This window comes from Massilia sp. CFBP9026, assembly GCF_034045165.1.
Taxonomy (GTDB): domain Bacteria; phylum Pseudomonadota; class Gammaproteobacteria; order Burkholderiales; family Burkholderiaceae_D; genus Telluria; species Telluria arenae.
In genome coordinates, this window is sequence record NZ_JAXCWH010000009.1 from 114,276 (window position 1) to 228,582 (window position 114,307).

Genomic DNA, 114,307 nt, shown 5'->3' on the forward strand with positions numbered 1-114,307 from the left:
AAGCCGGTCTTGCCCACTTTCTCATTCTTCGAACCGACGTGGTACCAGGTATTGATCGCCACCACCGGCGTCTTGCGGTCTTCGTGGACCAGAACCGTCAGCCCGTTCTTGAGCGTGAATTTGGTGTACTTGATATCCGGGATCGGGATGTCCGGCGTGGCAGCCGGTTTTGCCGGCGCGGCCTGGAGGGAAGACGTGCCAAACGCTAGCGCGAGCGCTGCGGCCAGGCCGATGGTGCGACGAACGGAAACTGCCATGCTGCTCCTCCTGAATGGGTCGGGACGGGAATGAAACGCACAAGGCGCGCCTCAGGGACGCGCCTTGCAAACATTCATTCTAGGCAGGTTTCACGTTGTCAACAAACAAAAACATGTGTGCATACGCCAGTCTGGCGTCACTTCATGCGCCGCGCATTACTTGGGGACCTCAGCGCGGCACGATCCGCAGCAGGCTGCCCTTGGCTTCATCGGTCAGTACGTACAGCACGCCGTCCGGGCCCTGGCGCACGTCGCGCACGCGCTTGCCAACTGGCAGCAGTTCCTGGGCCGTCACCTTGCCCTGGGCGTCGAGCTGGACCCGGCGCACGTCCTGGCCGGCCAGGCTGCCGCTGAACAGGCTGCCCTGCCATTGCGGGAAGGCTTTACCCGTATAGAAGGCCAGGCCCGACGGCGCCGGCGACGGCGTCCATACGACGATCGGCTGCACCGTGCCCGGCACCACCTTCATGCCGATCGGCTCGCGCGTGCCGTAGTCCAGCGTATAGCTTTGCAGCGGCCAGCCGTAGTTGTTGCCGGCCTCGATCACATTGATCTCGTCGCCGCCGCGCGAGCCGTGTTCGTTGGCGTAGACACGGCCGCTCTTCGGATCGCGCGCCAGGCCCTGCACGTTGCGGTGGCCGTAGCTGTAGATTTCGGGGCGGGCGTTGTCCTTGCCAGCGAATGCCCCCTTGCCGACCGGCTGGCCGGCGTCCGTCAGGTGCAGGATCTTGCCCGTGTGCGAAGCCAGGCTCTGGGCCTGGTCGCGCGCCAGCATATTGCCGATGCGCTGGGGCGTATTGCCGCCATCGCCGATGCTCATCAGGATGGTGTTATCGGGCAGGAACAACAGGCGTGAGCCGAAGTGCTGGCCGCCGTTCTTGGCGAGGTTAACCGCGAAGATCTGCTTGATGCCGGTCACGCGCTTGCCATCGAACACGCCCTGCACCAGCACGGTCCGGTTCTCGTCGTCAGTGCCGCTGGACATCGTCAGGTAGATGCGCGGATTGGTTTTATCGGCGGGATGGACCGCGATGTCGAGCAGGCCGCCCTGGCCGCTGGCGTACAGGTTCGGCAAACCGTCGAGAGGAATTTGCTCGAAGCTCTTGCCGTTCAAGACATGCAGCGTGCCCTGCTTGCCGGTAACGAGCATGCGGCCATCCGGCAGCCACGCCATGCCCCAGGGTTGCGGCGCGCCGGTGGCGACCGTTTCGAGCTTCCAGCCCTTGGCCAGTGGCGGCTTGTCGACCGGCGTTACCTCTTGCGCCACGGCGGCTACGCCGACCGTTGCCAGTGTGGCGGCCAGAACTAGTTTTTTGCTCAAGAACTTCCTGACAATACTCGGCATGACTTCCTCTTTTAAAAAACGTTAAACAGTTGACATCGTAGCTGATTCGCCTCAATTTGCGACATTTTGTCTGCACAATTACGGCAATCGGCGTATCATTGATGGTTCACTGAACCAGCGTAAGGACTCCCTTCAATGATCCAGCGACGCTCCTTCCTCAAGAGCTCCCTCCTCCTCGCTTCATCCTCCCTCGCCCTTCCAACCCTTGCCAAGAATACATCACCTGACAGCAGTATCCTGTCCGGCGAGTGCTGCCTGCGTTTCTATAACACGCACACCGGCGAGAAGCTGACGAGCACGTTCTGGGCCGAAGGCGAGTTCGATCAGGGCGCCCTGAAGGACATCAACAAAGTGCTGCGCGACCACCGCAGCAACAAGATTGCAGAGATCGATCCGCAACTGCTGCTGCTGCTCGGCCAGCTCAATGGCAAGCTCGACAACAGCAAGGAACTGCACATCATCTCGGGCTACCGCGCGCCGGAATCGAACGCCTTCCTGCGCAGCCACGGCAGCGGCGGTGTCGCCAAGCGCAGCCTGCACATGGATGGCAAGGCGATCGACATCCGCCTGCCGGGCACCGACCTGCGCAACCTGCAGAAAGCGGCGATGTCGCTCAAGGGCGGCGGCGTCGGCTATTACGCCAGCTCGCAGTTCGTCCACATGGATACCGGCCGCGTCCGGTATTGGTAAGACCTTGACGCGGCAGATCGTCCGCGTTGTTGCTTCGCTTGCCATGGGCTCCGCGCTCATGGCCGCTTCCTTCTGCCTGCCGGCCCATGCCGCCGGCCAGAACACCGTCACCGTCAAGTCCACCCGCGACCCGGTCGACAAGTCCTACCGCAAAATGATCCGCGGCATGGAACGCTTCGAGCGCGAACGCGCCTTCGCCCCTAACGCCACCCTGCGCTTCCAGTTGCTGCCACGCCTGCCATCGACGGACATGCGCGGCATCACATTGCGCATCGCCGGCGACACCGTGTCGGTGCCGGTGCCTGTCGACGAGGACAATTTCTTCGTCCTGCCGCGTCATGCGCAAGCCCTGCAGGAAGACGCCGCCGTGCTCGCCAGCCGCAAGACCGCCAGCATGACCTGGCGCGCGCGCATCGAAACTCCCGGTTTGCCAGACGGCACGCGGCGCCTGGGCGACCTGCGCCTGGAATGCCGGGTCGGCAAGGAAGCCGGCCTGGTCTCGAACAGCTCGCCGCTGTTCGGCTGGATCTCGGATGCGCTGAACACGCCCGAGGGCGTGTGCACCAGCCCGGACGGCAACTACCTGTTCTTCGCCGAGCGGCCGATCTTCGCGGTCACGCTGCGCGCGGGCGAGCGGGTTGAAACATTGCCCTTCAATATGCTGTATGCCGGCGGCGAGCAGACGCCCGACATGCTGCCCTTCTGCGACTGCCAGGTGCTGCTCGACCGCACTTATTATGTGCCGCTGTGGGATGCGAGCTGGCCCGACGATACGCTGGTCGAGTTCGAATACATGGTCGATGCGCCGGCCGGGGTGGCGCCATGAAGCTGCGCCTGTTGCTGTGCGCGGCGCTGCTGGCGGGTTGCGCGACACAACCGGCGCCACCGGGTTCCGTCGTCGCGGCCGAGCGGCTGTCGGCGGCTGTGGTGGCCGGACGCACCACGAGGGCGGAACTGCTGGCCGCCTTCGGTCCGACGAAAAGCGTGCGCTTCGACAGCGGCTATGAAGCCTGGGTCTACCAGTCGCCGGCCGGTGGTGGGCAATTCTCCGAATTCGTCGTGCTGGTCGATCCTTCAGGCGTCGTCAGCAAGACGCGCACACGCGCGCCATCAACACAGTGAACTGCCGGTGCGCCGGATTCATCGACAGTGTGTAGCACCTAACAAACGTGATTCCCGAACTCTGCGATGGTATTGGCAGGGCGAACTCCGCCACCTGTCCACACATTCACGGAGGAATCATGGCTACTACTGCAAACGACAATTTCAACGATTGGCTGCGCGATGCCCACGCAATGGAAAAGCAGGCCGAGCAGATGCTGACCGCGCAGGCCGAGCGCCTCGAACATTATCCTGAGCTGCGCGCGCGCATCGTCCAGCACATCGACGAGACCCGCTGGCAGCACAGCGTGCTCGATGAAATCCTGGCCCGCCGCGGCACCGACAACTCGGTCCTGAAGGACATCGGCGCCCGCCTGGTGGCCTTCGGCCAGGCCGTGGGCGGCATGGCGGCCAGCGACGAAGTCGTCAAGGGCGCGATGGCCGGTTATGTGTTCGAGAACGTCGAGATCGCGAGCTATACCGCGCTGATCGCGGCGGCGAAATCGGTGGGCGATGCCGCGACTCAGGCCCAGCTGGAGCAGATCCTGGAACAGGAAAAGGCGATGGCGGCCTGGCTGCTGGATCACCTGCCGCAGATCACCCAGGCCTTCCTGGCGCGCTCGGCCACCCCGGGCGTCGAAGCGAAGAAGTAATCGCACATAGTTGACGCTGCCCATCTATTGGGCAGAGATAATGGTTTGGAATGGTGCGGTGTGTGCTGTTCCAAACCATTTTTTTGCACCGGTGTCGAATTCTGGAGTGTTGCTTCGTCGTAGTATTCAGAGGGATGTCCTCTATTACTGCCACATAAGGAGACCAGCCATGGCCACCAGTACCGTTGAGCTGCACCGCGTATTCAAGTCGACCCCAGAACGCCTGTTCCGCGCCTTCACCACTCCAGGCGCCTATGCGAAATGGCTGCCGCCCTATGGCTTCTTCGGCACTGTCCATGAGATGGATGGCCGGGTCGGCGGCCGCTACAAGATGTCCTTCACCAACCTCACGAACGGCCGCAGCGAGTCCTTCGGCGGAGAATACCTGGAGCTGGAGCCCGGCAAACGCGTGCGCTACACGGCCGAGTTCGACGACCCGCAACTGCCCGGCCAGATGCAGACCACGGTCGTGATGCGCGAAGTGCTGTGCGGGGTCGAGGTGCATATCACGCAAGAAGGCATTCCGTCCCAGATTCCGGTCGAGCTATGCTACCTGGGCTGGCAAGAGTCGCTCGAACAACTGGCGAAACTGGTCGAGCCCGAGATCCGGGACTGAGCGCGCGGAGGCGGCCATGCGCATCGAGCATCTGCGGACCATGCTGTTGCTGTTCGGCGCCATGCTGATCGGCATGGTCCTGCTTGCCTGCGGCGGCGGTGGCGGCAGCCCGGGCGTCACCGGCGCGGTCCCGCCACCGGCCAGCACCGGTTCGCTGGCCGTCAGCGCCAGCGGCTTGCCGGCCGGCGTCAATGCCGCCTTGCGTGTTACCGGCCCCAACAACTACCTGCAAGAGCTGACCCAGTCCCAAACCCTCGGCAACCTGGCGCCCGGCAGCTATAACGTGTCGGCCTCGCCGGTCACGAGCGGCGGCGTCACCTATCAGCCGGCGCCGGCCTCGCAAGCGGCGACCATCAGCGCGGGCGCCACCACGGCCGCCACGGTGAGCTATGGCAGCGGCCCGCTGACACTCGTCACGACCCAGGTCGTCGCCGGGCTCGACTACCCGACCTGGCTGACCGCCCCGCCTGGCGAGCGCCGCCTGTTCGTCACCGAGCGGCCGGGCCGGGTGCGCATCGTCGACAACGGCAGCACGCGCGACCAGCCCTACCTCGACATCGGCGCGCGCGTGTCCACCGAAGGCGAAGGCGGCCTGCTGTCGCTCGCCTTCGATCCGCAGTTCGACCGCAACGGGTATTTCTACGTCTACTACACCGACTTGCAGCGCAATATCGTGGTCGAGCGCTTCAGCGCCGGCGCCACGGCGACGGCCGCCAATCCGACCTCCGGCCTGGTCATCCTGCGCATTCCGCATCCGACTTACCAGAACCATTTCGGCGGCCAGCTCGCCTTCGGCCCGGATGGCTATCTGTACCTGGGTACCGGCGATGGCGGCGGTGGCGGCGACCCGCTAGGCAATGCGCGCAACCTGGCCAGCCTGCTCGGCAAGCTGCTGCGCATCGACGTTGCGGGCGCTACCGCGGCCCAGCCCTATGCGATCCCGGCCGGCAATCCCTACCGCGACGAGGCCGGGCGCCGCCCCGAGATCTGGGCTTTTGGCCTACGCAATCCGTGGCGCTTCAGCTTCGACGCCAGCCAGCTCTACCTGACGGACGTCGGCCAGGACCTGCGCGAAGAAGTCAATATCGTGGCCGCAGGCCAGGCCGGCCTGGACTATGGCTGGAACGTCTTGGAGGGGACGCTGTGCTACGCCGCCACAACCTGCGAGCGTGCCGGGCTGACCTTACCCGTGTTCGAATACGATCATGGCGCGAACGACGTCAACGGCTGCTCGATCACCGGCGGTTTCGTGTACCGCGGCCGCGCCCTGCCCGAGCTGGCGGGCCGTTATTTTTATTCCGATTACTGTGGCGGCTACCTGAAAAGTTTCCTTGTCACGGGCACCAGCATCGTCGAACAGCGCGATTGGGAGATCGACGACATCGGCCCCGTCGTGTCCTTCGGCCGGGATGCCGAAGGCGAGCTGTACTTACTCACGAGTGGCGGGGCCATCCATAAAATTGGACGCGGCGCCACACAATGAGTTTAGAATAAAGAGATGGCACGCTTACAACTCAATCTTCCCGAAGACCAGTTTTACTATTCGACGCAGCTGACGGTAAGGGTCACGGACATCAACGCCGCCAACCACCTGGGCAATGAATCGATGATCGCGATGATCTCCGAAGCCAGGGCGCGCTTCCTGTTCGAATTCGGTGTCGCCGAGACCGAGCGCGACGGCAATGGCATCATCGTCACCGACCTGGCCGCGACCTACCGCGCCGAAGCGTATGGACGCGACCAGTTGCTGTTCGAAGTCGGCGTCATGGATTTCAATAAATACGGCGGCGACCTGATCTTCCGCATCACCCGCCCGCGCGACAAGACCCTCATCGCCATGGCCAAGTCCGGCTTCGTCTTCTACAACTACAAGTCCAGCCAGGTTTGCTATATGCCGGAGGACTTCCGCAACAAATTCGAACGCGTGAACTGGATCGACTGAGTCGGCCACCACTCATAGGCACGCCCCGTCCCGGTTTCCGGCACGGGGCGTTTTGTTTTTTAAAAATAATTGGAACTTTTTGAGGCCCCCGGCGGAATACAAGAAAAGAAGACTGCCATGACCTTGACGACAGACCAAACTGACACCGAACTGCTGCGCCAGGTCCACGCCGGACAGGCCGATGCATTCACGGCGCTGTACCGGAGACACCAGGGGCCCTTGTACCGCTATGCGCTGCTGCGCTGCGGCTCGGGCGAAGCGGCGGCCGACATCGTGCAGGAAGCCTTCATGGGCCTGCTGACGGGACGGCTCGGCTACGACCCGCTGCGCGGCCAGTTGCAGCACTTCCTGTTCGGCGTGGCGCGCAACCTCGCGCTCAAGCTGGACGAGACGCGCCAGCGCCATCCGCAGTTGCCCGAACCCTCGGACGATGACGGTGAGCTGGAGCTGGACACCGCCAGCGACGCCGCCGGACCCCTGGCGCGGCTGCTCGGAAACGAAATGGCGGAAGAAGTACGGCGAGGCCTATCGCTACTGCCGCCGCACTACCGCGATCCGGTGATCCTGTACGAGCTGCATGACCTGTCGTACCAGGAAATCGCCACTGTCTGCCAGGTGGACATCGGCACCGTGCGCTCGCGGCTGGCGCGTGGACGACAGGCGCTGGCCAAGCGGCTGCACGGGCTGCAAGGCACACCGTCGAACGATGCGCATCTCGCATGAAGCCAAAGATGCTGGAAGGAAGAATGATGAACGACCACAACGACAATCCCGACCCACGACTCGCCGCCGGCTTCGCCGCGCTGCGCGCCGAGCTGGCCGGACACGACGCGCCACGCTGCGTGGAAAAGGAGTTGATGCAGGCCTTCGCCCGCCAGTTCCCCAAAAAGCAGCCCTGGTACCGCAAGCTGTCGCTGCCCCAATGGGGCACGGCCGGCGCCCTGGCATCGATGTGTGGGGTGGCGCTGCTGCTGGCGCTGTCGCCGCACCAGGCGGTCACGATCGGCGCGCCGGTGATCGGCTTTGACGACGGCGCCGCCTTCATCGCCCTCGAATCGCTGGAACGGATCGAGAGCGAGCCTTATACCCGGGTGGTCGAGGCCGAGCTGCCGCAGAGCGCGCTGGCGCCGCTGGGCATGCCGCTCAATCCGCAGACCGCGGGCGAGACGGTGCGCGCCGAAATGCTGGTGGCGCAGGACGGCCATCCCCTGGCGGTGCGCCTGAGCGCCGTCAACTGACACGATTGACTGTGAGGACTGTATGAAGACCAAAAACATCCTGATCGCCACCCTGCTGGCAACCGCCTTTGCTCCGGCCCTGGCCGAGGACTACACGATCGACCAGGGTAGCGACGGCGAACGCCGCATCGTGATCCGCCAGGGCACGGTGACCCTGCCGCCCGGCCAGCAGGCCGCGCAGCGCGCCGGCGACACCACCACCCTGACCGCATCGATGCTCAGGATCTCGAGCTCCGGCATCGTCAAGAACGCACCCTACAGCGCCGAAGCGGTCTCGGAGAGCATGCAGCGGCTGGCGGACGGCAACCAGATCGTCAACACCTCACGCTCGATGCAATATCGCGACGCCGCCGGCCGCACCCGCACCGAGGTGCACGGCGAGGACGGCGAGGTGCGCACCGTCACCATCAGCGACCCGGTCGAAGGCGCGCGCTGGATCCTGAACCCGCAGCGCAAGAGCGCCACGCGCCTCGACATGAAGTCCGAGCTCGCCCGAGCCGAAGCGGATGCCGCGCGCGCCGCGGCGACGCAGGCCCGGATCGCCGCGGCCCAGGCCCGCGCCCAGGCGGAAGGCGCGCGCGCCATCGCCGACCAGCAACGGCGCGCGGCCGACCAGACGCGCGAGCGCATCGATCAGCTACGCAAGGAAGGCAAGCTGCCCGAAGGCACGCACGTCATCGTCAAGGACGTCCAGCGCGGCCTGGACGCGACCGAGGTGCGCGTGCGCGTTGCCCAGCCGGCCGCTGCGGCCATGCCGGCGGCGCGGGCGATGTCGGCCCAGATCGCGCCGATGATCATCGGCGCCGTCAACGATGGGAAATGGTCGGCCAAGGCGGTCACACGCGAACTGGACGGACGCGATTTCTCGGGCGTGCGCGCCGAGGGCAACCAGCGCAGCTACACGATCCCGGCCGGCGAGATCGGCAACCGCGCGCCGATCGAGGTCAGCAGCGAAACCTGGTATTCGCCCGAGCTGCAGGTGACGGTGTACCACAAGCGCAGCGATCCGCGCAGCGGCGACGTGGTGTACCGGCTCGACAAGCTCAAGCGCGGCGAACCACCTGCAGCGTTGTTCAGCGTTCCATCGGACTACACGGTTCGCGATCCGCTCAAGGTGAGCAGTACCAAGACGGGCGGCAAGGACGATTAACGGCTGGCCTACCCGCAATCTGGACTTTTTTCGTCAGCCCCAAAACGTCGTCCCCGCGGAGGCGGGGACCCAAGTGCTGCAAACGTCGTCGCAACGCTTGCAAGATTGGGTCCCCGCCTGTGCGGGGAGTCGTTACTGCCAGTGGCAGCAACGACGTGCTGAGGACAACGGCAGGTTTGCCGTTATCGGTTTATCGGAGAACTGACCACTCAACTCCCCCGCTTCTTGGCCAGGATGGTCTTGTCGAACCACTCATCGATCATGCGCTTCTCGGCGCGCAAGCTGTCGCTGTCCGACATGCGGTTGATGCGCTGCATATAGTTCATGTCGGCCAGCCGTGCGTCGCCGCCCTTGAGCACCTGCCCGTTCTGGGTCAGCGAATAACGCAGGTTGATGATCGGCCAATCCGCCGTGCCCTTCAGGATGCGCAGCTCACGGCCGCCGCGGAAGTTCGGGTACTCGCGGCCGGCGAGGTCGATGTCGGTGACGTCGATCGTCAGGTCCTGGCCTTCCGGCAGCTGGGCGCCCAGCTTGGTGAAATAGTCGCTCAAATCCTTGAGCACCTGCTCGCGCTCCCACGGCGCGAAAGGCAGGTCGGCAAACTTGTCGGATTCGATGTAATTCACGGTGACGCCGGCCGACGCGGCGCCGGCTGTCAGTGCGAACAGGCCCGCGAAGGCCGTTTTCATCAGTAATGATTTCATCGCTAGCTCCTTGGATTGCTTTTATCGTTCGTATTCCATTGAAATATACGCCGCTTCATGCAGCCGTGCCCGTCTCGAATCGTCGTAGTTTGTATCCAAATGTTAGGCCCCGCACATGAGCAATAGATGGTGCAAGCTGAGAATGGCACAAGGGAGAATTCCATGCCAGAAGGTCCATCGCTCGTCATCCTGAAGGAACAATCGGCCCGTTTCGTGGGCCAGGACATCGTGCGCGCCGGCGGCAACGTCCGCGCCGTCGACCCGGGGCGGCTGGTGGGCCAGCGCATCGTCGGCCTGCATACCTGGGGCAAGCATTTCCTGATCGAGACGCCCGAGCTCATCCTGCGCATCCATTTTTTGCTGTTCGGTACCTACCGCATCGACGAGCGGCGCGACAAGGAGCCGAGACTGTCGATCGAGACGAAAGACGGCGGCGAAATGAATTTCTACGCCTGCGCGGTTCGCGAGATCGACCGCGCGACCTTCGAGGCCTACGATTTCAGCGCCGACGTCATGTCGGACAGCTGGGATCCGAAACAGGCGCGCAAGAAGCTGCGCGCGCAGCCCGAGTTGCTGGCCTGCGACGCCCTGCTCGACCAGGACATTTTTTCAGGCGTCGGCAACATCATCAAGAACGAGGTGCTGTTTCGCATCCGCGTTCATCCGCTGTCGACCATGGGGGCGCTGCCGGCGCCCAAGCTGCGCGCCCTCGTCGATGAGGCGCGCCAGTACAGCTTCGATTTCCTCGGCTGGAAAAAAGCGTTCGTGCTCAAGCAGCACTGGCTGGCCCATGCCAAGAAGATCTGCCCTCGCTGCGATATTCCTTTCAAAAAAGCCAATCTCGGCAATACACGACGGCGCGCCTTTTATTGCGAACGTTGTCAAAAACTCTATGCCTGAGGCATGCTGTCTACTGCCTGCAACAGACCTATCACTTTCGCCAGAGTAGCTGTTACATTGTCGCTGCACAATTTCAATATTGCCTGTTGTTAAGGGTCATGTGTCGTACTACAATCGACTTGACTCTGGGCTACGTTTGCGTTCAGAAATTGCATGTCCAGACAACTTTTCCCACGATATCGGATTCGTCTATGTCCTTCCTGTCTTCCGCTGCGCCCAAGCTCGCACCCTGGAAAGTATTGCTGGTCGATGACGAACCGGACATCCACGACATTACCAAGCTGACCCTGGCGCGCTTTCGACTGGACGGCCGTGCGCTCTCCTTCGTGCATGCCTACAGCGGCGCCGAGGCGAAGGAGGTGCTCGCGCGCGAGAAGGACATCGCGCTGGTCTTCCTGGACGTGGTGATGGAGCGCGAGGACAGCGGCCTGGAAGTAGCGCGCTGGATGCGCCATGAGCTCGACAATCAATTTACCCGCATCGTGCTGCGTACCGGCCAGCCGGGCCAGGCGCCCGAGGAACGCGTGATCGTCGACTACGACATCAACGACTACAAGGAAAAGACCGAGCTCGACCGCACCAAGCTGTTTACGACCACCTTCGCCGCCCTGCGCGCCTACCGCGACATCATGAAGGTCGAGGAAGCGCGCCGCGTGCAGCAGACCTACCGCGAAGGCCTGGAACGGGTGATCGCGGCCTCCGCCCACATTTTCCAGCAACGCAACCTGAAGGACTTCGCCAACGGCCTGCTGCAGCAGGTGGTGGCCCTGCTGCGCCTGGAACAGAGCATGCTGCTGCGCCTGAAGGCCGCCAGCGTGATCACCGGCACCAGCCAGTACGAGGTGCTGGCCCAGATCGGCGAGATGGGCGAGGAAGAGATCGGCCCGGAGTTGCTCAGCCAGCTGGACGACGCGCGCCACAACCGCATCTCGCGCCTGCACGGCGACACCTACGTCGGCTACTTCCCGAACAATAGCGGCAAGGCCTCGCTACTGGTGCTCAAGGGCGTGGACGAGATCTCGGACATCGATGCCCAGTTGCTGGAGGTGTTCTGCTCGGGCGTGGCAATCGCCTTCGACAACATCCTCTTGAACCAGGAAATCACCGATACCCAGGCCGAACTGATCCTGCGCCTGGGCGACGTGGTCGAATCGCGTTCGCACGAGGCCGGCAACCACGTGCGCCGCATGTCCCAGGTCTGCCACATGCTGGCCCAGGCCTCGGGCATGCCGGAAGACGAAACGGCGGTCTTGATGCACGCCGCGCCGATGCACGACGTGGGCAAGATCGCCACGCCCGACGCGGTGCTGCTCAAGCCGGGCAAGCTCACCGAAGAAGAGTGGGAAATCATGAAGCAGCACCCGACCATCGGGCTGCAGATCCTGGACGGCTCCCAGCGCCCGATCCTGAAAGCGGCGGCGGTGATCGCCCACCAGCACCACGAGAAATTCGACGGCAGCGGCTATCCGCAAGGCCTGCGCGGCGAAGCGATCCACCCGTATGCGCGCATCGTGGCGGTGGCCGACGTGTTCGACGCGCTGAGCCACAAGCGCTGCTACAAGGATGCGTGGCCGCCGGCGAAGGTGACCGAACACCTGCGCGAAGTGGCGGGGCATCATCTGGATCCGCAATATGTCGATCTGCTGATCAAGAATATGGATAAGGCGCTGGCGATTAACGAGAAGTGGCCGGATTAAACTGACCCACGCACACCCGTCGTTCCCGCGCAGGCGGGAACCTAAGTCGCTCGAATAGCCACAACGGCGATATCTATCCGCAACTGACTTAGGTTCCCGCCTCCGCGGGAACGACGTGCGGGAGTCGCAGGCAAAAGATCACGCCGCGGCTTTTTCGGCGCGCAGCGACTGCGGAAACCGCAAGTGATACCGCAGCCCCTCCCCCGGCGCACTCTCCACCCTTACCGTCCCGCCAAGCGCCCCCGTCACCAGGTTGTACAGGATATGCGCCCCCAACCCGCTCCCCCCCGTCCCCCGCTTCGTGGTAAAGAACGGATCGAACAGCTTGTCCAGCGTGCCCTTGTCCATCCCCGCCCCATCGTCGGCATAGTCGAGCACCACCCAGCCATCTTCTTCGACCGCCGCCCGCACCGTGATATTGCCCGGCTGATCACGCTCAAACCCGTGCACCAGCGAGTTCATCACCATATTGGTCACGATCTGCGATACCGCCCCCGGATAACTGTCCAGCACCAGATCCTTCGGACAATCGACTTCCACCTTGACCGGTCGCCCTTTCAGCTTCGGCTGCAATGACAACAGCACTTCCTTCAAGTACGCGTCCAGATTGAAGCTGCGAATATCGCCCGAAGACTGATCCACCGCCACCTGCTTGAAGCTGCGCACGAGCGCCGCCGCGCGCTGGGTATTGGTGGTCATGATGCGCAGCGACTGGTCGACCACGTCGAAGAAGGTGGCCAGGCTTTCTTCCGTCATCTCCCCCGCCGCCAGTTCTTCGCGCGTGAGCTTGAGTTCCTGCACCAGGTGGCTGGTCGCGGTCACGCAAATGCCCAGCGGGGTATTGATCTCATGCGCCACGCCCGCCACCAGCCGGCCCAGGGAAGCCAGCTTCTCCTGGCGCACCAGTTCCGACTGCGCCTCCTGCAGCGCGTGCAGGGCGTCGTTCAGCGCCGCATTCTGCTGCTCGAGTTCCTGCTTGGCCTTGCGGATCTTGCGATCGGCCTGCATACGCGCGATCGCCACCGCCACGTGGCTGGCCATGAAGGCCAGCAAATCCAGGTCGGCCTTGCTGTACACGATCGCCGGGTCGTAGCTCTGCACCACCAGCACGCCATACGGCTTTTCGTGGACCAGCATCGGCGCCCCCATCCAGCTCGCGATCTCGGTATTGCCGAGAGGCTCAGTGACAATGCCGTTGGCCACCAGTTGGCGGAAGCTTCCCAGGTCGTGCAGCTGCGCCTGCTTGCTCGACAAGACGTAGGAGCACATGGCCTTGCCGAACGGGAAGCGCTGCAGCGAGGGCGCGCTGTCCTTCTGGTCGACGAAATACGGGATGCTGATCTCTTGCGTATCCGGGTGGTAGAGCGCGATCAGGAAGTTGTCGGCCACCATCAGCTCGCCGATGATCCCGTGCAGGCTGGCGCTCAGTGCGTCGGTGTCGAGCGCCTGGGCCGACAGGTCGGCGATCTGGTACAGCGCGTGCTGTACCTTTTCGGCGCGGCCGCGTTCGGCCACCTCGTGTGCGAGGGCCGCGGTACGTTCCTGCACCGCGCGCTCCAGCCGGTCCATGCTCTGCAGGCCCTGCAGCGCATTGGACACGTGGTTGGCGATCAATCCGAACAGCGCCTGGTCTTCCTCGCTATAAGTCTCGTCGGGGGAGTAGCTCTGGATGACGATCGCCCCCAGCGCCTGGTGATTCTGGTCCAGCAGCGGGCAGGCGACGAAGTGTTCCGGCACGCTGCCATCGCCCCAGCGCCCGCTATTCTTCAGGCGTTCGTGGAAATCGGCCGCCGTCAGCACCAGCGTCTGGCGGTTGAGCAGCACCCAGGCCGTCGGCGACTGCTCGGGCGAGGCCAGGGTGATCCGTTCGTTGGGATCGCGGGTACCGTCGGCCTCGTCGACGAAATAAGGGAAGCGCACCGTACCGTCTTCGCGGTCGGCCAGTGCGACGTAGAAATTGGCCGCATACATGATGCGGCCCAGCGCCCGGTGCACGGCCTCGATGAAGGCGGTGATGTCGCTGCAGCTGGTCGATAATTGCCCGATCTCGAGCAGCATCGACTGGACCGCTTCCAGCCGGTCAAGACGTTCCATGCTTCCCCCACGTAATCATAAAATGCGTAGAGGAAATAGTAGCAGCTTGCCGCCCGCCGCAGCGGTCTACGGCGAGTAAATGTGGCTTTTCAGCGCGGTGCGCGGAAATCGTTCTCGATCCAGGCCAGGGCCGAGGCCTGGGTCAGCTTGAAGGTCGGGGCCACCCGCACCTTCGCGACCTGCTCGCCCATCTCGTCCGTCGCGGCCAGCATGGCATAGGGGTCGTCGTCGTCCGGCACGATGTCGAGCGTCACCTTCAGCTCGCCCTCGCCGGTCGACACGAACAGGTTCTTGTGCAGGATCGCGTGCATGTGCTGCTCGTGGCGGCGGATCACCTCGGACGCGGTCTTGATCAGCGTATTGAAGGCATTCACGTCGAGCGGCTTCGGGTTCTTCTTGTCGCGGCCCATGGTCCACGGGCCGACCAGCGCCGGTTCCGGCTCGCCGTCCTTGTACATGGCCACCGCCCAGCCTTCGTCATCGTCGTTCTTGATCACGCGCGCGGTCCAGCCATTGCCCTGCCACAGGCGGGGTTCCTGCACCGGACCGGTGTCCTGCTCTTCTTCGTCGTGATCGTGGGTCTGGTCGTTCATCTGCTTCCTTCGGCGGGCTCGCGCCCAAAACCACGATCATAGAGGAAACCGGACCCATGAAAAAGCCCGCACGTGCAGCCAGTGCGGGCCTTTTGACGGTGACTCGACAATATCAGGCCGGACAGTCGTCGACGATGCGCGGACAGCGCCAGTCGGGGCCTGGCGGCGGCACGATCGGCGGACCCACGGGGATAGGCCGCGGGTCGCCGTTTGGCGCCGGCGTATGCCGGTTGAACGGATTGATGATAATCGGCGGTATCGCGGGCGGCGCGGATGGCGGATTCTTGGCGCCGCCGCCGGCGTGGGCAAGGCCGCCCCGGATTCCATGAAATACAGCGTACATAGGCTCCCCCTGTAACAGAGAGAACCAGTATAGGAAACCCGGCAGGCATTTCAAGCAAAAATTGCCGACAGTTCTGTCCGGCCCCGGCTATGCACGTTTCGTCCCGCAAAACGTGCGGCCTGTCGCACACCGGTGGCCGCGCTTCTTGTGGAGGCATACAGTTCGAGCATGCAAGAGCAAAACGCTGAACCGACTACTACCCCAACTGCGAGGACCGCCATGAAAAAATATGCCCCCTACATCATCCTGTTCCTGTTCGCCGCGCTGCTGTTCAACAGCTGGGGCAATGACATGACGGTGCACTTCGACGGCGACGAGATCGACGGCCCGCTGGGCTGGATGCTGGCCACCCTGTTCGCGGGCGGCGGCGCCTTGCTGGCACTGTTCATCACCATCATGGTGGGCGTGCTGCTGGCGGTGGTGTTCGCCGGTGTCGGCGTGATGCTGCTGGGCTCGCTGGGCATCGGCGCCATTGTCCTGGCCCTGGCCATCTCGCCGCTGCTGCTGCCGCTGGTGATTCCGGTGGCCCTGGTGTGGTATCTGGTCAGCCGCCCACGCAAGGTGAGCCTGGAAAAGCCTGCCAGCGCCTGAACGACACCACGATTCCTCTGTTGGCCGGGCTCGTCCCGGCCTTTTTTTATGCCTGCTTGCGCGCCACGTACTGCTCGTAGCCGCGCGCGCGCAGGGCGCAGGCCGGGCAGGTGCCGCAGCCATGGCCCCAGGGATGCGCGTCGCCCCGCTCGCCCAGGTAGCAGGTGTGGGTGTCGAAGCGGATCAGGTCCACCAGGGTGTCGCCGCCCTCCTGCTGCGCCAGTTCCCAGGTCTGCGCCTTGTCGATCCACATCAGCGGGGTCTCGACCTTCAGGCGCGTCGCCATGCCCAGGTTGAGCGCAACCTGGAGCGCCTTCATGGTGTCGTCGCGGCAGTCCGGATAGCCCGAGAAGTCGGTTTCGCACATGCCGCCCACCAGCACGTTCAGGCCGCGCCGGTAGGCCACCGTGGCCGCCACTGTCATGAACATCAGGTTGCGGCCCGGCACGAAGGTGTTCGGCAAGCCGTTCTCCTGCATGGCGATCTCAACATTGCTGGTCAAAGCCGTGTCAGAGATTTTCGAGATCAGGGACAGGTCGATCATGTGATCGTCGCCCAGGCGCGCATCCCAGCCGGGATTGAGCGCGCGCAGCTTCGACAACAAGGTTGGGCGTACCTCCAGTTCGATCGCATGGCGCTGGCCATAATCGAAACCGATCGTCTCGACCCGCGCATAGCGCTGCAGCGCCCAGGCGAGGCAGGTGGTGGAGTCTTGGCCGCCGCTGAACAGGACGAGCGCGGTGTCGGGAGATTGAATAGTCATGGTGTGAAAGAAGGTTCGCCGCTACAAACGGCGAATTTTGTCATAAATCCCAAGCACCGTGTGCGGATGCTGTCCAGAGGCGCACGCGCAACATTTCGCGTCCGACATCGACTTTGCCAATCAGTTAAGATGCAAAGGAGTATCTTTAGTGGAGTGCCAAGTTGTTACCTCGATCGATTCCCCGCCTGCGTCTCCTTCCCCAACTCATGCGCCAAGCGCTACTGGGTATCGGGGCAATGATGTTCGCCACCATCGTATATGCACAAGACGCGCAGGGAGTCGATTACACGGTCCGCATCGACGCCCCGCGCGCCCTCGAAGAACTGCTCGAGGATAACCTCGACCTGATGCGCTGGCGCGGCAATGCGCGGGTCGACCTCGAACAATTGCAACGCCTCGTAAAAGAAGCGCCCGAGCAGGCGCGCACCCTGATCGCCACCGAAGGCTATTACTCGCCCAAGGTCTCGGCCGGCCTGGATACCAGCGGCGCGCGGCCAGTGGCGCGCGTGATCGTCGACCCCGGCCAGCCGGTGCTGGTGGGCGACGTCGACCTGGTACTGCAGGGCTTCGCCCCGTTCGAGCAGGGCGGCGCGCCGTTCGACGCCAATGCCCTGCGCAACCGCTGGACGCTGCCGGTCGGCAGCCAGTTCCGCCAGGGCGACTGGGAAGGCGCCAAGCGCGGCCTGCTGCGCGACGTGGCGCAGACGCGCTTTCCGCGCGCGCGCCTGGTCGAAACCAGCGCCACGGTCGACCCGGACTCGCGCCGCGCCCTGCTGCGGGTGGTGATCGACTCCGGCCCCGAGATGCGCTTCGGCGAGCTGCGCATCCGCGGCCTCAAGCGCTATCCGCGCGAGGTCATCACCAATCTCAACAAGATCAATCCGGGCGACGAATACAGCGAAGCCGCCCTGCAGGCCCTGCAGTCGCGGGTGCAGGACACCGGCTACTTCAGCAGCGTCGAGGTCAGCACCGATATGCGCGCCGTGCTCAATGCCGAGATCGCCGACATCAAGGACGATGACGACGACGACGCCAACCCGGCCACGCCGCAGCCGCCGACCGGCCCGACCGTGCTGCCGGTGGTCGTGCGCGTGAGCGAGAACAAGCAGAAGAACGTCGAAGCCGGCGTCGGCTTCTCGACCGACACCGGCGCCCGCGCCTCGCTCGGCTACGACGACCTGAGCGTGTTCGGCAAGCGCTTCAAGAGCGACCTGATCTACGAACAGAAACGCCAGACCGCAAAGGGCGAATTCTTCTGGCCGACCTCGTCCAAGGGCCATAACGACAGCGTCAGCGCCGGCGTCGAGCGCGAGGACGTGCGCGGCGAGATCACCACCCTGGCCAGCGTGGCCGCGCGCCGCACCTGGGGCTCGCCGCTGCTCGAGCGCAGCCTGACCCTCGAGGTGCTGACCGAGAAACGCGAAGTCGAAGGCCTGGAAGCCACCCGCGCCAAGAGCCTGCCGCTCACCTACAGCATCACCCGGCGCAAGCTCGATAGCCTGATCCAGCCGACCAACGGCTATGTGTGGAACGCCCAGTTCGGCGGCGCCGTGCTGCCGATCCTGACCGACGAAAAATTCCTGCGCCTGTACCTGCGCGGCATCTATTACAAGCCGGTCGGCGCCGCCGGTTCCCTGATCCTGCGCGGCGAGACCGGTGCCGTGGCTTCGAAAGAGAAGCTGGGCGTGCCGAGCACCTTCCTGTTCCGCGCCGGCGGCGACCAGTCGGTGCGCGGCTACGGCTACCAGGAACTGGGCGTGCAAGAAAACGGCGCCACCGTCGGCGGGCGCTACCTGGCCACCGCCAGCGCCGAATACCAGTACTGGTTCAAGCCGCCCTGGGGCGTGGCCGTGTTCTACGACGTCGGCAATGCCGCCGACAAGTTCGGCGACCTCAATCCCAAGTCGGGCTACGGTGTGGGCGCGCGCTGGCGCAGCCCGGTCGGCCCGATCAATGTCGACCTGGCCTATGGCCACGCGGTGCGCAAGGCGCGCCTGCACTTCTCACTCGGATTCACGTTCTGATGGAAACCCCTGACAACAACGCGGCGCCAGCGCCGGACCAGCCTCAGGCTCATCAAACCCGCCGCTGGCCGCGCCGCGTGGCGATCGGCGTCGTCGCCACCGGCGTCATCGTCGGCGGCACGCTGTGGTATCTCGGCCGCGAGACCACCCTGCAAATGATCGTCCAGCGCGTCGCCGACGCCACCGGCGGCAAGCTCACCGTCACCGGGGTCACCGGTTCGATCTACGGCGCCATGCACATCGAGCGCCTCGTCTGGCGTACCGACGAACAGATCGTCACGGCGCTCAAGATCGACGTCGACTGGTCGCCGTCGCAGATCCTGTCGGGCGGCATCCTGGTCGACAAGCTGTGGGCCGCCAGCGTGCGCATGCAGACGCTGAAGGAAACCGACGAACCGTCGGTACTGCCGACGAGCCTCGCACCGCCGTTCCGCATCGAAGCCGACGACGCACGGCTGAATCGCCTGACGATGGTGAACATCGCCGGCGCCGAAACGACGATCGACAATATCCGCGTGCGCGCCAAGGGCGACAAGCGCAGCTGGGTGGTGCAGGATGCCAAGGCCAGCACGCCCTGGGGCCAGGTGGCGGCCAACGCCACGCTCGGCGCCCAGCGTCCGTTCAAGATCGACGCGTCGGGCAGCCTCACGCAATCGCAGGCCAGCGCCGGCGCGCGCGCCGCCCAGCTGCAGCTGAAGGTGGGCGGCGACATCGAGAACGCGACCCAGATCGACGCCACCGGCCAGGCCGGGCGCGCCATCGGCGACGCCCATTTCACCATCTCTCCCTACGCCGAGATTCCGCTGCGCGCGCTGCGCATCAATGGCCGCAACCTCGATCCGGGCTTCTTCAACCCCGCCCTGCCGACCGCCGACCTGACCCTGGCCGTGGCCGGCAAGCTGGATGCCAACCGCAATATCAGCGGCAGCGTCGACATCACCAATACCGGGCCGGAAGGCACGATCGACCAGCAACGCCTGCCGCTGCGCTCCGCGCGCGGCCAGCTGGGCGGCAGCCTGGATGCGGTGCGGATCTCCGACGTGCTGCTGGACTTCGGCGCCGCCGGCAAGTTCACCGGCACCGGCGGCGTCCAGCGCGAGAAGGACGAAGAAGGCATCGGCACCGCGCGCTTCGCCCTGCAGACCGAGCGCTTCAACCTGCGCGAAGTCCATTCGGCGATGAAGCCGACCGCGATCAAGGGTTCGATCGCCGTCACCAACGAGGCTACGCGCCAGACCCTGGAAGCCAATCTGGCGGACGCCGGCCTGCGCCTGTCGGCCCTGGCGACATTGGAGAACAACGTCGCGACGCTCAAGGAAGCGCGCCTGAACGCGGGCCGCGGCAGCGTCACCGCCAGCGGCAGCATGAACCTCGAGGGCGACAAGGCCTTCAAGGCCACGGCCAGCGCAAACCGTTTCGACCCGTCGGCCTTCGGCGACCTGCCAGTGGCCGATATCAACGCCACGATCAATGCCGCCGGTGCGCTCAGTCCCGAGTGGAAGGTCGACGCCGACTTCGCCGTGCGCCAGAGCCGCCTGATGAACCAGGCGCTGTCCGGCAGCGGCAAGCTGAGCGCCGATGCGAAACGCATCAGCGGCATCGACGCCAACCTGGCGCTGGGCCAGAACAAGGTCGATTTGAAGGGCGCCTTCGGCGGCGCCGGCGACCGCCTCAACTGGCGCCTGGATGGCCGCCAGCTGGCGGCGGTGCGCAGCGACCTGTATGGCGCGGTCATCGCCAATGGCGTCGTCAGCGGCACCATGGAAGCGCCGCGCACCACCTTCGAGGTCAACGCGCAAGACCTGGGCTGGGTCGCAGCCCAGCGCAAGAACGGCAGCGGCGTGCTGCGCGCCAGCGGCGAAGCCTGGCTCGGCGGCGCTGAGGGCGCGCGCGCGGTCGAAGTCAAGGCCAGCGGCAGCACCCAGCGCTTCAACCCGGCGGCCTTCGGCTCTCCGCTGGCCGGCAACATCAATTCGACCTTCAGCGGCAGCGGCCGCGCCGGCGCCGACTGGCGCGGCGCGCTCGACTTCAAACTGGCCGACGATTCGACGCTGGCCAACTCGCCGCTGCGCGGTCATGCGCGCCTGACGGCCGACCGCCGCCACGTGTCCAATGCCGACGTCGACCTGCGCATCGGCCCGAACGTCATCGCCGCCAACGGCGCCTTCGGCCTCGCGCGCGATGCGCTCAACTGGAAGATCGACGCGCCGCAACTGGCGGCGCTCGGCCCTGAGTTTGGCGGCGTGCTGCGCGGCTCGGGCGTGTTGTCCGGCACCATGGACACGCCTTCGCTGACCGCCACGATCGAAGGCCAGAACCTCAAGGCACTGGGCACGCACAATGTGCGCTCGCTGCGCGCCAGCGCCAACCTGGGTTCCGGCCGCGGCGCGGCCGATCCGCTGGTCAGCAACGTGGAGGTGCTCGACTACGCCAGCGGCGAGACGCGCGTGGCGTCGGTGCGCCTGCAAACCGAGGGCACGCGCGGCGAACACACCGTCAAACTGTCGGCCCTGGGCGACGCCTTCGATGCCAACACCGAGATCCGCGGCGGCTTCAATCGCGACACCTGGAGCGGCACCCTGGCCGCGTTGCAAAACCGCGGCCGCTACGCCATGCGCCTGCAAAATCCGGTGCCCGTCACGATCGCCGGCGCGCCGGGCTCCGGCCTGGGCGGCCTGGCCAGCCCGGAACGCATCGCCTTCAACGGCGCCGTGATCGCCCTGCCGAACGGCAGCATCACGGTCGACACGCTCACCAAGGATGGCCCGCGCTGGAGCAGCCGCGGCCACGCCGACAAGGTGCCGCTCACCTATCTTGCGCAGTTCTCGCCGGCCCTGGCCGACAATGCACGCGGCGACCTGACCCTGGGCGCGGCCTGGTCGGTCGACATGCGCGCGCCTGTCGCCAACGGCGCCGCGCCTTCGCTGGCCGGTAACGTGCGCGTGTTCCGCGAAGCTGGCGACGCCATCGTCGGCGGCGACACGCCGGTGCCGCTCGGCCTGCGCCGGCTGGAAGCGTCCGCCGAAGTGGTCGGCAGCAGCCTGCGCGTGAACCTGGACTTCGACGGCGCCCGCACCGGCGTGGCGAAAGTCGAGGCGAATGCCCAGATGCTGAACGGCCGCCTCGAGCGCGACAGCCCGCTGCGCATGACAGCCAATGCCGACATCCCGTCGATCGCCTGGCTGGCCTCGCTGGCCGGCCAGCCGGGACTGGAACTCGACGGCGCGCTGCGCCTGGCCATGACGGGCAGCGGCACCATCGGCAGCCCGAGCCTGAACGGCAACCTCGATGGCGACAAGCTCGCGGTGCGCTGGGCCGAACAGGGCGTGCGCCTGCAGAACGGCGAATTGCGCGCCCAGCTCGGCGGCGACCAGCTGCGTGTGGAACGCCTGACCTTCCAGGGTCGCCAGGGCAGCGCCGCCGCCAGCGGCTTCGTGCGCTTCGCCGACGGCGCGCCGACCATGGACCTGCGCCTGAACATGCAGAAGCTCGAAGCGCTCTCGCGCCCCGACCGCACCCTGATCATGAGCGGCCAGGCCTCGCTGGTGCGCGACGCCAGCCGCTTCGCGCTGGAAGGTAAATTCCGCGCCGACCGCGCGCTGATCGAATTCGCGCCGCAAGGCACGCCAACCATTTCGGACGACGTGATCGTGCTGGGCCGCGGAGCCGAGAAGAAAACGCCGACCACCAAGGAAAAGGAAGTGCCGCTCACGGTCGATCTCGCGGCCGACCTGGGCGACGACTTCCACGTGCGCGCGATGGGCATCGACGCCTACCTGGCCGGCAATGCGCGGGTGCGCATGACGGGCGCCGGCCAGCCGCGCATTAATGGAACAATTCGGGCTGTCAATGGCACCTACGCCGCCTATGGCCAGAACCTGTCGATCGAGCGCGCGGTGCTGACCTTCAGCGGCCCTTACGACAACCCGTCGCTCGACATCCTGGCGGTGCGCAAGCGCCCCGAAGGCGAACAGCTCTCGGAAACCAACGTCGAAGCGGGCGTGCAGGTGCGCGGCACCGCGCAGTCGCCTACCGCGCGCCTGGTGTCGACGCCGAACGTGTCCGACAGCGACAAGCTGTCCTGGCTGGTGCTGGGCCACAGCATGGAAGCGGCCAGCGGCGACCAGAAAGGCGTGCTGACGGCAGCCGCCAGCGCCCTGCTGGGCGGCAGCGGCGGCACCGGCGGCATCCAGTCCAAGATCGCCAACTCGCTGGGCGTCGACGAACTGGGGCTCAAGCAGGGCGCGGGCGGCGGCGATTCGTCGGGCCTGGAAAGCACAGTGGTCACGGTCGGCAAGCGCATCTCGTCGCGCGCCTACCTGAGCTTCGAGCAGGGCACCAGCACCGCCTCGAGCCTGGTGCGCCTGCGCTACAAGCTCACGCCGCGCATCGCGCTGCAGTTCCAGACCGGGACCAATAGCGCGCTCGACGTGCTGTATTCCTGGGCCTTCGACTAAGGACGCGCGGGATTGAGAGCGGTCGCCTGCCTCCTGCCTGCGCTGCTGGCGCTCACCGGCCCGGCCACGGCGCAAGACCATGGCGACCTGCTGCAGGCGCCCGAGCGGATCGAGTGGGAGGCCGGTGGCCTGTATGAAGGCCGCTTCCCGGACGGCAGGCCGTTCCAGGTCGCGCTGGCCTATCCGGCGCCTGGCGGCCTGCCGGGCGACGCCGCGAAGATCATGGACAACGCCTACTGGTTCCCGCGCGACTACATGGGCAAGGCCCGCAGCCTGGCAGTGCTGGAGGCGCCGGTCGGCGTGACGAACCTGGCGCCCCTGCTCGACTCCGGCGCCCAGGCGCCCGAACGGTTCTCGATCGCCCTCGACGCCGACCGGCACACCGGCAAGGGCAGCTGGACGCAGGAAGAGCCGGCCAAGACCTTGCCATTTTCGTTGAAGCGCATCGTGGCGTACCATGCGGTCGCGGTCACCCGGCCGTCGCCACAGGCGCAGGCCGAGGGCTCGGACCAGCCATTCGTGTTTTCCGCCGTGTTTCCGGTATTCGGGGACGAGGTGCTGGACGCCTGGGTGCGCGAGATGGCCGGCCGCTGCGATGCGGATACCGAATGCACCAACAAGATCCTGGTGCGCTGGCATTCGAAGGGCCAACTGTCGCTCGACGCCAGCGCCTGGACCTTCGGCTATGGCGCCGCCCACGGCAACTACGCTTCATTGATGCGTCACTATGCGCTTGGCGGCGGCAAGGCCGTGCATACCCGTTTCACGGGCTTCGTCGACGCCGGCACGGCCTGTCGTGACAAGGTCTCGGCCGCGCTCGTGGCCAGGTTGGCCGCGCAAGGATTGTCGTGGGCCGAACAAGGGACGCTGGACGTATTCAAGGAACCGAAGTTCATCCCGACGCCGACCGGCATCGAGTTTCACTGGGATCCGTATGAAGTGGGCAGCTTCGCCCAGGGCATCCCGAGCGTGTTCCTGACCCGCGCCGGGCTGGAAGGCTGCGTCAGGAATCTGCCGCACGGCGGCTGACGCAGGCGCGAGCGTCGAACCCGACGTCGCGCAGCAGGCGGCCCAGGAAGTAGCCGTTGAAGACGCCGAACATGGCGCACACCCCGGCCGCCACCATCGGCTGGCCCGCCAGGTCCGGACGCACGGCCAGCAGCACCGACGTCACGTACTTGAGCGTGAAGATCGACAGCATCAGCACCAGCGGGACGACGCTGCCGGCCACGCGCACCCGGCCCGGCGCACTGCCGGGCGCCACGCGCACGCGGCCGAAGCGCCAGGCCAGCAGCGCCGCCGCGGCAAACGCCGCCGTCCATGCGATGAACGCAGTCGCGTCGAATCCGAACTTGCGCGCGATATCGTGCAGGGACAGGATCAGCATCACCAGCGGCAGCACGAACATCCGGGGCATGGCGATCTCACGCTCGCGCAGTTCGGCGACGCCGCGCCACACGAGGAAGGCGAGGATGGCCCAGACATAAAGAGGCGTGTGGCTCAGGATCTGGATCAGCATGGCGGGCTCCGGCAAGTGGTTGGAAGTGGCGCCAGTATGTCGGCCCGCCGCCCGGGCCGCGCCACGATGCGACGAAGCGCCGCCGCCGCGGCGCGAAACGCATGTGCGCGGCGCGAAATTCGCCGCAGCCGGTTAGAATCCGCGCATGCCGCGCAAAAATCCCATCTTCCCTGGCCCACGCACCGCACGCGGCGCCGTGCTGGCCGTCCTGTTGTCGGGCGCCGACCAGACCGGCGCCGAACCGCTGCGCGGCCGCGTGACCCTGGCCGCCATCGTCCGCGCCCTCAAACGCAAATACCACTGGCCGATCGACACCACCAGCTTCCCGTCCAATGCCGCCGACGGCCGCGCCACCTGGGCCACGGTCTACAGCCTGCCGCAGGACGTCATCGACGCCGCGCTGGACGCGAAGGGCCGCGACTGGCTCAAAAGCACGAATCCATGAAAAATAATCATTGATGCACGGCCTGTTTGATGTTCCTGTATCATCAATCAATGGCCCGTGACAACATCAACGATATCCTCGTCTTTCTCGCCGTCGCCCGCGAGCGCAGCTTCACGCGCGCTGCGGCGAAGCTCGGCATGACCCAGTCGGCGCTCAGCCACATCGTGCGCTCGCTGGAAGCGCGCCTGGGCGTGCGCCTGCTCACGCGCACCACCCGCAGCGTGTCGCCCACCGAGGCCGGCGAGCGCCTGCTGCAGAACGTGGGCCCACGGCTGGAAGAGATCGAGGCCGAGATCACGGCCGTCAGCGACCTGGGCGACAAGCCGGCAGGCACCATCCGCATCACCGCGATCGACCACGTGATCGACACCATCCTGTGGCCGCGCATCGCGCCGCTGCTGCCGCAATACCCCGACCTGCACGTCGAGATCAGCTCCGACTACCGCCTGATCGACATCGCCGCCGAGCGCTACGATATCGGCGTGCGCCATGGCGACCAGCTCGAGAAGGACATGATCGGCGTACGCCTGACGGCGGAGGTGCCGATGCGGATCGTCGGCGCCCCCGCCTATTTCGAGCGGCGCCCGGTGCCGGCCTCGCTGCAGGACCTCATGAAGCACAACTGCATCACCTTGCGCCTGCCCAGCAGCGGCGGGTTGTATGCGTGGGAACTCGCTCACGAGGGCCAGCCGCTGGAAGCGCGCGTGCGTGGGCAGTCGGTGTTCACCAACGTCTACCACATGCTGGACGCCGCATTGCACGGCGTCGGCCTGGCCTTCCTGCCCGAGAGCCTGGTCGGCCCGCATTTGCAGGCCGGGCGGCTGGTGAGCGTGATGGACGACTGGTGCGTTCCCTTCGAACCCCTGCACGCCTTCTACCCCAGCCGCCGCCATTCCTCGCGCGCGCTGATGCTGGTGATCGACGCCATCCGTTTCAAGGAGTAGCCCCGATCGCCTGCCGTCAAGCCAGCGACGGCATCTTCTGCAGCATCTTGTCGAGCGTGACCGGATAGTCGCGCACGCGCACGCCGGTGGCGTTGTAGATCGCGTTTGCCACCGCCGCGCCGACACCGCACAGACCCAGTTCACCGATGCCCTTGGCCTTCATCGGCGACGTCGTCGGATCGGTCTCGTCGATGAAGATCACCTCCTGGTGCGGGATGTCGGCGTGCACCGGCACCTCGTAGCTTGCCAGGTCGTGGTTGACGAAGAAGCCCAGGCGCTTGTCGACGGCCAGGTGTTCCATCAGCGCGCCACCCACGCCCATCGTCATCGCGCCGATCACCTGGCTGCGTGCCGACTTCGGGTTGAGGATGCGGCCCGCCGCGCACACCGACAGCATGCGCCGCACGCGCACCTCGGCCGTGGCGACGTCCACCGCGACCTCGACGAAATGGGCGCCGAAGGTCGACTGCTGCATCTTCTTTTCCAGGTCGCCGTATTCCATCGTGTCCTCGGCCACGATGACCCCGCCCTTGGCCACCTCGGTCAACGGCACCGAACGAGCGCCCACGCGCACCGCGCCGTCATGGAATTCGGCCTTGGCCGCATCCAGTCCCGCCTTCTGCGCGATCTGCTCGCGCAGCTTGACGCAGGCCGCGTAGACGCCGGCGGTGGCGCTGTTGGCGCCCCACTGGCCGCCCGAACCGGCCGACACCGGATAATCCGAGTCCCCCAGGCGCACGTTGATGCGCTCGACCGGCAGGCCGAGCATCTCGGCCGCGGTCTGCGCGATGATGGTGTAGCTGCCGGTGCCGATATCGGTCATATCGGTTTCGACCGTCACCTTGCCATCGCTTTCCAGGCGCACGCGCGCGGCCGACTTCAGGTTCATATTGTTGCGGAAGGCCGAGGCCATGCCCATCCCGACCAGCCACTGGCCCTCGCGCACCTGGCCGGGCTTGGCCTGGCGTTTATCCCAGCCGAAGCGTTCGGCGCCCTGGCGCAGGCACTGCACATAGCGGCGCTGCGAGAACTTGCGGCCCGGTTTTTCGGGGTCGACCGTGGTGTCGTTGACGACGCGGAAGGTGACCGGGTCCATCTTGAGCTTCTCGGCCATCTCGTCCATCGCCACCTCGAGCGCCATCATGCCCGGCGCCTCGCCCGGCGCGCGCATCGCATTCCCCTCGGGCAGGTCGAGCGTGGCCAGTTGCAGGCGGGTCAGGCGATTAGCGCCCGCGTACAGAAAGCGGGTCTGCTGGACCGCGGTTTCCGGTCCGCCGCCCGGCAGGTCGCCCGACCAGCTTTCGTGGGCAATGGCGTTGATGCGGCCTTCGCGCGTGGCGCCGATGCGGATGCGCTGGATCGTGGCCGGCCGGTGGGTGGTGTTGTTGATCATCAGCGCGCGCTGCAGCGCGACCTTGACCGGCCGCTTGGCCGCGCGGGCGCCGAGCGCCGCCAGCACCGCCTCGGAGCGCAGGAACAGCTTGCCGCCGAAGCCGCCGCCGATATAAGGCGAGACTAGGCGCACGTTGCGGGGCGGGATGCCGAGCGTCTTGGCCAGGTCTTGCTTGCCCCAGTCGATCATCTGGTTCGAGGTCCAGACGGTCACCTTGTCGCCATCCCACGAAGCGATCGAGGCATGCGGCTCCATCATCGCGTGCGACTGGTCGGGCGTGGTGTAGGTGGCGTCCAGCTTGACCGGCGCGCCGGCGAAGGCGCCGTCGAAATCGCCGACCTTCGACTCGGCATCGCCGGTCTTGGGCGTGACCGCCGCGTTCATCGCCGCGGCCAGGTCGTATGAGCCGTTCGCCTTCGCGTACTCGACCTTCACCAGCGATGACGCGGCGCGCGCCTGCTCGAAGGTCTCGGCCACGACGACGCCGACCGCCTGGTGGTAGTGCTGCACTTCCGGGCCGGCCAGCAGGTGGGCGGTATTGAAGTTGCCCTTGCCCAGCTTGCCGGCGTTCTCGTAGGTGACGACGGCGATCACACCCGGCGCGCGGCGCGCCGCGGCGGTGTCGATCGACACGATGCGGCCCTTGGCGATCGCGGCGCCGATGACGTAGCCGTAGGCAGCATTCGGCGCTGCCGCATGCTGCTCGTAGGCGTAAGGGGCGGAGCCGGTGGTCTTCTGCGGGCCGTCGATGCGATCCAGCGGCTTGCCGACGACCTTCATCTGGTCGATCGGATTGGTGGTTTCTGGTTTGGTGAATTTCATGGTCTCAAGCCTTTCATTCAGCTCGCGCGGGCTTGCGCCAGGATGGCATCGAGCGTGCGCTCGACGAGCAGGATCTTGTACGCGTTGTCGTCGGTCGTGCGGGCGCCGGCCAGCAATTGCGCGGTGGTGGCCTTGCCGCCGCGCGGCAGCTGGCTTTCCGCCGCCGGCACGCGCCACGGCTTGTGCGCCACGCCGCCCACGGCCACGCGGCCGCTGCCATCCGGCTGCACCACGGCCGCCACCGAAATCAAGGCAAAAGCGTACGAGGCGCGGTCGCGCACCTTGCGGTAGTAATGCTTGCCGCCCAGCGGCTTGGGCAAGGTCACCGCCGTGATCAGCTCACCCGGCATCAGGGTGTGCTCGATGTGCGGCGTCGTGCCCGGCAGCCGATAGAAGTCGGCGATCGGGATCGTGCGCGCGCTGCCGTCGGACCGCACGGTCTCGACGCCGGCGTCCAGCAGTTGCATGGCCACCGCCATATCGCTCGGATGGGTGGCGATGCAGGCATCGCTCTGGCCCACGATCGCATGGCCGCGCGTGTGGCCGCCGATGGCCGAGCAGCCGCTGCCGGGAAAGCGCTTGTTGCACGGCATATTGGTGTCGTAGAAGTAGGGGCAGCGGGTGCGCTGCAGCAGATTGCCGGCGGTGGTCGCCTTGTTGCGCAACTGGGTCGAGGCGCCGGCCAGCAGCGCGCGCGACAGCACCGCGTAATCCTTGCGCACGCGCGCATCGGCCGCCAGGTCGGTGTTGCGCACCAGCGCGCCGATGCGCAGGCCGCCCTCCTTCGTCGCCTCGATCTTGTCGAGCGCCAGGCCGTTCACGTCGATCAGGTGGGCCGGGGTTTCGATCTCGAGCTTCATCAGGTCGAGCAGGTTGGTGCCGCCCGCGATGAAACGCGTGTTGGGGTTCTTGGCGGCGGCCGCCGCCGCTTCGGCCGGGGTCGCGGCCTTCTGATAGCTGAATGCCTTCATGCCTTGACTCCTCCGACTTCCTTGATCGCGTCGATGATGTTCGAATAGGCGCCGCAGCGGCAGATATTGCCGCTCATGCGCTCGCGGATCTCGTCGACGGACAGCAGCGGCTTGGCGTTCAGGTCGCCGGTCACATGGCTCGGGATGCCCTGGCGGATCTCGTCGATCACCGCCACGGCCGAACAGATCTGCCCCGGGGTACAGTAGCCGCACTGGAAGCCGTCATGCTTGACGAACGCCGCCTGCATTGGATGCAGCTTGTCGGGCGTGCCCATGCCTTCGATGGTGGTGATCTCGGCGCCGTCGTGCATGATCGCGAGGCTCAGGCAGGAATTGATGCGGCGGCCGTCGACCAGCACCGTGCAGGCGCCGCACTGGCCCTGGTCGCAGCCCTTCTTGGTGCCGGTCAGGTGGAGGTTTTCGCGCAGCGCGTCGAGCAGCGTGGTGCGGGTGTCGAGCGTCAGCTCGCGCGGCTGGCCGTTCACGCGCAGGGTGACCTTGCTGGTCACCGGCGCCGGCGTCTGGGCCGCGCCGGCTGCGCCTTGCGCCGCCTGGGCGCCTGCCAGCGGCAGGGCCGCCGCCGTCGCGCCGAGCGCGCCGCCGATCAGGACACCGCGCCGGGTCTGGTTGATGTTGGTGGAGTCGTCCATCAGGTATGCTTCCTTCTGTCAGCGGTTAAAAAATCCGGTTGATGTTACGGCAAGCCCTTCCTGCGATTCATGAAGGACACGGCATAGCCTTATGTTTCCTGCTCATGAATCGGCATGGCGCGCCGACCGTGCCGCCAGCAGGGCAACTACGGCGGCGGCAACCAGCAGGCCCGCGCTCAGGTAAAAGGTCGCGCGATAGCCGCTGGCGTCGAACAGCAGGCCGCCCAGGGTCGCGCCGAGCATGATCGCGAGCTGGACCACGGCCACCATCAGGCCGCCGCCGGCTTCGGCGTCGTCCGGCAGGGTCTGGGCCAGCCAGGTCCACCAGCCGACCGGCGCCGAGGTCCCGACCAGGCCCCAGAGCGCGAGCAGCACGGTCACCGCGGCCGCCGAATGGCCGAAGGCGACCAGCGCGCCGGCCACCAGCGCCATCGCGAGCGGCATTGCCACCAGCACCCGGTACAAGCGATCCTTGAGCACGGCGCCGATCAGGGTCGTGCCGACGAAGCCGGCCACGCCCAGCACCAGCAGCATCAGCGACAGGGTCGCGGCGCTCACGCCGGTGACGCCCTCCAGGAATGGGCGCAGATAAGTAAACAGTGCGAACTGCCCCATGAACAGCAGGCTTACCGCCGCCATGCCGAGGACGACCGCCGGCCGCCGCAACAGGCGCGGGATGCCGCCCGCCGCCGGGGCCTGGCTGGCGCGCAGCGCGGGAAGGCTGAACAGCAGCCAGGCGAGCGCGATCGCCGCCACCGGCACCAGGCAAAAGAAAGCGCCGCGCCAGCCGATGATGGCGCCGAGATAGCTGCCGGCCGGCGCCGCGATGACGGTCGCCAGCGCATTGCCGCCATTGAGCAGGGCCAGGGCGCGCGGCACGTCGCGCGCGGGCACCAGGCGCATGACGGTCGCCGCCGACATCGACCAGAAACCGCCGATGGCAACGCCGATCAGCGCGCGGCCGACCATGAACAGGAAGTAGTTGGGCGCGAACGCGGCCACGGTGCCGGAGACGATCATCAGGCAGGTCAGGCCCAGCAGCAGGATCTTGCGGTCGAGCCGTCCGACGATCGAGCCGAGGAACAGGCTGGTAAACAGCGCGAAAAGGCCGGAAATCGCGATCGACTGGCCGGCCTGGCCTTCGCTGATGCGCAGCTCGGCGGCCAGCGGCGTGAGCAGGCTGACCGGCATGAATTCGGAGGCGACCAGGGAGAAGGCGGCGAGCGACATCGCCATCACGGCGCCCCATGCCGCGGGCTGGGCCGGCTTGCTGTCGCAAGCGGCGGAAATGGTTGGATTCATTGTTGAGCAAACAGGGTTGATGCGGGACGAGCGGCGACGCCGCTCGTGAAGGCCCGCGTTGCGGGCTAGAGGATGAATCAAGCCGCCAGGCTGGCGTTATCGATCACGAAGCGGTACTTGACGTCGCCCTTGAGCATGCGCTCGTAGGCGCCGTTGATGTCGTCGGCGCGGATCATCTCGATGTCGGCCACGATTCCATGTTCGGCGCAGAAGTCGAGCATTTCCTGGGTTTCCGGGATGCCGCCGATCATCGAGCCGGCGATCGCGCGGCGCTTCGTGATCAGGTTGAACACCTGCGGCGACGGATGCGGCGACTCGGGCGCGCCGACCAGCACCATGGTGCCGTCGCGCTTGAGCAGGTTGAGGAAGGCGTCCAGGTCGTGCGGCGCGGCGACCGTGTTGACGATCAGGTCCAGGCGCTGGGCCTGGGCCGCCATCGCGGCCGCGTCCTTCGAGATCACGACTTCGTCTGCACCCAGGTCCAGGGCATCCTGGCGCTTCGATTCCGAGGTGGTGAAGGCGACCACGTGGGCGCCCAGGGCATGGGCCAGCTTGATGCCCATGTGGCCCAGGCCGCCGATGCCGACGATGCCCACGCGCTTGCCGGGACCGGCGTTCCAATGGCGCAGCGGCGACCAGGTGGTGATGCCCGCGCACAGCAGCGGGGCCACGGCGGCCAGCTGCTCCTGCGGATGGGTCACGCGCAGCACGAAGCGCTCGTTGACCACGATCTGCTGCGAATAGCCGCCCAGCGTGTGGCCCGGCGCATCCGCGGTCGGGCCGTTATAGGTGCCCACCATATTGTCGCAATAGTTCTCGAGACCTTCGCCGCAATCCGCGCACGCCTTGCAGCTGTCGACCATGCAGCCGACGCCGACCAGGTCGCCGACCTTGTGGCCGCTCACGTGGGCGCCGACCGCCGACACGCGGCCCACGATCTCATGGCCCGGCACGCAGGGGTACAGGGTGCCGGCCCATTCGGCGCGCACCGTGTGCAGGTCGGAGTGGCAGACGCCGCAGAAGTCGATGTCGATCTGGACGTCGTGGGCGCCGGGGGCGCGGCGGGTGATGTCCAGGGACTCCAGGGGTTTGTCGGCGGCATGCGCGCCGTAGGCTTTGATGGTCATGAGATTTTCCGTATCGTTCAATAATTTTTATGGCGAACGCACGGCCGCCGGCGGCGGACGTGGCGCGATTTGTCAGGGGAGCATCGTAGCGGCAAACCCATGCCCGAAACGGGTTCGAACTTAACTGGGCTTATGAGCCTGGTTCATGAATGTGCTGCGCTGGACAGCCGCGCCAACCGGCGGCACACTATCGGCCATGAACCAGGAATTACTCGACGCCGTTGCCAACTACGCCCGTGCCCACGCGAACCGCGACGGCCTGGCGCTCACGCCCATCCCGGGCCTGCGCATGATGTGTCTCGACCAGCCGGGCGACAAGCTCGAATCGACCTACCGGCCGCTGGTCTGCCTGGTGCTGCAGGGCGAAAAGCACTTGCTGGCCGGGCGCCAGGAAAAGCTGTGCGCCGAAGGCCAGGCGATCGTCGTCAGCGCCGACCTGCCGGTGACGGGCCAGGTGGTGACGGCATCGGCAGAGCGTCCCTATATCGCGCTGGCGATCGAACTCGACATGGCCATGCTGTCCGAACTGGCCGACCAGCTGCGCGAGAACAGGCCAGGCCCGCCCGACCCGGCGGCGACACTGCTGGTCCAGGATGTCGACGCGGCGATCCTCGATTGCGCGCGCCGCCTGATGCACCTGGTCGCGCACCCCGAGGCGGTGGCGATCCTGCATCCCGGCCTGATGCGCGAACTGCATTTCTGGCTGCTCAACGGCGCGCATGGCCGCCAGTTGCGTGCGTCCATGGCGCCCGAGGCGCATCCGGTGCGGCTGAACCGCGCGGTGGCCATGCTGCGCCTGTCTTACCACCAGAAGCTGCGGGTCGAGGAACTGGCCCAGGCTGCGTCGATGAGCCTGTCGGCCTTCCACAAGCACTTCAAGGACTACACCTCGCTCACGCCGGTGCAGTACCAGAAGCGCCTGCGCCTGATCGAGGCGCGGCGCCTGATGCTGTATGAGGGGGCCACCGCCAACAAGGCGGCGTTCGAGGTCGGCTACGAAAGCAGCTCGCAGTTTACGCGCGAGTATGCGCGCCTGTTCGGCGCGCCGCCGCGGCGCGATGCGCGGCGTCCGGCCACCGTTGCGGCGCCGGAACTCGCAATTTAAAGGACGTCTTCGATCCGGATCGGCAGCCGGCGGATGCGTTTGCCGGTTGCGTGATGCACCGCATTGGCGATCGCCGCCGCCACGCCCACCATCGCCACCTCGCCCAGTCCCTTGACGCCGCTCGCATTGAGCAGCGGGTCGGGCCGGTCGATGAAGCCCACGTCGATCTGCCCGATATCGGCATGCACCGGCAGCACGTATTCGGCCAGGTCGGCATTCAGGAAGCCACCGTAGCGCGGATCGACCTCGCTGATTTCGCGCAGGGCGGCGCCGATGCCCCACACCACGCCGCCGCGCACCTGGCTGTCGGCCGTCACGGGGCTCACCACGCGCCCGCAGTCGATCATGCTCACCACGCGCGGCACGCGGATGCGGCGCGTCACCGGCTCCACGTTCACCTCGACGAAGTGGACCGCGTAGCTCATCGACACGAATTCCGGATACACCGGCCCCGCCGGCGCCGGCATGCCGCCCTGCAGACGGCCGTAGACGGCGTCCGGCTGGCCCGGCGCCTTGCGCCGCACCTCGGCCTCGATGCGCTCGCGCTGCGCCAGCGCCAGCACCTCGGCCGGTCTCAAAGCCGAATCATGGCCAGGCGCCAGCTGCGCCAGTGCGTCCAGCAGCGCCTGCGCGGCTTCTTCCGCCGCCGGCACCACGCTGGCCGTGCCCCAGGAGCCGGCGGTCAGGTGCTGGGGCGCGCCGCGGGTGTCGCCGATCTGGATCACCAGCGCCTGCGGATCGACCCGCAAACGGCGCACCAGCACGTTGGCGATCGCAGTGCGCATCCCCTGCCCCATTTCGTGGCCGGCCACCGTGAACAGGATGCGGCCGTCGCGGGTGGCGGCGATGCGCGCGATCGCCGGGCTGGTCGCGGCCTTGTAGGCGCCGCAGGCCACGCCCCAGCCGATGGCGGCGCCGTCCGCCGCCTTCATCGAGGAGGGGCGCGCATCGCGCCGGCTCCAGCCGAAGCGGCGCGCGCCTTCGCGCAGGCATTCGGCCATGAAGCGCGAAGACAGCGGCTTGCCACTGAGCGCATCGGTTTGCGTATCGTTGCGCAGCCTGAGTTCCACCGGATCGATGCCCAGTTGCTGGGCCAGTTCATCGACCGCCGATTCGAAGGCGAAGGACGCCGGTTGCTCGAACGGCGCGCGCATATAGCCCGGCGTCTGCACGTCGGTGCGCACCAGCCGCTCGCGCCCGCGGAAATTCGGGATGCCGTACAGGCGCGCGCTCATGTCGGCGTACGAGGCCGGGAACAGGTCGTGGCGCGAAGTCTGCTGGTCGGCTTCATGGATGGCGGCCACCATCTTGCCGGAGGCGTCGGCGCCCAGCTGGATGTGGTGGCGGCTGGCCGGGCGGAAGCTGGCGTCGTGGAACAGCTGGCTGCGCGGCACCACCAGCTTGACCGGCTGGCCGAGCCTGCGCGCCGCCACCGCCGCGAACAGGGTCTGCATCTGCAGCGAGTTCTTGAGGCCGAAGCCACCGCCGCACTGCGGCGAGATCACTTCGATGCGCGCCGGGTCGAGGTTCAACTGGCGCGCCAGGCCGTGGCGGATCGCCCCGCTGTTCTGCGTGCCCTCGTGGATCACCAGGGTGCCCTTGCGCCACTCGGCCACGGTCGACACCAGCTCGATCGGGTTCTGGTGCTGGGGCGGATGCAGGTATTCGGCATCGATCTTGTGCGCCGCGCCGGCGTAGGCGGCGTCGGCATCACCCGCCACCTTGTCGGCGAACATCTGCTGCGGCAGCGGCGAACCCTGTTGCGGCACGATGTCCTTCGCCGGCGCGTCCAGGGTCACCTGGAAAGGCTGCTCGTCATACTTCGCCCGGATCAGCGAGGCCGCTTCGAGCGCCGCTTCCAGCGTGTCGGCCACCACCAGCGCGATCGGCTGGCCGCGATACGCGATCCCTGACTCCAGCATCGGCTGCATGCTCTGGAAGGCGAAGCCGCCGCCCAGCACGTGGCCGGCCGGCTTGTAGTCGCCCATGTCGGCGTGGGTCAGCACCAGCCGAACGCCCCCTACCTCCCGCGCGGCCCGGGTATCGATCGACCGCACCGCGCCGCGGTTGATGGTGGACACCGCCAGCGCCGCATGCAGCATGCCGGGCAACGCCTGGTCGGCCGCGTACAGCGCGGCGCCGCGGACCTTGTCGCGCGCGTCGACGCGCGGCTGTTTGGGGAATGCCGAATCGTTCATATTGAAGTCCTTTGTGCTGCGATCATCAGCGCGTCGGCCACAGTGCGGGCGCCGAGCTCGATACGGAAGGCGTTGTGGTGTCCGGCCCTGGCATCCGCGAAGGCTGCGAAGCCGGCCGCCAGCGCGGTCTCGATGGTCAGTTCGCGGCCGGCCAGGCCCTGCGCGGCCAGGCGCGCGCGCCACGGCTTGGTGGCGACGCCGCCCAGCGCGATGCGGGCCTGCGCGACCCGCTTGCCGTCCATCGTCAGGGCCACGGCGGCCGAGCTGAGGGCGAAGGCATACGATTCGCGGTCGCGGATCTTGTGATAGGTCGAGGCGCGCCCGAGGGGCGTGACCGGCACCCGGATGCGGGTGATGATCTCGCCCGGCGCCAGCGTGGTCTCGAGGTCGGGCCGGTCGCCCGGCAGCCGGTGCAGCGCCTCCACCGGGATGCTGCGCACGCCGTTCGGCCCCAGCACATCGAGCACGGCGTCGAAGGCGACCAGGGCGACCGCGAAGTCGCCGGGATAGGTGGCGATGCAGCTGGGGCTCGTTCCCAGCAGGGCGTGGCCGCGGTCGATGCCGTCCAGCGCCGCGCAGCCGCTGCCCGGCAGCCGCTTGTTGCAGGCGAACGGCTCGCCGCCGCGAAAATACGCGCAGCGCGTACGCTGCAGCACGTTGCCGCCCAGGCTGGCCATATTGCGCAACTGCTGGGAGGCCGCGCGCCACAGCGATTCCGACAGCGCCGGATAATCCTTGACCAGGCGCGGGTCGGCCGCTACGTCGCTCATGCGCGCCAGGCTGCCGAATACCAGCTCGCGCGCGCCGGACGTGTCGAAGGCGCGCAATTCCTCGATCGCGTTGATGTCGACGATGGCAGGTGGACGCTCGACGCCGAGCTTCATCAAGTCGTACAAGGTGGTGCCGCCCGCCATCAGGCGCGCTTCCGGATAAGTGGCCAAGGCTTGCACGGCCTGCTCGGGCGAACGGGCACGGATCAGGGTGAATTCACGCATGGCTCATACCTTTCCCATGTCGCCAGCGGCCTGGCCGATGGCGGCCACGATGCCGTTGTAGGCGCCGCAGCGGCATAGATTGCCGCTCATGTACTCCTTGATCCGTTCCGGCGAACCCGCATTGCCTTCGCGTACACAGGCGATCGCCGCCATGATCTGGCCCGGCGTGCAGTAGCCGCACTGCAGGGCGTCGTGGTCGATGAAGGCCTGCTGCATCGGGTGCAGGCTGCCGTCGGGCCGCTGCAAACCTTCGATGGTGTCGACACGGCGGCCCTCGAGCTGCAGCGCCGGCGTCAGGCACGATACGACGCGGCGGCCGTCGACGTGGATGGTGCAGGCGCCGCACTGGCCATGGTCGCAGCCTTTCTTGGCGCCGGTTAGCGCCAGCCGCTCGCGCAGCAGGTCGAGCGCCGACGTCCTGGGATCGACCGTCAGCGCGCGCTGCTCCCCGTTGACCACGACGCTGAGCGGCACGCCGCCGGTGTGGACTTCCAGCGCGGCGTCCACAGGCTGGGCCTGGGCTTCGCCGGCACCGACGGCGCCGCTCGCCGCGGCCACCGACAGCACCGACAGCACGAACTCGCGCCGGTTGACCTGTGTCGCCTGGGGAGGCAGGCTGGATGGATCGGGGCCGGTCGTCATGGCGAACTCCTTCTGGAATGGGGTAATGCCGAGAATGTAGACCAGGCTTCGCGCGCGCACGAGCCGCACCAAACGAAAAGGCAACAACTGTGCAGGATCAGGCAAGCGCAGGCGCGCCGGAGCAGTCCGGCGACAGGCTTTTCTTTCTGATGGCACAATTTTTGGACAGCATCGCAACCTTATTTTGGTGAGGCGCATTGAATCCATCCACCGACAACCTGGATACCCACGTCGATCGCCTGAGCGGCAAGCGGCGCCCGGTCGTGCGCCTGGTGGTAGCTGCCACCGCCCTGGGCTGTAGCCTGCTGGTCGCGTTCGCGGCCTGGTTCATCTGGTCGTCGCGGCATACGCAGATCCAGCAGACCGAAGTGGCAACCTCAAACGTGGCGCGCATGGTCGGGGTCCAGGTCGAGACCGCGATGAAGGCCACCACCATGGCCCTGGCGAACGTCGTCGAGCGGGTGGAACATGATGGCACCGATGCGGCCGCGATGAAGCGGCTCCAGGCCCACCTGGTCGTGCTGACCAGGACCACGCCCGAGCTGCACGGGATCTTCGTGTATGCCGCCGACGGCCGCTGGCTCGCGTCCTCGCTGATTGGAACACCCCAGGGCGACAACTCGGACCGCGCCTATTTCCAGCACCACCGCACCCATGCCAGCCGCGACATCTATGTGGGCCATCCGGTTCGAAGCCGCTCCACCGGCGTCTGGGTGCTGCCGATCTCGCGCCGCATCGACCACCCCGACGGCAGCTTCGCCGGCGTGGCGCTGGTGACCCTGAAGGTGAATTTCTTCGAACGCATCTACGACGAGCTGGACGTCGGCAAGACCGGCACGGTCCTGCTGGCCCTGGAAGACGGCACGGTGATCTACCGCCGTCCTTTCGACGACAAGCTGATCGGCACCAATCTCGCAGGCGGCGCGATATTCAAGGCCATCAGGGACAATGCGGTCGGCTCGGACTTCCTGGTCGCCCGGATCGACAATATCGAGCGGCTGTACAGTTACCGCCGGGTCGACGACTTCGCCTTCGTGATCGCCGTCGGCCAGACCAAGGACGAGCTGCTCGGCCCCTGGAAGCGCTCGAGCATGCTGATCGGCGCCGCAGTGGTGCTGATCGCCGCCGTGTTCGCGCTGTTCGCCCGCAAGCTGATCCGGCAATTCGCCATCCGCGACCGCCTCGACCAGAAGCTGCGCGCCTATTCGCACGATCTGCGGCGCGACAACCTCGGGCTGCAGGAGCTGGCCCATACCGACAAGCTGACGCAGCTGGCCAACCGGCGCCGCTTCGACGAGGTGCTCGCACATGAGCTGCGCCATGCGCGGATTGCCGGCACCCCGACCGCCCTGCTGCTGCTGGACGTGGACTACTTCAAGAAATTCAATGACCGCTACGGCCACCCGGCCGGCGACGCCTGCCTGCAGGAGGTCGGCCGCATCCTGGCGGCCCAGGTCAACCGCAACCGCGACCTGCCGGCACGCTACGGCGGCGAGGAATTCGCGGTGATCCTGCCGGATACCGAACTGGCCGGCGCGCTGGCGGTGGCGGAACGGCTGCGCCACGAGATCCAGGCCCTGCAACTGCCGCACCAGGAGTCGCCGTCCGGCGTCGTCACGGCCAGCATCGGCGTCGCCGTCCTCGTCCGGGCGTCCGGCAGCGATGTGGACCCGGGTGAACTCGTCGCGCACGCCGACCGGCATCTGTACAACGCGAAGCATGCGGGCCGCAATCGGGTGGACGCCGGTCCTGCGACTTGACGCTGCATCCGCACTAGCGCGAGGCCGCGTCCCACAAGCGCATCGCCTGCGTGATGGCCGCATCCAGGCTTGCATGCGTCGCGCCATCGCGCGCCAGCGTCGACAGGCCGGTCAGGAAGCTGTCGAACACCGTGGCCAGCGCCTGCGGGTCGGTCGCGGGCGCGAGCTGACCGTGCGCGATGCCGCGTTCGACGCAGGCCAGGATGCCGGCGCGCGTACGTGCGCGCGATGCACCCAGCGCGGCCGTCACGCCCTCGTTTCCAGCGCCGCTCGCGCTCATCACACCGAGCGACACCATGCATCCTTTCGGGTGGCCCTCCTCGCACTGCATCGCCGCCGACCTCCTGAGCGCCAGCTCGATGGCGGCGCGCGGTGCGAGGTCGGCATCCCACAGGCATTCCGTCACCCGCCCATGGGACGTGAGGTAGCACGTCACCGCTTCCTGGAACAGCGCCTCCTTCGACGCGAAGGCGGCGTAGAAGCTCGGCGCCGAAATGCCAAGCCCGGCCTTCAACTGGCTGAGCGAGGTCGATTCATACCCGTGCTCCCAGAACAGGTGCATCGCGGTCTTGACCGCCGCGTTGCGGTCGAATTGTCGGGGGCGGCCCATTGTCGCCATATCGTTCTCCTTTTCACACGATTTCAATACTAATCGGTACAAAAGTCGTTGACAAGCCATGCTTGCCCGAACTACATTTATACCGATCAGTATATAAGTAACCTGCCAGCCTGGCCGGTTCATCGTCTACAGGAGTCTCGATGGAAGCAACACATACCCCCCACCCGGCCGCCCGCGCCGGCAGCCTGCCGGTCGCAGCGCTGCTGGCCCTGGCCATGACCGGATTCATCTGCATCGCCACCGAAACCCTGCCGGCCGGCCTGTTGCCGCTGGTCGCCGAGGGTCTCGGCGTGACCAGTTCGATGGCCGGACAGACCGTCACCGCCTATGCCCTCGGTTCGGTGCTGGCGGCGATTCCGCTCACCATCGCCACCCGCGGCTGGCGCCGCCGCAGCGTCCTGTTGCTGACCATCGTCGGTTTCCTGGTCTTCAATACGCTGACCGCGCTGTCGTCCGATTTCACGCTCACCCTGGCGGCGCGCTTCTGCGCCGGGATGGCTGCGGGCCTGGCCTGGAGCCTGCTGGCCGGCTACGCGCGCCGGATGGTCGCCGTCCACCAGCAGGGGCAAGCCATGGCCATCGCCATGGTCGGCACCCCGATCGCGCTGTCGCTCGGCGTGCCGCTCGGCGCCTGGCTCGGCGGCGCGGTCGGCTGGCGCACGGCGTTCGGCCTCATGTCGGCGCTGTGCGTGGTGCTGGTGGTGTGGGTGGTGGCCAAGGTGCCCGACTATCCCGGCCAGTCCGACCGCCAGCGCCTGCCGCTGCGCAAGGTGCTTGCCACGCCGGGCGTGCGTCCGGTGCTGGCGACCGTGATCGCGTGGATGCTGGCGCATAACATCCTGTACACGTATATCGCGCCGTTCGTGGCGCAGGCCGGGCTGGCCGGGCGCGTGGACGTGGTCTTGCTGGTGTTCGGCATCGCCGCGCTGGGCGGAATCTGGATCGCCGGCCGGCTGGTGGACAGCCATCTGCGCGCCACCGTCCTGGCCAGCCTGGGCGGTTTCGCCATCCTGTCCCTGCTGTTCGCCTGGCAGTCGGCGGCGCCGCTGGTCGTGTACGCGGGCGTGGCCGCATGGGGCCTGAGCTTCGGCGGCGCAGCCACCTTGCTGCAAACGGCGCTGGCCGACGCCGCGGGCGATGGCGCCGACGTGGCGCTGTCGATGAACGTGGTGGCATGGAATGCCGCGATCGCGGGCGGTGGCCTGCTCGGTGGATTCCTGCTCGACCGCTGGGGCGCGGCGTCCTTCCCATGGTCGACCGCCCTGCTCGCTACGCTCGGCTTCGCGATCGCCTGGTCGAGCAGGACGCACGGCTTCCGGCCCGGCGCCCGTAGCGGCCCGGCCGTTGCCGTGCATTGAATTCAGGCGGCGAGGCCGCGCAGTGAAGCAACGATATCGTGCAGGCTGGCGACCTCGCAGCTCGGGATCGCCTGCGAGTCGTTGGCCAGGCGATCGGGATTGAACCAGCAGCTCTCGATGCCGAAGCGGTTGGCGCCGAGGATGTCGGCGTCCAGGCGGTCGCCGACGATCACGGTCTCGTGCTTGGTGAAGGTGCGCGCCATCTTGCTGGTGAACTCGAAGAAGCGGCTGTCGGGCTTGGCGAAGCCGCAGGCTTCGGAGGTGGCGACGAAGGACAGGTGGCCCTGCAGGCCCGAACTGGCGATGCGGCGGTGCTGGATGTGGTGGGCGCCATTGGTGATGATGCCCACTTCGCCGATGCCGGCCAGGGTTTCGCACAGCTGGGCGGCGCCGTCGACCAGCACCACGGTATCTGCCAGCGATTCGATGTACAGGTCGCTGGCGCGCTGCGGATCGATCTCGATGCCATTGTCCGCGAAGGTCTTGCGGAAGCGCTCGACCTTGAGGAAGTCCTTGGTGACGGTGCCTTGCTCAAAATGGCGCCACAGCGCGAGATTGGTCACCTGGTATTGCTGGAACAAAGCGCCGACCTGCTCGCGCACACCCAGTTGGTCCATGGTGCGCATGAATGAGCGCTGTTCGGAGGCGCGGAAATCGAGCAGGGTGTCGTCGAGGTCGAACAGGAAGAGTCGGTGTTTCATTACGTCGGGATGAGAGTACAACTATGGCTTCATGGTAGCACGCTCATCCCGGACGTGCTCCGATCGAGTCAACTCGGCTTGGGATCGGGCACCGGCTCCTCGTCGTGCGGCAGGTGCACCGGCTGGTGGTGCGGGTGCGGGGTGTCGAAGGGCTCGGGCACGGGTTCTTCGATCGGGGCCGGATCGGGCGCCCGATGAGCGTGGATCGGAATGCGCGGCGGCATCCGATTAATGCGATGGGCGGCATGAGGGGCGGCGTGCATGATGCGGTCTCCTTGCAGGAATGCGGTTCGGGCTACCTTATCATGCGGCCCGGCGGCGCGGCGCGCGCCGGCAGTGGGCTACAATGCGGTTTTTCCTGAACACAGCCTTTTCGCCGCACATGGAATTCTCGATCACGACCCTGGCCCTGCTCGTCCTGACCCCGTTGCTGGTGTGGCGCATCTACAGCCGCATCAAGAAGCAGATGCAACGCCAGCGCTCGATCGGCTCACGCCACTACACCGGCGTGCTGGTGTTCGGCGCGATGATCCTGGTGCCGCTGACGCAGCTGTTCGACACGCCCTACAACCTGGCGGCGCTGCTGGTCGGCGCCGGCGGCGGCATCGGCTACGCCGTCTGGGGCCTGAAATTGACCCGGTTCGAGGAAACCCCGCAGGGTTACTTCTTCACGCCGCCCGCGCGCCTGGGGCTGGTGATGTCCATGATCCTGGTGGCGCGCCTGCTGTACATCGGAATCGAGGTGTATGCCAACCAGGGCAAGGGCATTCCGACGCAACAGCTGACCGACAGCCCGCTGACCATGCTGTGCGTGGGGATCACGGCGGGTTATTTTGGCTACTATTCGGCGGCGCTGCTGCGCTGGCGGCGCAAGGTGCGCAAGGCGATCGATCAGGTTTGATTGTGGGGGTATGCGGGCGACTTAGGTTCCCGCCTTCGCGGGAACGACGTGTTTATGTACGTGTCCGAAATAGCCGCAGTGTCCGGCTCGCTAAGCAAAACAGCGTCGTTCCCGCGAAGGCGGGAACCCAAGTGCGTAGCCCACCGCAAACGCGACCAATAATGAAAAAGGGATCCATCAAGGATCCCTTTTTTCGTTACGCGGCCTTCGCCTCGTCCTTCCTTCGCTGCAGCACGAAGATCGGCTGCGCCCACTGCATGTCCTTCTTCTTCTTGCTCGTGATGAGCGTCAGTTCCGAAGGATCGTAGACGTCGGTGTTGTGCGTCAGCGGCGTCGTCATCAGGTACTGGGCGTCGGTGTTCTTCAGGAACTCGCCGACCAGCTGGATGTTGCGAATGTCCAGGTGGGCGAACGGTTCGTCGATGAACACGAAGCCGCCCGAACCTTCTTCCGATTTCAACAGGCCGATCAGCAGGACCAGTGACTTCATCACCTGCTGGCCGCCCGAGGCTTCGCCATCGTTCATCCCGATCTGGTCCTTGCCGTCGAACTTGAAGCGCACGTGCAGGCCGGCCTGGGACAGTTGCACGTCGTCGTTCTCCAGCCGCACCGGGTCGGCCTGGACGTCGATGCCGGCCAGCGCACCCAGTTCGCGGATGTTCTTGGTATAGGTCTTGATCGTGTAGCGCAGGCGCTCGATATAGGCGCCGCGCGCATTGCCGGTGGCCTCGATCGCGCGGTTGTTCTGGTAGCGGCGCTCCTCGGTCTCGCTCTGGCGCGCCTCGAGCTGCTCGTGCAGGCGTGCGTACTGGTCGATCACGGTCGGATCCAGTTCCCAGTCCTCGCGCGCCAGCGAGTGTTCCAGCGAACCGAGACGCAGGTTGACCTGGTGCGCGTTCTGGTGTTTGGCCACCAGGTCGCCGCGCCAGTTGGGATTCTTCCAGGCGCCCGGCACCGCGCGCCAGCCGCGGCGCATGTCCAGCAGCGCCTTGGCGTGCTCGCTGCGCTGCTCGATCTGGCGGCGATGGTTCAGGCGCATGCCGGCTTCGGCTTCCGACAGCGCCATGCGCGCGTTCTGCCATACGGTGTCGGCGCGGGTGCGGTTCACCGTCGCGTTCTTGCTCAGGGTCTGCAGCTCGCCCAGGCGCGCGCCGACTTCCAGGCGCTCGGCCTTGAGCGGCGTGATCGCGCGCACGGCTTCCTCGAATTCTTCCTGGCGCGCCGACAATTCCTTGGCGGCGTCGACGCCGGCGATGCGCGCCTTCAGGCCGCCCACTTCGGCGGCCAGCTTCGAGATCGCGAGAGTCAGCTCGTCTTCGCGCTTTTCCAGCGCCGGCATCAGTTTCTGGATCGCCTCCAGGCGCTGGGTCTTGCCCGCTGCGCCGAAGCGGTAACGCGAGGCTTCGACGAACAGCGAGCGGCCGCCGCGGCGTTCGCGGTGGTAGGCGTCCGGCGTGATCCATTCGTCCGAACGGCTCTTGAAGCCTTCGTCGACCGAGTCGACGCGTTCGATGCGTTCCAGCTGGTCGATCAGCCAACCCGGCGCTTTACCGGAGAAGCGCACCACCGACAGCAGGCTGTCGTCCTTCACCACCGGCGCATTGACGCAATCCGGCACGATGAAGTGGCGATAGCGTTCTTTCTCGGCCAGGCGGTAAGCCGCCGGCGCATCTTTCGCATTCTCCAGCAGCACCACCGAGGCATAGCCGCCCAGCACGCCCTCGACCGCGCCCTGCCACTTCGGATCGGTCACCTCGACGATGTCCGACAGCATGGCGTGAGCGATGCCCTCGTCGCGCAGTGCGCGGCGCATCAGGCGCTGCGCTTCCGGCTCCGGCATCGAGGTCTTGCCCTGCAGCGCCGAGATGGTCGCCATCTCGCCCGCGATCTTGCTCGACACCGCCTCGCGCGCGCTCTTCTGGCGCGCCAGCTCGGCTTCTTTTTCTTCCAGCTGCTTGGCGACTTCCGCGATGTCGGCGCCGGCGTCGGCCGACAATTTTTGCAGGCGGTCGCGCTGCTCGAGCAGGCTTTCGAGGGGCTTCAGGCGCGTGTTGACCTCGGACAGGCGCTTGGCCAGTTGGCCGCCCTCGGCTTCGAGTTCGGTTTCCTGCTTCTGCGCGTCGGTGAGCGCGCGCTGCTGCGCCGCCAGCTGGCTGCGTTTCTCGGCCAGTTGGCCGTCGGCCTGCACCAGCGGCTTCTTCGCCTCGCGCAGCATGCGGCTGTTGTTGGCGGCCTTTTCGCGCGCCTCGTGGTATTGCAGCGCCGGCAGCACTTCTTCGTGCAGCTCGCGCTTTTCCTTGTTCAGGTCAGACCACTGGTGGTGGTTGGCCACGCGCAGGCGCAAGCCCTCGAGGTTGGTGCGCGAGGTTTCGAGTTCGGTCTCGAAGCGCTTCAGCTCGACCTCGGTGTCGCGCTGGTGGCGCTTGGCTTCGTCGTAGGCGTCCAGCACTTCCTTGTCGCCGAAGACCTGGAACACCAGGTCCAGCAACTGGCGCGGCGCGTATTCGCACAGTTTATCGGTCTCGCCCTGCTCCAGCGCCAGCACCTTCGACATCGCCGGCGACAGGCCTGCCGAGGCCAGGCGTTTGCGATAGTTCTCGACGCCCAGCCAGTCGGTGGCTTCGGTCACTTCCTCGATCTCGACATTCCCCGGACGCATCAGGTACTGGCGCTTCCAGTCGCCGCCGTTCTTCTGCACCTGGCAGAACAGGGTCACCTCGTCGTCCGAGAAGAAGCCCGAATGGCGGAACGGCCGGTTCGACAGCTGGCGGCCGATCGGCTTGTTGTCGACCACGGCGCGCAGCCAGGCGCTTTGCTGGCCCGAGTGGCGCGCATAGTGCTTGTACGTGCGGCCCATCGAGCAATCGAGGCCGAACAGGGTGCGCATCGCGTCGAGCAGCGTGGTCTTGCCCGAGCCGTTCTGGCCGGCGATCGTGATGATCTTGGCGTCCAGCGGGATGTTCTTGATCCGCTGCCAGTAATCCCAGTGGACCAGTTCGAGTGATTTAATATGGAACATCGGCTATCTCAGTTCGGGGTATCGGTTGCATCGTCGGCCGCATCGGGAGACTCGACCGCGAGCGCGTCGTTGGCGGCTTCCGCGTCGACCGCCACCTTGCGCGGAGCGGCCGCCAGCGGCGCGCGCTTGAAGACTTCGGACAGCGCGCCGTTGATGATGCGCTCCTTGAGCACGTCGGTGTCCATCATCAGGTCCAGCAGCGGGCCTTCCAGGATCACGTCGCCGCGCCGTTCGATGAAGCCCAGCTTGGACAGCACGCCCAGGTTCATGTCCATGCGGGTCTTCTTGCCGAGCTTGTCGCCGAAGTCCGACAGCAGCGCGGTGTACGAGATGCCGATCGACGCGTCTTCGGCGCGCGGGATCGGCGTGTCCTTCTCGAACATATCGTTCTGGTCGTCGTCCACCGAGGTGTGGGTTTCCTGGCGCTCGCGCTTGGGCAGGATGATCTGGGCCCACAGCACCACCAGCAAGGCCACGCCGTCGCGGGTCAGGCCGAAGTTATTGTTCTGCCAGATGTCCTTGGCGCCGAAGATCTTCGGCTCGACGTTGCGGTGCAGGGCCACGGTCACGTGGTCGGCATAGACGTTGTCGAGCAGTTTGAGGCCGGATTCGAGCAGGCGCTTGTCGACTTCGGCGCGGAACTGGTCGTCCGACAGCGCGCGCTTGACCATCTTGTCGTCGCGGCGCAGGGTCTGGTGCGTCAGCAGGCGCGCGATCAGGATTTGTGCATCGTCATTCATGTGGGCGTGCCGTCCGAAGGGAGATCTAGATTGATGGAGAGGGTCGCGATCGACATGGCCGCCACTTCGGGGTCGTCGAGTTCGATCAACTGGTCCTGGGCCTCGAAGGAGAGCGGCAGGCGCGCCAGGTCGGCGGTCGCGCCCTGCAGGCTGGCCTCGGACGCGTCGCCCAGCAGCGGCAGCAGCGAGGCGCGGTAGGACGCCAGCGCGAAGCTGGCCGGCAGCAGCGATTCATGCAGCTGCACCCGGCGCGGGCCGACTTCCGAGAATTCAGGGAAGTTGCCCAGGTTGGCGAAGTCGGCCAGCTTGTTGATCCAGTCGTTCAGCTCGACCATCATGGCCGGGTTGTCGTTGATCGTCAGCGGCGCATCCTGGCCGCTCGGCAGGCCTTTCGGGCCGGTCGAGATCACGCGCTCGGCCAGCAGCTCGGTCTCGGCCACGTCGATCATCTCGGCCGGGGTACCGAACAGCGGCGTCACCGGGCGGTCGATCGCGCCCGAGGCCAGGCTGGCCAGGTCTTCATGGGCCAGCAGCCAGCGCTTGACGTCGGTGGTCGACAGGCCGGACTGGCCCAGGTGCACGCGCTGGCGCTCGATCTGGTTCAGCGCGCGCGAGAACATGCCCTGCATATTGAGCAGCGCGCTCTGGGCCCGGCCGATGGCCTGGGCCGCGCGGTGCGTTGCGCTGTCGGCGCGCTCGTCCGAGGTGATGGCGCGCAGGATGACGGAACCCTTCTCGACCCAGTCGCAGGCCATATGCCACTTGGCCTGCGAGGTGCGCAGGCGGAATTCGGAGCCGGAGGCGATCGCATCGCGGAATTCCTCGGTCAACTCGATCAGGCGGCCCAGCAGGTGCTTCAGCTGGTCGACGGTCACACCACCGACCGCCTGGGCGCCGGCCACCTGCGACAGCAGGAAGCCCATCTCGGCGTCGTCGTCTTCCGGCTTGCCCAGCGCCAGCAAGGTCTCGAGCGCGGACAGGACGTTGCGCGCCAGCGGCGTGATGCGGTACACCGCGGCCGGGGCATCCCAGGCCAGCAGGCCGTGGCCGCGCAGGCGGTTGAGCACCGTCTCCAGGCTCTCGGGAATCAGGTAGGCCAGCTTCTGGTTGATGTCGGCGCGCGAGAACGCCGAGCTGGCGGTGTCGCCAGCCAGTTCGCGCAAGACGAGCAGGCGCACCAGCACCCCATCCTGGGTGCCGTGGAACAGGGCCGTGAAGGCCGACAGCATCGGCTGGGCACGCTTGAGGTGGAAGACCTGCTCGATTTCGTCGGGAGCGACGCCTTCCTGGAAGTGTGCTTGCAGCGGATCAAGTTCCGGCGCTATGGCCGGGGAGTCGGCAGCGAGGGCCGCGCCGGCAAGGGGATCGATCATCGTTGTTACCAGTCTCTCGTGCGCGGTCGAGACGGGCCTGGCATCAGCAATATTGACAATATTGACAATATCTACATGAACGTATTGACAGGCCCGACCGGCTTCGCGGGGGCGTCAGTATAACAGGCTGGACTGGCCAATCAGCGATTGCCGGCCCCGACCGGGGGCCGGCAATCGCGGGAAAGACACAGATGTGACTTACGGTTTAGCAATACTCTTCAGCGTTTGTTCGATGGTTTCCTTGTCGCCCTCCGTGAAGCGGATCTTGACCGGATACCATTCGTGCTCCGGCGCCAGCCACACCTCGATGCTCTGGTCGCGGCTGCCCGGCAGGGCTTCGCGGCTGACCAGCACAGCGTCGACCTGGCCCAGCCCGGTCTTGACCTTCTCGCGCTTGACCACCTTGAAGGTCCAGGCTTCGGCGCTGCTGCGGCCGGCCACGAAGAACGGCCATTCTGAACCCGGCTTGAACTTGTCGCCGGCGGCGCGCGCCACGGCCGCCAGCTGCCAGGTGATCGATACGCGGTCCTGCTCGCCGCCCTTGAGCGGGTAGGTCTTCTCGCCTTCCGAGAAACTCATGACTTTTTCGCCACGGTCGAAGGTGATCGAGGTCGGATCCTTGCGCATCCGCTTTTCGGAGAATTCCGCCGGGGCCAGACCAAATTCGTCGATGGCGCCCTGGCTGCGGTTGTCGAGCAGGGTGCCGAGGATGGCCACGCGCGATTCGACCTGCAGCTCGTATTTACCGTCGCCGGCGCGCCAGGTGACGGTGGCGTCGCCCTTGAGCGACAGGCCGCGCTGGCGTGCGCTCAGGTCATAGTGCAGGTCGGCCGATGGCGGCAATTCGAAGGCGCGCTTGACGGCTGGGTGCGCCGCAGCCGTTGGATTGGCGGCCTGGACGGCGGTGCTGCCCAGGGCGAGTGCCAGCGTGCATGCGACGCCAGCGTTTCGAATGTTGTCTAGAAGCATATCAAAATCCTGAATGGTTCAAGACGATATTATTCACTGTTTGCGTGGTTACTGCTCCATTGGCTTCCGAATTGCGAATCCGCACTGGGTACCAGCCATGTTGCGGGGCCAGCCAGATGTCGAGCGTCGACTTGTAGGAACCGGGCAGCGGCGGGCGGGTCAGGTGCCAGGTTTGCAGCTTGCCGAGCCTGGTGTCGATCTCTTCCTGCCCTACCACCTTGAACCGGTAAACGCTGGCGTCGCGGTCTTCGCCGACAAAGATGTCGATATCGCCGCTTAATTGCTTGGCGTCGCCGCGTGCGATCGCCGCCAGCTGCAGCGGGACGCTGGCCTTGTCCTGGGCTCCGGCCACCAGCGGATAGGCCGCCTGCGATGCCGAGAAGGTCAATTTGTTCTCGCCCCAGTTGAAATGCGTTGCCGTGAGCGAACGGCCGCGCCGCTTTTCCGTCATCTTGATCGGCGCGAAGCCGGTGGCGGCCACCGCGCCCTCGCTGTGCAAGACCACCAGATTAACGCGCGTAAATACCACCCGGATGCCGGCCTCGACCTGGATCTTGTAGGTGTCATCGTTCAGTTGCCAGGCCAGCAAGGCCTCGCCCGACCATTCGGTGCCGTCCTTGTCGGTGCGGGCGACATCCAGCGTGATCGAGGCCGGGGGCGGCATGTCGACCTTGTAGCGGCGCATCTCGGGAGCGGCGGGGGCGGCCGGCTCGGCGGGCGCCGGCGCTTCTGGAGCTGGGGGCGCAGGTGGCGGCGCTGGCGCCGGCGCGGTGGAAGCCGGCGCGGGCTCCACGCCGCTTCCCCCCGGCATGCCATCGGCCGCCCCGGGCTCCATCCCGACGGTGAAGCCGCCCGCCTGGGCCGGCATGCCGAATTCGATCGGCGGAATCACGGGCAAGGGCAGCGGCGCCGCCTCCGGCACCGGCAGGGGCGCGGGCGGCGGCGGTGGCGGCGGCACGGTGGCCGGCAAGACTTGCGCCAGGATCGTCGCCGCCCCGCCTTCGCCATGATTCTGGCGCGGCAGCTCCAGCTTGACGTCGAGCAGCACGCTCAGCACGATCCAGTGCAGCAATACGACCAGCGCGACCGGCAGCAGCCGGCGGCGACGCGGAAGTAAAAGTGGTGCGGATTGCATATCCGCTAGTGTAACGCGGGCAAGGCCCGCGCTGCACGGCGCCTGGATCTTCCTTTCTCGACCTCAGGTGATCGCCCCGCCGTCGACGGTGAGCACGGCGCCGGTGATCTGGCGCGCCGCCGCGCTGGCCAGGAAGGCGACCGCTGCCGCCACGTCGCGCGGCTCACCGAAGCGTCCCAGCGGGATCAGGGACTTCTGGAATTCGGCGAAGTCGCCATTGGCCGGGTTCATCTCCGTGTCGGTCGAGCCCGGCTGCACCAGGTTGACGGTGATGTCGCGCGCACCCAGTTCGCGCGCCAGGCCGCTGGTGAAGGTCTTGAGCGCGGCCTTGGTCAGGAAATACACGGTGGCGCCCTCGCCCACGATGCGGTCGGCGCCGGCCGAACCGATATTGACGATGCGGCCGCCCTGGCCCAGGTGCGGGATGGCCGCCTGCGCCGCCAGGATCGGACCGCGCACGTTCACGTCCAGCAGGGCGTCGATATCCTCCACGGCGATGTCGGCGATTGGCGCATAGCGGGCGATGGCGGCGTTATTGACCAGGATGTCCAGGCCGCCCAGCATCCGCGCCGCCTTGTCGACCGCACGGCGGATCGCGGCCGGGTCGGCGCTGTCGGCCTGGATCGCGATCGCCTTGCGGCCTCGGCCCTCGATGGTGCGCACGACTTCCTGGGCCCGCTCGGCCGAACGTTCATAAGTGATCGCCACGTCGGCGCCCTGCTCCGCCAGTTCGATGGCGATCGCGGCGCCGATGCCGCGCGATGCGCCGGTGACGATGGCGCGTTTTCCTTGCAAGTTACTCATGACATTTCCTTTATGTGTTGATCGATACAGAAATAGTAGATCGGCCGGCGGGACGCTGTCAATTGATTTTTTAGTGATCGACACATATATTGTAAAACGGCGTGCGGCGTTGTCCCGACCCGCGGCCGGACATATACTGTGCGCGATGCAAACGCCCGACCAACCTCTCCACGACGAAGCGGCCGCCCCAGCGCCGGCGACCCGCGCCCGCGGCCGGCCGCGCGCCTTCGACCGCGAGGCCGCCTTGTCGAAGGCCATGCGCCTGTTCTGGCAAAAGGGTTACGAAGCCACGTCGCTCGCCGATCTCACCACCGCGATGGGCATCGCCTCGCCGAGCCTGTACGCGGCCTTCGGTTCCAAGGAGGCGTTGTTCGTCGAGGCACTGAACCATTACGGCGCCACCTATGCCTGGGGCTGGAAGAACTTCCTCGACGCCCCGACCGCGCGCGATGCGGTAAAGGCCTGGCTGATGGATTCGGCCGCCTTCCTGACCGGGGGCGTCGAAGACGTTCCGCTCGGCTGCATGGCGACCCTGTCGGTGATCGGCGCCGCCGGCCACCAGGAACTGTGCGAGCAGACGCGCACTGCGCGCGCCGCGCCGCGGGCGGTCGTCAGGAAACGCCTCGAACAGGGCGCCGCGAACGGCGAGATTCCGGCCTCGGTCGACCTGGACGCACTCGCCCGTTTCGTACAGATCGTCCAGAACGGGATGTCGCTCCATGCGCGCGACGGCGCCAGCCGCGCCGAACTGGAGGCGGCGGTACAGGTGGCCATGCGCAGCTGGGACGCCCTGGTCGAAGGCTAGCGCGGTCAACGCAGCCGATTCAGCGTAATGCTGTCAAATGGCTGCCGAGGCGATGGCCCAGCGCGCAGATGGTCAACGATGGATTGACGCTGCCGGCGGTCGGGAACACCGAGCCGTCGCTCACCCACACGTTCTCGAAACCGAATACCTTCAGGTCGGGGTCGACGACGCCATGTTGCGGCGTCGTCGCCATGCGCGCCGTGCCGAGGTGGTGGGCGGCGGAGGCGCAGGTATCGCGCCAGCCCGTCATCGGGTCGGCCCGGCAGCCGCTTACGTCGCCGTGCCCGCGAAAGCCGTCCATCAGCAGCTCGTGGTACTGCGTGAACATCTCGATGTCCTGCCTGGAAAGCTGCCAGTGCACGCGCGCGATCGGCATGCCATAGCGGTCGCGCTCATGCTCGGACAGGCTGACTTGGCTGTCCGGGTTGGGCAGCTGTTCCGTCATGAAGAACAGGTCGCCATGGTGCGAGCGCAGGTCCAGCGGCAGCTTCTGGTGCGCGATGCGCCACAGGATGTAGGGATGGCGCACCAGCAAGGCTACGTGCGACAGGCCGATGTCGCGCGGCCCGCGCACGCCGAGGAAGGACATCACCGCCTTGTTCGGCACCGGGCGCCGGTTGATGCCCTTGCGGATGAACACGGCGTGGTTGGGCAGGCGGTGCGTCTGCTGGAATTCGCGCCTGAGCATCAGCCCCGGAAAAACCTGGACGTCTTCCTTGCCCGCGCTGGCGTGCGCCTTCGGCCTGGCCGCAAGCGGCTGGCGGAACGTGACTTGCGACAGGTAGCCGGCGGGATGGTCGATCAGGTTGCGTCCGAGCCACCAGGACGGCGGCTGCGCCATGCCATGCCGGCCCAGCGAATTGAGCAACAGGCGCGGCGTCTCGAGCGCGCCCGCCGCGATCACGAAGCGGTTCGCGCGCACTTCGAAGCGCTGCGCGCCGCTGCCTACCAGCACGCTTCCTGCCAGTCCTTGCGTGCCTCCATGCCGTTGCCGTAGTTGCAGCGCGGTGCTGTTGTACACGCAGCGCGCCTTGCCGTCGCGGCACCATTCGCGCAAGATCGGCTTGCCCCTGAACGGCGGCGAGCGGTAGCGATACGCCTTGGAGGCCAGCATATTGCCCATGCCGTGAGCCATGCCGCCGTGGTGGCCCGCGGTGTCTTGCGGCATGTCCTGGCCGCCGCACAGGAAATCCAGCGCCAGCGCATACCAGGGATCGAGATCGGCGCGCGTGATGGCCCAGCCGCTATGGGCGATCCAGGCGCGCGCGCGAAAATCCTCGTCGTCGAGCGGCGCGCACACGCCATGCCAGAAAGCGGTGCCGCCACCCACCTCCAGCCCGCGGCTGGTGGCAATGCCGAAGGGACGGCCGACGCTTTCGATGCGCACCGAAGGCGGATCGCGGCGTGACGCCGTCATCGGTCCGGTCTCGATGAACAGCACGTCGCGTCCGGCGCGCACCAGGGGATGGGCCGCGGAAATCGCCCCCATGCCGGTGCCGACGATGCAGATGTCTGCCTGGAGTGTCGTGCCTGCTGCTAACTGCCTGCCATCGATGAGCATCGGATTCACCACAAAAGGGGTTTTTGCCAAAATGCAATTTTGTGTGGCACAACTTTTCCATCGTAAGGTAACGATGATATTTGCTCAATAGACAATATTCCTGATAGTTCAGGCTGTCTTGGGTCCAGCGCAAACCATGCGTCTTCCAGCCCATGCCCCGCATGGCCCATCCTGGCGTTATCTGCTAACCTTGCCGCACAACCACTGGAGACCAACCATGCTGAACCAGCCCATGCCAGGAATGACCGACACGCTCGAATTCGTCAAGAACCTGTGGGGCGGCATGAACATCCCCGGCGCCATGCCCGGGATGGGCAGCATGCACATGCCGGGCGCCGCCCTGTCGGTGGAAGACCTGGACAAGAAGATCGCCGACCTGAAGGCGGTCGAGTCCTGGCTCAACCTCAACCTGGGCATGCTGCGCGGCTCGATCCAGGCGCTGGAAATCCAGCGCGGCACCCTCGCCACGCTCAAGGCGATGGGCGACAGCATGGCCCAGGCCATGAGCCAGACCGGCGCCGCCAGCGACGCCGCCATGGCGCCGTTTGCGCAATTCTTCACCCAGGCGGCCCAGGCCGCCGCGCCCGCCGCCGCCAAGCCCGCGGACAGCGCCGCGCCACCGCCGCCGGCGCCATCCGCGGCGGCGCCCGACACCCCGGCCCCGCCACCAGGCGCCGAGGCATCGGGCGCGGCCATGCCGGCCGCGGTCGCCTGGTGGAATCTATTGCAGGACCAGTTCCGCCAGGCCGTGGCCAGCGCCATGCCGCCGGACAGCGCCCATTCCGACAAGGCCGGCGGCGCGCCGCCCGATGGCGACAGCAAGCCCGAAGCCGGCGCCGCTGCCGCCGCCAAGCCATCCGCCGCAGGCCAATCCGCCAACGCCCACAACGCCAACGGCACTCCGGCCCCGGCCCGGCGCAGTACGCGCGGCAAGACCGACAAGGCCTGAACGCTTGATCCAGACGGTGGCGCTCGCCTCCAAACCGTGCTGAACTGACCCGGCGGCCCGGCCTGCCCGGCCCGGCCGCTTCCCCGTCCAGCCGGAGCGAGCGCCATGTTGCCGAGCGACCTGACCCACCTGACGCCCTCGCAGGTCGACGACCTGCGGCGCAAGCTCGCCGCCGCCGGCTGCGATCCGCCACCCGGCGCGCACACCGTGGCCGAGCTGCAAGTCGCCTTCGCCCTGCTGCGCAAGCGCCACGGCCTGGCGCCGTCGGACAAGATCGACGCGGAGCTGCTGCGTTGCCTCGACGCCGCCGCCGGCCATCTGTTCGGCGAGGTGCTGCGCGACGAACTCGATATGCTGCGCCCCGCATCGACCGAAGAAGGCGGCGCCGCGCTCGACGCCGCCCTTCCGCCCGACCGCGAACGCCTGTTGCAGCGCGCCCACGGCGGCATGCTGGCCGGCCTGGCCCTGTCCGGCGGCGGCGTGCGCAGCGCCACCTTCAGCCTGGGCGCCCTGCAGGCGCTGGCGCGCTGCGGCCTGCTGCGCCATATCGACTATCTGTCCACCGTGTCCGGCGGCGGCTTCGTCGGCGGCTGGCTGTCCAAATGCCTGCATGCCAACGGCGGCGACATCGGCAAGGTGGAAGCCATGCTGGCGCCGCAGGCCGGCAGCGGCGAGGCGCCGGAACTGCGCTTCCTGCGCCAGTACAGCAACTACCTGTCGCCGCAGGGCGGCATGTTCAGCGCCGACACCTGGACCCTGGTCGGCACCTATGTGCGCAACACGGGGCTCAACCTGGCCATGCTGGTGGCCTGGATGTGCGCCCTGCTGCTGCTGCCGCGCTTCGCCGTCTGGGCCGTGCACCGCGTGGTCGCGCCGGGCGGGCCATGGACGCACCTGGCCGACATCGCCTGGATCGTCGGCGTGCTGCTGTTCCTGTTCGCCGTGTTCTGCATCGCGCTGTCGATTTCGAGCAAGCCGGAAAGCTCGCGCGGGATGCGCCGCTTTCCGCTGTCGCAGGGCGCGGTCCTGTGGTGCATCAACCTGCCCCTGCTGCTGGCGGGCTTCCTCGGCAGCCTGGGCCTGTGGCGCCACGGCGGCGCGGCGCCATCGAGCATCCTGCCTACCCAGCTCGAGGGCCGCTGGCACTGGCTGCTGGCCCCGGGCCTGGTGTATTTCATCGTCTGGGCCTGCGGCTGGTACCTGGCCCACGACCGCTCCAGTCCCTACCGCCGCACCGGCTACACCGTGTGCGCCGCAGGCAGCACCAGCGTGCTGCTGGTGCTGCTGGAAGCCGGCCGCGCCTTCGCCCCCGGCATCCTGGCGCTGCTGCGGGTCGACGCCGCCCGGCTGTCGCTGCTGCTGTGCGCGACGGTCGGCCTGCTGCTGGTGCTGGCCGGCTGGCTGGCCATCTACACGCGGCTGCACGCCGACCCGCCGCTGCGCGACCTCACCCGCGCCGAACTGGGCGAAGGCCTGTCGCACTTCCTGTGCGCGATGGGCGCGCTCACCCTCGGCACCCTGCTGCTGCTGGGCGGGATGGCGGTGCTGCCCGATCCCGCCGGCCAGCGCGTGCTGAACGACGCGATCGCGCTCGCCACCTTCGGCATGCCGCTCATGATGGCGCTGTTCGCCGCCACCATGACCCTCATGATCGGCCTGGTGGGCCGCCTGTACAGCGACGCCAGCCGCGAATGGTGGAGCCGGCAAGGCGCCTGGACCGCGATCTTCGCCCTCCTGTGGTTGACCGTGTACGCCACCTGCTTCTACATTCCTCCCTTGCTGCACTGGGCCTGGCTGACCTACGAGCCCTGGTCGAACCTGGGCACCCTGCTCGGCTGGCTGGCGATGACCGCCTTCGGGCTCAAGGCCGGCAGCAGCATGTCGACCGGCGCCCGCGGCGCCCCGGACCCGAAACTCGAACTGGTGGCGCGGCTGGCGCCCTATGTGTTCACGGTCGGGATCTTCGCCCTGTTGAGCAGCCTGGTGCAGGCCACGGTGGCGCTGCCGAAGGTCGCCTGCCCCAAATCCGAGCTGGCCTGCGTGCTGCGCGCCCATGCCGACGCCACCCTGGCCACGGACGGCGCGACCCTGCTGCTGGCCTTCGGCGCCTTCCTGGGCGCGGCCCTGCTGCTCGGCTGGCGGGTCGACATCAACAAGTTTTCCCTCTATATGCTGTACCGCAACCGGGTGGTGCGGGCATGGTTCGGCGCCGGCAACCGCGCGCGCCAGCCGCATCCCTTCACCGGCTTCGACCCCAACGACGACATGCTGCTGGCCGAGCTGCGTTACGGCCGGCCCTACCCGATCGTCAACACCGCGCTGAACCTGGTCAGCGGCGCCGAGCTGGCCTGGCAAACGCGGCGCACCGCCTCGTTCGCCTTCACGCCGCGCTGGTGCGGTTACGAGCAGGCCAGCGCGGTGCCTGGCAGCGCGGGCGCGCCAGCTGGCTGCTACCGGCCGACCGACGGGTATGCCTCGCGCTCCGGCGTCGGCCTGGACGACGACGCCGGCGTGCGGCTCGGGATGGCGGTGGCCTTGTCCGGCGCGGCGGCCAGCCCGAATATGGGCGCGCACTCGTCGCCGCCCCTGAACTTCCTGATGACGATGTTCAACGTGCGCCTGGGGCGCTGGTGCCCGAATCCCGCGCGCCGCGCCTGGACCAGCGCCTCGCCGCCGATCGGCCTGTTCAGCCTCTTGTCCGAGCTGTTCGGCCAGCTCGACTCCGACGCTGCCTACGTCCACCTGACCGACGGCGGCCACTTCGACAACCTCGGCATCTACGAGCTGGTGCGGCGCCGCTGCCGGCTGGTGATCGCGGTCGACGTCGGCAGCGACCGTTATCTCGCCTTCGAAGACCTGGGCAATGCGATCCGGCGCTGCGGCACCGACCTGCACGTGCGCATCGACCTCGACGTCTCGCGCCTGGCGGCCGACGGCGACAAGGGCCTGTGCGGCGCAAGCTGCGCGGCTGGCAGCATCCGCTACAGCCTGGCCGACCGCGGCGCGGCCGACGGCGTGCTCCTGTACGTGAAGCCGGCCATCGTCGGCAGCGAGAACGCCGACCTGCTCAACTACCGCAAGCTCCATCCCGACTACCCGCACGAGAGCATCGCCGACCAGTGGTTCGACGAAGCCCAGTTCGAGAGCTACCGCGCGCTGGGCGACCACATCGTCGATTGCGCGCTGCGCGAGGCGGCGCGCGCCACCGTGGGCGCGAACGGCGAACAGGATATCGGGGCGCTGTGCGCGCAGCTGCTGCAGCGGCATGGGCCGGCGGCGCGGAATCGCACGGGCGCGTGAGTCAGCCCGCCAGTAGTGGTGAGCGTGCCGGTACGCTGTGCGCCGCCAGCAACCGTCCAAGGCAGGCCAGCGCCAGCAGCGAAAACAGCACCGCGCTGCCCAGCGTCAGGCGATAGTCGTGCCCCGAGTGGTCGAGCAGGGGTCCGATGCAGCTGGCCACCAGGATGTTGGCGAAGGCGACCAGGATGTCCTTGCTCGCGTTGTAGCGCACGAACTCGTCGCGCGGGAACAGCGCGAGCGGCATTGCCGCCGCCGCAGTGAAATAGGCGCCGGAGCAGATCACGTGGGCGACGTAGAACGGGCGGAAGCTGTCGGCGCCGTCGACCAGCAACCAGCCGCCCAGCGCGATCGCGAAGTACAGCGCCATCATGGCGGCGGCCACGCGCACCGCGCCGCGCCGGTCGACCAGCCAGCCGATGACGAAGGCGCTGGCGATCGACACCGCATAGGCCAGCGCGGTCAACTCGCCCAGTTCCGCCTTCGACAAGCCCAGGTCGAGCGCATAGTGCAGCGAAAAGGTGTTGAAGGGGACGAAGGTAACGGCGGCCAGCATGAAGGCGCCGAAGATCCACAGGTAGCGGCGCTGGGCGCAGCACAGGCGCAACTGGGTGCGCGCCAGCGCCAGCCGTCCGCCCACCGCTGCGGCGGCAGCGTCGTCATGCGCGACAGGCGCCGGCGGCGGGTAGTCCCCCTCACGCACCATCAGGCACATCAGCGGTATCGTCAGGCCGAAGATCAGGGCGATCGCCACCAGGATTTCGGCCAGCCAGGCTTCGCTCAGGGCGAACAGCGTCATATTGAAACCGATCGCCACGCCCAGGCCGACGACCCGCACCGCGGCATAGAAGCGGCCCGCCAGCCCGAAGGGAATGACGTCGGCCACCAGCCCGGCGAACAGCGCCATCGTGGTCATGGCGGCGGCGTCGAACACGGTCCAGAACAGGCAGAACAAGCCCAGTTCGAGCGGGCGCAGGCCGGGCGAACTGGCGCCCAGCAGCGCGTGCGCGCCAGCCGCGAACGCCGGCGCCAGGGCCACGCACAACATGGCGGCGGCGGCCAAGGGCGCGCTGACCAGCAAGAAAGGGCGGCGCCGTCCCCAGCGGCTGCGGCTGCGGTCCGATCGCAGCCCGATCGCCGGCACCACCAGCAGGCTGATAAGCGCCGGCACGGTCGACAGCAGCATGGCGACGGCGGTGTCAGAGGCGTCGTGGTTGCGCAGCACGAGCAGACCGATCGGGCCGGCCCAGCGCTCGCGCACCGCGATCCCGAGGGCGCCCACCAGCAGCCAGCCGATTAGCACGCACAAGCCCCAGGCGCCATAGCGCAGCGTGCCGGCCTGCCAGCTTGCGTTCGCGAGGGCGGCGCGCCGCATTCTGGATCTACGCCGGCGCGGGGCCGGTCGAGTCGCGCACTACCAGCTCGGTGTCGAAGGCGATGCGGGCGGCGGCCGGCGGGCGGCCTTCGATCATCTCGACCACCTCGTGCACCGCGCGCTCGGCCAGCGCCTCGTAGGGTTGGTGCATCGTCGTCAGGCGTGGAAACACGTGGCTGGCGGTCGAGATGTCGTCGAAGCCGACCACCGAAACGTCGGCCGGCACCTTCAGGCCGCGGCTGGCGACGGCGTCGATGGCGCCGAACGCCATCTCGTCGTTGGCGGCGAAGATGGCGGTGGGCGGCGCCTCCAGGTCGAGCAGGCGGCGGGTGGCGGCGAAGCCGCCGGGCTGGTTGAAGGCGCCGTCGACCACCAGGGCCGGGTCGACGGCGATGCCGGCCGCCGCCAGCGCCTCGGTATAACCGCGTTCGCGTTCGGCGCTCTGGCCGGTGCGCTTGGTGCCGGCGATGAAGGCGATGCGGCGGTGGCCCAGGCCGATCAGGTGTTCTACCGCACGCCGCGCGCCGATGCGGTTTTCCAGCACGATGGTGGGCAGCGCCAGCTGGCGCGCATCGAAGAACACCAGCGCGCAATTGAGCTGCTGGCGTTCGACCGCGTCCAGAAAGCGGTCGTCGGCGGTCGGCATCAGCAGCAGCAGGCCGTCGCACAGCTTGCTGAGCGTGGCGCAGGTGGGCATCCGGTCCGGGCTGTCGAAGCGGTCGGCGTTGAACAGCAGCAGGTCGTAGTCGCGTTTTCTCGCCTGCTCGCCGATGGCGCGCACCAGCTCGTGCAGCACCACCGGGCCATAGTTGTTCATGAACACGCCGATCAGCTTGCTCTTGTCGCCGCGCATGCGGCGCGCCAGCATGTCCGGCGTGTAGTTCAGCTGGGCTGCGGCCGCCATGATGCGTTCGCGCGCCGCGTCCGACACATAGCCGGTGCCGCGGATCGCGCGCGAAGCGGTGATCGGCGCGACGCCGGCCAGGCGGGCCACCTCGCTCAGTTTGCTGGCTTTGGCCATTGGTCTCCTTCAATCGATCATGTTGTTGAGCGTTTGCAGTAACTCAACACCAACCTGTGGTTACGATACCACGTCGAGCTCGGCCGATTCCAGAGTTTTTTCAGCAAAATCAGGCGCTTATCCTTAAGGTACGGCAGCCAGCCCATCCTTGTTGAGTATTTACGAAGCACATGGTAACGTAACCATACGGTTGTCATATAAGCAGCGATGGTCGGCGACCGGTGCTTCATCTTCAGCCGCACGTGCCGAGCACGGCGGCCCGACATTACAAGCGAACCTCGAAGTTCGCGGTCAGGAGACACTATGCAGAAGAAGATTTTGGCCGCGGCGCTGCCGCTGGCTTTGGCCGCCGCATACATGACACCCGCGCTGGCCCAGCAGGCGCCCACCACGCCCGACGCCACCACCCCGGACACCCCCGCGACCACGGAACCACCAGCGGCCGACAGCACGGCCGCGCCCACCACCGTGGTGGTCACGGGCTTTCGTTCCAGCCTGCAGAAGGCGCTGAACCTCAAGCAGCAGGCGATCGGCGTGCGCGATTCGATCGTCGCCGAGGACATCGGCAAATTCCCCGAGGCGAATGTGGCCGAGTCGCTGCAGCGCGTGCCTGGCGTGATCCTGAACCGCGACGACAGTTCGGGCGAAGGCCAGCGCATCTCGATCCGCGGCCTGCCCACCGAGTATTCGGTGACGACCCTGAACGGCGCGCCGGTCAACACCACGTCCACCAGCACCATCGGCAGCGCCGCGCGCGGCTTCAACTACGACGTGTTCGCGTCCGAACTGTTCGGACGGGTCGACTTCTACAAGTCGCCGCTGGCCGAACTGACCGAGGGCGGCATGGGCGGCATCGTCGACCTGCAGACCCCTCGCCCATTCGACAGTCCCAAGCGCACCATCCGCTACGCGGTCTCCGGCGCCTACAACACCAGCGCCAAGGAGGCCGATCCGACCGGCTTCGCGCTGTATTCGAACACCTGGGGTCCGTGGGGCTTCCTTGCCGGCGTGGCCCATTCGAAGGCGGTCAACAACCGCTCCGGCTTCGAAGCCACCGGCGGCTACAACAGCTCGGCCAACGGCAGCCGCAATCCGGTGCTGGGCAACTTCGCCCTCGCCCTCGACTACGACGACCCGCGCGCCAACCTGTCGGGCTACTCGCGCGAGCAGATCGACAACGCCCTGCTGCCGCGCATCTACCGCTACTACGGCTCGCAGAACCGGCGCAGCCGCGACGGCCTGGTGAGCTCCCTGCAGTTCAAGCAGGGCGGCCTGAACCTGAGCCTGGACGGCCTGTACTCGCGCCTGGAGAACAGCCGCGACGAGCTGTATTACGGCCTCCTGATCCGCAACACCCGCACCACCAACCGCAACGCGCCGCCGGGAACCAACGGCCACAACGGCCTGGTGCCGATCGACGTAAAGATCGATCCTGGCTCGAACCTCCTGACCGGCACCTTCGGCAACACCTCGTACAGCAGCGGCGTGACCTATGGCGAAGACAAGACCGAGTTCGGCTACCTGGCGCTCAACGGCCGCTGGGAAGCACGCCCCGGGCTGGTGGTGACCGGCCAGGTGAGCGCCAACAACAGCAAGGCCACCAGCTATTCGGATACCCTGTCGGGCCAGATCTTCGGCGTCGACACGACCATCGACTACGGCACCGACCACGTCTACCCGTCGATGTCCTCGCCGATCGACTACACCGACCCCGCCAATTTCAGCGGCTTCGACGTCACCACCGGCTGGACCCGCGAACGGGACAAGGGCCGCCAGGCGCGCCTGGTGGTGGACTACGACTACGACCTGTTTGGCGGCTGGACCGGGCGCCTCAAGACCGGCCTGGTCTACGTCGACACCAGCAAGGACGTCGAGAAACGCAATGCCGGCGCCGCCATGAAGGCCAAGATGGTCGGCCTGGGCGACGCCAGCGTGCGCGCCAATATGGTCTCGGTCCTGCCGATCCCCGACCTCGACATGGGCCCCGGCTGGCCGAACCGCTTCGGCACCTTCACCCGCGACTATGCCTTCTCGACCTACGATCCGGTCGCCTTCAACACGAGCGAAGCGTTCACGCCGGCGCAGAGCTTCGGCGCGGTCGAAAAGGTCAGCACCGGCTTCGTGCAGTCCGATTTCAAGGGCGATGTGCTGGGACGCGAACTGCGCCTGAACGCCGGCGTGCGCTGGTCGCAGACGAAGCTCGACATCGACAACTTCAAGCGCAGCGGCAGCGGCAACACCTACCAGCCGAACAGCGAACAGGGCAAGTACACCAATGTGCTGCCGGCCGTCAGCGCGGCCTGGGACCTGAACGACGAGCTGATCTTCCGCACCTCGTGGGGCAAGACCATCAGCCGCGCTTCGCTGTCGATCATCGCGGCCCAGACCGTGATCCCGAACGCCTTCGACAACACCGCGACCGCCGGCAACCCGAACCTCAAGCCCCAGCAGTCGAAAAACTTCGACACCAGCCTGGAATGGTATTTCAAGCCGGGCAGCCTGCTGTCGGCGGCCTACTTCAAGAAGAAGCTGACCGACGCCACGGTGTCGACCACCACAAACACCACCTTCGGCGCGCTCGGCCTGCCCGATACCGCACTCGGGGCGATCTTCCAGGACCCGAGCGGCCGGGTCGACCCGAACCTGCCGATGGTGCTGCGCACCTACAGCAACGCCGGCGAACAGACGCTCAAGGGCTACGAACTGGCCTACCAGCAGGATTTCACCTTCCTGCCCGACCCATTCAAGGGCTTCGGCGCGCTGGCCAGCTATACCCACATCGATCCCTTCAACAGCATGCGCTGGATCACCAAGGCCGGCAAGGAGATCGAGGTCAACTCGGTGCCCAAGTACGCCTACAGCGTCACCACCTATTACGAGCGCGGCCCGCTGGCGATGCGCCTGTCCTACAACTACAAGGACCGCTCGCTGCATGGCGACAATCCTCGTAACAACGGCGACGACCTGATACGCTGGCGCGCCGCGCGCGGCTACCTGGACGGCACCATCAGCTACAAGCTGTCCGAGAACCTGGAGCTGCGCCTGGACGCGCTGAACCTGACCGACACCCTGAACTACGACTACTTCGAGGACGCCAACGGCCAGTACGGCAGCGGCAAGCACACGCGGATGGACTACGCGAAGTACGACGGGCGCACGTTCAAGATCGGCATCCGCGGCAAGCTGTGATGCGGATGACCGGTTTCATTCATCGCTGCGGCGGGATCGTGATTGGCGCGGTGCTGCTGCACGGCTGCGCCACTGGTCCCGCAGTTGGTCCAACCTTCAGCCAGGTCGGCTCCGGCTGGGCCGGCAACTCGGTCAACGCCGTGGTGTTTCGCAAGAACGCCCTGGCCAGCGACGGCGCGCACCAGTACATCGCCTACTACGATGGCGCCGGCCAGGTCGTGCTGGGCAAGCGCCGCCTCGGCGGCGACGCCTGGGAACTGCGCCAGACCGCCTGGCGCGGCAATGTGCGCGACGCCCACAATGCGATCAGCATCATGGTCGATGACGAAGGCGTGCTGCACATGGCCTGGGACCAGCACAACAACGCGCTGAACTATGCACGCGGCGTCTCCCCCGGCAGCCTCGAACTGCGGACGGCGCCGATGCTGGGGCGCGACGAAGCGTCGCTGTCCTATCCGGAGTTCTTCCGCATGCCCGATGGCGGCCTGCTGTTCCTGTACCGCGACGGCGGTTCGGGCCGCGGCAACCTGGTCGCCAACCGCTACGATCCTGCCACCGGCTGGCGCCGCGTGGCCGATAACCTGATCAGCGGAGAAGGTCAGCGCAACGCCTACTGGCAGGCCGGCGTGGATGGCCTCGGGGTCATCCACCTGTCCTGGGTCTGGCGCGAATCGCCCGACGTCGCCAGCAACCACGACATGGCCTATGCGCGCTCGCGCGATGGCGGCGCGAGCTGGGAAGACAGCAACGGCAAGCCTTACCGTCTGCCGATCACCGCTACCAGCGCCGAATACGCGGCGCGCATCCCGCAGAACAGCGATTTGATCAACCAGACCTCGATGGCCTTCGACACCCGCGGCCGGCCCTATATCGCCAGCTACTGGAGGACAAAGGACAGCGCCGTGCCCCAGTACCGCGTGCTGTACCGGCGCGACGAAGGCTGGCGCCGGCTCGACCTGGACTTTCGCAAGACCGCCTTTTCGCTCGCCGGCATGGGCACCAAGGCGATCCCGATCGCGCGCCCGCAGTTGCTGATCGATGGGAATGCGGGCGAGCCGTCGGGCCTTCTCGTGTTTCGCGACAGCGAACGCGGCGAGCGGGTGTCGGTGGTGCGCATCCCCGGCTTCGACGCGCCGCGCTGGTCGGTGCACGACCTGACTGACAGCCCGGTCGGCGCCTGGGAGCCGAGCTACGACACCGAGTTGTGGCGGCGCCAGGGAGAACTGCACCTGTACCTGCAGGCGGTGCGGCAAGTCGATGGCGAAGGGCTGGCCGACGTGGCGCCATCCACCGTGCAGGTCTTGCAGTGGCGCCCCGCAAGCGACAACCACATTCCATGAAAGACGACATGACGAGACGACTTTACCTCAAGCTTGCCCTGGCCACGCTGGTCACCCTCGCCGGCGGTTGCACCAGCACTGTTGGTCAAACACCGTCGCGGACCGACGTCCTGGCCGACCTGACCCGCGCCAACGATTACTGGCAGCGCAATCACGCCCCGCAGCAATGGGCGTTCTGGGACGTCGCCGCCTACCACACCGGCAATATGGCGGCCTATGCCCTCACCCGCAACGAGGCGTACCGTGATTATTCCACCGCCTGGGCCGAGCATAATCGCTGGCGCGGTGCGGACTCGGACAAGCGGGCCGACTGGAAGTACAGCTATGGCGAGACCCAGGAATATGTGCTGTTCGGCGACTGGCAGACCTGCTTCCAGACCTATGTCGACCTGTACGAACTCGATGGCCGCAAGGACCCGCGCCGCATCGCGCGTGCGCGCGAGGTCATGGAATACCAGATGAGCACTTCCAATCGCGATTACTGGTGGTGGGCCGACGGCATCTATATGGTGATGCCGGCGATGACGAAACTGTACAAGGCCACCGGCGAGCAGCGCTACCTCGACAAGCTGCACGAGTACTTCACGTATGCCGACCAGCTGATGTACGACCCTGATGCCGGCCTGTACTACCGCGACGCCAAGTACATCTACCCCAAGCACAAGTCGGCCAATGGCGGCAAGGACTTCTGGGCGCGCGGCGATGGCTGGGTGTTCGCCGCTCTGGCCAAGACGCTGGCCGACCTGCCGCCTGACAATCCGAGCCGGCCGCTGCTGACCGAGCGCTTCCGCCGCATGGCGGCGGCCCTCAAGCCGCTGCAGCAGGACGATGGCTACTGGACCCGCAGCCTGCTCGACCCGGGCCATGCGCCGGGGCCGGAAAGCAGCGGCACCGCCTTCTTCACCTATGCCTACGCCTGGGGCATCAACAACGGCTACCTGGACCGCGCCGCGTATGCGCCGACCGCCCTGCGCGGCTGGCATTTCCTCAGCCGGGTCGCGCTGCAGGCCGATGGGCGAGTCGGCTATGTGCAGCCGATCGGCGAGCGCGCGATCCCCGGCCAGGTCGTGAACCAGGACTCGACCGCGCCCTTCGGCGTCGGCGCCTTCCTGCTGGCGGCGACCGAGATGGCGAGTCTGGTCGATAACGCGGGAGGCAAGCGATGACGCCTACGCTGCCTCGCCGACGCCTGCTGCAGGGCGCCGCGGCCAGTTCCGCGCTGGCGCTCTTGCCCGTCCAGGCCCAGATCCAGGCTGCTGCCTCGCCCCGCTTCACGATCGGCCGCGAAGATTTTCTGCTGGACGGCAAGCCGCTGCAGATCCGCTGCGGCGAGATGCATTTCTCACGTGTGCCGCGCGAGTACTGGACGCACCGCCTGAAGACCATCAAGGCGATGGGCCTGAACAGCGTGTGCGCCTACCTGTTCTGGAACTACCACGAGTGGCGTGAAGGAAAATTCGACTGGGCCGGCCAGCGCGATGCCGCAGAATTCTGCCGGCTGGCGCAGCAGGAAGGCCTGTGGGTGATCCTGCGCCCGGGTCCGTATGCCTGCGCCGAATGGGAGATGGGTGGCCTGCCCTGGTGGCTGCTCAAGCAACCGGGCGACGCCTTCCTGCGCTCGACGGGCGAAGCCTTCCTGGCGCCGTCGCGGCGCTGGCTGCGCGAAGTCGGCCGCGTGCTCGGTGGGCAGCAGGTAACACGGGGCGGCCCGATCCTGATGGTGCAGGTCGAGAACGAATACGGTTTCTACGGCGAAGACCTGGACTATATGCGCGCGCTGCGCCAGGCCGTGCTGGACGCCGGCTTCGACGTCCCCCTATTCCAGTGCAACCCGACCAATGCGGTGGCCAAGACCCACATCCCCGAGCTGTATTCGGTGGCGAACTTCGGCAGCAACCCCGAGGCCGGTTTCAAGGCGCTGGCCGAGGTGCAGCAGGGACCGCTGATGTGCGGCGAATACTATTCCGGCTGGTTCGACACCTGGGGCGCGCCGCACCGCCGTGGCGGCGTCGAGAACGCCGTGGCCGACATCAAGACGATGCTGACGGCGAACGGCTCGTTCAGCCTCTACATGGCGCACGGCGGCACCACCTTCGGCCTGTGGGGCGGCTGCGACCGGCCGTTCCGGCCCGACACCACCAGCTACGACTACGACGCCCCGATCAGCGAAGCCGGCTGGATCGGCGCCAAGTTCGAGGCCTACCGCGCTGCGATGACTCCCTTCCTGGCTCCAGGTGAGACCTTGCCGCAGCCGCCGGCGCCGATGCCGGTGATGACGATTCCCGCCTTCGCCCTGAACGAGACCGCGCCATTGAGCGCCAGCCTGCCGGCGCGCACGATCCGCGACGCGTCGCCGCGCCCGATCGAGGAATACGACATCAGCCGCGGCATCGTCGCCTACCGCGTCACCTTGCCGGCCGGTCCGGCCGGGGTGCTGGCGGCGGCCAAGGTGCGCGACCTGGCCTGGGTGCGGGTCGACGGAAAATTGGTGGGCACGATGGACACGCGCCACCGCCGCTTCAAGGTGACGATCCCCGCGCGCAGCAAGCCGGCGACCGTCGAGATCCTGCTGTACACGATCGCGCGCGTGAACTTCGGGGTCGAGATCCACGACCGCAAAGGCCTGCATGGCCCGGTCACCTTCACACCAACCGGCGGCGAGACCCAGACGTTGGAAAACTGGGAAATCCGCGCCATCGATTTCGACGCCGAAGGCGTGCTGCCGCCGCTGGCGTTCAAGCGCGGCCGCAGCAAGGACGCGGCTTTCTGGCGCGGCAGCTTCGACACGAGCGCCACCCACGACACCTTCCTCGACATGTCGGGCTGGGGCCAGGGCATCGTCTGGATCAACGGCCGCTGCCTGGGCCGCTACTGGAGCATCGGGCCGACCCAGACCATGTACCTGCCGGGGCCGTGGATCAGGCGCGGCCGCAACGAGGTGATCGTGCTCGACCTGACCGGCCCGCGCGAGGCGCGCATCGCCGGCCTCGCCAAGCCGATCCTCGACCAGTTGCACCGCGAGCGCGACCTCGAACGCCCGCCCAGCAGCGTCAGGCTGCAGCTCGGTGGCGTGCAGCCCGCGCACGAAGGGGCATTCGCGCCCGGCTCCGCGACCCAGGACGTGCGCTTCGCTGCGCCGCTGCGCGCGCGCCAGTTCTGCCTGGAGTCGCTCGACGCCTTCGACGGCAAGCCCTATGCCGCGGTGGCCGAGCTGGCGCTGCTGGACAAGAACGGCAAGACGATCGAGCAATCCGCCTGGACCATCGCCTGGGTCGACAGCGAAGAAGCGCACAAGGAAGATGGCGGCGCGCTCAATGCGATCAACGGCCAGAACAGCGACTACTGGCACACGGCCTACAGCGGCCCGGGCGCCGGCACGGCGCACCCGCACCGCCTGGTGATCGACCTGGGCAAGGACGTCGAGGTGGCCGGCCTGCGCTACGTGCCGCGCCAGGGCAAGGACGACGTTACGGGCCGCATCCGCAGGTATCGCGCCTATGCCGGCGAGCGGCTGGCCGGCGAGCCCTGAATACTCACATACCGACAAGGAGACACGATGCAGAGACGAGATTTCATCGGCAGCCTGGCGGCAAGCGCCGCACTAGGGGGCTTGTCCGCGCCCGCGCTGGCCGCAACCCCATCCGCTACGACCGGCGGCGACCGCGCATACATGGCCGGCCTGCTGCAGAAGATGGCCGAACCGGTACTGTCGAATATGGCGCGCGGCGAACTGAAAAAGAACTTCAAGCTCGAGGTGAGCCCGAGCTCGGATGGACGCGACAACAACGTGGCCTACCTGGAGGCCTTCGGCCGGCTGATCGCCGGCGCGGCGCCGTGGCTGGCCTTGCCCGACGACGCCAGCCCCGAAGGCAAGACCCGTGCGCGCCTGCGCCAGATGGCCTTGCAGAGCTATGTGCATTCGGTCGATCCGAAAAGCCCCGACTACCTGACCTGGCGCGGCCACGGCCAGGCGTTGGTCGACTCGGCCTATTTCACCAATGCGCTGATGCGCGCGCCGAAAGCGCTGTGGGAGCCGCTCGACACCACCACCAAGCAACGCATCGTTGCCGAGATCAAGGGCCTGCGCCGGATCGAGCCGCCCTTCATCAACTGGCTGCTGTTCGCGGCGATGAACGAGGCCTGGCTGCTGTCGATCGGCGAAGAGGCCGATCCGCTGCGCACCAATGTCGCGATCCGCAAGGTCAACGAATGGTATGTGGGCGACGGCTGGATCAAGGACGGCGAATCGTTCCACTTCGATTACTACAGTTCCTTCGTGATGTACCCGATGCTGCTCGAGATCCTCGAGGTGCTCGAACGGCACAACGCGCCGTTCTGGAACGGCAAACCGGCCGAGCTGCGCGCCCAGGCCCTGAAACGCACCCAGCGCTATTGCGAGCACCTGGAGCGCTTCATCTCACCGCAGGGAACCTTCCCGCCGATCGGCCGCTCGCTCACCTACCGCAGCGCCGCCTTCCAGCCGCTGGCCCTGCTGGCCTGGCGCAAGCAGTTGCCGCAGACCCTGCCCGAGGGCCAGGTGCGGGCGGCGATGCAGGCGATGCACAAGGCCTTGTACACCGCGCCGGACAACTTCACCAGGGAGGGCTATCTCACCATCGGCTTCGCCGGCCACCAGCCGGAGCTGGGCGACTGGTATTCCAACAGCGGCAGCATGTACATCGCCTCCGCCAGCTTCCTGGCGCTGGGCCTGCCGGCCGACGATTCCTACTGGACCAGCCCGGCCCAGGACTGGACCCAGAAAAAGGCCTTCAGCGGCGCCAGATTCCGCAAGGACTACCCGGTCGATTATTGAGAAAAGGCGCAGCGTCCTCCCGCCGATGGCAGAAGGCGCAGCGCTTGACCGCCTGGCGGCTTCGGCGGATAACATCGGTATGGAACGTTCACGGGAAATGCCATGTCGATCGTCAGCCGAGAGGAGATTGCCGGCGCGCTGCGCCGGCGCGAGTTCGTCCTGTACTACCAGCCCAAGGTATCGCTGACCAGCAACCGCATCGTCGGCGCCGAGGCCCTGGTGCGCTGGCAGCGCCCCGACGGCACGCTGTTGCCGGCATCGGCCTTCATCGGCGCCATCGAGCGCGCCGGCCTGCTCAAGAGCCTGACCCGGCGGCTGCTGCCACAGCTGGTGCGCGACCTTGTCGACGGCGGCCTGGCGGAACAGTTCCAGGTGTCGTTCAATGTCTGCTCCTGCGACCTCGAAAACAGCACGCTGACAAGCATGATCCTCGACGCCATCGTGCGCGGCCGGCTGCCGCCGGCGGCGCTCGAACTCGAGATCACCGAAACGCAGGCCCTGCAGGCCGCCCCCTGCGTGCTGTACAACGTGCAGGCGCTGACCGAGGCCGGGATCGGCCTGGCGATGGACGACTTTGGCATCGGCTACTCGAGCATCGATACGCTGAGCCAGTGGCCGTTCACGACCATCAAGCTGGACCAGGGCATCGTGGTGCGCATGCTCGACTCGCCCAAGAACGCGACCATCGTGCGTTCCTCGATCCGCCTCGGCCACGAACTCGGCCTCGAAGTAGTCGCGGAAGGCGTCGAAACGCTCGCGCAGCACGATTTTCTGGTGGAAGCCGGCTGCGGCGTGGCCCAGGGCTTCCTGATCAGCCGCGCGCTGCCCCTGGAGGGCTTCAAGGCCTTCTGCGCCGCCGCCGGCAAGTGCCGCGGCCTGCCGGTGGGCCTGGTGCACATGGCGATCGTCGACCACGTGCAGTGGCGGCGCCAGCTGGCCAGCTTCGCGATCCGGCGCGCCGCGCTGCCGCCCGATGCGCCACTACGCCAGTCGGCCGGCCACCCGACCCTGTGCGTCACCAAGTGTTCCCTCGGCCGCTGGTACCTGAACGAGGGCCGCTATTTCGCGGGCACGCCGACCTATCACGCGCTCGATGCGCCGCACCGCAGGCTGCACGACATCGGCGCCCGCATCGTCGAGCGCATCCGGGCCGGCGCCGGCCAGGCCGACATCGCGCCCCTGATGCGTGAGCTCAAGCAGCAGTCACTGATCCTGATCGGACTTCTGGAAGATATCGAGGACGCCGGCTTCGAGAGCCTGTTCACGCCGGCGGCAGCCATTCACGCCAGCAGTCCGCCAGCCGCTCACGCAGCGCTGGCGGCAATGCCCGCGCCGCTGCACGAAAGCTCGTGACGTCGAGGGCCGCCGCGTGGCCGCCGGATACGATGGCGGCGTCCCAGCGCACGCCGTAGCGCGCGAACAGCGCGGCGACGGCCGCATGCTCGAACCCGCGCTGCGCGACCATCCGCTCGAGCAGGCGGAACGCCTCTTCCACCGCCCCCGGCCATAGCGCGATGCCGACCAGCGCCGGCCGATCGCCGTATTGGGCGATGCGGTGCGCCGTTCCCGCTTCCAGCAGCATCGCCTGGCCCGGCCGCAGCAGCGGGCGCGGTTCGTTTGCACCGGTGCGCAGTGCAAGGCTTCCTTCCAGCGCGACTACCAGCTTGGTTTCGTGTGCATGCGACAGCGGAAAATTCACGCCGCGCGGCGGCAGCGCGAAACGCAGCGCCGTCCCCGCGCCATCGACCTGGCGCTGTGGCACGTCGATATGGACCGGATAGCCGCCGGGATACAGGGTCAGCACGTCGTTCATACGGCCTCTCACGGATGGAATGGATTCATTCTAGTGCCGACCGACGTCGGGAAAAACAACGCCACCAGCAACGCAATCTTTCGCCACCTGAAATAGCGAACTACAATAGGTTAAACGTTTTCGTGGAACTGTCATGCGCCATCCGCTTTCGTCCTGCATCGCCCTGCTGCTCGTCCCTGGCGCGGCATTCGCCTGCGCTCCTGCTCCGCCGCCCGTGCACGACATCGACGCCAACCGCTATTACACCGACGCCCGCAGTTCGATCGTCGACCCGGCGCTCAAGGCGCGCAACGAGGCGGCGGTCAAGCCGGTCAACGACTATCTCGGCCATGTCGCGCGCAGCGCCAGCGACTGGCAGGCCGGGCGCGATCCCGACGGCGCGGGCTGCGCGCTGGCGTGGCTGCAGGCCTGGGCCGGCCACGAGGCCCTGCTCGGCACAATGACCACCCGGCAGTCGTACTACACCCGCAAATGGACCCTGGCCGGCCTGGCGCTGAGCTATGCGCGGGTGCAGCGGGAGGCGGCACCGGCACAGCGCGCGGCCATCGAGGCCTGGCTGCGGCGCCTGGCCGACGTCACCATCGACCACGCCGAACAGCACAAGGGCGTGCGCAACAACCACTATTACTGGGAAGGCCTGGCGGTGACGGCCGTCGGCGGCGTCACCGGCGACAGTCGCTACCTCGACTGGGGCCGCAAGGTGTTCTCCCACGCGATGGGCCAGGTCGCGCCTGACGGCTCGCTGCCGCTGGAAGTCGCGCGCGCCGGCAAGGCGCTGAGCTATCACCTGTATGCGGCGGCGCCGCTGGTGATGATGGCCTCGGTCCTCGACCTCGACGATCCTGCCCTCGAGCGGCTGCTACGCTTTTCGGTCCAGGCCGTGGCCGACCCGGCGCCGCTCGCACGCCTGGCCGGCGCGCCGCAAGAGACGCCACCGCGTGTGCCGGGCTGGATCGCGATCCACGAGCGCCGCAGCGGCCAGCGCATCGCCCCGCAAGCGCCGCCGGCAGACAACTGGGATGCGCGCATGGGCGGCGACCGCAATCTGGTCAATCCGCTCGAGCATCCACGCGCAGGCCAGGGATCATAAAAAAGCGCCCGGGCCGGCGGGGAGGTCGCCAGTGCCGGGCGCAAGGAGATGACCTGCTCGTCTACTGGTAACGGATCGTCCAGCTCACCTCCAGCGGCTCGCGCATGCTGAAGGCGCCGCTGGCGCAGCTGACCACCGTATTCATCTGGCCGTAGGGCGCCTGCCAGGCGGCGTCGCCGGCCGCCGGCCGCGCACTGCAGGTGGCCAGGCCGCCCACCTCGAAGGCCTGCGCCGCGCCGTCGCTGAAGCGCACCTTGTTGCCCTCGACGGTCGCGCCCTTTGAAAACGCGCCGAATTCCAGGGTCAGCTTCGCCACGTCCAGCGGCGCGGCCGGCGTATACCGGTCGGTGCGCGTGATGGCGCCCGGCTGCAGCGTATATTCGGTCTCGACGCGGATGCGCGGATCGGCGACCGGCACGTTCTTGCCGAGGCGGGTCAATGCGCCCTGGCGATAGGAGACCGTGTGGCCGCTGCCCTGCTCCCGCGCCTCGATGTCCTTCATGAAGGCGGTGGCGATCAATTCGCTGCCGTCGGCAAGGGTGAACTTGGGCATCAGTTGAGGATGCGAATAACCGCTGTCGGCGACGCCGGACACGATGCCGTGCGCGAACGGCAGCGGGTAGTAGGGGCTGTTCGCATGCTGGCTCTGGCCGCCGTTGATCAGGGACAGGCTGAACACATGGCCCTTGTCGCGCCAGATCGCCAGCGCGCGGTCATGCTCGCCGCGCGCGAAGCGGGTCAGGGAAAACTTCGGCCGGCTGCGTTCGAGCCAGGCCGCCAGGTCCTGGCGCGGCGCCACATCCTTCATGCCGGCCCGGTTCCACATCTCGTTGGTCGCGATCAGCTGGTGCAGCAGCGAGAAGTTCTCGCCCAGGATGCGGTGCTTGCCGCGATAGGCGTCGGTGCGCCGCCCGTCGTTCCACATATCGACCGAGCGCATGCCCGGCTGGTACCAGAACGCCATGTAGCGCTCGGCGATGCGGGCGGAGTAGGCATAGGCATACTCTTTCTCTTGCGGCGTGAGCACGTCGAGGTAGGCGGCGGTCGACAGGATCTCCAGCATCGCTGTCTCGCCGTACGGCCCCAGGCTGCGGCCCATGGTGAAGCCGGTGCCGTCAGCACTCGCGCTGTTCAGGGCGACGTCAGCTGACTTGCGCAGCAGCGCCTTCAGTTCCGGTGTCACTTCCAGGCCGGTCTCGATGAAGCGCTCGCAGATCTCGGCGCTGAGCAGGATGCTGTAGCGGTCGAAACGGCCCTGGCCGTCGGTCTCGTCGCTGAAGCCGTATTCGCCGGAGTATTTGGCGTAGTGCTTGAGCATCCGGTCGAGCAGCACTTCGCTGCCGGCGGCGTCTTCCCAGCCCATCAGCATGCGCAGGCGCGCGATGCTGAAGGCGACGCCATAGTAATTGGTCGGCAGGTCGATCAGCTCGTAGCTCGGCAGGCGCACGAAGCTGCGCCAGTCCAGCTGCTTGCGCAGCCGCTCGAGGGTGGCGGGCCGCACGGCCTTTTCGAGCAGGCCCGCTTTCTTGAGGCGATGCAGGGCACCGATGTAGTAGTAGATACCCCAGGATTCGTTGTTCATCCCGATCGTCAGGTCGGCCAGGTCGGCGTAGTCGCGCAGCATGCCGGGCAGGCGCGGATCGTTGGCCGGCAGGTGCACCAGCAGGTCGGCCAGGCCGGTGGCTATCTTCCCGGGCAAGAACTTGTCCTTGCTGTTGAGGGCCTTCTCGCCGTCCATCACGATCCCTTCCCTCTCCTTCACCAGCTTCTGGATCAGGAATTCGAGCTGCGGGTAGGCTTGCTCGACGCTGCGCTGCAGCGGCGGCGTGGCCGTCGTGGCGGCCGAGGCATGAACGGGAACGCGAACGGGAACGGCCAGCAGGGCAGCCGCCGCCAGCAGGGGAAGTGCGTGACGCATGCGATGTCTCCGATATTGTTAAACGTTTTCCAAAGGATATGGCAACGCTATCGGAAAGTAAAGCGGTACAAAATGGCGGTGGGCGCCGCCGAGTGAAGATCAGCCCTTGCGGGCCTGGGTCGAGGCGCGCAGCACCAGCTGTGGCGCGACTTTGGTCAGTCTCTCGACCTGCTCGCCGCGAATCACGGCCAGCAGCTTGGTCATCGCGGTCGCGCCCATGCGTTCGCTCTGCAGGTCGACGGTGGTGAGCGCCGGCGTCACGTACTTGCCGTAGGCGATATTGTCGAAACCGACCACCGACAGGTCGCGCGGTATCGACAGGCCCAGGTTGGCACACTCCTTCATGAAGCCCAGTGCCATCAGGTCGTTGTAGCAGATGACGGCGTCCGGCCGCTGCGGGCCGAGCACCACGCCGGAGCACAGGCGCTCGCCCTCCACCATCGATGGGTTCTCGCCGTCGTGCACGGTCAGTTCGATGCCGGCGGCATCCAGGCATTCGCGGATGCCGCCCAGGCGCTCTTCGTCGCGGCGCGAGCGCGAGAAGCCCAGGTAGGCGATGCGCTTGTGGCCCAGCATGCGCAGGTGCTGGGCCAGCATGAAGGCGCCGCCGTGGTCGTCGCTGGCCACGGTCGGAATCGCCAATTCGTTAAGTGAACCGAAGAACACCAGCGGCTTGTCGATACCCGCCATCCATCCCATCTCGTGTTCGCGCATGCGCGAAAACACGATCATGCCGTCCACGCGCCGGCTCAGGTCTTCCAGCGTGCGGCGCTCGCGGCTCGGGGTTTCCTCGGTATCGACCAGCAGCACCGAGTACTCCTGCTCGTGCGCGACCCGGTTGGCGCCTTTGAGGATGCTGCTGAAGTGGGGGTTGTTAATGTCCAGGACCGACAGCCCGATGGTATTGGTGCGCCCGGTGATCATCGACTTGGCCAGCGGATTCGACCTGTAACCCAGGGCCGCGATGGCCTCATCGAGCGCCGCCTCGACCTTGGGCGAGAAGCGCTGCGCACCGTTGATGTACTTGGACACCGTGGCGGTGGATACCTGGGCGGCGGCGGCAACGTCGCGGATGGTCGGGGCGGAGCTCTTCATGGAGGGGTAATCGTTATTTGACGGAGCATCTTATCACGCGTGTTCGCTGCAATCTCCTCATGGGAACGTTGACGCTGCCAGGCATAGCCGCTACTCTAGTTAAACGTTTAACACACTGGAGCCCATTCATGAACGAAGCGATCCCGCGCAAGCCCTTCAAACGTCTGCTCCTGACCGGCGCCGGAGGCGGCCTGGGTACGATGCTGCGCGAGCGCATCAAGCCCTGGGCCGACGTCGTCCGTCTCAGCGACGTGCGCGATATCCCGGCCGCCGGCCCGGGCGAGGAAGTGGTGCGCTGCGACCTGGCCGACCGCGACGCCGTGCTGGACCTGCTCGACGGCGTGGATGCGGTGCTCCATTTCGGCGGCGTCTCGGTCGAGGAAGAAGTCGACAAGATCGTGCAGGCCAATATCGTCGGCCTTCACCACCTGTACGAAGCCGTCCACAAGAAAGGGATCAAGCGCGTGATCTATGCCAGCTCGAGCCACGTGGTCGGCTTCTATCCCACCACCGAACGCGTCGACGCCACCATGCCGCTGCGCCCCGACTGCATCTATGGCGTCTCGAAATGCTTCGGCGAAGCGCTGTCGCGCTACTACTACGACCGCTTCGGCATCGAGACCGTGTGCCTGCGCATCGGCTCCTCCTTCCCCGAGCCGCGCAACGCGCGCATGATGGTCACCTTCCTGGCCCATGACGACCTGGTGGAACTGGTGCGCTGCGCGCTGTTCACGCCGCGCGTCGGCCACACGATCACCTTCGGCGTCTCCGACAACAAGACAAGCTGGTGGGACAACCGCCATGCCGCCCACCTGGGTTTCGAGGCCCAGCATAGCTCCAGCACCTTCGCCGGGCGCTTCCCGCAGGATGGCGCCCGGCCGCCGGCCGACGACGTCACCGCCACCTACCAGGGCGGACCGTTCGTCGTGGCCGGGCCGATCTACAAGAACTAAGCCGGTAATTAGAAAGCGGCGCCTCGAGAGGCGCCGCTTTCTTTTATACGTCCAGCGTCAGAACTTGACGTCGAGCTTCACGCTGAAGTAACGGAACACGTCGCGCGGCGGCACCCAACTGTTGACCGTGATCGCCGGCGAGGTCGAGGTCGGGCCGGCGCGGAAGCTCGGACCGCTCGCATTGGCGTTCGGGATGTAGAAGCGGTCGAACAGGTTCTTCACCTGGAAGCTCAGGCGATAACGGTCCTTGTCGTCGCGGATGCCGAAGCCCAGGTCGGCGATCGTGTAGCTGTCGTTGACCGAGCGCGGATCGTTATTGATATTGGTCTGGTAGTCGCTCTGGTAGCGCACGTTGCCGTTGATGAAGGCGTCGAAGGGCAGCGACGGCAGGCGGATGTCGTAGTTACTGCCGATATTGACCTTGACCTTCGGCGTGCCCGGGAAGATGCCGCCCGACAGATCCTGCACGCCGGTGGTGGCGCCGGGACGGATCGCGAAGCAGTCACGGTTCCAGCCGCCCAGCGAACCGCCCTCGCCCGCACCGGTGCCCGGAATGACGGGGTTGGTGTTGTCCTGGTAGCAGGGGCCGTTCTTCCAGTCGGCGATCTCGGGGCGGGTATAGGCCAGCGAAGCGTTCATCGACCAGTTCGAGGCCAGCAGCATATTGGCGTCGATCTCGAAGCCGCGGGTGCGGATCTTCGGAATCGAATTGAGCTGGGTGTAGATGGTCGGATCGTCCGGCAGCACGAAGGACGTGTTCTGCTGGTAGTGCCTGAAGTCGGTGTGGAATAGCGTGGCCGCGATCGACAGGCGGTTGTTGAGTAGATTGGCCTTGGCGCCCAGTTCATAGGTGCGGCTCTTCTCGGGGTCGACCGGGAAGGCGGCCGAGGCCTGCAGGCCGCTGGTCACGTCATAGGCCTTGCCCTTGTGGCCGGTGGCGGTCATGGCGTACACCATCCAGTCGCGATTGAGCTGCTTCTGGATACTCAGCTTGCCGGTGGTGGCCCAATCCTCGTTGCCGCTGCTCGAGAACACGTCCTTGCCCACCGGGCCCGGCACGAAGGTCGAGCGGTCCAGCTGGTCGGTGTAGAAGTTGCGTTCGTAGTTGAAGCCCGACTCTTCCAGGTTGCGGCGCAGGCCGGCCACCAGGGTCCAGGTCGGCGCGAAGTCCCAGGTCGCCTGGCCGAACACCGCCTTGTTCACGTTGTAGATGTCGGTGTAGTAGTTGGTTGGGCTCGATGGCGAGTTGGCGGCGCAGACCGCCGGCGCCACGCAGAAGCCGCGAATGAAATGACGCTCGATCTCGTTACGCGCCCACCACAGACCGGCCACGTAGCGGAAGTTGCCGGCGTCCGGCGAAACCAGGCGCAGCTCCTGGGTCTTTGAGGTGATGTCGTAGCTGCCGAACTGCAGGTTCCCGACCGAGAATCGCGTCTCGCCGGGACGGGCGATGGTCGGCACATCGGTGAAGTCCTGGTCGCGCGAGTCGTTGGCCTTGTAGCGCTGGTAGGACGAGATCGACATCAGGATCGCATCGTTGGGCAGCGTGTATGCCAGCTTCAGGCCGGCGCCGTGGGTGCGCGAAGAAATCCCGGTGGGGGAGTCGCGCCGCACATAGCGGTTGTTGGGGTTGGTCGGGTCGATGCCGGCCAGCACCAGCGATGCCGGCAGCTGCGGGTTGCCGTTCATGTAGGCGGTCGACAGGTCGACCGGGATCCGCTCCAGGTTGCCGGCGGCGGCCGATCCCGTGGTGCGATAGAAGCCGTTGATCGCCGTGACGCCGCGCGTGTTCTCCTGCTCGTTATACTGCGGCATGAAGTCGATGTCGAGGTTCTTGATCGGCGTCCAGGAGAACTTGGCCATCATCGTCTTGCCGGACGAACCGTTGACCTTCTCGCCGGTGGTCAGGTTGGTGAAGTTACCCGGCATATCGCTCTTGTTGACGGCGATGCGCATACCGAAAGTGTCGGTCAGGCGCCCGCCCATCGATGCGGCGAGACGCCATTCGTCGTCGTCGGTGTAATAGGCGCTGCCGCGGTAGACCACCGGGCCCGAGATCGGCTTGGTCACGATATTGATGGCGCCAGCCACCGCCGACTTGCCGAACAGGGTGCTCTGCGGTCCTTTCAGCACCTCGACCCGGGCAACGTCGGCCAGGTCGCGGAAGGCCTGGAACTGCACCGCGATCGGGATGTCGTCGATGATCACCGAGACGTCCGACTCGACGCCGATGCCCACCGAGACGGTGCCGATGCCGCGCATGAACAGCGCGTTGTTGGCGGCGGTGGTGCCCGAGGCCTGGGTCAGCGAGGGCGTCAGGGCGACGATGTCCTCGATCTCGCGCACGTTATTGCGCTGCAGTTCGGCCTCCGAGATGACGGAGATCGCCATCGGCACGCTCTCCAGTTTTTCGACGCGCTTGTTGGCGGTGACGACCACCGACTGCAGGCCGGTCGCATTCTCCCCTGCTCCGCCCTCCTGGGCGTGGACGGGCATGGCCCACTGCGCGACGGCCAGCGCCACCACGGCTGCCAGCGGCTTCACCGCGATGTCGAAGCTTTCGGTTTTTTTCTTGTCCAACGTTGTCTCCTCCGGTTTCCAGAAAATGGCGGCCAGGCCGGGTAGCGACGCGGGTCGATCCCATGCTCGGGCCGGATGCTTCAGCTTCCCGCGTGCGCGCCCTTCAGGCGCAGCAGCGCTTCGAGAAAGTAGTAGTCCGCATAGTTGAGCGGCACGTCGATCTCCTTCCCGGCCGGCTTGTGGCCGGTCGCATGCTTGAGCAGGAAGCCGCCGTTGTCGCTACCGCCTTCGCCGCCGCTGGCCAGGTAGGCCGGCGAGGCCAGGCTGCGCAGCTGCGCCTCGGCGAAGGCGCGGTAGGAGCCTGCCTGCTCCCCGCTCGAGAAAGTGGCCAGTTCCAGCAGGCTGGAAGCGACGATGGCGGCGGCCGAGCTGTCGCGCGGTGCATTGGGAATGGCGGGATCGTCGAAGTCCCAGTACGGTACCTTGTCCGCCGGCAGGCGCGGGTGCTGCATGAAGAAGGCGGCGATCTTGTGCGCCTGGCGCAGGTAATCCTCTTTTTTCGTTTCGCGGTACATCATGGTGTAGCCGTACAGCGCCCAGGCCTGGCCGCGCGCCCATGACGAACCATCGGCATGGCCCTGCACCGTCACCTTGCCGCGCACCTTGCCGGTGCCCGGGTCGTAGTCGACCAGGTGAAAGCTCGATCCGTCCGGACGGAAGTGGTTGCGCAGCGTGGTGTCGGCATGCGTCACCGCGACGTCGCGGTAGCGCGGCTCGACGGCGGTGCGCGCGGCCCAGGTGAGCAGCTCCAGGTTCATCAGGTTGTCGACGATGACGGGGTAGGCCCAGGTGCTGTTGGGCCACAGGTCCCAGGACTGGATGCTGCCGACTTTGGGATTGAAGCGGGTGACCAGGGTGGTGGCGCCGGCCAGCAGCGCGTCGCGGTAGGCCGGGTCGCCCGTCAGGCGGTAGCCGTTGCCGTAACCGGCGCCCAGCATGAAGCCGAGGTCGTGCTGGCTCTTGTCGAACTTGGCCGGCGCGGTGCGCGCCGTATAGTCGGCGGCCGCCAGGCGCCATTTGGCGTCGCCGGTCGCTTCGTATAGATACCACAGCGAGCCGGGGAAGAAACCGGCGGTCCAGTCGCCGACGCCGACCAGCACCACCTCGGCCTTGTCCACCGTGCGCGGGAAGCCCGGCTTGCGCTGGACCTTGGCCAGTAGTCCGCCGTACTGCGCGGCCGCAGTGTCGATGCTGCGCTGGACCAGTTGCGGAACGGTTTCCTGGCCGACGGCGCAGGTGGCGGCGCCGGCCAGCGACAGCGCGGCGATGAGGCGCACGGCAGCCGCCCCCAGGGATGGGTAGCGTGTCATTCTCTGTCTCCTGTTATTTTTTTGCTTGAGTAAATCCTAGACACAAGCAAAAACAAAGTCAACAGATTTAGGAAAACGATTAACTAGTGCGTTTTACGTGTGGCTTTTGCGTTGAAGCCTATGAAGATCGCATTTCACCCCTCTTCTGGGATAAGGATTTTGCGGGATGAGAGAAAACGTTTTTGCTGACTTTTGGGGGCGCGGCCGTCAGGCGTTCGAGGGTGCGGCCTCGCCCTCTTTGGGCGCCGGATCGGCCGGCGGCGTATCCGCCTGGGCCGGTTCGGGTTTCGGTTGCAACGCACCCAGTTGCTCCATCAGCTGGGCGAAGCGCTGCTGGCCCGGCTGCAGCCGGTCGACGTGCTCCAGCACCTCGCGCGCCTCCTCTTCCAGCTCGGGATCGTAGCCGCGCTGCTGCATGTGCGAGATCAGGATCTGCACCGCGTTGAACAGCACCCGGACGTTGTCCGGCAGCCGCTCGCGCGCCTTGCGCATCCATTTGACGGCGTCCGGCAGCTTGCCGGTCTTCCACAGCACCACGCCCTGGTTCATCAGGTCCACCGCCTCCTTGCGCGCGGTGCGGATGATGAGCGCGCCCTCGTCGGGCAGGCGCGCGCGGTCGAAGATCTTCTGCACCTCATCCTGCAGCAGCGTGTTGTCGTGGTTGTTGCGGATGACGTGGGCCAGCACCTCGTTGGGCGTGCCCTTGACGCCGACCGCGAACAGCAGGGTCGCCATCTCGATGCAGATCGCGGTGCCGGGCCGCTTGGGATCGGCCTGCAGCATCCCATCGAGCTCGTCGCCGGCGCGGCGCGCGTTGAGGTAGTCGCCGCTCTCGTGGTAGACGTGGCCTTCGGTGATCTTCGCGCGCAGCACGATGTGTTCGTGCTCGCTGCCGAATTCGCGCTGGGCCAGCAGCAGCAGCTGCAGCGCATCCTTGGTATTGCCCTTCAGCCCGCACACACGCGCCAGGCCGAGGTAGTCGTCGGGCGCCTTGCGGATCGAATACTCGCCGATCACCAGGCATTTGCGGAAGGCCTTTTCGGCCATCGGCACATTCCCCAGGCGCAGCGCGGCCTGGCCCAGGTGGCGCTGGCGCGGCACCGAATTGGGCGACAGCTTGGCCGCGCGCTCGAGCACCGCGGCCGCCTCTTCGTGCTGGCCCATGCCCTGGTAGGCGCGGGCCAGCTGGTCATAGGCGTCGATGAAGTGGCGGTTCTCGGCGATCACGGTCTGGAACATCTGGCGCGCCTGCTCGAAGTCGCCGTCGGCCATGCGGATCTTGCCCAGGCCCGCGCGCGCCCAGTGGTATTCGCGCTGGGCCAGCACTTGCTCGTACACTTCGCGCGCGCGCGCCGGCTGGCCGCTTCGCTCCAGCATGCGCGCCTTCATGCGCAGCAGCTCGATCACGTGCACCCGGTTAGCGGCGATCTGGTCGTCACACAGGCGCGCCGCGCGCAGGTAATCCTTTTCGATGAAGGCCTGGTCGATCAGGCGGAAGATCTGCTTGCGGCGCCACACGCGGTTCAGTCGCGTGAGCAGCACGCCCTCGGTGATCGGTTTCACCAGATAGGCGTCGGGCTGGTGCTCGGCCGCGCCCATTACCGACTCCACGCTCTTCTCGGCCGAGACCATCACGAACACCGAGGACGGCATCAAGAGATGGCGCATGCGCGCTTCTTCCAGCACCTGCTGGCCATTCTTGCCCTCGCCCAGGTTGTAATCGCACAGCACCACGTCGTAGCGCAGCTTGTTGAGCAGGGCCATGGCCTCGCCGCCGCTGGATGCCTGGTCGATATTCCTGGCCCCCAGGCTGCGCAGGCTCTCGCGCAGCAACTGGCGGATGCCGACGAAGTCGTCGACGATCAGGTAGTGCTTGCTGGCCCAGTCGATCTCTTCCAGCACCTTGGGCTTGGACACGGCCGGTGCGGCCGGCTTCGCATCCGGCTTGGCGTCCGGCTTTGCATCCGGTTTTGCAGGGGCGGCGGGCGTGTTCATGGCAGGGTCAGGATGAAGCAGCCACCGCCGAGCGAGCCGCCGTTTTCGAGCCGCACCGCGCCGGACCGCTCGCGGTGGCGGTGCATGCGCGCCACCTCGCCCGAGAAGTACAGGCCCAGGCCAGCGCTATTGGTGAGAAAGTTGACGCCGCTGTCGCCGCTGCCCGGCGTGCCGGCCGCCAGCAGCGCGGGCGGAAAGCCGGCGCCATTGTCTTCGACCCGGATCTCGAGGTCGCCGTCGACCTCGCGCGCCGACAGGCGGATGCGGTCGCGCGTGTAGTGCAGCGCGTTGTTGACGGCGTGCGAGACCACGCCCACGATCAGGTCTTCATCGACGTGGGCGATCAGTTCGGGATCGACGTCAAGTTCCAGGACCACGCCGCGCGACTCGAGCAGCACGCGTTCGAGCGCCACCACCTGCTCGACCAGCTGGCCCACTTCGATCGGCTGGACGTCGAACGGATAGCCGGGCTTGCCGACCTGCTTGTACAGCGCCAGCAGCTGCATCAGGTTGTCGTTCAGGCGGCGCGTCTGGTACAGCATCTGCGCCATCTGCGCGTATGCCTTCTCGGTCTCGGGCGAGGCGCCGTCGAGCAGGCGTTCGAGCGTGCCGGACAGGACGCTGATCGAGTTCTTCATGTCGTGCGCAGTGGACGCCAGGAACAGGAACAGCTCGGGCGAGTGGTGTGAATCTTCCATCCGGACAGGCCCTTTCGGCCAAAAAGTTGCTACCAGTAAATTATACCCGCAGGCATTCCAGAGTTTGGCCGCACATGCCGATTCCGCGCGCACGTTTGCGGCGGCGCAACGGTCAGGGGCCGATATCCGTGGCGTTTGGCGCAGTTTCAGGGCCATGGCGGCTGTTGCGCCGTGCCCGCAGCACGAAACGGGCCGGATCGAGCGCATCGACCAGGGCCATCTCGAGCGGCAGAGGCTCGCCTTCCAGCTGGGCGGCCAGCAGCTCGGCCGCCAGCGGCGCCCAGATCAGGCCGCGCGAGGCATAGCCCAGCAAGCCGTAAAGGCCCGGATGGCGCGGCACGTCGCGCAACCTTTCGGTGGCGCCAACGGCGGCGAAGTCCGGCAGGCGGCCGACCAGCGGCAGGCGGTCCGGCGCCACGCAGCGGAAACCCACCCTGCCCGCCAGCGGCGCGCCCTCGGCGGCCTGCGGATCGGACACCAGGCCGCGCAGCCGCGCCACGTTTTCTTCCTGGCTGGCGGCGCGCAATTGCGGATCGTCGTCGAGGTCATAGGTCGCGCCGGCGCAGGTGACGCCATGGGCGGACGGCGTCAGATAGGCTTCGCGGCACAGCACCAGCGGCAGTTGCGGGGCGTGCTCCGGCGCCAGGTGCGTTACCTGCCCGCGCAGCGCCTGCAGCGGCAGCTCACGGGTCTGCACCATCTTGCGCGCGCCGGCGCCGCTGGCCAGCACCACAGTCGGCGCCTGGCCGATGACACTGCCATCGGCGCCACGCGCCTGCCATTCGTCGCCCTTGCGCTCGAGGCTCACCTCGCCGGCGCCGAAACGCCGCGTCAAGAGGTCGCCGCAAGACGCCAGCAGCGCCTCGCACACGCTGCCCGGCCGCGCCCAGCCGCCTTGCGGGAAGAGCCAGCCGCCATCCGGTGCGGGAAGGCCGAGCAGCGCTTCGGCCTCCATGGGTTCGAGCCAGCGCGCGAAGTCGGGCGGCAGCTTGCCGTCGCCCGCGATCGCGCGCGACACGGCCGCATGGCCGGCATCGCGCGCCAGCTGCAGCACGCCGCACCCGTCGCCGTCGAAGGCGCGGCCGACGCCGCCCAGTTGCTCCCACAGGCGCAGCGCGTACAGGTAGGCGGCGCGCGTCAGGCGGGTCGGGATATTGTCGTCGCGCGAAAGCAGCGGCATGAAGATGCCGGCCAGGTTGCCCGAGGCTTCCATCGCGACCTGCGGATGACGTTCGATCAGCATGACCTGCCAGCCCCGCGCGCACAGGCGCGCGGCCGCAGCGCAACCGGCGACGCCGCCACCCAGCACCAGCGCGCGCCGGTCCGGCTCGGGCGTCGACGGCAGGCGCGGCTTGCGGGTCGAGAAGGTCGCATCGTCGCCATCGAAGGCGAATCCCTGGGCGCTCAAGGCCGCGCGCTGTTCGCTATCGACGCCATGCGACTCCAGCCGCGCGCCGAGCGCCGCCAGGCGCGCCAGCGGACGAACGAAGGCCGTGCCCTGCGCGCCGTGCAGGAGGATGAAATCGGGGTGGGCGTTCAGTTCGGCCAGCGCGGTCTCGAGCGACGCGGATACCAGGTCGAGCGTGACGTTATTGTCGTCTTGCGGGACGCGGTGAAAGCCCGGCTGCAAGGTATCGGTGAGCGCCACCACGTGCAGGTGCGCGGGCCGCTGCGGGTCGGCGCGCCAAGCCGCGATCAGGGTGGCGAAGCGGCTGCCGTCGCCATGCTCGCTGTCGAAGACGGTGTAGCGCGCGCGGCCGCGCCAGTGGTCCTGCACATGCATGTCAGCGGCGCCTGCTGCGGCAGTGGCACTCGCGGTCATGGTCGTCCACCAGGCCGATGCCCTGCATATAGGCATAGACGATGGTCGAGCCGACGAACTTGAAGCCGCGCTTGGCGAGATCCTTCGAGATGCGGTCGGACAGCTCGGTGCGCGCCGGGCGGGCGCGATCCGGCCAGCCGTTGACGATCGGCTTGCCGTCGACGAAGGCCCACAGGTAGTCGTCGAGCGTCAGGCCTTGCTCGCGCAGCGCAAGATAGGCTTTGGCGTTGGTGATCGCGGCGGCGACCTTCAGCCGGTTGCGCACGATGCCGGGATTGAGCAGCAGCTCGGCCTTCTTGTCCTCATCGTAGGCGGCGATCTTTTCCGCATCCCAGCCGTCGAAGGCGGCGCGGTAGGTGTCGCGCTTGTTCAGGATAGTTTCCCACGACAGGCCGGCCTGCGCACCTTCGAGGTTGAGCATCTCGAACAGCGTGTTCTCGTCGTGGCAGGGCACGCCCCACTCGTTGTCGTGGTAGGCGAGGTAGCGCGGATTGGCCATGTTCGCCCAGGAGCAGCGCTTGACCGTCATCGCGTCGCTCCCTGTTGTGCGCCGCGCAGGCTGGCCAGGACGTCGTCGGTGCGGCCGTCCGCCACCAGCTCGGCGGGCGTGCGGCCGTCCAATGCCTGCTGGGGCGCCTTCATCCAGGCATCGGCGGCATCGTCGTTCCCGAGCACCTTGCGCGCTTCGTGCATGACGGCGTAATAGGCCTGCGCCTTGCGCGAATGGCCGTCGAAGCGCGCCTGGAGCGCGGCGATGGAGTCGGGGGAGAGGCGTTCAGGGTCGGTCATGGCGTCGGCTTGCTGATGGAGACCTCATCATACCCCGCCTCGGCAGGACGATCGAGGAACACCGCGCCGGCGCTGTCCTCGCCAAGCTTGTCGGCTGGGTTGCGCAGCGGGCAATCGGCGAGGGAAAGGCAGCCGCAGCCGATACAGGTATCGAGTTCGTCGCGCAACCGCTGCAGGCGCGCGATGCGCTCGTCGAGTTCCGCGCGCCAGCCGGCGCCGAGCACCCGCCATTCCTTTGCGCTGATCGTGCGCCCTTCCGGCAGCCCGGCCAGGTTTTCCCGAATCGTCTCGAGAGGGATCCCGGTGCGCTGCGCCACCTTGATGATGGCGATATGGCGCAGCACCTCGCGCGCATACCGACGCTGGTTGCCGTCGGTGCGCCAGCCTTTAATCAGGCCTTTCGATTCATAGAAATGGATGGTGGAGACCGCCACGCCACTGCGGCGCGCCACTTCGCCCACCGTGAGGGCTTTCTTGTCGGGATCGATCGTCGTCATTGCGCTTGACCTCAAGTTAAGTTGAGATTCTATACTTTTTCTCGCTTCCATCACAACGGGCGAAAAAGTATGGGCGGTCAGATCGACGACGTAATCGCGAGCTGGAAGTCATCCACTCGCGATCGGAAGATGCCCCTATTGGGCGAGGCCGTTGGACAAACTCCGGCGGCGCGCTGCGCCAATGATTCCGAGGCCGGCAAGCAGCATTGCCCAGGACGCCGGTTCTGGAACCTCCGCTGGAGAGAGGATGACATTGTCGATTGCAAAGTCCGGGAATTCTTGCGCGCCCGTGATCGTTAATGACGAAATATTGACGAATTCTTGAAAGTTAAAATTCGAGAATGTTTCAGCCAGACTTTCTTCCAAAAAGATGGTGCTCGTTATGATGCCATTAACTCCCATCGCAGTCAGCGTCATGGACAAGGGACGACCGTTTCCAGTGAATGTTTTGGCAACATCCAGCGCTGTGAAAGAGAATAAACCTTTATTCTCGCGCTCGAACGTGACACTACTGTCATTGAAAGCATAAAATGCAGTTGTCCCATTGGAAGGGCATGCGGGACTGCACATACCTACTTGGTCATTAGGGTCATTGATAATATAAAATCCGAATACGCCCGGCGAATAACTCACCTTGAAACCGTCTTCGATAAAGCTGTAATCATAGTAATCGTGACCATTGTCTTGAGCCTCGAAGTCAATCGTCGCTGCCACCGCGGAATTTGTCAAAAAAGCTGCCATGAAGGCCATCATTAATTTTCGGATCATCGTTCTTTCCTTGTAAATGACAACGATTAACAAACCGCATGCGGACGAGTCTTGTCCATCATGCCTGGCGCCCGGGTTGGAATCAACGCATGCAAATCGTATACCGATAAGGATCCTGCAATTGTATTAATGTGTATTTGTAAAAAATATCGACAAACTGCGCTAATATATTGATTGTCGAAAACTTTTTTATTCACAGCGCAATATGAATTCCAAGAATGTCTCGACTTTATTAATTGGTCGAGGCGATTAAATAAAAGAAGTTTGGTGGTCCCTGTAGTGACCGGTTGGAAAGCTTGCTTGGGTCGACAGCGTACGTACACGACCACCGTTCTGAGACCAGGATGACAGCCATGCTTATAAACAGGTTAATACCTTGAGCCGACAGGATGTCATGCACGCGATTTACTTTAGATGGAAAGTGGCTTCTGGCCATGAGCGAGACTTCGAACACGCTTGGCTGGAACTCACCAAGCTTGTACGCGACGAGCGAGGTGGTCTGGGATCGCGTTTGCATAGGTGCGCGGACGGCCACTATTTTGCATATGCGCAGTGGCCGTCCGAACTCGTCTGGTCTGCACAAGCCGGGCCTACTGCACGCATGGTCGAGCTACGAGACCAGATGCTTGAATTCGCTGAGCTCGTAGATGGTCCACTTCGGGGGGACGTCGTTGCCGACCTTTTGATATCGGCAGCTCCCGACTAAGGGAGCAGGCCTGCGATTGCATTCACAGGCGCGAGTGACCAGTTCGGGCTGTGTATTCAATCGCACCAGGACCGCAGTCCTGGTGCCAGGATTGGTTCCCTTTTCAGGTTCAATGTCCGCGCAACTCCGCATCGATCTTCGAATGCGCCGCCGTATCGCGCATGAACCAGCACACGACCAGCGTGCAGGCGATGACGCCGGTGACATACCAGTAGAAGCCAGACTCCATGTCGACCGACTTGAACCACAACCCGACATATTCGGCCGTGCCACCAAAGATGGACACCGCGAACGCATACGGCACACCGACGCCGGTGGCGCGGATCGACGCCGGGAACATCTCCGCCTTCACCAGCGCATTGATCGAGGTATAGCCCGAAACGATGATCCACGCGCAGGCGATCAGGCCAAACGCTTCCCACGGCCCGCTGGCGTGGCGGATTGCCGTCAGCAGGGGCACGGTGAAGATCGTGCCGAGCAGCGCAAAACCCACCAGCAGCGGGCGGCGGCCGATGCGGTCCGACAGCGCGCCGTACAGCGGCTGCAGGCACATGGCGAACAGCAGCGAGGCGGCTGAGACTGCGGTCGTTTGCGAGTCGGTCAGGCCGACCGACAGGCGCAGGAACTTCTGCATGTAGACGGTGTAGACGTAGAACGCGAGGGTTCCGCCCATGGTCAGGCCGACCACCAGCAGCACTTCCCTCGGATGCTGGGCCAGCTGCTTCAGGCCGCCCATCGGCTTGGCCTTCTTGCGCGCCTTCTCGAACGAGTCGGTCTCTGGCATATCGTGACGCATCATCAGCGCGATCAGGGCCAGCAGCGCGCCACAGACGAAGGGAATGCGCCAGCCCCACTCACGCAGCTGGGCGTCGGTGAGCAGGAAATGCTGCAGCACCAGCAGCAGCACCAGGGCCAGCAGCTGGCCGCCGATCAGGGTCACGTACTGGAAGCTGGCGTAGAAGCCGCGCCGCTTCGAGTCCGCCATCTCCGACAGGTACGTCGCGCTCGCGCCGTATTCGCCGCCCAGGCTCAGGCCTTGCAGCAGGCGCGCCAGCAGCAGGATGCATGGCGACAGGATGCCGGCGGTGGCGTAGGTCGGCGCGCAGGCGATCAGCAGCGAGCCGGCGCACATCAGCAGCACCGACGCCATCAGGGCCACCTTGCGGCCGTGGCGGTCGCCCAGGTGGCCGAACAGGATGCCGCCGATCGGACGCACGAAGAAGCCCAGGGCGAAGATGCCGGCGGTCGACATCATCTGGGCCGTGGGATCCTGGGCCGGAAAGAAGGAATTGGCGAAGTACAGGGCGAAGGCCGCGTAGCAGTAGAAGTCGAACCACTCGACCAGGTTGCCGGCCGAGCCGACGAAGATGGCGCGCAGGCGCGCGCCGGAAATGGGTTCGGCGGCCTGCGGCTTCGTGCCGGCGACCGGATTGCTGATGGTTGTTGTCATGAAGGTGTCTCCTCTTCTGGAAACCCCATTGTCGGCACCGGTAGAGGCCGGCACATCCGCAATATTGGCGCGGCCTCCTCCGTAAAAATACGGAGGAGGCCGCGCGAAGCCTGTACAGCTGCTATTGTTGGCTATTTTGGCCAGGGACTATTCGATGTCATCCTTGTTCAAACGACATCTCTGGCGCAAGCTGCTCGCCGTGGCGGGCGCGCTGGCCCTGATCTTCGCCGCCGGCTGGTTCGCCGAGCAGCGCGAACTGCAGGCCAAGATGGAGGCGCTGCACCAGGCGACGGCGGCGCACGTACTCGGCCTGCGCGGCCTGGTGGAAAAGCACGACTTTCTGCCGCATGCGGCGGCGCGCCATCCCGACGTACATCACCTGCTGCAGGCGCCCCATGACGCCGCGCTGCAGTCGCGCGTAAATGCCTATTTCGCCGACCTGCAGACGACCACCGGCGCCACCGCGCTGTTCCTGATCGATCGCGCGGGCCTGACCATCGCCTCCAGCAACTGGAACCTGCCATCGAGCTTCGTCGGCGAATCCTACCGCCAGCGTCCCTATTTCGAGGACGCGGTGGAGGGCCGCCGCGGGCTGTTCTTCGGCCTGGGCCTGACCACCGGCCAGGCCGGCCTGTTCATCGCGGAGCCCGTGCGCGAGGGGAACGACGTGACCGGCGTCATGGTCGTCAAGATCAGCCTCGATCCGCTGGAACGGACCTGGCGCGATGGCGCCAACCCGGTGGTCCTGCGCGACAGCCGCGGCGTCGTGTTCCTGAGCGGCGTGCCCGAGTGGCTGTTCAAGAGCGTCGGGCCGGTGTCCGCGCTGGATGCGGCCTGGATCGCGGACCACGGCCAGTACGGCGCGCGGCGCCGCTTCGACGTCCTGCCGTGGACGATCCGGGTGCGCGACGACGTGCCGGGCTTCGTCCTCAGGACCAGCACCGGCGGGAAGGCGCGCGACTACCTTGCTCTGGATACCCCGCTGCCCGGCCTGGGCTGGACCCTAACGGTCCTCGAGGACATGCGAGAGGTGCGCGAGGCGCGGCGCCTGGCGCTCGCGCTGGGCACGCTGGCGATGGCCCTGCTGCTGCTGGGCGTGCTGTACTGGCGCCTGCGCGAGCGGCGCTATGCCGAGCAGCAGTCGGCCCGGCTCGAGCTCGAGCACCGGGTCGAAGAACGCACCCGCGACCTCCAGCAGGAATACGCCTTCCGCAAGGCGATGGAGGATTCCCTGCTGGTCGGCATGCGCGCGCGCGACCCGGAGGGCAAGATCATCTACGTCAACCCCGCCTTCTGCGCCATGGTCGGCTACAGCCCGGACGAATTGCTCGGCTGCCGGCCGCCCTACCCCTACTGGCATCCGGACGACCTGGAAAAACAGGCTCGGGATAGCGATGACGCCCTGCAGGGACGCGCCGCGCCGCACGGCTTTGAATCGCGCATCCGCCACAAGGACGGACACGACGTGCTCACCATGGTGTACACCGCGCCCCTGATCGACGCCGACGGCGTGCACCGCGGGTGGATGAGTTCGATCGTGGATATCACGGCGCAGAAGCAGGCCGAGGCGCGCCAGCGCGACCAGGAACTGCGCCTGCAGCGCAGCGCGCGCCTGGCCAGCGCCGGCGAGATGGCATCCACTTTGGCTCACGAACTGAATCAGCCGCTGATGGCGCTGTCCAACTTCGCGATCGCCTCGCGCGCCCTTGCCGCCAGGGGCGAAGCCGCCATGCTGACCGGCGCGCTCGACGACATCGTCGAGCAATCGCGGCGCGCCAGCGAGATCGTCAAGCGGGTGCGCGCCATGATCAACCCTCAGCGCGCCGACTACGCCACCCTCGTCATCGGCGCCGTGATCGACCACGTCGAAGCGCTGCTCAGGCCCGAGCTCAACGGCCAGGGAGTGCTGCTGCGTGTGATGCTGGAAGACCCCGCCGTGAAGGTGCGCGGCGACCAGGTCCTGCTGGAGCAGGTGCTGGTCAACCTGATCCACAACGCGGCGCAGGCCATGCACGACCAGCCGCGCCATCGGCGCCGCATCGTGCTGGCCACCTGCCGGGTCGCGCAAGGAGTCCGCATCGCCGTCAGCGACCAGGGGCCGGGCATCCCGCCCGAGCAGCTCGACCAGATCTTCGCCCCCTTCTTCACCACCAAGCGCGACGGCCTCGGCCTGGGCCTGAACATCTGCCGCACCATTGTCGAAGCCCATGGTGGGTCGATGACGGTGGTGAATGAAGCCGAGGGCGGCGCCACCTTCTCGTTCATCCTGCCTATCGTTCATTGAAAGCAGCACCATGAAAGATTCACCACTCACCCTCTACGTCGTTGACGACGACGAAGCCCTGCGCCGCTCGATGCTGCTCCTGCTGTTCTCGCAGGGGCTGGCGGTGCAGGCCTTCGACTCCGGCGAAGCCTTCCTCGAGGCGGTCGACCCAAGCCAGCCGGGCTGCGTGATCCTCGACCTGCGCATGGGCGGTATGAGCGGCCTGGCCGTGTTCGAGCGCCTACGCTGCGAACACAGTCCTCTCGTGACGGTGTTCCTGTCCGGGCACGGCGACATCCCGATGGCGCTTGAGGCGGTGCGCAGCGGCGCCTGGGACTGGGTGGCCAAGCCGGACACCCAGCAATTGCTGGACAAGCTGCCCGACGCCATCACGGAGGCCCGCGCGCGCGGCCACGCGGGCCGACTGTGGGAAGAATTGACGCCGCGCGAGCGCGAAGTCGCGCGCCTGGTCGGCCTGGGGCAGCCCAACAAGGAGATAGCGCGGGTGCTGGTGCCGCCCTGCGGCCCGCGCTCGGTCGAGACGCACCGCGCCAACATCTTTCATAAGCTGGGATGCGCCAACGACAACGAACTCGGAAGGTGGCTGGCGGCCTACCCCTGGCTTCGATAGCCTTTTATCTGCGCGGCCATTGGCCCTCGATCACCCGCGCCAGCGCCTCGACGCCCTGCCGGATCGCCTCCGGCTTCACCGCCGAAAAGCCGAGCAGCAGGCCGGGATCTACCGCGCAGGCAGGCGTGGCGGCGGCGTTCGCGTAATACCCGAGCGGGCGCAGCTCGATGCCGGCCTCCAGGGCCGCCTGCGCAACCCTCGCTTCATCCGGAATGCGCCCCTTGCGGTCTGGCCTGAAATGCGTGCAGAGGTCGAGCCCCACGTCGGCCGGCCCGCAGGCCAGACGCTCGCCGAGCCGGTGTTCCAGCGCCGCCATCAGCACCGCGCGCCGTTCGGCATAGGCGTCGCGCGTGCGCCGGATATGACGCATGAAGTGGCCTTCGGCGATGAAGTCCGCCAACACCGCCTGCGGCAGCATCGCGTGGTGCATGTCGACCACCGCCTTGGCGCGCGCCAGCGGCTCGGCCAGCGCCGGCGGCGCCACCACATAGCCCAGGCGCAGCGCTGGGAACAGCACCTTCGACAGGGTGCCAACATAGATCACGCAGCCCGCGCGGTCCAGGCTCTGCATCGAGGCCAGCGGCGGGCCGGTGTAGCGGTATTCGCTGTCGTAGTCGTCCTCGATCACCCAGGCGCGTTTGGCCGCGGCCCAGCGCAGCAGCTCCAGCCGGCGCGCCAGGCTCATAGTCGCGCCCAGCGGCAGCTGGTGCGACGGCGTCGCGAACACCAGGCGCGCATCGGGATAGTGGCGCGCGCCATAGGCCACGTCCATGCCCTCGCTCGTCACCGGCACGGTGCGGATGCGCGCACCGGCCACCAGCATCGGCGCACAGGCGCCCTGGTAGCCGGGCGACTCGACCCAGACTTCGTCGCCCGGCGCCAGCAGCAGCTGCGTCAGCAGATACAGCGCCTGCTGCGAGCCCGAGGTGATGACGATCTGCTCCGGCGTGCAGACCACGCCGCGCGAGGCGCGCAGGTAGGCGCACAGCAGCTCGCGCAGCGGGGCGTAGCCGTTGGCGGGACCGTAGCCGAGGTAGGGACCGCGCTGCGCATGGCGCAGGTGGCGCGCTTCGAGCTTGCGCCACAGGTCGAAGGGGAACAGGTCCAGGCCCGGCATGCTGGGGCGGAAGGCGCGCACCGCGCCCTCGTAGAGACGGCGCGTCCCCATGGCCTCCGCCAGCACCGCGCCGCGTTCCGGCAGCGCGCGCAGCAGCCCAGGCGCAGCCGGCGCCTGGCGCGCCAGCGGCAAGGCTTCGTCGACGAAGGTGCCCTGCCCCACGCCGCCGCGCAGATAGCCTTCGCTGGTGAGCTGGTCGTAGGCCGCCAGCACGGTCTGGCGCGACACGCCGAGCTGCCGGCACAAGTCGCGCGTGGCCGGCAGGCGCGCACCCGGCGCCAGCGCGCCATGCAGGATCGCCTCTTTCAGGCGGGCGTACAACTGGCGAAACAGCGGCACGTCGCTGCTGCGATCGAGCGAGGCGCCGGCGATCAGGTCATGGACGTGCATGGCGGATGGCGAAGAATTGGTACGCCCATCTTCCATGGAATTGGCTATTTCAGCAAGCCAAAGCAGGGCCTACGATATGGGCCTTGATCGTCGTCCTGGAGAACGTCTCGATGTACTGCCCTGCCCGTTTCACGCAATCCGAGTCCGCCCCGATGCATGCCCTGGTCGCCGACCATCCGCTGGGCATGCTGGTCACGCAGCGCGACGGCCTGCCGGATGCCGATCACCTGCCGTTCGAACTGCTGGTCCACGAAGGCGTGCTGCGCGGCCACGTGGCGCGCGGCAATCCAGTGTGGCGACGTGCCGGGCAGCGGGTGCTGGTGGTGTTTCGCGGACCGTCCGCCTATGCGACGCCGGACCGGATTGAAAAGGCAGAAAATGGCGGCCGGGTGGTGCCGACCTGGACCTATAACGTCGTGCACGTGCACGGCACGCTGCGTGCGATCGACGATCGGGACTGGCTGCGCGCGCTGGTCGAGCGCCAGACCGACCATCAGGAAGCGGCGCTGCCGGATCCGTGGTCGGTCGACGATGCGCCGCCGGATTACACGGCCAAGCTGCTGGCCGCCATCGTCGGCATCGAGATCACGATCGACCGCATCGAGGGGAAATGGAAAAGCGAGCCGCCGCCGCGGGTGGCAAAGGCCCAGCTCGCTTGAGAACCGCTTAGTGGCTGGAACCGGTATGGCCAGCAGCGCCGGTGCTGCCGGTGCTGCTTGACTTGCCTTGCGCCAGTTGCTCGGCATGCTTGAGATGCTCTTGGACGACCGGGATCGTCTTGTCGACCTGGCCCTTGACGTCAGCATCCTTGGCGCCCTTTGACGCCTTTTGCAGCTTGGCCAGGGTTTCCTTGTGCGCACCGACGCCGCCCTGCTTGACATAGGCCTTGTCGAAGGCGTCGCCCGACAGTTTCTCGAGCTTGGCCGACATGGCCTTGTGCTTGGCGTCGAGCTCGGTCGGCAGAGTCACGCTCTTGGACTGGGCCAGGGTCTGCACCTCGGTCAGCGCCTTACCGTGATCGTCGACCATTTTTTGTGCGAAGGCTTTCACTTCGGCGTTCTGGCTCTTGCTTTGCGCCAGCTTGCCCATTTCAACCTCAGCCATATTCGACATCGCCATGTCGGTGATCGCCTTGCGATCGGCGCTGGCCAGCTTGGCATTGCTGCTGGCGGTGGCCGACGTTGCGCTGCTGCCCGATTGCTGGCCGGCCTGGCTGGATTCGCCGGTCTGCGCTTGCGCGCCGACCGCACCGAACATGGCGGCGGCAACCGATACCGCCAGCAGGCGCTTGATCATGGGATTTTTAGACATTTCGCTCTCCGTTGAGATTTTGGATGAGCCGAGTGTAGTCCTGCCTGTTCAAGACTAGCGCTCGTTAGCCGAAAAGCAATTTCACAAGAAAAAAGCCAGCCCGAACAGGCTGGCTTTCGAGCGAAGCAGGTGCGATCAGCGGAAGCTGAGCGCCGCCGTCAGGTCGCCCGGCCCACGTGCGCCGCGCGCCTCGAAAGCGGCGTTGCGGATGGCCAGACCCTCGAGCAGCGGCAGGCCGTGCAGGCGCGTGATGAAGCGCAGGATCGAGGTCGTGTCGTAGAAATTGTGGTCGACCGCGCCGCGCTTGGCGTGCGGCGACACCACGATCGCCGGGATGCGCGAACCCGGGCCCCAGCGGTCGCCCTGCGGCGGCGCCACGTGATCCCACCAGCCGCCGTTTTCGTCGAAAGTGATCACCACCACCATGTCCTTCCATTGCGGTGATTTCTTCAGGTGCTCGATGATATTGGCGACGTGGGCGTCGCCCGACTCGATGTCCGAGTAGCCGGCGTGCAGGTTCAGGTTGCCCTGCGGCTTGTAGAAGGCCACCGCCGGCAGCTTGCCGGCGACGATGTCGGCGATGAACTTGTTGGAGATCGGGCTGTCGCCCAGGCCGCCGTCGCGCAGGTGTTCCGCGCGTTCTTTCGTGCCCGGTGCAAACTGCTTGAAGTAATTGAACGGTTGGTGGTGATACTGGAAGTTCGGCCGCTCGCCGGCGCCGCGGCCGTCGAGCGCCGCCTGCATGCCGCCGCCATACCAGGCCCAGCTCACGCCCTTCTTCGACAGCAGGTCGCCGATCGTGTCATAGGTCTGCGGCGGCAGGGTCGACCCATCCGCAGGATCGGCGTGCAGCGGGTCGCCGTCGAAGGCCGGACGCACCCAGCTCGGTTGATAGGGCGGCGCCATCGTGTTGACGGCATAGCCGTCGGGCGTCATCGCGCCGTTGCGCACGAACTTCGGCTTGCCTTCCAGCGCCGAGGCCGGCGAATCGGGGGCCAGCGTCAGGCGCACGCCCTGCGGGCCGTCGTCCAGCACCGCGATCTTGTTCTTCGCGGCGGTTTCGGACGCATTGAAGTATTCGGGCACGCGGCCGCTGATCAGGAACTGGTGGTTCAGGTAAGAGCCGCCGAAAGCCGCCATGAAGAAGTTGTCGCACAGGGTGAACTCGCGCGCGATCTGGTACAGGCCCAGGTTCTTCGCCGTCTCGCCGTAATAACCCATCACCATGCCGCCGGCATCGGACCAGGCGGCAAAGCCGTCGTTACGGCCGCCATTGATCTGCATCTGGTTGTGGTAGAACTGGTGCACCAGGTCGCGCGTGATGACGCCTTCCGGCAGTGGCTTGCCCTCCGCATCGGTCAGCTTGTACGGCGCGTTTGGCAGCTTGGCCGACTGGGCCTCGGTGGTGATGTAGTCCTTGCCGCCGATGTTCTGGCGGCCCGGCACCACGCCGCCCCAGGCCTTGGGCAAGGTTGGCAGGATCGAACCATCGCGGTCGCGCTGCTGGACGGCGGCTGCCGGCACGCTCGCCAGGGGCACGGCCAGGCCGGGGAAGTCGGCGAACAGGTTGTTGAAGCTGCGGTTTTCCAGGTAGATCACGACCACGTTCTTGACGCGGGCGCGCAGCTTGGCGTCGAGCGAGCCTTTGGCGGCTGGCTTGGCCGCGGCTGCCTGGCTCACACCGGGCAAGGTGGCGGCGGCGCCGACCGCAGCCGCAGCCTGGAAGATGCGCCTGCGCGCGGGATTGTCTGGCTGGATGGCCGCCTCGGGTCCGCAGTGTTGCTCTCGCTCTTGATCTTGCACGTATCACTCCTCTTGCTGTCGGCCCAGACGGCCGCAAAGGAAGTATTATCCGCGCAATTTACAATTGGAAACAATCACAAACAAATAAAGTGTGGTGCGTCAAAGAGGCGTCACATTTCTACGGCACAATGCAAGTGCTCCTAGGGAAGGGCACTCGGCGGTGCAAACCGCCCTACCGGCGCCGGCGGTCGGGAAACATACCGGCACCAATTCCTCTAATGCAGGCCCTTACGTGGGCCTGCATTTTTTCTTTCCGCTTCAGCCGTACAACGGAATCAGGATGTCGTAGGCATTGTCTGGCCGCGTGTCGTCATCGACCGTCGGCGTATAGCGGCGGTCGTAGCGCTGCAGGCGGATGCCGTCCTCGTCTTCTTCCATGCCCAGTTGCTCCATGGTCGCAATGCCGGTCACGGTGCTGGCCTGGGCGTGCACCATGGGGCCGCGATGGGTCATCAGGGCGTAGCGGCGTTCCGGGATCCGGATGGCGATCATGCCGGGTGGGAGGTTGTTGAGGTCCGAGACTTCGACAGCGATGCATTCGAGTTTCATGCCGCCGTATTGCGGCATGCGCACGCCATAGTGCAGGCCATCGGTCTCGCCCAGTTCGGCCTCGCGGGCAAGGAAGGATTTCCAGATCTCTGGCAACTCCGTTTCCAGCACCGAGGCGGGCCCTGCGACAGGCAGCCCGGCGAGCTTCATTTCAGGTAGTGTAACGGTTGAGATGTGCATGATAGTGGCTTGCTGATGGACGAAAAGATTATAGCCTTATCTCTTCGACAAGATTAGCATCGACGCAATCGTGCGGATCGATTTCTCGTGTCAAAAGGAGAACAATGTTGCCTACCTCACTCAAAGCCCTGCTGAAAGAGCTCGAAACCTTCGGCATCAACCATGACGCGGCGCCCGATAACCGCACGCGCCGCCTGCTCAACATCACCCACGACACCGGCGAATTCCTGGCAGTGCTGGTGCGCGCCATGGGCGCCCGCCGTGTCCTCGAAATCGGCACCTCGAACGGCTATTCCACCTTGTGGCTGGCCGAGGCCGCGCAAGGCATCAACGGCAGCGTCACCACGGTCGAGTTGTCGGCCGGGAAGGTCGCGCTGGCGCGCGAGAATTTTGCGCGCGCGTCTTTACAGGATCGCATCGTGCAGGTCGAAGGACAGGCGGCCGACTTCCTGGCCAACAGCGCCGACGAATCGTTCGACCTGATTTTCCTGGACGCCGAACGCAGCGCCTATCTCGGCTGGCTGCCGCAGATCGAACGCATCCTGCGTCCGGGCGGGCTGGTGGTGGTCGACAACGCCACTTCGCACGCCCAGGAACTGGCGCCCTTCATCCAGGCGCTGCGCTGCGCATCCGGCTGGAGCACCAGCCTGGTCCCGGTCGGCAAGGGCGAGTTCCTGGCGACCAAGCATTGATATCGCTTAGTTCCGGCCCCTGTGCAGCTCAGGCACGGTTTTGTGCAGTCCATCGCACGGGGCGCGCAAGGCAAGGACGCGCTCCCTAGAATGGGTTCATCAACTTACCGGAGACCACCATGAAACGCGCCGCCATCGCTGCCCTTCTCGCCCTTGCTTCCCTGTCGGCCCAGGCTGCCGACCAGGTGCGCAACGTCGCGCCGTTCAAGACCATCGATGCGCGCGGCCCGGTCAGCCTGGTGGTCGAGGTGGGCAAGGCCCATTCGGTGCGGGTCGAGGGCAACCAGAAATTCATCGACCGCGTCACGACCGAAGTCGTGAACGGCGAGCTGCGCCTGGGCTTCGAGGACAAGAACCGGAACAACGTCAATATCAAGGATGGCGAGCGGGTCGTCGTCACGATGCCGGAACTCGCCAGTTTCCGCGGCGAAGGCGCCGGCCTGATGATCCTGAATAACGTTCGCGGCGATAACTTCGATGTCAACTACCGCGGCGCCGGCAGCCTGCAGATGAACGGCCGCGTGGGCCACCTGCGCCTGAATGCCGAGGGCGTGGGCGAAGTCGTGGCCAAGGACCTGGTGGCGCAGGATGCCGACGTCACCTTCCGCGGCATCGGCGAAGTGTCGGTGCATGCCAAGAACCGGCTCAATGCCAGCGTGCAGGGCCTGGGCAACCTCACTTATTACGGCAAGCCACAGTCGGTCAGCCGCTCGGTGTCGGGCATCGGCAACGTCACCGCCGCCAAATAACGCCAACCCTACCGATTGACCAGGTCGAGCAAGACCTGCGCATGACAAGGCCCGTCGAGCCGGCACCAGCAAGCCAGATGATGCCCGCGCAGGATGCTCTGCGCCTCTTGCGCCAGCTGGCGGCCGTCGGGATCGTCGTGCAGCCAGCGGCGATAGGCGGCAACCGATTCTTCCACCGTCAGCATCGCCACGTAGCGCCCGACCGGCGTGCCCGGCGCCACGTCGGGCAGCACCGAGAATGGATTACCCCAGCGGCCCGGACGCGCCACCGAAATCGTGTTCGGCGGCATGCGCCAGCCCTTCTTGCGACTCAATTGCACGCGGTGTGGCGTCATCGGTTTTCCTCATGATTGGCGGTGCGCCGGCGCATCCGGCACGAAGCCATCATACCGGGGCCAGGCGCTCCTGCATCGACTGCGCGCCAGCGCTGCCGCAAGTGGACGCGAGGAACTCCATCAAGCGCTGCAGTGTCTCCAGGCGCGCCGCATAGATGATGTAGCGGCCTTGCTGGCGTGGCGACACCAGGCCGGCGTGGGTCAGCTCCTTGAGGTGGAACGACAGCGACGATGCCGGCATTTCAAGGGCGGCGGCGATATTGCTGGCGGACTGGCCCTGGGGACCGGCCTGCACCAGCAGGCGGAAGGCGGCGAAGCGCGATTCCTGGGCGAGCGCGGAAAGTGCCGCGATGGCGAGATTGGTTTGCATGCGAACAGTATTCTTTCGATTCAAGGGCCAGCGCATCGATGCTGGAGCCACGGTTCGAATACTGTCGAAAGACTTTGACAGGGTGATGACAAAACGCGCGCCGGAGCCAACGACCCGGCGCGCGCCAGCCGTCAGGCGCGTTTGCGCAGCGATTCCTGCGCCGGCTCAGGTACCAGCAACGCCGACAGTTCCTTCTGTTTCGCTGCATCGTCCATCAGCTCATACCACATCGCGTTCAACACGCCGAACGCCGCTGCCAGCGGCAGTCCCAACAACCAGGCGAAATACCACATGATGGTGTCCTTTCTTTCTTCGATTAGTAGGCGTGGCCCTTGCCATCGCGGATTTCCGTCGGATTCACCTTGCCCCACAAGACCTTGTAGACCCAGCTGGTGTACATGATGATCAGCGGCAGGAAGATGCAGGCGCAGACCAGCATGATGAACAGGGTCAGGTGGCTCGACGACGAATCCCACACCGTCAGGCTGGCCTGCGGCTGGATCGACGACGGCAGGATGAAGGGGAACATCGAGGCGCCCACGGAGAGCACGATGCCGGCGACCGACAGGCTCGAGGTCAGCATCGCCACGCCTTCCTTGCGCTTGACCAGCGCCATCCAGGTCAGCAGCGCGCCGACGATGCCGGCGGCCGGCGCCAACTGGGTCCAGGGATGGGCCGCATAGTTGGCGAACCAGGTGCCGGCGACGCCCGCCTGCACGGTCTTGAACAGCGGGTTGGATGGACCGGTCGTCACCAGCTCGCTCGTGATGCGGTAGCCATCGACCACATTCCACAGCAGCACGCCGGCCACGGCGTACAGCGCCACGGTGGCGAGCGCCGCGCGGATGCCCCAGGTACGGGCGCGGCTGGCCACCAGGCCGTCGGTCTTGAGCACCAGCCAGGCCGCGCCATGCATCACCAGCATCGCCACCGACACCAGGCCGCACAGCAGCGCGAACGGATTCAACAGCCCGAAGAAGCCGCCTTCATAAAAAATCTGCATGTCGGGCTCGATGCGGAACGGCACGCCCTGCAGCACATTGCCCATGGCGACGCCGAAGATCAGCGCCGGCACGAAGCCGCCCACGAACAGGGCCCAGTCCCAGGCCGCGCGCCATTGGGTGCTGTCACGCTTGCTGCGGTATTTGAAACCGACCGGGCGCAGGATCAGCGCCAGCAGCACGGCCGCCATGGCGAGATAAAAGCCCGAGAACGAGACCGCGTACAGCTGCGGCCAGGCGGCGAAGATGGCGCCGCCGCCCAGCACCAGCCAGACCTGGTTGCCTTCCCATACGGGGCCGACGGTGTTGATGACGACGCGCCGTTCGAGGTCGGTCTTGGCCACGAAAGGCAGCAGGGTGCCGGTGCCGAGGTCGAAGCCGTCGGTAACGGCAAAGGCGACCAGCAGGACGCCCAGCAGCGCCCACCAGATGACACGCAGGGTGTCGTAGTCGAGAAGCATATGAAGAATCATGTCGTTACTCCGCAGTGATCATTGGCGCAGTGCGCATTGCCGGCGTGGTGCCGATCAGGGGGCTGTGGGTGCCTGGCGAGTGCTCGACTTCCTCTTCGGGTCCCTTGCGGATCGCCTTGAGCATCAGCTTCATCTCGACCACGATCAGGATCGAGTACAGCACCACGAAGCCGATCAGGGTGGCGAGCACGGTCTGGATGCCGATGTTCGACACCGCGACCGCGGTCGGCAGCACGCCTTCGACGGCCCACGGCTGGCGACCCAGTTCGGCCACGATCCAGCCGGCTTCGGCGGCGACCCACGGCAGCGGGATCGACCACACGGCGACCTTCAGCAGCCATGGATGGGCGTCGAGGCGACGGCGTGCCGACAGCCAGAAGAACACCGCGGTGAGCACGATGAAATAGATGCCGAGGCCGACCATGATGCGGAACGACCAGAACAGCGGCGCCACCTGCGGCACGGTATCGTTGGCGGCCTGCTTGATCTGGGCCTCGGTGGCCTGGCGCGGATCGTCGACGTAGCGCTTGAGCAGCAGCGCATAGCCCAGCACCTTGCTGTTCTCTTCGAACCTGGCCTGCAGCTCGGCCGGCACCGGGCCCTTGCCGCCGAGGGCGCGGATCTGCTCCAGCGCGTCATAGGCCAGGATGCCCTGGCGCACGCGCACCTCGGCCAGCTTGACCAGGTCGTTGATGCCCGGGATCTCGCTGGAGATCGAACGGGTGCCGATCAGGCCCATCACCCAGGGGATGTGGATGGCGTAGTGGGTTTCGCGCGCCGCCTGGTCAGGAAAGCCCACCGCGGTGAAGGCAGCCGGCGCCGGCTGGGTGTCCCACATGGCTTCGACCGCGGCCAGCTTCATGTGCTGGTGCTCGGTGGCCAGGTAGCCGCTTTCGTCGCCCAGCACCACCACCGACAGCGAGGCGGCCAGGCCGAACGAGGCGGCCACCGTCATCGAGCGCTTTGCCAGCTCGATATGACGGCCTTTCAGCAAGTACCAGGCCGAGATGCCGAGCACGAACAGCGCCGCGATCACATAGCCGGCCGACACGGTGTGCACGAACTTGGCCTGCGCCACCGGATTGGCCAGCACCGCGCCGAAGTCCGACACCTCCATGCGCATGGTCTGCGGATTGAGCGACGCGCCGACCGGGTTCTGCATCCAGCCGTTGGCGATCAGGATCCACAGCGCCGAGAAGTTGGTGCCGATGGCGGTCAGCCAGGTCACCATCAGGTGCTGGCGCTTCGACAGCCTGTCCCAGCCGAAGAAGAACAGGCCGACAAACGTCGCTTCGAGGAAGAACGCCATCAGGCCTTCGATGGCCAGCGGCGCGCCGAACACATCGCCGACGTAGTGGCTGTAGTAGCTCCAGTTCATACCGAACTGGAACTCCATCACCAGGCCGGTCGAGACGCCGATGGCGAAGTTAATCCCGAACAGCACGCCCCAGAACTTGGTCATCTGGCGCCAGATCGGGCGGCCGGTCATCACGTACACGGTTTCCATGATGGCGATGACCATCGACAGCCCCAGTGTGAGGGGAACGAACAAAAAGTGGTACAGCGCCGTGAGGGCGAACTGTAGTCGGGAGAGCCCGACGACGTCGAGATCCATGGTGAATCCTTTCTTATTGGTGAATCGATGGTGGTGTTCTAGTCGTGACGCAGCGCCAGCAGCGCCGCATCGAATCCTCGTGTCCCGCGCCGGTGGTCGGCGACCAGGCGGCCCGCGCGCATCACCAGCAGGCGATCGGCCAGCCGGGCCTCGCGCGCCAGGTGCGTGGCCAGCAGCACGGTGCGGCCGTGGGCATGATGGGCCAGGCGCGCCAGCACGTCGGCGGCGGTGGCGCCATCGAGCGCCTCGGTCGGCTCATCCAGCAGCCAGAAGTCGGCCCGGCGCAGCAGCAGCCGCGCCAGCGCCAGGCGCCGCGACTGCCCGCCCGACAGGCCCAGTCCGCCCTCGCCCAGCGGTGTATCGAGGCCGCGCGCCAGTTGGCGCACGTCGACCTCGAGGCCGGCGGCGCGCAGCGCGTCCCACAGCGCTTCGTCGCCCGCCTGCGGATCGGCCAGGCGCAGGTTGTCGCGCAGGCTGTCCTGGAACAGTTCCGTGCGCTGGGTCAGCCAGGTGGCGGGCAGCGCCCTCACCTGGCCGGAATGCGACGCCAGTTCGCCGGCGACCAGGCCAAGCAAGGTCGACTTGCCGGCGCCGCTGCCGCCGACCACGGCGACCCGCTCGCCACGCGCGATGCGCAGGCTGACCTCGTGCAGCGCGGCGCCTTCGCGGCCCGGATGCACGACGCTGGCGTCGCACAGCAGCAGCGCCTCGTCCTCGCCAGGCGCGCCGACGGCGATGGCGTCATCCGCTTCCTGTTGCAAGCGGGGGCCGACGCGGCGCGCCGCCAGCCAGCTGCGGCCGGCCTCGATGGCGCCGCGGCGCATCGCGGCGAACGGCTCCAGCGCGGCCAGGGCGATCAGCAAGGCCAATGCCGCCGCCGGTGCGCTCACTCCCACCGCAGCCACTGCCAGCAAGGTCGCCGCCACGGTCAGGTGGCCGCCGGCCGCATAGGTCCAGCCGGCGCCGGTCTCCAGCCGGTGCAGCGCATCGTCGGCGTGCGCCAGCTTGTCGTCAGTCCGCGCCAGGCGCGCGCACTGGGCCGGCAGGCGGCCGGCCATGGCGAGGTCGGTCTGGCCGGCGACCAGGTCGATGGCTTGGGCCCGCAGCCGTTCCAGCGCGCGCGCCCGGCGCAGCGCCAGCGGACGGGCAAGGCGGGAGACGACGAGCGCCGCGCCCCAGCCGAAGGCCAGCAGCCAGGCGAACATCGCCAGCCCGAGGCGCCAGTCCAGGTTGGCCAGCACCACGCCGGCCAGCAGCGCCGCGCCGAGGGCGGCGATGGCCGGCACGATCAGGCGCAGGTAGATCGATTCGAGCGCGTCGATGTCGCCGGTCAGGCGGAACAGCAGGCGCGCGGGACGGCGCAACAAGGCGCGCGCCGCCTGCGGACCGGCCCAGCCGCGAAACAGCCGCTCGCGCAGCGCGGCCAGCACGCCGAGCGTCGCGTCGTGGGTCACCATGCGCTCGGCGTAGCGGCCGAAGGTGCGGCCCAGCGCCAGCAGGCGGATCGCCGCGCTCGGCACGAAGACGTTGAACATCACCATGCCGCCCGCCAGCCCAGCCAGCGCGGTGGCGGTGATGAACCAGCCCGAGGTGCCCAGCAGCGCCATCCCGGCCAGCACCACCAGGGTGGAGAGGAAGGCGCCCAGCGCCATGCGGCGCCCGCCCGTTTTCAGGAACAGGGCAAGCACCGGTTGCAGGTCGTGACGGGATTTCATGCCGCGCTCCGTTTGGTGAGAGGTTCGCCGATGCGCACCACGCGTTTCATGCGCGCGGCCAGGGTCAGGTCGTGGGTGGCGACGATCAGGGTGCGGCCCTGGGCCAGTTCAACCAGCGCATCGATAACGCCGGCGGCGGTGTCGCGGTCGAGGTGGGCGGTGGGCTCGTCGGCCAGCAGCAGGCCGGCATGCGGTGCGCACACCGCGCGCGCCAGCGCCAGGCGCACCAACTCGCCGCCCGACAGGCCGAGACCGCCCTCGCCCAGGCTGTCGCCCGGCGTCCCGTGGCCCACATGACCCAGTCCGGCGCGGCGCACGGCGGCGCCGGCCGCCGCGCTGTCGATTCCGTCGCGCTCGAGGGACACATTGCCGCGCACCGAGCCCGAAAACACGTGCGGCTTCTGGCCAATCCAGGCCATGCCTGCGCGCAGGTCTGCGGCCGACTGTGCATCGAGCGGCACGCCGCCGATGCGCACCGCGCCGCCGCTGGCCGGCGCCAGGCCCGCGATAACCGACAGCAGCGTGGTCTTGCCGCTGCCGCTGGGGCCGACCAGGGCCAGGTGCTCGCCGGCGCGGACATACAAATCCTCGCCATCGAACAGCGGCGCTTCGCCGGGGTGCTGGAGCACCAGGCCCTCGATATCGACCGAGGGGGCCACCGGCGCGCGTCCGGCAGGCAGGTTCTGCGAGGCCGGCATGGCCAACGCACCCGGCAGCGCCAGGCCGGCGTGCTGGAGCTGCTCGAGTTCCTTCAATGCCGCCTCGCCCGAGGCCTTGTCGTGCCACACGGCCGCCAGTTCGCGCAGCGGCTCGAAGAAGGCCGGCGCCAGCAGCAGGATGAACAGGCCTTCGGCCAGCGTCAGACGCGCGCCCCAGCTGCCAGGGCCGATCTCGCCCAGCAAGTGAAAGCCGACATAGACGGCGACCAGCGCCACGCCCAGCGCCGAGAACAGTTCCAGCGCGGTGGACGACAGGAAGGCGATGCGCAGCACGCGCATGGTGCTGGCGCGCACGCTCTCGGCGCTGGCGCGCACCCGCTGCGCGGTAGTGTCCACGGCGCCAAGGGCGCGCAGGGTCGACAGGCCGCGCAGGCGGTCGAGCAGGAAACCGCTCATGCCGCCGATGACCTGCAATTGCGCTTCGCTGGCCGCCTTGGCGCGCCAGCCGATGACGGCCATGAAGACCGGGATCAGGGGCGCGGCCACCACGAGGATCAGCGCCGCGGTCCATGAGTAATAAAAGACGGCCAGCGCGATCACGGGCGGCGCCAGCATCGTGCGCATGCGCGCCGGCTGGTAGCGCACCAGCCAGGGCAGCACGGCTTCGGCCTGCTCGGCCAGCGCGCTGGCGGCGCGGCCGCTGGCCAGGCGCTCGCGATCCAGCGGTGAGCGCGATGCCAGGGCCTGCGCCGCCCTGCTGCGCAGCGTGGCCAGGTGCAGGCGCGAAGCCGCGAACAGGCGGCGCGCACCCCAGGCTTCGCTGCTTGCCCGTAGCACGCCCAGCGCCAGGAAGGCGCAGGCCGGCGCCAGCATGTCCGCCAGGCCGGCGCCGTTGGCCAGTCGCTGCACGGCATGGGCCAGCAGGGCTGCCTGGGGAATCCACAGCAGCGCTGCCGCGCTCATCACGAAGGTGGCGTTGCGGGTGGATGGGACGTGCGTGGCCGGGCCACGGCCTTGACGGCGAAGCATGGTGGTTCTCCAGACGGTTTTTTTGGGGGGGGGCGGCGGCTGGCCGCGGGTTGACACCGGGTCAGGCGGCGGGTGGCGGCGCCCTGCTGCGGTGGTCGGTGCGGAAGGTCGAAGCGGGCCGCAGCGCCGGCCCGTGGGGGCGCTGGATAGCTTCGAGCGGGGTGTCCAGCAGCACCAGGCTGCCGGGAGGATGAGCGACGATGGCCAGGTCGTACTGCGACACACAGGCCGGGCAATGCATGCCAGGGTGGACGGCCTTGTCGCTGCCAGCACTGCCGGTATCGAGGTCGAGCGCCACCAGCCTGGTGCCGGCCGACATGCAGACTTCGATCCAGGTCTTGCCTGGGTTCGCCGGGTTCGACGCCAGTGAGGGAGCAAGCATGCCCCACAGGATCGCCAGTGCGGCGAGCCAGAGGATGATGGAGCGGTTGCGTTGCGCGTTCATGGTGTTCAGTCCAGCGGTGAAGCCGATGCCTTGATCTACGTTATCTTTAGATTACGCCAAACTTTCTAAAGATTTTGAATTTTCAGAAAACAGTGAAATTATGCACCGAAACTTCAGGTTTGTCTGAAAAGGAGAGTGACTTGGTCGGGAATTACTCATGTATTAACAGTCTGCCGCACCACGATGGTGAGCCAGTCCGTGTGCGTGTCTGAGGACCGTGGGATAATCCACCTTTCAAAAGCATCGAAAAGTTCTCAACATGACGCCACTCGTCCAAACCTTTGTCAGTCACTTCGGTGAAATGGGCAGCCGCTGGGGCATCAACCGCACGGTGGGGCAGATCTACGCCCTGCTCTTCGTCACCGAGGAACAGCTGCACGCCGACGACATCGGCGAAAAGCTCGGCATTTCACGCTCCAACGTCAGCATCGGCCTCAAGGAATTGCAGTCCTGGGGACTGGTGCGTCTGTCGCGTATTCCCGGCGACCGGCGCGAGTATTTCACCTCGCTCGGCGACGTTTGGGAAATCTTCCGCGTGGTCGCGGCCGAACGCCGTCGCCGCGAAGTGGCCCCGACCCTGTCGGTGCTGCGCGAGTCGCTGATGGCCACCGCCAAGAGTCCCGAAGACCAGTTCGCGCAAGAGCGCATGCGCGAGATGCACGAGCTGGTCGACCTTGCCAACAACTGGTTCGACGACCTGCAGCGCCTGTCGCCCGAATCGATGTCGCAGCTGATGAAGATGGGTTCCAAGGTGCAGAAGCTGCTGTCGGCCAAGGATCGCCTGTTCGGCGCCGCAGCCAGCAAGGACATCAGGGAAGACTGATGTCGTGACCGTGGCTTCATAGCCGTGCTCGCCGCTTTCGCATGACGGGCTAGACTGGGGTTTTGATTGCCAGGCTATCCCGTCATGAACATCGTCTGTATCGCCTGGGGCTCGCTGTTGTGGAAGCCCCAGGGTTTGAAGCTGGCTTCTGGCTGGCATCCCGGCGGTCCGCCGCTTCCCCTCGAATTCGCGCGCCAGAGCGACGACAGTCCCGAACTGGCGCTGGTGCTGTGCGAACGCGCGCGCCTGGCGCCTACCTACTGGGCCTATGTCGCTACCGGCGACCTCGATGAAGCGCGCGCGATGGTGCGCGAGCGCGAAAAGATCACCCCCGAGCGGCCCGAGTGGATCGGCAGTATTCCCTGCCCGCGACGGCGCGCGCGAAGATCCCCGCATTGCGGCCTGGCTGCGCGCCAGGCGCATCGACGCCGCGGTCTGGACCGCCGTGCCGCCCAAGTTCGACGGCGAGAACGGCCGCGTGCCGACGGCCGACGAAGTCGTTCAGTGGCTGGACAGCCGCAGCGGCGAACGGCGCGCGGCCGCCGAAGACTATATCCGCCGCACACCGGCCCATATCGACACCTGCAACCGGCGCGCCATCCAGGCGCGGCTGGGCTGGAGGCCGCTACGCGAGGCGCACGTCACGCAGGCGCGCTGACGTGGTTTTGGTGCGGGGCCGCGCAGCGCCGCCAGGCGCCAGGGCAGCGCCGATGCCAGCGCGATGAGCGCCACGCCCACCCCGGTTGGCAGCGACATCACGATGATCGAGCAGAGCAAGCCGCGCAGCACGGCGGGAGCGTTTTTCGTATCCATGGTTGCCTCCTTGACGATGAAGACATACTGATGCAAGCTGGATCAATTGAAAATTGCATGAAATGCGCTAGCGGCTATGCAGATTTGAATACCACGGGGGTGTCGGGTTGATCGAATGGGAACTGTATCGGAGTTTCTCCCACGTCCTGCGCGAAGGGTCGCTGTCAGGCGCTGCCCGCGTGCTGGGCATGGCCCAGCCGACGGTCGGGCGCCATATCGCGGCGCTCGAAGACGCCCTGGGACTGGTGCTGTTTACGCGGTCGCCGACCGGTTTCCTGCCGACCGAAGCCGCACTCGCACTGCAAGCGCACGCCTACGCAATGGAGAGCATGGCCGCCACGCTGGAGCGGACGGCCAGTGGTTTCGGTCACGGCGTGCGGGGCACCGTCAGGGTCAGCGTGAGCGAGGTGATCGGTGTCGAAGTGATGCCGGCCGCTATCGCGGCATTACGCGAACGTTATCCCGAATTAAAGATCGAACTCGTCGTGGTCAACCAGGTACAGAATCTGCTGCATCGCGAAGCCGATATCGCCGTGCGCGTCTCGCGCCCCACGCAAGAGCAGCTCATCGCGCGTCGTACCGGCATCATCGAGTGGGGTCTGCATGCAGGCCGTGGCTATCTGGCGCGCTGCGGTGAACCTGCCAGCCTCGCCGACCTGGCCAGCCATACGCTGATCGGCTACGACTGCGGCACGCCGTTCATCCGCGAAGCGCTGCGGCATTGGCCACAGTTCCAGCATGCCAATCTCGCGCTACGCACCGACAACGACCTGGCGCAACTGGCCCTGATCCGCGCCGATGCCGGCATCGGCATCTGCCAGGTCGCGCTGGCCCGAAGCGAGCCGCGCCTGGTGCGCATCCTGCCCGCCGAATTGTCGATATCGCTCGAGACCTGGGTGACGATGCACGAGGACCTGCGCCAGAATATCGGCTGCCGCGTGACGTTCGACGCGATCGCCAGCGCGATGTCGTCTTTCGCGTCCAGGGAGAGGAGGAGCAAACATGAGCCAGGCCGCCGCCACTACACGTTTTGACGCCGTGTTGTCTCGTCCCGCCGACCTGCATGGAGAGGAAGGCTGGGCGTTCGTCGTCTTGCCGAAATCGGTTAGTGACCTCTTTCCACGACGCGGAAGAACCAGCATGCATGGCAAGATCGGTGGCCACCCCTTCCATGCGACGCTCGAGCCTGACGGCCAATTGAGCCATTGGTTCAAGCTTCCGGAGACGCTGATGGAAAGCGCGGGCGTCGCTGCCGGAACCACGGTTGAATTCGAGATTGCACCAGCGCCAGAGGAGATGGAGCCGCCAGTGCCGCCCGAACTCGAAAAGGTGCTCGACGCGTCACCGCCAGCCAGGGCGACCTGGGACGCCACCACCACCATCGCCCGCATCGACTGGGTCCACTGGATCGAGTCGGCCAAACAGGCCAAGACCCGTGCCAGCCGGGTAGCCGATGCCGGCGACATGCTGGCGGCCGGCAAGAAGCGGGTCTGTTGCTTCGATCCGTCGGGTTTTTACAGCAAGAGCCTCAAGCCACCGCGCGAGGCCAAATAAATCTGCGAACCCGGCAGCGCGACGGACTGGCGAATCAATCCGCCGGGAAGCCGTCCTTCTGCCATTGATCGAAGCCTGCCTGCACCGCGGCCAGGGTTTTCTGGCTAATTTCGGGCAAGCTGCCCCCCAACATGTCCTGCGCTTGCTGGAAGCCTTTTTCGACTGCGGCGCGAATGGTGTCCATTTTGGATGGATCGGCGCCGATCATTGCCTTGGCGAAGCCCAGGATGCGTTCGGAAGTCTTTTCCACGCTGAATTCGCCGCCATCCGCGATGGCCGCCTTGGCCGCTTCGATGGTTTCGGGATCCGCCTGCAGTTGCTGCTCTCCGCTCACCACCTTGGCGAAGTTGAGACCCTGCTGCTCGACCAGTGGGCGGATCAGGTCCATGACTTGCTGGGCCTTGCGATCGGATTCCTCGATCATGCTCGCAAGCTCGGACTGGGTCACCTTGCCGCCGCCTTTGCCGCCATAGGTCAGTGGCTCGGCTGGTCGTCCGCCCAGGGTCACTTTGTCCTGGGCCGGGGTTTCCGCTTCTTGTCGTGCTTCGGCAACCGCAGGTTTTACCCTGGCGGCAGGGAGGGTCGCTCCCTGCGGGCCGACGTTGGAGATACTCAAGCTCATATCCGCCTCCCTATTCATTGTTCATATCGACAATATCGGAAGGCCTGGCCAAAACTTAAGCAGATACTGCTTGAGCCGGCGCACGCGGCGAAGTCTAGCCGATGACGGCAGACTGCTTTCGCCGTGAATTGTGGGCCATGACCATATGCGGACCCAGGCGCCGGTGGGTGAACCACTCCTCCAACTCCGGAAAGAGCGACAACAATTCATCCACGACAGCGGCGGCCGGACGAGGCGCCTGTCGAAGCACGACGCGATGAAAAAATGAGCGATCCTGGCAGAACCAGGATCTTGTCGATGAACTTTTCCCCGGTTGCAAGCGGCCGGACGATGACCCCATGTACGACAGTACCTTTTCGGGCGCTATCTGCTCGCCAAAATGAATCACACCACCTGATGGGCAATGCCCGAAATTTACGACGAAGCGTGGGCTACCGGACTTCTCCCACTGAATGTCAAATACATCGACACCTTCAGCAGTGATGCGACGGAAGTCGATGCTGAAAGGGCTGGAAGTCCTATCGATCTCAAAATTTTGATCGGCAACGAACGGATAGAAACGCTTCTTCAATTCCCTGCGCAGGGCTGTAGTGTTACCCATGGCTCATCTTTGCCTGTTTGAATCAAGCACCTGGCTCGAACACGTCGATGAAGCTTTCACCATCACGCAGTCGGACCCTCTTCAAGACAGATCAATCGAACTTGCTGAAATCCGGCTTGCGCTTCTCGAAGAATGCAGTGAATGCCTCCTTCGCCTCGGCGCCGGTCAGCATGGCGCTGAAACGCTCGTTCTCGGCCGCGATGGTCTCTTTCACCAGCGTGCCGCGCGCGCGCTTCATCAGTGCCTTGGTGGTGCGGATCGATGCGGGCGGAAGCTTGGCCAGCTTGGCGGCCTGGCCTTGCGCGAAGAACAGCAGCTCGGCATCCGGCAGCACGCGCGCCACGATGCCCATCTCCAGCGCTTCCTGGGCCACGAACGGCTCGCCCAGCAGCAGCTTCTCTGCCGCGCGCGTATAGCCCGCCGATTGCGCGACCAGCAGCGACGAGGCGAATTCCGGGCACAGGCCGAGCTGGGTGAACGGCATCGAGAACTTGGCGTTGTCGGCGGCGTAGACCAGGTCGCAGTGCATCAAGAGCGTGGTGCCGATGCCGACCGCCGCGCCGGCCACGGCCGCCACCACCGGCTTCGTCGCGCCTTCGAGCGCGGTCATGAACTGGAATACGGGACGCTCGGCCGTCATCGCGCCTTCGCCCACATTGTTCAGGAAGTCGTCGAGGTCGTTCCCGGCGGTGAAGATCTCGGGCTGGCCGGTGATCAGGATGACGCGCACCGCGGCGTCCTGTTCGGCTTCGCGCAGTGCGTCGGCCATGGCCTGGTACATCGCGCCGGTGATCGCGTTCTTGCGTTCGACGCGGTTGAATTCGATGGTGAGGATGCCGTCGGCTTTGGTGAGGCGGATGGTCATGGTGTTGTCTCCAGAATTGTTCGTGGGCCGATTGGACGCGTGGGCGGGAGACCCGCCCACCCCACATCACGCTCGCGGCATTGACGTACGGTGCTTGGATTTCCCGCCCACGCTTGAAATGCGGCGGCTGCGAGCAGCCGCCATGTCTTTTAGACGCGCTCGATGATGCCTGCGGCGCCCATGCCGGCGCCGACGCACATCGTCACCATGCCGTACTTCAGGTTGTTACGGCGCAGTGCATGCACGACGGTCGCGGCGCGGATCGCGCCGGTGGCGCCCAGCGGGTGGCCCAGGGCGATCGCGCCGCCCATCGGGTTGACCTTGCTGGTGTCCAGGCCCAGGTCGCGGATCACGGCCAGCGCCTGGGCGGCGAAGGCTTCGTTCAGCTCGATCCAGTCCAGCTGGTCCTGCGTGATGCCGGCGGCGGCCAGCGCGGCGGGGATCGCCACCTTCGGGCCGATGCCCATGATCTCCGGCGGCACGCCGCGCACGGCGAACGAGGAGAACTTGGCCAGCGGGGTCAGGTTGTGCTCCTTCAGGATCTTTTCGCTGACGACGATCAGCGCGCCTGCGCCGTCCGACATCTGCGACGAGGTCGCGGCGGTGACCGAACCCTTGGCCGCGAACACGGGCTTGAGCTTGGCCATGCCTTCAGGGCTGGCGTCGGCGCGCGGGCCTTCGTCGCTGTCCACGGTGCGTTTCTTGACGCTGATCTCGCCGGTGGCCAGGTTCGGCGTACGGGTGATGATCTCGACCGGGGTGATCTCGTCCTTGAAGTAGCCGGCCTGCTGGGCGGCGATGGCGCGGCGGTGCGATTCCAGGCCGAAGGCGTCCTGGTCTTCGCGCGAGATCTTCCACTGGTTGGCCACGTTCTCGGCGGTCAGGCCCATGCCGTAGGCCAGGCCCACGTTCTCGTCCCTGAACGTCTCCATGTTAATGGACGGATGGTGGCCCATCATCGGCACCATCGACATCGATTCGACGCCGCCGGCGATCATCACGTCGGCTTCGCCCACGCGGATGCGGTCGGCCGCCATTGCCAGGGCGGTGATGCCCGAGGCGCAGTAGCGGTTGACGGTGACGCCGCCCACGGTGTTCGGCAGGCCGGCCAGCACGACGGCGTTACGCGCCACGTTGAAGCCTTGCTCGGCTTCCGGGAACGAGCAGCCGATGATGGCGTCGACGATCAGCGCCGGGTCCAGGTTCGGCACGGCGGCCATGGCGCCGCGGATGGCGTGCACCAGCAGGTCGTCCGGGCGGGTCTTGTTGAACATGCCGCGCGGCGCCTTGCCGATCGGGGTGCGGGTCGCTGCGACGATGTATGCGTCTTGAAGTTGTTTGCTCATGTCAGTAGTCCTGTTCAGTCGTCAGCGTTAGTTACGCACGGGCTTACCGGTCTGCATCATGCCCATGATGCGTTCCTGGGTCTTCGGATTGTTCAGCAGGGCCACGAAGGCCTTGCGTTCCAGGTCGAGGATCCACTGTTCGCTCACCACGCTGCCCTGGTCGATGTCGCCACCGGTCACGATCTCGGCGATGGTGTCGCCCAGGTGGTAGTCATAGGCCGAGATGAAGCCGCCGTCGCGCATATTGACCATCTGGCCGCGGATGGTGCCCCAGCCGTAACGGCCGGTGACCGGGAAGGTACGGCGCGCAGGCGCACGATAACCGGCGTCGAACATGGCGCGCGCGGTGGTCTTTGCCACGTGCAGCAGTTCGTACGCGTTGAACACGATGACGTCGTCTTCCTTCAGGTAACCCATGGCCTTCGCTTCCAGCGCCGACTTCGACACTTGCGCGGTAGCCGCGTTCATGAAGCCGTTCTTCAGGAATTGCAAGATGTCGTTGCCCTTGGCTTCATTGGCTGCGCGCAGCGCCGCTTCCTTCAGGCCGCCGCCGGCCGGCACCAGGCCCACGCCCACTTCGACCAGGCCGATGTACGACTCGATCGAGGCCACGCGTTTCGAGGCATGCAGCGCCAGCTCGCAGCCGCCGCCCAGCGCCAGGCCGGCCACTGCGGCGACGACCGGGATATTCGAGTACTTCATCGCCATGAAGGTGTCCTGCAGCTCGCGCACGATCGGTTCCATCGCCTTCGCGCCGCCGGCCATGAAGGCTGGCAGTGCCGATTGCAGGTCGGCGCCGGCCGAGAACGCGCCGCCTTCGGCCGCGTCGGTATTCCAGATCACGATGCCCTTGAAGCCTGCTTCGGCTTCCTTCAGCGCGCGCTGGATGCCCTTGATGACGCCATCGCCGATGACGTGCATCTTGGTCTTGAGCGAGATGACCAGGATCTCGTCGTCCGAGTGCCACAGGCGCACGGAGTCGTCTTCGAACACGGTGGTGCCGGCCGTCTTGGCGTCCAGCGTGGTCGAACCAACCACCGGTGCGCGGAACTGCTGGCGCTTGTAGACCGGCAGGTCCGACACAGGAACATAGGCATTGCGGGTAGCCGAGTACGATCCTTCAGGGGTGTGCACGCCCTTCTCTGCCACGGTGCCTTCGAACACCCAGGCCGGTAGCGGTGCGGTCGACAGCGCCTTGCCGGCGTCGATGTCTTCCTTGACCCACTGGGCGATCTGAGTCCAGCCGGCGGCTTGCCAGGTTTCGAACGGACCGACGCTCCAGCCGAAGCCCCAGCGCATCGCGAAATCGATGTCTCGCGCATTGTCGGCAATCGTATCCAAGTGGAACGCGATGTAGTGGAAGGCGTCGCGGAAGATCGCCCACAGGAACTGCGCCTGCGGGTTGGTCGAATCGCGCATGGCCTTGAATTTCTTGACCGGGTCTTTTTCTTTCAGGATGCGGCCGACGATGTCGGCGGCCTTTGCGCCGCCGGCGACGTATTCACCAGTGGCGAAGTCCAGGCGCTGGATCTCCTTGCCGACCTTCTTGTAGAAGCCGGCGCCGGTCTTCTGGCCCAGCGCGCCCTTTTCGATCAGCTTGGCCAGGATGTCCGGCGTCTTGTAGACGCTGAAGAACGGATCGTCCTTCAGGTTGTCCTGCATGGTCTTGATCACATGGCCCATGGTGTCCAGGCCGACCACGTCCGCGGTGCGGAAGGTGCCCGACTTGGCGCGACCGAGCTTGGCGCCGGTCAGGTCGTCGACCACGTCCACCGACAGGCCGAACTTCTCGGCTTCGACGATGGTGGCCAGCATGCCGAAGATGCCGACGCGGTTGGCGATGAAGTTCGGCGTGTCCTTGGCGCGCACGAC

The 114,307-nt window shown here is 66.5% G+C and carries 100 protein-coding genes (2 of these 100 only partly in view); 43 read left to right on the forward strand and 57 right to left on the reverse strand.

Translation table 11 applies throughout. From position 1 onward, the window contains the following. Together SOM28_RS21005 and SOM28_RS21010 are read right to left on the reverse strand one after the other, a co-directional pair. On the reverse strand, window positions 1–257 hold the 5' end (the start) of the coding sequence (locus SOM28_RS21005) for a M16 family metallopeptidase (protein WP_320469337.1). 2,521 nt of this gene lie to the left of the window's left edge; only the first 257 of its 2,778 coding nucleotides appear in the window; the start codon lies at window positions 255–257; its stop codon lies beyond the left edge, outside the window. Between the two features lie 169 nt (window positions 258–426). After that, window positions 427–1,578 (reverse strand): PQQ-dependent sugar dehydrogenase, encoded by a 1,152-nt coding sequence (locus SOM28_RS21010; RefSeq protein WP_229414861.1) that lies wholly within the window; start codon window positions 1,576–1,578, stop codon window positions 427–429. Between the two features lie 159 nt (window positions 1,579–1,737). On the opposite strand from SOM28_RS21010, the gene mepK reads away from it, so the two are divergent. The 10 genes from mepK to SOM28_RS21060 all read left to right on the forward strand — a co-directional run bounded on the left by mepK (window position 1,738) and on the right by SOM28_RS21060 (window position 8,992). Further along, a complete protein-coding gene (gene mepK, locus SOM28_RS21015) occupies window positions 1,738–2,292 on the forward strand; it encodes a peptidoglycan L,D-endopeptidase MepK (RefSeq protein WP_123068570.1) in 555 nt (184 codons plus the stop codon). 58 nt (window positions 2,293–2,350) lie between these two features. After that, on the forward strand, window positions 2,351–3,118 hold the full coding sequence (locus tag SOM28_RS21020) for a hypothetical protein (protein ID WP_320469338.1): 768 nt from the start codon (window positions 2,351–2,353) through the stop codon (window positions 3,116–3,118). After that, on the forward strand, window positions 3,115–3,414 hold the full coding sequence (locus SOM28_RS21025; protein ID WP_320469339.1) for a hypothetical protein: 300 nt from the start codon (window positions 3,115–3,117) through the stop codon (window positions 3,412–3,414). The genes SOM28_RS21020 and SOM28_RS21025 overlap by 4 nt, the downstream gene beginning before the upstream one ends. A 119-nt stretch (window positions 3,415–3,533) precedes the next feature. After that, window positions 3,534–4,046 carry a ferritin-like domain-containing protein gene (locus SOM28_RS21030; protein ID WP_123068573.1) on the forward strand — a complete coding sequence of 171 codons (513 nt, stop codon included), beginning with the start codon at window positions 3,534–3,536 and terminating at the stop codon, window positions 4,044–4,046. A 169-nt stretch (window positions 4,047–4,215) separates the two neighbouring features. Beyond that, a complete protein-coding gene (locus SOM28_RS21035; RefSeq protein WP_320469340.1) occupies window positions 4,216–4,662 on the forward strand; it encodes an SRPBCC family protein in 447 nt (148 codons plus the stop codon). Window positions 4,663–4,678: 16 nt separating this feature from the next. Further along, window positions 4,679–6,145, forward strand: coding sequence for a PQQ-dependent sugar dehydrogenase (locus SOM28_RS21040; protein WP_320469341.1), 1,467 nt, complete (start codon window positions 4,679–4,681; stop codon window positions 6,143–6,145). 15 nt (window positions 6,146–6,160) lie between these two features. Next, the gene (locus SOM28_RS21045) at window positions 6,161–6,604 is read left to right on the forward strand and encodes a thioesterase family protein (protein WP_123068576.1); all 444 of its coding nucleotides are present in this window, start codon (window positions 6,161–6,163) and stop codon (window positions 6,602–6,604) included. Between the two features lie 117 nt (window positions 6,605–6,721). Continuing rightward, on the forward strand, window positions 6,722–7,327 hold the full coding sequence (locus SOM28_RS21050; protein ID WP_320469342.1) for an RNA polymerase sigma factor: 606 nt from the start codon (window positions 6,722–6,724) through the stop codon (window positions 7,325–7,327). A 23-nt stretch (window positions 7,328–7,350) separates the two neighbouring features. Further along, window positions 7,351–7,842: a hypothetical protein gene (locus tag SOM28_RS21055; RefSeq protein WP_320469343.1), complete on the forward strand. Its 492-nt coding sequence runs from the start codon at window positions 7,351–7,353 to the stop codon at window positions 7,840–7,842. Window positions 7,843–7,864: 22 nt separating this feature from the next. Beyond that, window positions 7,865–8,992, forward strand: a complete 1,128-nt coding sequence (locus SOM28_RS21060; RefSeq protein WP_320469344.1) for a hypothetical protein — start codon at window positions 7,865–7,867, stop codon at window positions 8,990–8,992. 209 nt (window positions 8,993–9,201) lie between these two features. Here SOM28_RS21060 and SOM28_RS21065 read toward each other — a convergent pair whose 3' ends face one another. Then, the gene (locus tag SOM28_RS21065; RefSeq protein WP_147936786.1) at window positions 9,202–9,696 is read right to left on the reverse strand and encodes a DUF3016 domain-containing protein; all 495 of its coding nucleotides are present in this window, start codon (window positions 9,694–9,696) and stop codon (window positions 9,202–9,204) included. A gap of 162 nt (window positions 9,697–9,858) precedes the next feature. Here SOM28_RS21065 and SOM28_RS21070 point away from each other — a divergent pair, with 162 nt between their 5' ends. Both SOM28_RS21070 and SOM28_RS21075 read left to right on the forward strand, forming a co-directional pair. Continuing rightward, window positions 9,859–10,596 carry a DNA-formamidopyrimidine glycosylase family protein gene (locus SOM28_RS21070; RefSeq protein WP_123068596.1) on the forward strand — a complete coding sequence of 246 codons (738 nt, stop codon included), beginning with the start codon at window positions 9,859–9,861 and terminating at the stop codon, window positions 10,594–10,596. Window positions 10,597–10,787: 191 nt separating this feature from the next. Further along, window positions 10,788–12,293: a DUF3369 domain-containing protein gene (locus SOM28_RS21075; protein ID WP_320469345.1), complete on the forward strand. Its 1,506-nt coding sequence runs from the start codon at window positions 10,788–10,790 to the stop codon at window positions 12,291–12,293. A 138-nt stretch (window positions 12,294–12,431) separates the two neighbouring features. On the opposite strand, the gene SOM28_RS21080 is transcribed toward SOM28_RS21075, so the two are convergent. Both SOM28_RS21080 and SOM28_RS21085 read right to left on the reverse strand, forming a co-directional pair. Further along, window positions 12,432–14,387 carry a GAF domain-containing sensor histidine kinase gene (locus SOM28_RS21080; protein WP_123068582.1) on the reverse strand — a complete coding sequence of 652 codons (1,956 nt, stop codon included), beginning with the start codon at window positions 14,385–14,387 and terminating at the stop codon, window positions 12,432–12,434. A gap of 89 nt (window positions 14,388–14,476) precedes the next feature. After that, window positions 14,477–14,980 carry a hypothetical protein gene (locus tag SOM28_RS21085; protein WP_123068583.1) on the reverse strand — a complete coding sequence of 168 codons (504 nt, stop codon included), beginning with the start codon at window positions 14,978–14,980 and terminating at the stop codon, window positions 14,477–14,479. A 562-nt stretch (window positions 14,981–15,542) separates the two neighbouring features. On the opposite strand from SOM28_RS21085, the gene SOM28_RS21090 reads away from it, so the two are divergent. After that, window positions 15,543–15,914, forward strand: coding sequence for a hypothetical protein (locus SOM28_RS21090; protein ID WP_123068584.1), 372 nt, complete (start codon window positions 15,543–15,545; stop codon window positions 15,912–15,914). 46 nt (window positions 15,915–15,960) lie between these two features. On the opposite strand, the gene queC is transcribed toward SOM28_RS21090, so the two are convergent. Further along, window positions 15,961–16,677, reverse strand: a complete 717-nt coding sequence (queC, locus tag SOM28_RS21095; RefSeq protein WP_123068585.1) for a 7-cyano-7-deazaguanine synthase QueC — start codon at window positions 16,675–16,677, stop codon at window positions 15,961–15,963. A gap of 236 nt (window positions 16,678–16,913) precedes the next feature. On the opposite strand from queC, the gene SOM28_RS21100 reads away from it, so the two are divergent. From SOM28_RS21100 to SOM28_RS21110, 3 genes are read left to right on the forward strand one after another with little or no spacing between them, the layout of a single operon-like run. After that, window positions 16,914–18,701 (forward strand): autotransporter assembly complex protein TamA, encoded by a 1,788-nt coding sequence (locus SOM28_RS21100; protein WP_320469346.1) that lies wholly within the window; start codon window positions 16,914–16,916, stop codon window positions 18,699–18,701. Continuing rightward, window positions 18,701–23,158: a translocation/assembly module TamB domain-containing protein gene (locus SOM28_RS21105; protein ID WP_123068587.1), complete on the forward strand. Its 4,458-nt coding sequence runs from the start codon at window positions 18,701–18,703 to the stop codon at window positions 23,156–23,158. The genes SOM28_RS21100 and SOM28_RS21105 overlap by 1 nt, the downstream gene beginning before the upstream one ends. A 12-nt stretch (window positions 23,159–23,170) precedes the next feature. After that, complete coding sequence (locus SOM28_RS21110; RefSeq protein WP_320469347.1) at window positions 23,171–24,187, forward strand: RsiV family protein; 1,017 nt, start codon at window positions 23,171–23,173, stop codon at window positions 24,185–24,187. On the opposite strand, the gene SOM28_RS21115 is transcribed toward SOM28_RS21110, so the two are convergent. Further along, a complete protein-coding gene (locus tag SOM28_RS21115; RefSeq protein ID WP_320469348.1) occupies window positions 24,162–24,677 on the reverse strand; it encodes a DUF6622 family protein in 516 nt (171 codons plus the stop codon). The two genes, SOM28_RS21110 and SOM28_RS21115, sit on opposite strands and share 26 nt — an antisense overlap. Window positions 24,678–24,822: 145 nt before the next feature. Here SOM28_RS21115 and SOM28_RS21120 point away from each other — a divergent pair, with 145 nt between their 5' ends. Further along, window positions 24,823–25,122: a hypothetical protein gene (locus tag SOM28_RS21120; RefSeq protein WP_320469349.1), complete on the forward strand. Its 300-nt coding sequence runs from the start codon at window positions 24,823–24,825 to the stop codon at window positions 25,120–25,122. Window positions 25,123–25,172: 50 nt separating this feature from the next. Then, entirely contained in the window at window positions 25,173–26,066 is an 894-nt protein-coding gene (locus tag SOM28_RS21125) for a LysR family transcriptional regulator (RefSeq protein WP_320469350.1), read from the forward strand. Between the two features lie 16 nt (window positions 26,067–26,082). On the opposite strand, the gene paoC is transcribed toward SOM28_RS21125, so the two are convergent. The 5 genes from paoC to SOM28_RS21150 form a co-directional block, all read right to left on the reverse strand. After that, the gene (gene paoC / locus SOM28_RS21130) at window positions 26,083–28,281 is read right to left on the reverse strand and encodes an aldehyde oxidoreductase molybdenum-binding subunit PaoC (protein ID WP_320469351.1); all 2,199 of its coding nucleotides are present in this window, start codon (window positions 28,279–28,281) and stop codon (window positions 26,083–26,085) included. Window positions 28,282–28,298: 17 nt separating this feature from the next. Then, window positions 28,299–29,252, reverse strand: a complete 954-nt coding sequence (locus SOM28_RS21135; RefSeq protein WP_320469352.1) for an FAD binding domain-containing protein — start codon at window positions 29,250–29,252, stop codon at window positions 28,299–28,301. Then, entirely contained in the window at window positions 29,249–29,902 is a 654-nt protein-coding gene (gene paoA, locus SOM28_RS21140; protein ID WP_147936771.1) for an aldehyde dehydrogenase iron-sulfur subunit PaoA, read from the reverse strand. Before paoA ends, SOM28_RS21135 begins: the two co-directional genes overlap by 4 nt. A gap of 102 nt (window positions 29,903–30,004) precedes the next feature. Next, the gene (locus tag SOM28_RS21145) at window positions 30,005–31,204 is read right to left on the reverse strand and encodes an MFS transporter (protein WP_320469353.1); all 1,200 of its coding nucleotides are present in this window, start codon (window positions 31,202–31,204) and stop codon (window positions 30,005–30,007) included. 77 nt (window positions 31,205–31,281) lie between these two features. After that, window positions 31,282–32,331 carry an NAD(P)-dependent alcohol dehydrogenase gene (locus SOM28_RS21150; protein ID WP_123071309.1) on the reverse strand — a complete coding sequence of 350 codons (1,050 nt, stop codon included), beginning with the start codon at window positions 32,329–32,331 and terminating at the stop codon, window positions 31,282–31,284. A 145-nt stretch (window positions 32,332–32,476) separates the two neighbouring features. On the opposite strand from SOM28_RS21150, the gene SOM28_RS21155 reads away from it, so the two are divergent. After that, complete coding sequence (locus SOM28_RS21155; protein ID WP_320469354.1) at window positions 32,477–33,436, forward strand: AraC family transcriptional regulator; 960 nt, start codon at window positions 32,477–32,479, stop codon at window positions 33,434–33,436. Here SOM28_RS21155 and SOM28_RS21160 read toward each other — a convergent pair. Genes SOM28_RS21160 through SOM28_RS21170 form a run of 3 tightly spaced genes read right to left on the reverse strand, consistent with a single transcriptional unit; the run spans window position 33,433 to window position 37,271 of the window. Beyond that, window positions 33,433–35,634, reverse strand: a complete 2,202-nt coding sequence (locus tag SOM28_RS21160) for a xanthine dehydrogenase family protein molybdopterin-binding subunit (RefSeq protein WP_123071308.1) — start codon at window positions 35,632–35,634, stop codon at window positions 33,433–33,435. The two genes, SOM28_RS21155 and SOM28_RS21160, sit on opposite strands and share 4 nt — an antisense overlap. Further along, a complete protein-coding gene (locus SOM28_RS21165) occupies window positions 35,631–36,629 on the reverse strand; it encodes an FAD binding domain-containing protein (RefSeq protein ID WP_123071307.1) in 999 nt (332 codons plus the stop codon). The genes SOM28_RS21160 and SOM28_RS21165 overlap by 4 nt, the downstream gene beginning before the upstream one ends. Window positions 36,630–36,632: 3 nt before the next feature. Next, window positions 36,633–37,271 (reverse strand): (2Fe-2S)-binding protein, encoded by a 639-nt coding sequence (locus SOM28_RS21170; protein WP_414675191.1) that lies wholly within the window; start codon window positions 37,269–37,271, stop codon window positions 36,633–36,635. 197 nt (window positions 37,272–37,468) lie between these two features. Here SOM28_RS21170 and SOM28_RS21175 point away from each other — a divergent pair, with 197 nt between their 5' ends. Next, entirely contained in the window at window positions 37,469–39,031 is a 1,563-nt protein-coding gene (locus tag SOM28_RS21175; RefSeq protein ID WP_320469356.1) for a GGDEF domain-containing protein, read from the forward strand. A 13-nt stretch (window positions 39,032–39,044) separates the two neighbouring features. Here the strand turns inward: SOM28_RS21175 and SOM28_RS21180 are convergent, their stop codons facing one another. After that, window positions 39,045–39,650, reverse strand: coding sequence for a TetR/AcrR family transcriptional regulator (locus SOM28_RS21180; protein WP_320469357.1), 606 nt, complete (start codon window positions 39,648–39,650; stop codon window positions 39,045–39,047). 140 nt (window positions 39,651–39,790) lie between these two features. Between SOM28_RS21180 and SOM28_RS21185 the strand changes: the two genes are divergently transcribed. Then, a complete protein-coding gene (locus tag SOM28_RS21185; protein WP_320469358.1) occupies window positions 39,791–41,008 on the forward strand; it encodes an MFS transporter in 1,218 nt (405 codons plus the stop codon). Window positions 41,009–41,010: 2 nt separating this feature from the next. On the opposite strand, the gene SOM28_RS21190 is transcribed toward SOM28_RS21185, so the two are convergent. After that, complete coding sequence (locus SOM28_RS21190; RefSeq protein WP_320469359.1) at window positions 41,011–41,709, reverse strand: YjjG family noncanonical pyrimidine nucleotidase; 699 nt, start codon at window positions 41,707–41,709, stop codon at window positions 41,011–41,013. A 68-nt stretch (window positions 41,710–41,777) separates the two neighbouring features. Further along, on the reverse strand, window positions 41,778–41,933 hold the full coding sequence (locus SOM28_RS21195; protein ID WP_320469360.1) for a hypothetical protein: 156 nt from the start codon (window positions 41,931–41,933) through the stop codon (window positions 41,778–41,780). A 158-nt stretch (window positions 41,934–42,091) separates the two neighbouring features. Between SOM28_RS21195 and SOM28_RS21200 the strand changes: the two genes are divergently transcribed. Then, on the forward strand, window positions 42,092–42,610 hold the full coding sequence (locus tag SOM28_RS21200; protein WP_123071603.1) for a CcdC protein domain-containing protein: 519 nt from the start codon (window positions 42,092–42,094) through the stop codon (window positions 42,608–42,610). Between the two features lie 196 nt (window positions 42,611–42,806). Here the strand turns inward: SOM28_RS21200 and SOM28_RS21205 are convergent, their stop codons facing one another. The 6 genes from SOM28_RS21205 to SOM28_RS21230 form a co-directional block, all read right to left on the reverse strand. Continuing rightward, window positions 42,807–45,629 carry an ATP-binding protein gene (locus SOM28_RS21205; protein WP_123071604.1) on the reverse strand — a complete coding sequence of 941 codons (2,823 nt, stop codon included), beginning with the start codon at window positions 45,627–45,629 and terminating at the stop codon, window positions 42,807–42,809. A gap of 8 nt (window positions 45,630–45,637) precedes the next feature. After that, window positions 45,638–46,369 carry a hypothetical protein gene (locus SOM28_RS21210; RefSeq protein WP_123071605.1) on the reverse strand — a complete coding sequence of 244 codons (732 nt, stop codon included), beginning with the start codon at window positions 46,367–46,369 and terminating at the stop codon, window positions 45,638–45,640. Continuing rightward, window positions 46,366–47,742, reverse strand: coding sequence for a hypothetical protein (locus tag SOM28_RS21215; protein ID WP_183407542.1), 1,377 nt, complete (start codon window positions 47,740–47,742; stop codon window positions 46,366–46,368). The genes SOM28_RS21210 and SOM28_RS21215 overlap by 4 nt, the downstream gene beginning before the upstream one ends. 198 nt (window positions 47,743–47,940) lie before the next feature. Next, window positions 47,941–48,711, reverse strand: a complete 771-nt coding sequence (locus SOM28_RS21220; protein WP_123071606.1) for a DUF3108 domain-containing protein — start codon at window positions 48,709–48,711, stop codon at window positions 47,941–47,943. 1 nt (window position 48,712) lies between these two features. Further along, window positions 48,713–49,846, reverse strand: coding sequence for a DUF3108 domain-containing protein (locus SOM28_RS21225; RefSeq protein ID WP_123071607.1), 1,134 nt, complete (start codon window positions 49,844–49,846; stop codon window positions 48,713–48,715). 63 nt (window positions 49,847–49,909) lie between these two features. Continuing rightward, complete coding sequence (locus SOM28_RS21230) at window positions 49,910–50,650, reverse strand: SDR family NAD(P)-dependent oxidoreductase (protein WP_320469361.1); 741 nt, start codon at window positions 50,648–50,650, stop codon at window positions 49,910–49,912. Between the two features lie 145 nt (window positions 50,651–50,795). Between SOM28_RS21230 and SOM28_RS21235 the strand changes: the two genes are divergently transcribed. Beyond that, window positions 50,796–51,455, forward strand: a complete 660-nt coding sequence (locus SOM28_RS21235; protein ID WP_123071609.1) for a TetR/AcrR family transcriptional regulator — start codon at window positions 50,796–50,798, stop codon at window positions 51,453–51,455. 19 nt (window positions 51,456–51,474) lie between these two features. Here SOM28_RS21235 and SOM28_RS21240 read toward each other — a convergent pair whose 3' ends face one another. After that, window positions 51,475–53,016, reverse strand: coding sequence for a GMC oxidoreductase (locus SOM28_RS21240; protein ID WP_123071610.1), 1,542 nt, complete (start codon window positions 53,014–53,016; stop codon window positions 51,475–51,477). A gap of 217 nt (window positions 53,017–53,233) precedes the next feature. Here SOM28_RS21240 and SOM28_RS21245 point away from each other — a divergent pair, with 217 nt between their 5' ends. Next, entirely contained in the window at window positions 53,234–53,965 is a 732-nt protein-coding gene (locus SOM28_RS21245) for a PhaM family polyhydroxyalkanoate granule multifunctional regulatory protein (protein ID WP_320469362.1), read from the forward strand. Window positions 53,966–54,070: 105 nt separating this feature from the next. Then, window positions 54,071–57,265, forward strand: coding sequence for a patatin-like phospholipase family protein (locus tag SOM28_RS21250; protein ID WP_320469363.1), 3,195 nt, complete (start codon window positions 54,071–54,073; stop codon window positions 57,263–57,265). A gap of 1 nt (window position 57,266) precedes the next feature. Here SOM28_RS21250 and SOM28_RS21255 read toward each other — a convergent pair whose 3' ends face one another. Continuing rightward, a complete protein-coding gene (locus SOM28_RS21255) occupies window positions 57,267–58,637 on the reverse strand; it encodes an MFS transporter (RefSeq protein ID WP_320469364.1) in 1,371 nt (456 codons plus the stop codon). Window positions 58,638–58,644: 7 nt separating this feature from the next. Next, window positions 58,645–59,658, reverse strand: a complete 1,014-nt coding sequence (locus SOM28_RS21260) for a LacI family DNA-binding transcriptional regulator (RefSeq protein WP_320469365.1) — start codon at window positions 59,656–59,658, stop codon at window positions 58,645–58,647. A gap of 303 nt (window positions 59,659–59,961) precedes the next feature. On the opposite strand from SOM28_RS21260, the gene SOM28_RS21265 reads away from it, so the two are divergent. The 6 genes from SOM28_RS21265 (at window position 59,962) to SOM28_RS21290 (ending at window position 70,353) form a co-directional block, all read left to right on the forward strand. Beyond that, window positions 59,962–62,847 (forward strand): TonB-dependent receptor, encoded by a 2,886-nt coding sequence (locus tag SOM28_RS21265; protein ID WP_123069008.1) that lies wholly within the window; start codon window positions 59,962–59,964, stop codon window positions 62,845–62,847. A gap of 5 nt (window positions 62,848–62,852) precedes the next feature. After that, window positions 62,853–64,187: a BNR repeat-containing protein gene (locus SOM28_RS21270; protein ID WP_320469366.1), complete on the forward strand. Its 1,335-nt coding sequence runs from the start codon at window positions 62,853–62,855 to the stop codon at window positions 64,185–64,187. Window positions 64,188–64,195: 8 nt separating this feature from the next. After that, a complete protein-coding gene (locus SOM28_RS21275) occupies window positions 64,196–65,353 on the forward strand; it encodes a glycoside hydrolase family 88/105 protein (protein WP_320469367.1) in 1,158 nt (385 codons plus the stop codon). Further along, complete coding sequence (locus tag SOM28_RS21280) at window positions 65,350–67,716, forward strand: beta-galactosidase (protein ID WP_320469368.1); 2,367 nt, start codon at window positions 65,350–65,352, stop codon at window positions 67,714–67,716. The genes SOM28_RS21275 and SOM28_RS21280 overlap by 4 nt, the downstream gene beginning before the upstream one ends. Window positions 67,717–67,743: 27 nt before the next feature. Further along, a complete protein-coding gene (locus tag SOM28_RS21285; protein ID WP_320469369.1) occupies window positions 67,744–69,000 on the forward strand; it encodes a DUF2264 domain-containing protein in 1,257 nt (418 codons plus the stop codon). A 102-nt stretch (window positions 69,001–69,102) separates the two neighbouring features. Next, entirely contained in the window at window positions 69,103–70,353 is a 1,251-nt protein-coding gene (locus tag SOM28_RS21290; protein WP_123069003.1) for an EAL domain-containing protein, read from the forward strand. On the opposite strand, the gene SOM28_RS21295 is transcribed toward SOM28_RS21290, so the two are convergent. Next, window positions 70,262–70,813, reverse strand: a complete 552-nt coding sequence (locus tag SOM28_RS21295) for a cupin domain-containing protein (protein WP_320469370.1) — start codon at window positions 70,811–70,813, stop codon at window positions 70,262–70,264. The two genes, SOM28_RS21290 and SOM28_RS21295, sit on opposite strands and share 92 nt — an antisense overlap. Window positions 70,814–70,946: 133 nt before the next feature. Here SOM28_RS21295 and SOM28_RS21300 point away from each other — a divergent pair, with 133 nt between their 5' ends. Continuing rightward, a complete protein-coding gene (locus SOM28_RS21300; RefSeq protein ID WP_320469371.1) occupies window positions 70,947–71,903 on the forward strand; it encodes an alginate lyase family protein in 957 nt (318 codons plus the stop codon). Window positions 71,904–71,964: 61 nt separating this feature from the next. On the opposite strand, the gene SOM28_RS21305 is transcribed toward SOM28_RS21300, so the two are convergent. Next, window positions 71,965–73,821, reverse strand: a complete 1,857-nt coding sequence (locus tag SOM28_RS21305; protein ID WP_320469372.1) for a hypothetical protein — start codon at window positions 73,819–73,821, stop codon at window positions 71,965–71,967. 99 nt (window positions 73,822–73,920) lie between these two features. Further along, window positions 73,921–74,916: a LacI family DNA-binding transcriptional regulator gene (locus SOM28_RS21310; RefSeq protein WP_123069000.1), complete on the reverse strand. Its 996-nt coding sequence runs from the start codon at window positions 74,914–74,916 to the stop codon at window positions 73,921–73,923. A gap of 128 nt (window positions 74,917–75,044) precedes the next feature. Here SOM28_RS21310 and SOM28_RS21315 point away from each other — a divergent pair, with 128 nt between their 5' ends. Beyond that, the gene (locus tag SOM28_RS21315) at window positions 75,045–75,869 is read left to right on the forward strand and encodes an NAD-dependent epimerase/dehydratase family protein (protein WP_123068999.1); all 825 of its coding nucleotides are present in this window, start codon (window positions 75,045–75,047) and stop codon (window positions 75,867–75,869) included. 57 nt (window positions 75,870–75,926) lie between these two features. On the opposite strand, the gene SOM28_RS21320 is transcribed toward SOM28_RS21315, so the two are convergent. The 9 genes from SOM28_RS21320 to SOM28_RS21360 all read right to left on the reverse strand — a co-directional run bounded on the left by SOM28_RS21320 (window position 75,927) and on the right by SOM28_RS21360 (window position 86,328). Beyond that, window positions 75,927–78,449, reverse strand: coding sequence for a TonB-dependent receptor (locus SOM28_RS21320; RefSeq protein WP_320469373.1), 2,523 nt, complete (start codon window positions 78,447–78,449; stop codon window positions 75,927–75,929). 80 nt (window positions 78,450–78,529) lie between these two features. Beyond that, window positions 78,530–79,759, reverse strand: coding sequence for a glycoside hydrolase family 88 protein (locus tag SOM28_RS21325; protein ID WP_320469374.1), 1,230 nt, complete (start codon window positions 79,757–79,759; stop codon window positions 78,530–78,532). A 207-nt stretch (window positions 79,760–79,966) separates the two neighbouring features. Further along, window positions 79,967–81,754 (reverse strand): response regulator, encoded by a 1,788-nt coding sequence (locus SOM28_RS21330; RefSeq protein ID WP_229414889.1) that lies wholly within the window; start codon window positions 81,752–81,754, stop codon window positions 79,967–79,969. Continuing rightward, window positions 81,751–82,452, reverse strand: a complete 702-nt coding sequence (locus SOM28_RS21335) for a sensor histidine kinase (protein WP_123068996.1) — start codon at window positions 82,450–82,452, stop codon at window positions 81,751–81,753. Before SOM28_RS21335 ends, SOM28_RS21330 begins: the two co-directional genes overlap by 4 nt. A 112-nt stretch (window positions 82,453–82,564) precedes the next feature. Then, entirely contained in the window at window positions 82,565–84,274 is a 1,710-nt protein-coding gene (mnmC1, locus tag SOM28_RS21340) for an FAD-dependent 5-carboxymethylaminomethyl-2-thiouridine(34) oxidoreductase MnmC1 (protein WP_229414888.1), read from the reverse strand. Continuing rightward, window positions 84,237–84,803: a DNA-3-methyladenine glycosylase I gene (locus tag SOM28_RS21345; RefSeq protein WP_320469375.1), complete on the reverse strand. Its 567-nt coding sequence runs from the start codon at window positions 84,801–84,803 to the stop codon at window positions 84,237–84,239. Before SOM28_RS21345 ends, mnmC1 begins: the two co-directional genes overlap by 38 nt. After that, complete coding sequence (locus SOM28_RS21350) at window positions 84,800–85,063, reverse strand: antitoxin Xre/MbcA/ParS toxin-binding domain-containing protein (RefSeq protein ID WP_123068993.1); 264 nt, start codon at window positions 85,061–85,063, stop codon at window positions 84,800–84,802. Before SOM28_RS21350 ends, SOM28_RS21345 begins: the two co-directional genes overlap by 4 nt. Beyond that, window positions 85,060–85,560, reverse strand: a complete 501-nt coding sequence (gene soxR / locus SOM28_RS21355) for a redox-sensitive transcriptional activator SoxR (protein WP_123068992.1) — start codon at window positions 85,558–85,560, stop codon at window positions 85,060–85,062. The genes SOM28_RS21350 and soxR overlap by 4 nt, the downstream gene beginning before the upstream one ends. 135 nt (window positions 85,561–85,695) lie before the next feature. Beyond that, complete coding sequence (locus tag SOM28_RS21360; protein ID WP_123068991.1) at window positions 85,696–86,328, reverse strand: NF038120 family PEP-CTERM protein; 633 nt, start codon at window positions 86,326–86,328, stop codon at window positions 85,696–85,698. A 394-nt stretch (window positions 86,329–86,722) separates the two neighbouring features. On the opposite strand from SOM28_RS21360, the gene SOM28_RS26335 reads away from it, so the two are divergent. Beyond that, window positions 86,723–87,034, forward strand: a complete 312-nt coding sequence (locus SOM28_RS26335) for an antibiotic biosynthesis monooxygenase family protein (protein ID WP_123068990.1) — start codon at window positions 86,723–86,725, stop codon at window positions 87,032–87,034. 109 nt (window positions 87,035–87,143) lie between these two features. Here SOM28_RS26335 and SOM28_RS21365 read toward each other — a convergent pair whose 3' ends face one another. After that, complete coding sequence (locus tag SOM28_RS21365) at window positions 87,144–88,484, reverse strand: MFS transporter (protein WP_123068989.1); 1,341 nt, start codon at window positions 88,482–88,484, stop codon at window positions 87,144–87,146. A gap of 154 nt (window positions 88,485–88,638) precedes the next feature. Between SOM28_RS21365 and SOM28_RS21370 the strand changes: the two genes are divergently transcribed. Both SOM28_RS21370 and SOM28_RS21375 read left to right on the forward strand, forming a co-directional pair. Next, window positions 88,639–90,768: a sensor histidine kinase gene (locus tag SOM28_RS21370; protein WP_123068988.1), complete on the forward strand. Its 2,130-nt coding sequence runs from the start codon at window positions 88,639–88,641 to the stop codon at window positions 90,766–90,768. Between the two features lie 10 nt (window positions 90,769–90,778). Next, window positions 90,779–91,378, forward strand: coding sequence for a response regulator transcription factor (locus tag SOM28_RS21375; RefSeq protein ID WP_123068987.1), 600 nt, complete (start codon window positions 90,779–90,781; stop codon window positions 91,376–91,378). Between the two features lie 4 nt (window positions 91,379–91,382). On the opposite strand, the gene pdxR is transcribed toward SOM28_RS21375, so the two are convergent. Beyond that, on the reverse strand, window positions 91,383–92,921 hold the full coding sequence (pdxR, locus tag SOM28_RS21380) for a MocR-like pyridoxine biosynthesis transcription factor PdxR (RefSeq protein WP_320469376.1): 1,539 nt from the start codon (window positions 92,919–92,921) through the stop codon (window positions 91,383–91,385). A 47-nt stretch (window positions 92,922–92,968) separates the two neighbouring features. Between pdxR and SOM28_RS21385 the strand changes: the two genes are divergently transcribed. Continuing rightward, window positions 92,969–93,544 carry an FMN-binding negative transcriptional regulator gene (locus SOM28_RS21385; protein ID WP_229414887.1) on the forward strand — a complete coding sequence of 192 codons (576 nt, stop codon included), beginning with the start codon at window positions 92,969–92,971 and terminating at the stop codon, window positions 93,542–93,544. A gap of 7 nt (window positions 93,545–93,551) precedes the next feature. Here SOM28_RS21385 and SOM28_RS21390 read toward each other — a convergent pair whose 3' ends face one another. The 3 genes from SOM28_RS21390 to SOM28_RS21400 form a co-directional block, all read right to left on the reverse strand. After that, entirely contained in the window at window positions 93,552–94,196 is a 645-nt protein-coding gene (locus SOM28_RS21390) for a DUF4142 domain-containing protein (protein ID WP_123068985.1), read from the reverse strand. Between the two features lie 135 nt (window positions 94,197–94,331). Then, a complete protein-coding gene (locus SOM28_RS21395) occupies window positions 94,332–95,999 on the reverse strand; it encodes an acid phosphatase (protein WP_320469377.1) in 1,668 nt (555 codons plus the stop codon). 258 nt (window positions 96,000–96,257) lie between these two features. Continuing rightward, window positions 96,258–96,728, reverse strand: coding sequence for a GyrI-like domain-containing protein (locus SOM28_RS21400; RefSeq protein WP_320469378.1), 471 nt, complete (start codon window positions 96,726–96,728; stop codon window positions 96,258–96,260). A gap of 104 nt (window positions 96,729–96,832) precedes the next feature. On the opposite strand from SOM28_RS21400, the gene SOM28_RS21405 reads away from it, so the two are divergent. Continuing rightward, on the forward strand, window positions 96,833–97,420 hold the full coding sequence (locus tag SOM28_RS21405) for an O-methyltransferase (protein ID WP_320469379.1): 588 nt from the start codon (window positions 96,833–96,835) through the stop codon (window positions 97,418–97,420). Window positions 97,421–97,539: 119 nt separating this feature from the next. Next, window positions 97,540–98,169: a head GIN domain-containing protein gene (locus tag SOM28_RS21410; protein ID WP_320469380.1), complete on the forward strand. Its 630-nt coding sequence runs from the start codon at window positions 97,540–97,542 to the stop codon at window positions 98,167–98,169. An 8-nt stretch (window positions 98,170–98,177) separates the two neighbouring features. Here SOM28_RS21410 and SOM28_RS21415 read toward each other — a convergent pair whose 3' ends face one another. The 8 genes from SOM28_RS21415 to SOM28_RS21450 all read right to left on the reverse strand — a co-directional run bounded on the left by SOM28_RS21415 (window position 98,178) and on the right by SOM28_RS21450 (window position 105,811). Beyond that, window positions 98,178–98,504 (reverse strand): DUF4326 domain-containing protein, encoded by a 327-nt coding sequence (locus SOM28_RS21415; protein WP_320469381.1) that lies wholly within the window; start codon window positions 98,502–98,504, stop codon window positions 98,178–98,180. 49 nt (window positions 98,505–98,553) lie between these two features. After that, entirely contained in the window at window positions 98,554–98,874 is a 321-nt protein-coding gene (locus tag SOM28_RS21420; protein WP_109345315.1) for an ArsR/SmtB family transcription factor, read from the reverse strand. Window positions 98,875–99,005: 131 nt separating this feature from the next. Next, entirely contained in the window at window positions 99,006–99,167 is a 162-nt protein-coding gene (cydX, locus tag SOM28_RS21425) for a cytochrome bd-I oxidase subunit CydX (RefSeq protein ID WP_320469382.1), read from the reverse strand. 23 nt (window positions 99,168–99,190) lie between these two features. Then, a complete protein-coding gene (gene cydB, locus SOM28_RS21430; RefSeq protein ID WP_320469383.1) occupies window positions 99,191–100,348 on the reverse strand; it encodes a cytochrome d ubiquinol oxidase subunit II in 1,158 nt (385 codons plus the stop codon). 4 nt (window positions 100,349–100,352) lie between these two features. Continuing rightward, window positions 100,353–101,963 (reverse strand): cytochrome ubiquinol oxidase subunit I, encoded by a 1,611-nt coding sequence (locus SOM28_RS21435; RefSeq protein WP_320469384.1) that lies wholly within the window; start codon window positions 101,961–101,963, stop codon window positions 100,353–100,355. 38 nt (window positions 101,964–102,001) lie between these two features. Next, on the reverse strand, window positions 102,002–103,678 hold the full coding sequence (locus SOM28_RS21440) for an amino acid ABC transporter ATP-binding/permease protein (protein ID WP_320469385.1): 1,677 nt from the start codon (window positions 103,676–103,678) through the stop codon (window positions 102,002–102,004). Beyond that, window positions 103,675–105,366, reverse strand: a complete 1,692-nt coding sequence (gene cydD / locus SOM28_RS21445; protein WP_320469386.1) for a thiol reductant ABC exporter subunit CydD — start codon at window positions 105,364–105,366, stop codon at window positions 103,675–103,677. Before cydD ends, SOM28_RS21440 begins: the two co-directional genes overlap by 4 nt. A gap of 61 nt (window positions 105,367–105,427) precedes the next feature. Then, a complete protein-coding gene (locus SOM28_RS21450) occupies window positions 105,428–105,811 on the reverse strand; it encodes a DUF2946 family protein (RefSeq protein ID WP_320469387.1) in 384 nt (127 codons plus the stop codon). A gap of 259 nt (window positions 105,812–106,070) precedes the next feature. On the opposite strand from SOM28_RS21450, the gene SOM28_RS21455 reads away from it, so the two are divergent. From SOM28_RS21455 to SOM28_RS21470, 4 genes are all read left to right on the forward strand, one after another. Next, window positions 106,071–106,634 (forward strand): GbsR/MarR family transcriptional regulator, encoded by a 564-nt coding sequence (locus tag SOM28_RS21455; RefSeq protein WP_123068973.1) that lies wholly within the window; start codon window positions 106,071–106,073, stop codon window positions 106,632–106,634. A gap of 289 nt (window positions 106,635–106,923) precedes the next feature. Continuing rightward, window positions 106,924–107,292: a hypothetical protein gene (locus tag SOM28_RS21460; protein WP_320469388.1), complete on the forward strand. Its 369-nt coding sequence runs from the start codon at window positions 106,924–106,926 to the stop codon at window positions 107,290–107,292. A 262-nt stretch (window positions 107,293–107,554) separates the two neighbouring features. Continuing rightward, window positions 107,555–108,481, forward strand: a complete 927-nt coding sequence (locus SOM28_RS21465) for a LysR family transcriptional regulator (RefSeq protein ID WP_320469389.1) — start codon at window positions 107,555–107,557, stop codon at window positions 108,479–108,481. Next, window positions 108,450–109,001 carry a YdeI/OmpD-associated family protein gene (locus SOM28_RS21470; RefSeq protein ID WP_320469390.1) on the forward strand — a complete coding sequence of 184 codons (552 nt, stop codon included), beginning with the start codon at window positions 108,450–108,452 and terminating at the stop codon, window positions 108,999–109,001. Before SOM28_RS21465 ends, SOM28_RS21470 begins: the two co-directional genes overlap by 32 nt. A 34-nt stretch (window positions 109,002–109,035) precedes the next feature. Here SOM28_RS21470 and SOM28_RS21475 read toward each other — a convergent pair whose 3' ends face one another. From SOM28_RS21475 to SOM28_RS21495, 5 genes are all read right to left on the reverse strand, one after another. Further along, window positions 109,036–109,623, reverse strand: a complete 588-nt coding sequence (locus SOM28_RS21475; RefSeq protein WP_320469391.1) for a DUF5610 domain-containing protein — start codon at window positions 109,621–109,623, stop codon at window positions 109,036–109,038. Window positions 109,624–109,717: 94 nt separating this feature from the next. Beyond that, window positions 109,718–110,224: a hypothetical protein gene (locus SOM28_RS21480; RefSeq protein WP_320469392.1), complete on the reverse strand. Its 507-nt coding sequence runs from the start codon at window positions 110,222–110,224 to the stop codon at window positions 109,718–109,720. 91 nt (window positions 110,225–110,315) lie between these two features. Next, the gene (locus SOM28_RS21485; RefSeq protein WP_123068969.1) at window positions 110,316–111,089 is read right to left on the reverse strand and encodes an enoyl-CoA hydratase; all 774 of its coding nucleotides are present in this window, start codon (window positions 111,087–111,089) and stop codon (window positions 110,316–110,318) included. A gap of 149 nt (window positions 111,090–111,238) precedes the next feature. Then, complete coding sequence (locus SOM28_RS21490) at window positions 111,239–112,435, reverse strand: acetyl-CoA C-acyltransferase (RefSeq protein ID WP_147936669.1); 1,197 nt, start codon at window positions 112,433–112,435, stop codon at window positions 111,239–111,241. Between the two features lie 27 nt (window positions 112,436–112,462). Beyond that, window positions 112,463–114,307 carry the 3' portion of a 3-hydroxyacyl-CoA dehydrogenase/enoyl-CoA hydratase family protein gene (locus tag SOM28_RS21495; RefSeq protein ID WP_320469393.1) on the reverse strand. It continues 552 nt past the right edge of the window, so the window shows 1,845 of its 2,397 coding nt (coding positions 553–2,397); the start codon falls outside the window, past its right edge; its stop codon occupies window positions 112,463–112,465.

Coding starts and splice junctions, on each gene's coding strand:
- cydB (WP_320469383.1), bottom strand. CDS start 100,348: ATGATTCTTCATATGCTTCTCGACTACGACACCCTGCGTGTCATCTGG.
- SOM28_RS21075 (WP_320469345.1), top strand. CDS start 10,788: ATGTCCTTCCTGTCTTCCGCTGCGCCCAAGCTCGCACCCTGGAAAGTA.
- SOM28_RS21480 (WP_320469392.1), bottom strand. CDS start 110,224: ATGGGTAACACTACAGCCCTGCGCAGGGAATTGAAGAAGCGTTTCTAT.
- SOM28_RS21070 (WP_123068596.1), top strand. CDS start 9,859: ATGCCAGAAGGTCCATCGCTCGTCATCCTGAAGGAACAATCGGCCCGT.
- SOM28_RS21440 (WP_320469385.1), bottom strand. CDS start 103,678: ATGAAATCCCGTCACGACCTGCAACCGGTGCTTGCCCTGTTCCTGAAA.
- SOM28_RS21170 (WP_414675191.1), bottom strand. CDS start 37,271: ATGACGACCGGCCCCGATCCATCCAGCCTGCCTCCCCAGGCGACACAG.
- SOM28_RS21375 (WP_123068987.1), top strand. CDS start 90,779: ATGAAAGATTCACCACTCACCCTCTACGTCGTTGACGACGACGAAGCC.
- SOM28_RS21240 (WP_123071610.1), bottom strand. CDS start 53,016: ATGCTCATCGATGGCAGGCAGTTAGCAGCAGGCACGACACTCCAGGCA.
- SOM28_RS21035 (WP_320469340.1), top strand. CDS start 4,216: ATGGCCACCAGTACCGTTGAGCTGCACCGCGTATTCAAGTCGACCCCA.
- SOM28_RS21400 (WP_320469378.1), bottom strand. CDS start 96,728: ATGCACATCTCAACCGTTACACTACCTGAAATGAAGCTCGCCGGGCTG.
- SOM28_RS21470 (WP_320469390.1), top strand. CDS start 108,450: ATGAGCCAGGCCGCCGCCACTACACGTTTTGACGCCGTGTTGTCTCGT.
- SOM28_RS21220 (WP_123071606.1), bottom strand. CDS start 48,711: ATGCTTCTAGACAACATTCGAAACGCTGGCGTCGCATGCACGCTGGCA.
- SOM28_RS21125 (WP_320469350.1), top strand. CDS start 25,173: ATGGCCCGTGACAACATCAACGATATCCTCGTCTTTCTCGCCGTCGCC.
- SOM28_RS21145 (WP_320469353.1), bottom strand. CDS start 31,204: ATGAATCCAACCATTTCCGCCGCTTGCGACAGCAAGCCGGCCCAGCCC.
- SOM28_RS21290 (WP_123069003.1), top strand. CDS start 69,103: ATGTCGATCGTCAGCCGAGAGGAGATTGCCGGCGCGCTGCGCCGGCGC.
- SOM28_RS21275 (WP_320469367.1), top strand. CDS start 64,196: ATGACGAGACGACTTTACCTCAAGCTTGCCCTGGCCACGCTGGTCACC.
- SOM28_RS21485 (WP_123068969.1), bottom strand. CDS start 111,089: ATGACCATCCGCCTCACCAAAGCCGACGGCATCCTCACCATCGAATTC.
- SOM28_RS21455 (WP_123068973.1), top strand. CDS start 106,071: ATGACGCCACTCGTCCAAACCTTTGTCAGTCACTTCGGTGAAATGGGC.
- SOM28_RS21255 (WP_320469364.1), bottom strand. CDS start 58,637: ATGCGGCGCGCCGCCCTCGCGAACGCAAGCTGGCAGGCCGGCACGCTG.
- SOM28_RS21460 (WP_320469388.1), top strand. CDS start 106,924: ATGAAGCGCGCGCGATGGTGCGCGAGCGCGAAAAGATCACCCCCGAGC.
- SOM28_RS21080 (WP_123068582.1), bottom strand. CDS start 14,387: ATGGAACGTCTTGACCGGCTGGAAGCGGTCCAGTCGATGCTGCTCGAG.
- SOM28_RS21210 (WP_123071605.1), bottom strand. CDS start 46,369: ATGAATGACGATGCACAAATCCTGATCGCGCGCCTGCTGACGCACCAG.
- SOM28_RS21115 (WP_320469348.1), bottom strand. CDS start 24,677: ATGCTGATCCAGATCCTGAGCCACACGCCTCTTTATGTCTGGGCCATC.
- SOM28_RS21250 (WP_320469363.1), top strand. CDS start 54,071: ATGTTGCCGAGCGACCTGACCCACCTGACGCCCTCGCAGGTCGACGAC.
- SOM28_RS21040 (WP_320469341.1), top strand. CDS start 4,679: ATGCGCATCGAGCATCTGCGGACCATGCTGTTGCTGTTCGGCGCCATG.
- SOM28_RS21150 (WP_123071309.1), bottom strand. CDS start 32,331: ATGACCATCAAAGCCTACGGCGCGCATGCCGCCGACAAACCCCTGGAG.
- mepK (WP_123068570.1), top strand. CDS start 1,738: ATGATCCAGCGACGCTCCTTCCTCAAGAGCTCCCTCCTCCTCGCTTCA.
- SOM28_RS21235 (WP_123071609.1), top strand. CDS start 50,796: ATGCAAACGCCCGACCAACCTCTCCACGACGAAGCGGCCGCCCCAGCG.
- SOM28_RS21165 (WP_123071307.1), bottom strand. CDS start 36,629: ATGCGTGAATTCACCCTGATCCGTGCCCGTTCGCCCGAGCAGGCCGTG.
- SOM28_RS21405 (WP_320469379.1), top strand. CDS start 96,833: ATGTTGCCTACCTCACTCAAAGCCCTGCTGAAAGAGCTCGAAACCTTC.
- SOM28_RS21490 (WP_147936669.1), bottom strand. CDS start 112,435: ATGAGCAAACAACTTCAAGACGCATACATCGTCGCAGCGACCCGCACC.
- SOM28_RS21045 (WP_123068576.1), top strand. CDS start 6,161: ATGGCACGCTTACAACTCAATCTTCCCGAAGACCAGTTTTACTATTCG.
- SOM28_RS21325 (WP_320469374.1), bottom strand. CDS start 79,759: ATGACACGCTACCCATCCCTGGGGGCGGCTGCCGTGCGCCTCATCGCC.
- SOM28_RS21475 (WP_320469391.1), bottom strand. CDS start 109,623: ATGAGCTTGAGTATCTCCAACGTCGGCCCGCAGGGAGCGACCCTCCCT.
- queC (WP_123068585.1), bottom strand. CDS start 16,677: ATGACTATTCAATCTCCCGACACCGCGCTCGTCCTGTTCAGCGGCGGC.
- SOM28_RS21370 (WP_123068988.1), top strand. CDS start 88,639: ATGTCATCCTTGTTCAAACGACATCTCTGGCGCAAGCTGCTCGCCGTG.
- paoC (WP_320469351.1), bottom strand. CDS start 28,281: ATGAAATTCACCAAACCAGAAACCACCAATCCGATCGACCAGATGAAG.
- SOM28_RS21085 (WP_123068583.1), bottom strand. CDS start 14,980: ATGAACGACCAGACCCACGATCACGACGAAGAAGAGCAGGACACCGGT.
- SOM28_RS21335 (WP_123068996.1), bottom strand. CDS start 82,452: ATGGAAGATTCACACCACTCGCCCGAGCTGTTCCTGTTCCTGGCGTCC.
- SOM28_RS21155 (WP_320469354.1), top strand. CDS start 32,477: ATGAATGTGCTGCGCTGGACAGCCGCGCCAACCGGCGGCACACTATCG.
- SOM28_RS21205 (WP_123071604.1), bottom strand. CDS start 45,629: ATGTTCCATATTAAATCACTCGAACTGGTCCACTGGGATTACTGGCAG.
- SOM28_RS21200 (WP_123071603.1), top strand. CDS start 42,092: ATGGAATTCTCGATCACGACCCTGGCCCTGCTCGTCCTGACCCCGTTG.
- SOM28_RS21365 (WP_123068989.1), bottom strand. CDS start 88,484: ATGACAACAACCATCAGCAATCCGGTCGCCGGCACGAAGCCGCAGGCC.
- SOM28_RS21055 (WP_320469343.1), top strand. CDS start 7,351: ATGATGAACGACCACAACGACAATCCCGACCCACGACTCGCCGCCGGC.
- SOM28_RS21135 (WP_320469352.1), bottom strand. CDS start 29,252: ATGAAGGCATTCAGCTATCAGAAGGCCGCGACCCCGGCCGAAGCGGCG.
- SOM28_RS21225 (WP_123071607.1), bottom strand. CDS start 49,846: ATGCAATCCGCACCACTTTTACTTCCGCGTCGCCGCCGGCTGCTGCCG.
- SOM28_RS21315 (WP_123068999.1), top strand. CDS start 75,045: ATGAACGAAGCGATCCCGCGCAAGCCCTTCAAACGTCTGCTCCTGACC.
- SOM28_RS21410 (WP_320469380.1), top strand. CDS start 97,540: ATGAAACGCGCCGCCATCGCTGCCCTTCTCGCCCTTGCTTCCCTGTCG.
- SOM28_RS21330 (WP_229414889.1), bottom strand. CDS start 81,754: ATGAACACGCCCGCCGCCCCTGCAAAACCGGATGCAAAGCCGGACGCC.
- SOM28_RS21190 (WP_320469359.1), bottom strand. CDS start 41,709: ATGAAACACCGACTCTTCCTGTTCGACCTCGACGACACCCTGCTCGAT.
- SOM28_RS21180 (WP_320469357.1), bottom strand. CDS start 39,650: ATGGCGACAATGGGCCGCCCCCGACAATTCGACCGCAACGCGGCGGTC.
- SOM28_RS21230 (WP_320469361.1), bottom strand. CDS start 50,650: ATGAGTAACTTGCAAGGAAAACGCGCCATCGTCACCGGCGCATCGCGC.
- soxR (WP_123068992.1), bottom strand. CDS start 85,560: ATGACGACGATCGATCCCGACAAGAAAGCCCTCACGGTGGGCGAAGTG.
- SOM28_RS21025 (WP_320469339.1), top strand. CDS start 3,115: ATGAAGCTGCGCCTGTTGCTGTGCGCGGCGCTGCTGGCGGGTTGCGCG.
- SOM28_RS21295 (WP_320469370.1), bottom strand. CDS start 70,813: ATGAACGACGTGCTGACCCTGTATCCCGGCGGCTATCCGGTCCATATC.
- SOM28_RS21060 (WP_320469344.1), top strand. CDS start 7,865: ATGAAGACCAAAAACATCCTGATCGCCACCCTGCTGGCAACCGCCTTT.
- SOM28_RS21285 (WP_320469369.1), top strand. CDS start 67,744: ATGCAGAGACGAGATTTCATCGGCAGCCTGGCGGCAAGCGCCGCACTA.
- SOM28_RS21435 (WP_320469384.1), bottom strand. CDS start 101,963: ATGGATCTCGACGTCGTCGGGCTCTCCCGACTACAGTTCGCCCTCACG.
- paoA (WP_147936771.1), bottom strand. CDS start 29,902: ATGGACGACTCCACCAACATCAACCAGACCCGGCGCGGTGTCCTGATC.
- SOM28_RS21280 (WP_320469368.1), top strand. CDS start 65,350: ATGACGCCTACGCTGCCTCGCCGACGCCTGCTGCAGGGCGCCGCGGCC.
- SOM28_RS21420 (WP_109345315.1), bottom strand. CDS start 98,874: ATGCAAACCAATCTCGCCATCGCGGCACTTTCCGCGCTCGCCCAGGAA.
- SOM28_RS21195 (WP_320469360.1), bottom strand. CDS start 41,933: ATGCCGCCGCGCATTCCGATCCACGCTCATCGGGCGCCCGATCCGGCC.
- SOM28_RS21265 (WP_123069008.1), top strand. CDS start 59,962: ATGCAGAAGAAGATTTTGGCCGCGGCGCTGCCGCTGGCTTTGGCCGCC.
- SOM28_RS21415 (WP_320469381.1), bottom strand. CDS start 98,504: ATGACGCCACACCGCGTGCAATTGAGTCGCAAGAAGGGCTGGCGCATG.
- SOM28_RS21260 (WP_320469365.1), bottom strand. CDS start 59,658: ATGGCCAAAGCCAGCAAACTGAGCGAGGTGGCCCGCCTGGCCGGCGTC.
- SOM28_RS21245 (WP_320469362.1), top strand. CDS start 53,234: ATGCTGAACCAGCCCATGCCAGGAATGACCGACACGCTCGAATTCGTC.
- SOM28_RS21065 (WP_147936786.1), bottom strand. CDS start 9,696: ATGAAATCATTACTGATGAAAACGGCCTTCGCGGGCCTGTTCGCACTG.
- SOM28_RS21305 (WP_320469372.1), bottom strand. CDS start 73,821: ATGCGTCACGCACTTCCCCTGCTGGCGGCGGCTGCCCTGCTGGCCGTT.
- SOM28_RS21030 (WP_123068573.1), top strand. CDS start 3,534: ATGGCTACTACTGCAAACGACAATTTCAACGATTGGCTGCGCGATGCC.
- SOM28_RS21105 (WP_123068587.1), top strand. CDS start 18,701: ATGGAAACCCCTGACAACAACGCGGCGCCAGCGCCGGACCAGCCTCAG.
- SOM28_RS21450 (WP_320469387.1), bottom strand. CDS start 105,811: ATGAACGCGCAACGCAACCGCTCCATCATCCTCTGGCTCGCCGCACTG.
- SOM28_RS21270 (WP_320469366.1), top strand. CDS start 62,853: ATGACCGGTTTCATTCATCGCTGCGGCGGGATCGTGATTGGCGCGGTG.
- SOM28_RS21120 (WP_320469349.1), top strand. CDS start 24,823: ATGCCGCGCAAAAATCCCATCTTCCCTGGCCCACGCACCGCACGCGGC.
- pdxR (WP_320469376.1), bottom strand. CDS start 92,921: ATGGAAGATGGGCGTACCAATTCTTCGCCATCCGCCATGCACGTCCAT.
- cydD (WP_320469386.1), bottom strand. CDS start 105,366: ATGCTTCGCCGTCAAGGCCGTGGCCCGGCCACGCACGTCCCATCCACC.
- cydX (WP_320469382.1), bottom strand. CDS start 99,167: ATGTGGTATTTCGCCTGGTTGTTGGGACTGCCGCTGGCAGCGGCGTTC.
- SOM28_RS21185 (WP_320469358.1), top strand. CDS start 39,791: ATGGAAGCAACACATACCCCCCACCCGGCCGCCCGCGCCGGCAGCCTG.
- SOM28_RS21160 (WP_123071308.1), bottom strand. CDS start 35,634: ATGAACGATTCGGCATTCCCCAAACAGCCGCGCGTCGACGCGCGCGAC.
- SOM28_RS21390 (WP_123068985.1), bottom strand. CDS start 94,196: ATGTCTAAAAATCCCATGATCAAGCGCCTGCTGGCGGTATCGGTTGCC.
- SOM28_RS21360 (WP_123068991.1), bottom strand. CDS start 86,328: ATGATCCGAAAATTAATGATGGCCTTCATGGCAGCTTTTTTGACAAAT.
- mnmC1 (WP_229414888.1), bottom strand. CDS start 84,274: ATGACCGCGAGTGCCACTGCCGCAGCAGGCGCCGCTGACATGCATGTG.
- SOM28_RS21310 (WP_123069000.1), bottom strand. CDS start 74,916: ATGAAGAGCTCCGCCCCGACCATCCGCGACGTTGCCGCCGCCGCCCAG.
- SOM28_RS21100 (WP_320469346.1), top strand. CDS start 16,914: ATGATGTTCGCCACCATCGTATATGCACAAGACGCGCAGGGAGTCGAT.
- SOM28_RS21050 (WP_320469342.1), top strand. CDS start 6,722: ATGACCTTGACGACAGACCAAACTGACACCGAACTGCTGCGCCAGGTC.
- SOM28_RS21215 (WP_183407542.1), bottom strand. CDS start 47,742: ATGATCGATCCCCTTGCCGGCGCGGCCCTCGCTGCCGACTCCCCGGCC.
- SOM28_RS21020 (WP_320469338.1), top strand. CDS start 2,351: ATGGCCGCTTCCTTCTGCCTGCCGGCCCATGCCGCCGGCCAGAACACC.
- SOM28_RS26335 (WP_123068990.1), top strand. CDS start 86,723: ATGCACGCGATTTACTTTAGATGGAAAGTGGCTTCTGGCCATGAGCGA.
- SOM28_RS21345 (WP_320469375.1), bottom strand. CDS start 84,803: ATGACGGTCAAGCGCTGCTCCTGGGCGAACATGGCCAATCCGCGCTAC.
- SOM28_RS21350 (WP_123068993.1), bottom strand. CDS start 85,063: ATGACCGACCCTGAACGCCTCTCCCCCGACTCCATCGCCGCGCTCCAG.
- SOM28_RS21300 (WP_320469371.1), top strand. CDS start 70,947: ATGCGCCATCCGCTTTCGTCCTGCATCGCCCTGCTGCTCGTCCCTGGC.
- SOM28_RS21090 (WP_123068584.1), top strand. CDS start 15,543: ATGAAAAAATATGCCCCCTACATCATCCTGTTCCTGTTCGCCGCGCTG.